This window comes from Arenibacter troitsensis (assembly GCF_900177645.1).
Classification (GTDB): Bacteria; Bacteroidota; Bacteroidia; order Flavobacteriales; family Flavobacteriaceae; genus Arenibacter; species Arenibacter troitsensis.
Genome location: NZ_FXAO01000001.1, coordinates 815,397 through 930,739, shown reverse-complemented (window position 1 = coordinate 930,739; position 115,343 = coordinate 815,397). Strand labels below are relative to the sequence as shown.

Below are 115,343 nucleotides of genomic sequence, written 5' to 3'. Positions count from 1 at the left end.
GTTTATAATTGATAAAGGGGTCCTTTTCCAACCATTCCAGTTTTACGGCAAGCCTGGACATCTTCTTTAAGCGCTCCATGTGTTTCATGGCACCGTTATTGGCACAACCCATTCGTGTGGCCGGTTTATACTTCCGTATATATTGTTCAAAATCTACAATAAAACCATAATTCAGTTTTTTAAGAGGAATATCCTCAACGCCCATTTTCTCTTTTAAAAATTCCTTGATACAACGTTCCGTACTGTAATAGTTCTTCATAGTTCCTTTTCTAAGGACGCTGATCATGGAGGTATTGTGATAGCTTATCAAATCGAGCAGTGTCTTGCCCCTATCGTCCTCTCCTAAATATCGAGCCTTTATTCCGGCCGAAGTAATGTCAACTTCCTCCTGCAAAAGTTGCCGGTGTGCCTCGTGCAATCCCGTAAAAACCTGATCCAAATACTTGTTTAGAGAGATTACATATTTGGAAAACCCCTTACCTCTTTTGCGTTTTTCGTCCCAAAGGGACACTGGCAATTCCCGATTTAAACTGAATTCCGCTCTTTTTCCATCCACGGTGACCCGAGCATAGATCTTAATGTTCCCATTTTCCAAATTCAATTTTCGAGTGACAAATACCACCGATAATCTACTGTTTTCTAACATATTACATAGCTTTAAATTAATAAATAAACGGTAAAAAACACAGGGTCAAATACCCTCTAAAGCTACTTCAATGTACAAAAAATACTGTGGTTTCAAAATCCCTTTATGGACACCAGAGGGGTGTTTTCAGGTAGTTTCAAGTGGTTTCATCTGGACCCCCTAAAAACATAAAACGTTGCAAATCAGGTGATTTGCAACGTCATGCGACTAGATGAAACTAGTCAAGTCGGGATGACAGGATTTGAACCTGCGACCACACGGCCCCCAGCCGTGTACGCTACCGGACTGCGCCACATCCCGATACTACAATTTGCTCAATAATTTCCATTCTTTTTCAGAATCTCCATTTATAAATGAATCCTCTGTGGGGCAGCCTGTCCTGAGCGTAGACGAAGGGCCACATCCCGAAAATGAGATTGCAAAAATAGGAAAGATCAAACAATTAAACCCTAAACTTTGGGCAAAAAAATGATTTTTTTTACTCACCCCTTATATTGTTGCCGATCTAAGGATTATTCCCTAATTATTGATATATTCAATTACATTTCAATGCTAGGCTCCATCATCTGCCGGCCTCCTTTTACATAGTGTTGGTCATTTGAAAAATAAACACTAATTTGAAATTTTTATACAAATACCCATCAATCCAAAATAAACTTAGTAAAATCCAACTATGATGCTTAAACGATTAATCCCTTGCCTATTCTTAACTCTCACCACTTTTGGCTTTAGTCAATCCGCAGATGAAAAATTAATAAGATTACAATACAAGGACACCGCTACTACCAAGGATCTGGCAGTAGGACTTTGGGCCAACCCCTTACCCATGGATTACGATCAGGACGGGGACCTGGATTTGGTTATCTCCTGTACCGATGTTCCTTTTAATGGTACCTTTTTATTCAAAAACAGCTCCAAAGACCAAAAAGGAAGTCCCATATTTGAAGCTCCGATCAAAATTGGTGACGGTATGCGGAATGTTGCCATTTCCTATGTAGATGACGAACCCAGGGTATTAGGCGTAGGTTTGGAATATGACAATTTTAGAAGATATGGTTACACCCGCCCCCTAGGCCTTTATCAGGCATCAGAACTGCTAGATTTATATAAGGAACGTTTTAACGACTGGAAATATGTTGATTATGACAATGACGGGGATATGGATCTCATTGTAGGCATCGATGATTGGAGCGAATATGGATGGGACAATGCCTTTAATGAAAAAGGGGAATGGACCAATGGGAACCTTCGAGGATACCTTTATTTATTGACCAATGATAACGGGAAATACAGAAATGATGGGAAAATTCTAGCTGGTAATAAACCTATCGATGTATATGGCAATACTACGCCCAATATAGCCGATTTTGATGGCGATGGAGATCTGGATATTATATGTGGCGAGTTCGTAGACCGATTTACCTATTTTGAAAATACCGGGAGTCGTGAAAATCCTACCTATGCCAAAGGAAGATTTCTGGAGAATGCATCCGGCATCCTTAAAATGGACTTGGAAATGATGCGGCCCGTGGCCCTCGATTGGAACAATGACGACAAGATTGATCTAGTAGTGGGTGACGAAGACGGTAGGGTGGTATTTATTGAGAATACTGGGGCTGTAAAAGATAATATGCCCATTTTTATATCGCCCGTTTATATTCAGCAAAAAAGTCAATATCTAAAATTTGGTGCTCTGGTCACTCCGTTCAGCGTGGATTGGGACGAAGACGGGGATGAAGATCTAATATGTGGTAATTCGGCAGGTTACATTGGTTTTATAGAGAACTTGGACGGGAGGGCAAATCCAGATTTTAAAGAACCCGTTTATTTGATGGCCGATGGGGAAGTGATTCGAATAATGGCAGGGGAAAGCGGTTCCATCCAAGGTCCGGCCGAACGCAAATGGGGATACACCACCCTTACGGTTGCCGATTGGGACGGTGATGGCCTAAAGGATATTGTATTAAATTCCATTTTTGGCAAGGTAGAGTGGTATAGAAACATAGGCACGAAAGGTGCGCCCAAATTAACAAAAATGGGAGGTGTTAAGGTGGCCTGGGAGAAAAACACAGTTCCCAAACCAAAATGGAACTGGTGGAATCCAGAAAAAGACGAATTGGCCACCCAGTGGAGAACAACACCTTACGCAATAGACTGGAACAAAGACGGACTAATGGACTTGGTAATGTTAGATCACGAAGGCTATTTGGCGTTTTTTGAACGGTTTAAAAAAAGAGGTAAACTCTATCTAAAGCCAGGACAACGTATCTTCAAAAATGCGGATGGCAGCATTGGTAATGATTTGCTGCGTTTAACGGAGCGGGAAGCAGGTGGCAGTGGGCGAAGAAAAATTCAATTCACGGATTGGGACGGGGACGGAGACCTTGACCTTTTGGCCAATAGTGAGAATATTGAATGGTACGAAAACGTAGGAGCATCCAACGGAAGTACCATTTTCAAAAAAAGAGGCAACCTGGTCAATACCAAATTGGCCGGTCATACAACCAGTCCAACCGTAGTGGATTGGGACCAGGACGGTAAACCAAATTTATTGATCGGGGCAGAAGACGGACATTTTTATTACCTTAAAAATTAAAGAACAAGCTAACAAAATGGGGTTTTTCCTTCTGATAACAAAATGTGGAATTAATTTAAATTGAATAGTATAAAGGACCTAGATATACATACATGGGTATGTTTAAATTCTATTTCGAGTATTAATAAAGCTACGCTCCACTTATCTTCAATCGGATGCAGCTAAATACTGTTAATAAAAAAGAACTACATAAGCTCTAGGTGTTAAACCCACTTGCCTCCTTAAATTTTATCAAAAATCATTTTCAGTTTTGTTAAACACCTAAAAGTAAAAGCCCGATACAGTAACTGTATCGGGCTTCTAGGTAACAAAATTAAAACTAACTCAATTCCTTAATTAACATCCCAGAATATTTTGGTGGTCAAATTATCCTCACCACTTACAGTATTATAATTGTCGGTGTTGTAAACACGCTCACTATTTGGATAAATCCAACGGCTAGGTGGCAATGTTTGTTCGTTGGCATTATCTACCTGGAAATCAAATTCAGGTAAATTCAACCTTCTTTGTTCCGCCCAGCTATCTGGCAATTGAAGTACACTAAAGTGTATCCATTTTTGGGTTGCGATTAAGGACAATTTCTCTTCATCCGTAGTGGCATTGTCCCAATTTACATCGGCACTGTCAATATAAGCCTGAATTTCTGTGTCATTGGTAGGTACAAGATCTATTGCAGTACCATCGGCACTCAAATCACGAAGATCATAGTAGAATTCCGTTGATTTTTCAATAGCATCCTCATAACTAGCTTGTGCCATGGCATCATTGCTGGCGTTCAAATAATATTCAGCCTTAAGTAGACTTACTTCGGCAGCTGTAAACAAAAGTCCAGGGAAATACTCGTTTCTACTTAAAGTTGAACGGTTGTATCTAGACAGGGTACCAGTAGCCACCAAAGTAGTTTGGTCATTTTCGTTAAGCAACGGATCCAAACCTAAATAGGCACCACCAGCATTTTCTCCTGGTTCGTACATAGCTCTTATCCTTGGATCGGTATTGTCCAACATATGATCTATCATGGCCTTACCTGCCAAATTACCATCCCAGTCTTCCAATCCAGTCCTAAAACCTTTGGAGTTTATTGGAGTATCCAAGCTAACAACATCGATCTGAATATTTTCGGCATTTACCTCTACTAAAGGATATTGTCCTGGATTGGCCAAGATAGCAGCAATTTCGGATTCCGCTCTAGATTGAAATTCAGAAACACCGGAAACCCTAGTCAACATTCTTAACCTTAATGAATTACAATACTTTTTCCAAGCACTTACATCACCTCCGTTAACAAAATCCTGGGTTTGAAAACCTACCATGATTCCTGGGCTAACATTGATACTGTTTAATTCGTCGGAAAAAGATTTTAAATCGTCCAACATAGTAGTATAGATACTTTCGGCAGTATCATAAGTAGGTAATGACGCTAAGTAATCACCCCCATTTTGGCTTAGGCGACCCGCTTCTGAAAATGGAATATCACCATGTAGGTCAACCACTCTTTGGGTATGATCATAAAGGTAAATTTTGGCCGTAAGCATATAAACCTTCAAATCTGCCTGCTCCTCTGGAGTAAGATTGTTATAAATCTTCTCCAACTCTCTATATTGGGATAAAAAATCATAGTATGTGCCCCAACGCGGACCTATAGCTGCTTCACCAGGCACATATTGGTTAGACGTATTTATCCAACCTACCGCTTGGGTATAACGGGACAATGTAGGTCTAAGCACTACGAAATAGTTCCAATAGGCAGGAAGAACGTAATCCTTATTGGCGACCAACATACCTGCAAATTGCTTCTCCACTGTTGCTGTCGATACCTTTGACGGGTTTGCGTAATTCTCGCTAAAATCTGCCTCGGTACAACCGCTGATGGCCGTGGCCATAACAATACCGAGTATTATCGATAATTTTTTCATGAAATATCTTTTTAAATAATTCTTATTTATATTATTATAGACTAGCTCTTACCATTAGACCGAAAGAACGAGTTGAAGGGTTGGTACCTACATTATTAACATTTTGGAACCATCTGGAACCTGCTGTAGTCTGCTCACCATCCATATCTTTGATTGTTCTATATAGGTAAAACAAGTTTCTACCGAAAACTGAGAATTGCAATTTACTAAGTCCTATCTTATCAATAACCTTTCTTGGCATTTTGTAGCCAATGGACAACTCTCTCATCTTAAAGTAGGTATTCTCTTTAATATATAGTTCATAACGGGTGTTTGGACTATATTGAGGTCCACCCCAGTTGTAAACGGTCCAGTAGTAATCCGCAGCAGAAGCTATTTGGTCGTTAGGCTGACCGTCATTGGTAACCCCATCCAATAATATACCATCATGGTAAACTACTTCTCCCCCAGGACCTGCTGTAGCACCCGGAGTTGTTTGGATTCTAGTTCCAGTGGCATCCTCGTAATAACTAAGTCCACCACGCTCTGTATCCATATAATTTAAACTCTCCTCGGTAAGACCACGGCTGGTCATCCAATTAAGTGCAGTTGGCATTACATGTCCACCAATACGGAAATCCACAAGGGCATCCAAGGTAATGTTCTTGTAGGTAAAGGAGTTCATAACACCACCAGTCCATTTTGGCATAGCGTTACCGAATTTTTCCATTTTATCAGGATCTACCTTGTACATTCCATTGGGATCCACAATTCTCCTTCCTTGTGCATCTGTTGCTACTGGGTGGGCATAAAGATCTCCCATTGGTTGACCTACCAACGACTTCAATTGGGCAGCATTTCCATCATAATCAGCATGCAGCAATTCATCAAGACCAGGCGCCAATTTCTCAACTTTGTTATCGTTCTTAGCAAAGTTTACAATAGCATCCCATCTAAAGGAACCTGTATCAATAGGCGTACCAGTCACCCCAAATTCATAACCTTTGTTCCTAAGCGTACCGATATTGGTCAATACAGAGCCTGCACCAGAACTATTAGGAAGTGTCAATGGCAAGATCTGATCTACAATTTGTGCATTGTAATAAGAGGCATCAAGACCTAACCTACCCTGAAAAAATTTCATTTCCAAACCAAATTCATACTCATGCTTCTCTTCCGGTCTAATTCCGTCATTACCAAAACTGGAAGGAATAGTAGTATAAAGCACTGGGTTGCCACCTTGAGAACCTAAAGTATTCTGGTTGTAGGCAATATTAGCCTGATATGGATCAGGATAATTACCCACAATACCCCATGAACCACGAATTTTTAAATAGTTCATAAAAAGAGGTAGGTCAAATGCCTCGGAAAGAATAAAACTAGAGTTAACCGAAGGGTACACAAAACTATTGTTGTTTGGGTTCATAGTGGAGGTCTTATCCTTACGAATTGTCCCTTCTACATAGAAATACCCCTTGTAATCTAAATTCATGGTTCCCAAAAACGCATCTTTTACGATAGAGTTTCGACTACTACCAGAATTAGGCGTGTTTACCGATGCAGACACATCAAACCAGTTTTCAACACTCAAACCTCCATTGGTTCCTCTGCTTAGAAATGATTCAGATTGCTTGGTAGCATTGTAACCCGCCATCATGGAAAGGGTCAAATCTGATGTAATTGCGGTTTCATAGTTCAATATCAATTCACCATACAAAGAGTTGTAATTGTTATTGCTCATACTAAACCCACCAGAGTTACCAAAAGCCAAAGGTCTTTCGGTAGAACTGCTTGCTTCCGATCTTCTATTGGTAAAATCTGTAGATATTCTACCTCTTAGATTAAGCCCCTTGGCTATGCTCCAAGTGTTAGTGATAGTACCTATAATTCTATTACTTTGCTCTTCCAAGCGATTCTCTTTTACCCTCCAAACGAAGTCTGCAATATCCCCTTTAAATCCAGGATAAATAATATTCTCTTCAGGAGTTAAACTCTGACCGGTTCCGGTAACAAAGCGATACCCTCTACTAGTTTTGTATCTATCCAAATACCAATCGGCACTATCCCAGGGAGACATCATTCCTGTAAAGTTGTTCGTCAATCGATCCACAGAATAAGGTCTGTTGAATACGGACTGATTTACATAGTTTACAATTACATCCGTAGTCATATTATCGGCCCATTTAAAGCTTGCATTTAAATTAAATACATTCTTTTCTTCCTCAGCACCAATACTGATACCTTGGTTATCCTGACGGGTATACGAAAATCTTAAATTGGAGTTATCTGTAACATTGGTAATGGACATGTTAACACTTGTATTGTGTGCAGTGTTGAACAAGCCACCATAGCGGTCATCCTGAGCCTCATAAGGTCTTACGATTCCGTCCCAACCAATAGTTGGCTGACCGTCAAATTTTGGTCCAAAGTTGATACTATACCCCAAAACACCTCTGGTTTCTGCTATACCATCACCATCTGTATCATGATATATAAAACCGTCTGCATCCTGTCCACCGTCAGAAACGTTCAAAGGTGCACCTGGCCCCCTCACTGTTTGATATCTTGGAAGATACGCCACTTTGTCAAAGCTATAGGATGAGCTCATATCCACTGTCATTCCCTTCTTCTTGTTCTTACCACTTTTGGTAGTGATCAAAACCACCCCATTTACCGCTTCAGAACCATAAAGTGCGGCAGCAGATGCTCCTTTAAGAATGGAAATGTTGTCTATATCCTCTGGGTTAATATCCAAAAGACCATTACCTCTAAGACGTTGGTCTCCCCAATAGTTATTGTTGGCAACTTCACCATCCCTAATAGGTACACCATCCATAATAATCAATGGCTGACTCCTTCCTGTAATGGAGGCTACACCCCTAATGGTAATATTGGAGGCACTGGTAGATCCACCAGGAGTAGTATTTATACTAACCCCAGGAGCTTTTCCGTACAATGCAGTTGCAAAGTTCGGTGTTGCCGTTTCGGTCAAAGCTTCAGCAGTAATAGTTGCCGTAGCATAACCAAGGGCCTTCTTTTCCCTTGTAATACCCAAACCTGTTACAACTACCTCTCCTAATTGCTCTGCATCTTCTTCCAGAACAACTTTAATAGTAGTCTGCGCTCCCACAGCAATTTCCTTTTTGGTAAAACCCAAAGAAGAAAAAACCAATGTAGCATTGTTCCCTACATTTAGGGAGAAATTACCATCAAAATCCGTGGAAGTACCATTGGATGTACCTTTCTCCACAACATTGACACCTGGTAGCGGGGTGCCCAGATCATCGGATACTGTTCCGGTAACCGTTTTGTTCTGAGCCATCATTCCTTGTACAACAAGAAATGAGGCCAGTAATAAATAGTAATGAAATTTTTTAATCATACTAATAATTTTTAGTTAGTTAATTAGATGTTAAGGGGGTTACCCTAATGTTAAATAATTACTAAATTTTGATTTTCCCGCTTAGGTAAAGAAATTAATTCGACTAATAACAATTGCTGAAAGCCTAATGACATATTTCCGAAAACGTTTTAGTAGTGAACACGAATAAAAAATGTGATTTTCACTGATAAAAAACACCCTCATAGTTACAGAACTATAAGGGTGTTAGGGTATTTTATGATTAATTTATGATAAAATATGTTAATCACTATAGCAATAGAATGCCTTTCATATTAGGTTTGTCAGCTATTTGGTTTGGCAACTTTAAACGTCCCATGTCACCAATATTTTGTACCAATTAGCTCACTAAATTCGATTTTCGCCAGAGAATTCCTTATTTAATTTTTATAACAAACGCTTCGGTCCCCAGCAATTTACCCCAAAGATCCCTAGGAAGCTGAAGAGCCATACCTTCGTCTTTTTGGATCCATTTTAACTTTTGTTTACCTCCCAAAAGTTGCGCCTTAACACTCCTTTTTGGTTTAAAATCTGGAAATACAATTTCGGTAGGCAGGGATGTTTGCCCTTTTTCTACTAGATAGGTGAGGTAGACTGCGCCATCTGGTTTGGCAGTAACACATACGTTGCCAAACTTAAAAGGGGCCAAAGACCGTGTGCCGTATATGGCCTCCTTGTTTACCGACATCCAATCCCCAATTTCATTCAACAATTGGTACGCCCCTTCATCCCATTCCCCTTCTGGGCTTGGAGCTACGTTCAACAACAAGTTTCCTCCCTTGGCCACTATATCCACCAAGGTATGGATCGCCTCACGTCCGGACATATATTGGGCATTAAAAGAATAGGACCAACCACCGCCGGCTATAATACAAGACTCCCAAGGATAGGGAAGCGGCTTTTCCGGTACCCTATTTTCCGGGGTCAAATAATTTTGATTTTTACCGTGAACGGCACGGTCCACCACAATTAAGCCAGGCTGCTTTTCCCTGGCCTTGACCACTAATTCGTCCATCTTTATGTCCTGGTTAACAATACGGTTCTTTAAATACCCGTTGTCATTGTTAACCAATTGCTGTTCATACCAATTGGTAATTTCGGATTTTGGCGTTTTGGCCACCCAGCCGCCATCCAACCACAAGATATCCACCTTGCCGTAATCTGTTAGTAGTTCCAATATTTGATTGTGGGTAAAATCGATGTATGCCTGCCATTTTTCAGGGTTTGCCTCGGGCTCATAATTAACATTGCGGTCCCTAGGTGGGTAATAGGGATCCCAATAAGTAGGGGTATTCCAATCTGGTTTGGAAAAATAGGCCCCGGCCCATAATCCCTGTTCCCTAAAAGAATTGAAAACTTCCTTGGTGATATTGGCTTTAGGATTGGTCGAGAATGGGGTTTTCGGATCTGTAATTTTGTAATCCGTGTATTTGGAATCGAACATAGAAAAGCCATCATGGTGCTTGGTGGTGAATACCACGTACTTCATTCCGGCATTCTTTGCCGCCTTGGCCCATTTGTCAGGGTCAAATTTCACAGGATTAAAGGTCTTCTGCAAGCCTTCATATTCTTTTTTATACGTATTGTAATCACTGGGATTAGAACCCTTGGTCCGTTCGCACCAACCATATTCTTCGGGGCATAACGACCACGATTCCACAATACCCCACTGACTATATGTCCCCCAATGCATAAGAAGACCAAATTTCAAATCTTGCCATTCTTCCAATTTTTCCAAGACCAAGGGATCGGTCTCGGGAACGTACCTTTCGTCTTCATAGATGGCCTGTGCGGTAATTCCCTGGCAAACAAAGCCCAATATTACGGCCAACCAAAGTGATCTTAATCTGTTTTTAAAAGTGTTCATTTATAAGGGATTTAATTAATTATTATTTCATCGGCAAAAAGCCAAGAAGGCAAGCCTGCTGCATGATGCCAATAAGGTGTATTTGTATTTTTAGCCAGAACCTTAATATATCGTGCATTCCTTTTATCAAAATCCAATTTAAAAAATTGAATATCGTTAACCTTGCTTTCCTTGGTCAATGGAAAGGGATTGTTAATGGTCCCAAAATTTTCAAAATGCCGATTATCCAAGGAACCAGAATAGGTAACTTTCTCAGGAAAAAAAACGATGTGATTGGTAACCTGCAAAAATGCCAGGGAAATGGTGCTTATATTTATTGGTTCACCTAAATCTACGACTACCTCCATATCTTTGCCCTCATACCCCAACCAGTTGGCATAAAAGCCACTTCCTCCCAAGGCTCCATCCGTAAGCGCCATGGGATCCTCCTTAGCGTATTTTTTTGGTTTCGTTATGGTGACCACTTTTTTACCCATGGCAACGTTGGGCATTCTTATTACTTCCAGTGCGGACATGTAATTTGCCAAATACTCCGTTACGGTAAAACCCATTTCATTCATTAAGGTTATATTGTTCTTGGCACTGATTGCCTTAAAATTATCCAGTAATGTGGTTACCAGTGGATTTATTATTTTTTTACCTTCCTCATTGGGAATCAAAAGTCTATATCTGTCGTTAATATTCTTCCTACTGGCCTCCAATTCGGCTAAATCTACCCCCAAGCGCGCCACTTTTACACGTGCCAAGATTTCTGGTTTTTTGGCCACTGCCTTTTCCGCATCATCAAATAATTGGGAATATTTGGAAAGTAAGTCCGGACTTAAATAGGATGAAAATGCCTCTGACGGATCACCGTAGAGGAATAGAAAAAAATCCTTATCCTCCTCTAACTTGGCATGAATTTCATCTATGTACTCTTTTATATAAATGCCTGCCTCTTCATAATAACCACTTGTAAAATCCGTTAACAGGGCATCCAGGTTTTGATCCGGATTCCAAAGCAGTTTTGCAGTAATATAAGACCTAAGCTCAAAAAGTTCACTGGGATTGTTACTGTGCTGTTCAAAAACCCATTTTGCGTTGTTGTCACGAAACAATTGAATATTGGGCTGAAGTGTATGGATATTGGGAAAGGGGGCAAAAAAATTGGTAAACTGGGTTGTATAATCCCAGATCCTAATGTTCTGGGTCAATTTTCCCCACCCCACTAAATCGTTTGCAAAATCCGCACATTTTTCGGCAATAGGTGCACTTCTGTCGCATTCTATAGAAGTAAGTGTAATCAAAACATTTTCCAATGGCTTGGTCTTACAAGGCTTTCTAGTATATTGATAGGCCAAGGTAGAAATCGTTTTATCAGGAAAATCAGCCGCCACTTCATTTACAAATCGTATCATAGAGCCAGACGGACTCCCCTCTTCCCCATCTATTTTACTACAATTGTCGCACTGGCAATGTTGCTGATTATCATCCTGACTTACAGATATAACCTGGGACTCGGGATATTGTTTGAACAAAGAAGCTACCGAATCCTTAACAATGGCCAAAACATCAGGATTGGTTAAACACAATTGGGTAGGCAGCCTTTGGTCTCCCCTTAAGGCATAATATTCCGGATTGGATTTGTAGAATTTTTCTTCGGGCAAAAACTTGTGGAAGGTGTGCACCCTTGCACTGGGCACATAGGTAGGGAAGGATTCATGGGTTACCTTCTGCTGTTCCGCATAGTCTGGGTTATCATAAAACAATCTTGAGTGTACCGTTCTAGTAGTAATATCAGGGGTATGTACATAATCCAATGCCGGAAGATCAATCGTTTTGGAAACGGGTATTTTTTCAACTTCGGGGGCATACCACCTACAATTTAGATAACGTTCCAGAAATTCATATACCGCATATTTGGTAGCCTTATCGGACCCGCCGGATAATAAAAGGTTTTTGTCCAAGGTCCTTATGGATATCCCATCTGCCTCCAAATGCCTTTCATAATCTATACCCAAATAAATTTTTTGCTTTTCAACTGTCTGCGAGGCTTCTTCAACTATTCCCAGTTTGGCCCCACTTATTTCATATAGATAACGTTGCAATATCTCGGCAGATTCATGCTGACTTTCGGTGGCACGACCCATAATTACAATTTCATAATTGGACTGGCCCTCCTGAACAAGTTCAATTCCATCCCTATTACAAGAGGTGAAAATCCATAATATTAATAAGAGACTTAGGGTTTTGATATTTGCCATTATCATTTTCATTCCAGATACAATTTTGACCTATTTGTCCAATTTCAATTCCAAAGTTTTGCCGTTTACCAATTCATCATGACTTAAAAAATATCCCTTGTGCGGTTTCCCCTCAATCTTAATATTGTCAATAAACCGATGCTCCTCCGAAAAGTTTGAAATTATAGTGATTTTTTCCTGTTGGTAATAATCACTATCCAAATGTATGGTTATCTTATTAAACCTAGGTGTTGTTATGGTATAAATTGGATTTGAAGGACTTACGGGATATATCCCCATCATTGAAAAAACGGCCCAGGCAGACATAGTACCCGTATCGTCATTTCCAGGCAGTCCATCTGGAGAATTCTTATAATACGTATCCAGCAATTCTGAAACCATTTGCTGGGTCCGTCTTTCCTCTCCTTTTACATAATTGAATAAATACGGGTAGGCGATATCCGGTTCATTGGCCATATCAAAATGCCCCTTATCAAAGACATCCTGCAATCTATTTACAAAAGGTTTTGACCCGCCCATTAGTTGCATAAGACCTTTGGTGTCATGGGTGACCATAAATGAATACTGCCATGCATTGCCCTCTATAAACCCTAGATTTTTTACGAAGTTGGCCCCGTCTTCCGGGTTATAGGGGGTCAACCATGATCCATCGTCATTTTTAGGTCTTAAAAGATTAAATTCCTTGTCGAAAAGATTCCTATAAGAAATAGACCTCTTGGAGAAGCGCTGATAATCTTTCTTCTTGCCTAAGGCCTTGGCCAGTTGGGCTATGGCATAATCTGAAATATTGTACTCCTGGGTAGTAGAAACCGATCCACTATTGGTAGTTTTGGTGGTCAGATATCCCTTTTCCAAATAATCCTTTAGTCCTGGGCGAAGGGGATTATCCTGAATTTGATCTGCACTTTTTACCATTGCCATATAGGCCTTTTCCACATCAAAATCCTTTACACCCTTCAAATAGGTATCAGCGATAACAATTCCGGCCGGATCCCCAACCATAGTGGTGGTTTCCGTGGCATTCAACTCCCATTTCGGCAACCACCCACTTTCATCATAGATTTGTAGCATACTTTTTACCATATCGGATTGTTGTCTTGGATAAACCAAACTCATAAGCTGATGCAGATTACGATACGTATCCCATAAGGAAAACACGGTATATCTGGTATCCTGGGTCCTTAAAGTTTCCCTGGTTCTCATTTTAGGATAATCCCCATTATAATCATTAAGGGTACTGGGGTGTATTAATGTGTGGTACAGAGCCGTATAAAACTTGATTTTATCCTCTTCAAAACCTCCTTCTACCTCAATTTTGGACAAATATCCGTTCCAATTCTCCTTGGACTCCGCCAAAATTTGGTCAAAACTCCGCGTTGATGTTTCCTTTTCAAGATTTTCACGGGCGTTTTCAATGCTGACATAGGAAATTCCAACTTTCATTTCCACTACCGTAGGCGCTTTGAAATTATAACGCATATAGCTGCCTATACTATCGCCCACCACTTCCATGGCATATCCGGGCATTATTCTGGTCTTTCCATTATAGCCCATCCATTCCGCCTCGGCACCTTTATAGGTGGTCGGCTTTTTCCAAACCCCAAATTCGTCGGCCGGCTTAGAGAATTGTGCTACAAAATATACCGGATAGGCTTCCTCAGGTTTGTAATAGCAAAACGATCCAACAGAACGGACCCCTTCAATTTCCGTAGGTGAAACTACCTTTATAGTGGCACCTTGTTCATTGGTAAGTCCCAAGCCTAGATTTATAAGAATATTGGCATCCCCTGCCGGAAAGAAATACTTACTTACCCCTACCCTAGTGGTTGCCGTGGCCTCTACCTTTATATTATAATCATCCAAGGTATTGGAATAGTATCCTACTTTAGACACCTCATTGGAATAGGAGGTACCGTATTTTAAATAATCAACTTCAAGTTCACCTGTGGTGGGCATGGCCAAGATTACCCCCAGTTCCGGACAGCCTACCCCGCTAAGGTTAAGGTGACTAAATCCAGTTAGAAAAGTATTCTCCTTTACATATGGGGTTGACAACCATCGACTGTCTTTTTCCAAAGGTAAATTTTTAGGACCCGCCACATTAAAGGGGGATACACTCACCATACCCCTAACGGCAATAGGCCCTGGATTGGTGGTCCCGAAATTTGAAGTCCCTATAAAGGGGTTCACATAATCTACCGGTTGCTTTTGACCATAAACGCCAAGGGTGAATGCTATCAGTATCAATCCTATTTTATGTTGTAAACCCATAGTTGTTCTTTGCTATTTATGTTTGCATTGAGGGTACTTCAATCTCAAATTTACACACCCCCAGCCCCTCTCAAGAGGGGATTTTTCTGTGCCCTATTGATAAAGTTTATCCTCTCAACAAAACATATTTATTACCATTATTTTCAAAGAAATATTGAATCCAGAAATAAATCTCCTCTTCCCAAATTCTACTCCCTATGAAATCCTATTTACATTTTAATATCCGTTACCATCCCCCACTCGAAAGGGGTTAGGGGAGTGTTTACAGCGGAAGGCTAAGCGTGTGTTTTCAAAACGCCCAAACTACTCCACAACCACCTCATCTATAAACATCCAAGAGCCACCTCCTGTGGGCGGAGTACCCAAATTTGTTGCCTTTACCTTAATGTATCTAGTGGTTTGTCTCTCTATTTCGATTATAAAATCCTTTAATTCCGAACCATTGTTTGCCGCATAATCCCGTTTCACGATTCCTGCACTTTTGAAGGTTTTGCCATCATCCGAAAGGAAAACTTCCACTTGAATTGGAAAGTAGATCCCAGAACCTTGATTTTCCAAAGCACCAACAGATATTTTTTCCAATTCCGTAGGAGACTCCATATCGATCACCAATTCCATATCATCACCCAACCATCCTTGCCATTGTCCGTCGTGAAAATTTTTGGAACCGCGAACTACATTCACCATCCCCAATTCTTTGGCTCCCTGATAACTGTCGTGATATTTATTGATATAGTTTACGGGTTTCCCAACAGCTTTATGATAGGTGATCGTTTTTTCATATAAGGCACCAACAGGTTGATTTTCTTTAAAAACTTGGGCCTTAATGGTAGTCGTATTTTTGATGTCTATAGGAGTAGTATACTTTTCAGAAGCCGAAGTAATATCACTACCATCTATAGTATAGCGAATCTCTGCATTGGGGAATTCCGACATAAGGGCGATTGAAATAACTGCGTTTTCAGTATTGACCGAAGTCTCCGTAGTTACCTGATAGGCACTTTTGGCATAATTGACCCCCATAGCGCCATATCTCTTAAAAAGACTGCTTACCCTGTTTGAGAAATCGTCCCAATTTCTATTATCCTTGCTACTCCAAACAGCTTCTGCCAAGGCAGCCAAACGCGGATAGGTCATATACTCCGCTTGGTCATTGGTCGGGACGTATTCCGTCCATAAATTAGCCTGACCTCCCAAAACATGCTTGGCCTGCTCCTCACTCATCCCTTCAACCACAGGATCAAATTGATAGACCTTACTTAGCGGTAAATTACCACCCCAAGCCAAGGGCTCTGCATCTTGGTCCCCTTGGTAATAATCAAAATAACAATGTGAATTAGGGGTCATAACTACATCATGGCCGGCTTCGGAGGCCTCCAAGCCACCTTTTACCCCTCGCCAACTCATAACGGTTGCGCCCGGAGCCAAGCCACCTTCCAATATTTCATCCCAACCCAATAAAATTCTTCCCTTGGAACTTAAAAAACGTTCCATGCGCTGAATAAAGTAGCTTTGAAGTTCCTCAACATTGGCCAAGCCCTCTTTTGCCACTCTTTTTTTGCAATCAGGACATATCTTCCAATTGGTCTTGGCAGCCTCATCACCGCCTACATGAATGTATTGTGAGGGAAACAATTCCATCACCTCCAATAAAACATTCTCCAAAAACTCGAAAGTTGAATCTTTCCCAGCACAATATATTTCAGTGATGGGCCATACCCCTCCGGAAGGTACCATGATCGGATTTTGGAAACATGATAATTCAGGATAAGCCGCTATAGCGCTCATGACGTGGGCGGGCATTTCAATTTCGGGAACCACAGTTACGCCCCTGCTCTCGGCATAAGCCACAATTTCTTTAATATCTTCCTGGGTATAAAATCCACCATATGTGGTCTCAGTCCCCAATTCAGGAGTTGGTCTAGCATTCCAAGGCTTATTCTCTTGGTCCACCCTAAAGCCTCCTATTTCTGTTAATTTTGGATATTTTTTTATTTCTATACGCCAGCCTTGGTCATCTACCAAATGAAGATGTAGGGTGTTCATCTTCAGCAATGCCAATTGATCTATAGTGGCCAAAACATAGTTCTTGTCGAAAAAATGCCTAGAAACATCCAACATAAAACCTCGCCATTTAAAACGAGGACTATCCTTTATTTCCACATGGGGAATATCCCAATTAATATTGGCAACCACGCTTTTACTTTCTATGGCAACCGGAAGTAATTGTCTAATCGTTTCCAAACCATACAAGAATCCATTATAACCTTGGGCCTCAATAATCACCTGATCATCCGTTACTTTTAGATTGTAGTCCTCCTCGGCCAAGGACGGATCTATGGATAATAGTACAAAATTCCTACTAGGCACCGTCTCTACCACTTCCAATTTCCATCCGGCTGCCGAAACAAATTTATTTTGCAATGCTTCTAGGACATGGGCTTTATCCTTCTCCACCACCAATTTGGTGTCCTTGGTAAACCTAAATGCCCCTTGGTTAAATTTCATTTCCAAAGGTTTGGGAACAATACTTAGATCATTCTCCGTAAAAATAGTTTTGCTCTCCTCTCCACACCCCATCAGGAGAACTAGCAGAATCACTAAAAAGCTTTGAATTATTGTCTTTTTCATTTTACTCCCTTTATTCATTTCCATTGACCAGCCCTATAGTTTGTATTACGATATCATTTTTTATTTATCCACACTACGAAATTCCCCATCTTCCTTGATAGTCAATATTTTACCGGTAAATGGACTTTTTACCCAAATATTATATCCAAACCGATGCTTGTCCAGGTTTGGCTTAACAGTCTTGTCCAGAATAGTCTTGGGCATTTCCACCAATTTTTCAGCGTCCTTTTTCCCTTGTAAAACTCCCCTGTAAAGCGAATACAAGTGCCATTTTATATAATCGTCCTTAGGAATGTTGAAATTGGCCTTTCCACCGGCCTCTTCGGATGAAAAATATACATAGCCCCAATGCTCCGGTTCATGCATATTAATAACTCCCTGAGGCGACCACACCCAGTTATATTCGGGCATAAACTTGCCGTTATCATCCTTTTTCCTGGAGTACCGTCCATCCGTTAGATCAAATTTCCAATTTACCCTGGAGAAGTTGACCCTCCAAAAATCGTTCTCGGGTACTTTGCCGTTACTGCTGGCTTCCGTGATCACCTTCCATGGAATGGCTATTTCCACCGTCCAGCCCTTGTCCAAATCGGATGAATTATTCAGTGTACCATCAATACTTACCGCCGATTTCACCCCTTGTATATCCCAACTATCCACTACTTTGCCATGGTTCCTATACGGCTTGGTCAAAAACAAATCCCAAAGTGTATTATGGGCATTCATTTCATATTCATAATAATTGTGGGTATCCCCGTCCGGGTCTATAAAAATCTCAAAATCATTATTGTAGAAAATAACGGTGTCCCGTTCTTTTAAGGTAGCCCATACATGAGGCTCCTCCATTTCCGCAAAAACATAAAGGTACTCATTGTCCCATAGCATTTTCATCCTGGTCCTGTAATCAGGTATCAGTTTTCCTTCGATATCGATATAATCCTGTGACCAAGGTGCTTTTTGCCAAGAGGCATCATCCGCCTTCCCATCTATGGCCAGTGCTTCACTTGCCTTAAAAGCAATGTAGTTTCTTGGTACCTGCTCCTGACTACTTAGCGTGGTAAAACCAGTGCATAATAGCAAAAGAGCCAATAACCAGGTTCTGATTTGGATGGAAAAAGTGGTCTTCATATTTTAATTTTTATAATTTTTATTTTTAAAGCACGATCCCTGCGAAAAAACACGGATTACAAACTATTCTCCTTCGTGAATTTCACAATTTCGGATATACGTCCAAAGGCCAAACCGGTAACGGTATCAGCCGCCCCATAATAAATGGCAACCTTGTCCTCTTCGATTGAATGCAGTGCGGCACATGGAAACACTACGTTGGGCACATCGCCCACACATTCATAATTGGTCTGTGGAGATAATAAATAAGGCTTGGTTCTATATAGTACCTGATCTGGACGATCCTTGTCCAAAATAGCCGCTCCCATGGAATACCTAAATCCGTTACAGGTATTTATGACCCCATGGTAAAAGGTCAACCAACCCTCATCGGTCAGTATAGGAATTGGTCCTGCCCCAATTTTGGTGCACTGCCACGCACTATCCACAAAAGGGGTCACCTTCATTACACATCGGTGTTCCCCCCAATATTTCATATCTGGACTATAACTAATGTATATATCTCCAAATGGGGTATGCCCATTATCACTTGGGCGACTCAACATGGCATATTTACCATCTATTTTCTCAGGAAATAATACGCCATTCCTATTAAAGGGCAAAAAGGCGTTTTCACATTGAAAAAACTCCTTAAAATCGAAGGTATACCCTATACCTATGGTTGGACCGTTGTATCCGTTGCACCAGGTTATCCAATACCTATCCTCAATAAATACCACCCTAGGGTCATATTTATAGTCAGATTCGATCATATCGGTATTTCCGGCCTGAAACTCAATGGGCTCATGGTTAATATCCCAATCTATCCCATTCTTACTAAAACCGGCAAAAATATTCATTTGCACCGCTTTGTTATCACAACGGAAGACCCCGGCAAAGCCATCTTGAAATGGTACTACAGCGCTATTAAAAATACTGTTGGAAGAAGGAATTGCGTCTCTCTTAACCACAGGGTTCTCCGTATATCTCCAAACTACATCTGCACTATGGGCAGGCCTTTCTTGCCATGGAATGTTCCTCACTTTATTCTGATTTATAAATTATAATTAAACTTTTTTATCCCTAATTTAAACTATTCAAAAAATTGATCAAGGGCATATCAATTTTATTCTAATTGGGTATTTTCCTAACCCTATCCAACCAAGTGAATTTTAAAATTGTGGAAGTGATGCCGAAAACAACCAATGCAATGATCGCTTTAGGGTAATCCCTGATCATAAAATAAATGGGGAGCACTATCATACTGGACTGCCAAACAATACCAATGGCACAGTTCATCATATCCAACCAAAACTCATTGTTCTTTTCAAAGGTGGGATCTTCTGCTTTCAATTCCTTATATATCGGATTCCACCAACCCCAAGGTTTCACATTTTTGTAAAAGGATTTTAATACTTCCTTGTCTGTTGCAGGGCTAAAATAGGTTCCTAAAAACGAACCCAACATGGAAACCCCAAAAATAATAGGGAACAGGTATATGGCATGTACATGGGAAAGATCGTACAACATACTACCCTCGGTAAAATTGCCCTTGTTGTTATCCAGTACAAATTGCAGGGAAGCAATAACCAAACCGGACAACATTCCCCAAAAATAGCCCCAGCCGTTAAATCGCCACCAGATCCATTTTAAAAAATTGGCCGCAACATAGCCCCCAAAAAGGGCACTTGTTATCCAAAGTGTCAAAGAATTGATGGAATCTGCGAAAAACCCCATAATAACACCTAAAATCACCACCAAAAAAGACGCTATATGACTTACTTTAATATAATGCTTGTGCGATGCTTCCGGCCTAAAGTATTTTTTATAAATATCATTGACCAAATAAGCGGGGCCGGCATTCACAAAGGCAGAGAAAGTTGACATAAAAGCTGCGAGCAAGCCCGCCAACAACAAGCCCTTTATTCCTACAGGCACATGAAAGTTGATTACCTTAGGCAGAAGAACCTCCAATTCTGCGCCCGTAAGTCCAGGGTTAACGATCATCTCCGGGGTTAATACCACCAAGGCAATGACCACGATACCGGTTATTAGCAAATACCTCGGAATAAACAACACCAAATTGGTAAACCCACTCATATATGCCGCATCTTTGACCGTTCTGGTAGACAATATTCTCTGAAGATCATAACTAGGTGTTGGTCCGGCAATACTGGCAAAGAAACCTTTAAATAGGGTCATCCCTATCAAGGCCCCGAACATCTTATAACCTTCGGAATCGATCAAATCATTAAATGCCTGAAATTCCTGGTCCCAATGAGTTCCCAATTCCCAACCGAAAAATACGTTTTTCCATTCGGCGCTTATTACCGAATTGATCTCTACATCTGAAAAAGCAAAAAAAGCATAGCCCGCTACAAGTACACCCGCAATAACCATGATGATATATTGCAGTACTTCTGTAGCTACCACAGAGAACATCCCTCCCTTTACAGTATAGATCGTGGTTAAAAATATGATAATCATGGCATAGGACTGTTCGGAGGTCAACAAAACCATCTCCCCTATATGCAAAGCCATATCCCATGGTAAAATAATAGTCAAAAACTTACCAACACCTTCAAAAAAATAGGCAATAAATCCTACGGCGGCAACTATGGCAAATACGGCCACTATACTGTGGGAGGCCCGTCCAGCCCTATCGTCGCCAAAGCGGGTAAGTATCCATTCCGATCCAGTCATAATATTGGATCGTCTGATCCAAACGGCCAAAAACATCATAACAAAGATTTGGTTCCAAATTGGCCATAACCACATGAACATAAAACTTTTGACCCCGTACAGAAATAAAATCCCTACCATCCAGGCAGTACCGGAAACATCGAACATACCGGAACCATTACTTAGCCCCAAATAATACCATTTTATATTGTTTCCCCCCAAAAAATACGACTTCAACCCTTGGGATGCCTTTTTTGAAACCCAAATACCCACAAAGAGGGTCAGAATTATATAGGCTACAATAATTACTACATCAATTACATCCATTCAAATAAATTTTTAGAGTTGAAGCAAAAAGTTCGTCAACCTGTGTGTTTTTTTTTATTTTTTAAAGTTAAAAAACACCACATCCCTGTGTTTTTTCATTCCATGGGCAACAACTCTTATTTTTTTTTATAAATTCCCCAAATTTTCAAGTCGGCTTGAGGGGTAATTCATAAAATAAACAAAAACCAACCAGTTGATTCCACTTACCTGAATTAAATATTTGATATTTTTTTCAGGAAATGGAATAAATTTAGACCAACAACCAACCCGTAAAGCCAAACGCCTTATTTTAGAAATTAAGACTGTTTTCAATGATAATACCAATCAAAACCCTGAATCATAAATTACTTGGTAGAAATAGTTCCGGTGAATTCAATATAAATTACAGGCACCATATTATTTTTTGGGCCGTATATATCCTCTTTAATATATTCCGTTGGGGAAATCTACACCAGGATTTTGCCTACTCCATAAAAACCAACCTATTGGGTTTCCCAATACATATGGCCTTGGCATACTTCAATATTTATTTTTTGATGCCCAAATTCGTTTACACCAAACGTTATATCACATATACTTTTTTACTCCTGGCCTCTTTGTTCGTAGGTCTATTGGTAAAATTCAACCTCACTTATTATTTGGTAAGCAATAACGTAATGCCAGAAGCGGGGGACGTTGAAAGCCTTACTTTGAATTACGCCATTGTTACCATGTTGGGAGAACTTTATGTAATGTCGTTTGTAACGGCCATTAAAATTACAGTAGACTGGTTAAATGAAAACAGCAAACTTCACGAACTGGAAAAAAGGCAGTTGACCACGGAATTAAAATTTTTAAGGTCGCAGGTTTCACCACATTTCTTCTTTAACACGTTAAACAACATATATTCCCTAACTTTAGAAAAATCGGACAGGGCACCACAGTTGGTCCTAAGGTTATCAGAATTAATGCGTTACTTGCTGTACGCAACGGACAAACCCTATCAGGATCTGTCGAAAGAAATTGAATGCATCCAAAACTATATTGATTTGGAGCGTATCCGATTTGACAATTCCTTACAAATTGACATGAATATTTCTGGCGATATTGAAGGAAAGGGAATTGCTCCCATGCTATTAATGCCCTTTATAGAAAACAGTTTTAAACATGGAGCCAGTAAAAACATTGGCAATATGTACATAAAAATAAATTTGGAAGTTGTGGACAACATCCTGAATTTTGAAATCAGTAATAGTATTCCTCAAAATAAGTCGCGCAGCACAATAAATCCGGAAGTTGGTGGGATTGGACTTTCCAATGTAAAAAAACGTTTGGAATTAGGCTACAAACCCAAAGATTACAATCTGTCTATCTTTGAAAAGGACAAAATGTTTAACGTTATTCTTAAATTAAAGGTGTAATGAGTTTTAAGGTTATAATTATTGACGATGAACCACTGGCAATCAACATATTAAAAAACTATGCGGAACAGATTAAGGAACTGGAGTTGGTTCAAACCTTCACCAACGCAATTGACGCTTCTACTTTTTTACAAAGAAATGAAGTAGACATTGTATTTCTAGATATCAATATGCCTATTATGAACGGCCTTGATCTCCTTGGCAGTGTGAATTCAAAAGCTATGGTCGTAATGACAACGGCCCATGAAGATTATGCCCTCAAAAGTTTTGAATTGGAAGCCATAGACTATTTGGTGAAACCCATACCCTTCCACAGATTTTTAAAGACCGTTAATAGAATAATTAATTTAAAGGAAGGTACTCCCAAAACAGAATTGACTGGCACCAATGACAATCCCAGTATTTTCGTAAAGGTAGATAAGAAGAAGTTGCAAAAAATTTATTTAGATGACATTATTATCATTGAAAGCCTAAAAGATTATATCAGGATAAAGACCAAGGCCAACAAATATATTATTCATAAGACCTTGAGCAGTTTTACCGAAGAACTTCCTGCAGACAAATTTATCAGAATACATAGGTCCTATACCGTGGCCATCAACAAGATAGATGCCATTGAAGGCAACAGCCTGGAAGTACAGGGCATTAGGTACACTATTGGCCGTAGTTACTTGAACGAAGTTAAAAGCAAAATTCTACATGACGATATGGAATAAACCTTCCTAATTACAGTTTATTCTCTTTTTTTGGCTGCATTTAGCTACCATGGATGGTCATTTGTCGAAATTTACCGTTAAACAATTGTAAACTAGTTAATTTAGAATATATAATCCATCTACAACCTTATGTTGGCCAAACCTATAAGTAATTACTTTAACCACTCCTTAAATGGGCTGTATACGCTACTGGTATTCATTCCTGTTTGGATCTCCTTTAGCTGCAACTCTGGAGTGCAGACCTCAGAAACGGCGGCTAACAATGAGATGAACGGGAGGGTTCCGGATAAAATAGACTTTACTTTTCACGTAAAACCAATCCTATCGGATAGATGCTTCAAATGCCACGGTCCCGATAAAAATGCCATAGAGGGCGGACTATCCTTGAACACGGCCGAAGATGCCTATATGGCCTTGGGTAAAAAGAAGGACCACTATGCCATTGTTCCCGGCGATGTTGAAAAAAGTGAATTGGTCAATAGGATATACACCACAGACGAATCCTTAATGATGCCGCCTCCAGAATCCAACCTTACCCTAACCAAGTACGAAAAGGAGATTTTAAAAAAATGGATAGATCAAGGAGCCGAATACAAGGAACATTGGGCATTTATTGCACCAAAAAAGCCAATTGTACCAAAAACCATCAATGCCAACTGGGCCCAAAATGAAATTGACCAGTTTGTTTTGGCTCAACTGGAACAAAACGGTCTGCAACCCAGTGAAAAAGCTACAAAAGAAAAATTGCTAAGAAGAGTATTCTTCGACCTAACCGGGCTTCCACCAAGCGTGGAACAGATAAACAACTTCATCAACAACGACTCCCCCACTGCCTATGAGGAAACTATAGATTCCCTTTTAAATACTATGGACTACGCAGAGCACATGTCCGCTGAATGGATGGATATTGCCCGATATGCGGACACTCATGGATATCAGGACGATTTTGAACGAATCATGTGGCCATGGCGCGATTGGGTAATTCACGCCTTTAAACAGAACATGCCCTATGACCAATTCGTCACCTATCAATTGGCGGGAGACCTCATGCCCAACGCCAATGCCGAACAGATTCTTGCCACAGGCTTTAACAGGAATCATAAGATTACCTTTGAGGGCGGGGTTATTCCTGAGGAATATCGCATTGAATATGTAGAAGACAGGACAGTGACCTTTGGCACCGCTTTCCTGGGCCTAACTTTTGAATGTGCCCGCTGCCATGATCACAAATATGACCCCATAAGTCAAAAAAACCACTTCGAACTGTTCAGTTTCTTCAATAATATTGATGAATTGGGATTAACACCAGGTGGGGCCGGAAAAATTCCAAAGCCATATATGACCATTACAGAAAAAGAAAAGAATGGTGTATTAAGCTTTGTTCAGCTCCAAAAATCCGCCATGAAGGAAGTTCCGGTCATGATCATGAACGAAATGGAGGAAATTAGACCATCCTACATCCTGAACAGAGGCGTTTACGACCAGCCTACTACCCAGGTATACCCCAACACCCCCGAATCCATACTCCCTTTCCCTGAGGAATATCCCAAAAACCGATTGGGGCTGGCAAAATGGCTTTTCCATGAAGACAACCCTTTAACTGCCAGGGTCACCGTGAATAGATTTTGGCAACGCATGTTCGGTACTGGCTTGGTGGCATCTTCCTTCGATTTTGGCAATCAGGGCTCATTGCCAACACATCCCGAATTGCTAGACTTTCTTGCCATTAAATTAAAGGAAGAAGGTTGGGATTCAAGAAAAATATTAAAATATATGGCCCTTTCGGCTACTTATCAACAAAGTACCAAGATATCCAAAGAATTACAGGAATTAGACCCGGAAAACAGGCTTTTGGCACGCGCTCCAAGATTAAGGTTAACAGCCGAATTAATAAGGGACCAAGCCTTGAAGATCAGCGGATTGCTCAACACGGAAGTGGGAGGACCAAGCGTTAAGCCCTATCAACCCGCCGGTATTTGGGAGGCCACTACCGGAGGTGGCGGAGGAAGCACGGCTACCTATATTACCAGCACCGGAAAAGATCTATATAGAAAAAGTTTATATACCTTTTGGAAACGGACTGTTCCCCCACCCAGTATGATGACATTTGATGCGGCATCCAGGGATCTATGTACCGTTAAACGTCAAGAAACAAATACTCCGTTGCAAGCATTGGTATTGTTGAACGACCCCCAAATCATTGAGGCATCAAGGCTCATTGCAAAAAATGCCATTGATCGTAATAAAGAAATTAATGATCAAATAAAGTACATTTTTAAACTGGCTACGTCCAGATCTCCGGATGAAGAAGAATTGTCCATGTTGAACAATTATTACAATAGCATGCTCCAAAAGGTGGATGAAGAAGGTATAGACCCAAAGGACTATCTGTCCATTGGAGATTACGAAATAGATAGTTCCTATTCCAAAAATCAATTGGCCGCATTGGCATTAACGGCACATACTATTTTAAATTTAGACGAAACTATAACCAGGGGTTGATCATGAGCGAAAAAAAAATTATAGAAGAACGATCCTTGATTTTAAACCGAAGGTCCTTTTTAGGCAAAACGGCCTTAGGGGTAGGTGGGGTAGCCTTGGCATCCCTTTTAGGTGCCAACCTCTTTAGAAAGGATGAAAATGGCCTACTTACCAAGGATGATAGCTTGGAAGGGGTTAAAGGAATTTTAAATTCGTTGCATCACCCTGCCAAAGTTAAAAGGGTAATCTATTTGTTTCAAAGTGGGGGACCTTCCCAACTGGAACTTTTTGACTATAAACCACTATTGAACAAAAGGCGGGGGGAAGATCTCCCGGAATCTATCCGAAACGGACAGCGCCTTACGGGGATGACTGCCGGACAGGATAAATTTCCCTTGGTCGGTTCCCTGCACAATTTTAGCCAGCACGGTAAAAACGGCACCTACATAAGTGATATTCTGCCCTATACTGCCAAAATGGTCGATGAGCTATGTATTATAAAATCAATGTATACTGAGGCCATCAACCACGATCCCGCGGTAACGTTCTTCCAGACCGGCTCCCAACAACCGGGAAGGCCCAGTATTGGTTCTTGGCTAAGCTATGGTCTGGGAAGTGAAAATGAAAACCTCCCTGCATTCACAGTCCTATTGTCCAGGGGTACCGGAAGACCCAACGGACAACCACTATATACCAGGTTATGGGGAAATGGTTTTTTACACTCCCTGCACCAAGGTGTTCAATTTAGGGCAGCCAAGGATCCCGTTCTATATCTGAACGATCCCAAGGGCATTACCAAAGAGGTTAAACGCGAAATGTTGGACAATTTGGCGGCATTGAACGACAAGCATTATCAAGATTCCGGTGATCCTGAAATAAAAAGTAGAATTGCCCAATATGAAATGGCATACAGGATGCAAACCTCGGTCCCCAATGTAATGGATACTGCCAATGAACCTGATTATATCTATGAAATGTACGGGCCCGAAGCAAAAATTCCCGGAACCTATGCAGCAAATTGCCTTTTGGCAAGAAGATTGGCGGAGCAAGACGTACGTTTTATCCAATTATACCATATGGGTTGGGACCAGCATGACAATCTTCCAGGGGCCATAGCCAAACAGGCCAAAGATGTGGACCAAGCCTCTGCAGCTCTGGTAGCCGATCTAAAACAGCGTGGATTATTGGAGGATACCCTGGTGATTTGGGGAGGAGAATTTGGAAGGACCAATTATTCTCAAGGTCTTTTAACAGATACCAATTACGGCAGGGACCATCATCCAAGATCCTTCACTATTTGGATGGCCGGAGGAGGTATTAAACCCGGAATCGTCTATGGAGAAACAGATGATTTTGGATACAATATTGTTAAGGATCCGGTGCACGTTCACGATTTTCAAGCAACTATGTTGCATTTATTGGGAATAGACCATGAGAAATTAACTTATAAATACCAGGGAAGAAGGTTTAGATTAACAGACGTGGAAGGCCATATTGTAAAGGATATCCTAACCTAAACTTATAAACCAAAAAATGATACTACAGATTATAAGCCTTGGTCGCCTTCATCCCCTTTTGGTACATTTGCCAATTGGCATTCTTGTATTGGCCTTTCTAATGGAACTATACTTTAGAAAGAAAGATTCCGAAACAGAGAACAATATTATCATTTTCACCCTTGCCATTGCTGCTTTGAGTTCAGTCCTATCAGTAGCCAGTGGTTGGTTATTGGGTGAGAATGGGGGTTATGATGAAACCTTGTTGTTTAGACATCGATGGATGGCCGTTGGATTGGCCATAGGCAGTGTCCTTTTATATTTTATTAAAAAGTACCCCAAGACCTGGTCAAAAAATATGTACCTACCCCTATTTATCTGCGTAATGGCATTATTGGGCCTAACCGGGCATTATGGAGGCAGTATGACCCATGGGGAGGACTATCTGTACAAAAATGAAAAAGCGAAAAAGGTAGTTATAACAGACGTTGACAATGCTTTGGTATTCAATGACATCATAATGCCAATTCTGGATGATAAGTGTGTAAGTTGCCACAACCCCAACAAGGTTAAGGGAGGCTTAATTATGACCTCCAAAGAGCAACTACTTTTAGGGGGAGAATCTGGCAGCTTATTGGTTGCCAAAAAGGGCGAAGATCCCAGATTGATACACCACATTAAATTGCCCATGGAAGACGATGACCATATGCCCCCAAAGGGCAAGGTACAGTTAACCAATCAGGAAATTCAATTGTTGGAATGGTGGATTGGTCATGAAAATTGTTTTGACTGTGTGGCCGGGACTTTGGATAAAACCGAAAAGATCAACACCATTTTAAATTCTTTGGAGGAAGATACCACTACCAGGGCACTAATTGCAAAAAAAGTAGCAATGGTTCCCGAAGACTGGTTGGCTGCCATAAACATCAATGGACCAATGGTCACAAAATTGGCAGAAAATAACCCCCTATTAATTGCCAACTTGTCCGGCAATAAAAGTTTGGAAAAAAAGGATTTAAAAGCATTAAAAGAGTATGCAGAAAACATTGTTGAACTCAATTTGGGCAACTCCAATTTCAATGACACCATTTCTTCATACCTCAATTCCTTCAAAAACCTCACCAAACTACAACTGCAAAATACCAAGATCACGGATAAATCCATGGAAGTTATTGGGGATTTGGAACACCTGGAGTCCCTAAATATTTATGGAACCGATATTACGGATCTGGGTCTAGAAAAGTTGACCGCACTTAAAGGGTTAAAAACTTTATATCCATGGAATTCCATGATCACCAAAGAAGCATTGGATAGCTTTAGCAGCAAACATATCAATGTTAATGTCGTAAGTATCAGCGAGGATCTTTTTACGCCATCCAGCTTGGATGCACCATCCATAATTGCCGATACGGATTTCTTCAAGGATTCAATTGAAGTGACCCTGGATTATTTTTTTAAGGGAGTGGACCTCTACTACACCTTGGATGGTTCAGAACCAGATACCACTTCAACCAGGTATAATGCCCCCATTGTACTTACTGCCTCTACCCTGCTAAAAGCTGTTAGCCATAAACCGGGGTGGGAATTAAGTCCCGTAAAAACCGTCAGTTTTAAAAAATCGAATATTCTGCCCAATTCCATTACCCTAAGCAACAAACCCAACGAAAAATACAAGGGAAATGGCGGAAACACCTTGATAGATCTAAAAAGAGGGAGCAGCAACTTTGTAGACGGCAATTGGATAGGATATGAAGGCAGTAGTTTTGCCGCCACTCTAAAACTGCAAAAAGAGGAATTGATATCTACGGTATCGGTCGGGGCATTTTCCTCTCCCGAGAAGTGGATTTTTTACCCTAAGGGCTTCAAAGTATGGGTATCACAGGATGGACAAAATTTTAAGCTTGTCCACACTGAAAACCTTCCAACGGAAAAACCGAACTCGGATACCAAATTCCAATTTTTCGATCTTAACATACCCCCAACCAAATCTACGTACGTTAAAGTAGAAGTAATAAGTCAACTTAAAAACCCATCCTGGCATCCAAACCCCGGAGGAAAAAGTTGGTTATTTGTAGACGAGATAGTCCTGAATTAAAATAATGGAAATTGAAGCTCCAAAATCCCTTGTGTAACAATTGTTACAAAGAGAATTTTAGATAACTTTATATTTGCGTCTTAATAAATAATATGGACTATATACTTCAACCGTGGCCATGGTATGTGTCTGGGCCTTTGATTGCCCTTGTAATGCTTATTTTGGTGTATTTCGGCAAAACTTTTGGCATGTCCTCCAATTTACAGACACTTTGCAGCATTGGTGGTGCTGGTAAATTTTCGGACTATTTCCGGTTGGATTGGAAGGCCCAGCGCTGGAATCTGACCGTAGTTCTTGGAGCAATCCTAGGTGGATTTATAGCTACCCAATATTTGTCCGATGGTTCCGCCATTGCGTTGAGCGCCGAAACCATTTCGGACCTAAAAGAATTGGGATTCAATAATGCCGGGGAAATGCTTTTACCCCCCGAAATTTATAGTTGGGAAAATGTGTTGAGCTTAAAAGGGATTGCGATATTGGTCATTGCAGGTTTTTTAGTGGGCTTTGGTACCAGATATGCCGGAGGGTGTACTTCAGGTCATGCCATAACCGGTCTAAGCAACCTTCAACTGCCTTCCCTGATAGCTGTAATAGGTTTTTTTGTGGGCGGCCTAATAATGACCTTCTTTATTCTGCCCTTAATTTTTGGATCTTAAAATCGAAAATTAATAAATACAACGTCTTTAGGACAGGATAAATATTCGATTATAAAGTTATAGTAACAACAATTAAAAATAAACTTAAGGTTGGAGAAATTGATCTCGCCAAAAAGTACATAATATAAACAAAATGAAATTCTTAAAATTCTTGTTGGTAGGTATCTTTTTCGGGATAGTACTGGTAAAATCGGAAGCCGTATCCTGGTACCGTATCTATGAAATGTTCAAATTTCAGGCCTTTCATATGTACGGAATAATTGGGTCTGCAGTGTTTTTGGGTGTTCTATTTATTTGGCTCTTTAAAAAATTCAGGATAAAAAGTATTGAAGGCAAAGACATAGATTTGGCTCCAAAAGATAAAGGGCTTGCAAGGTATATCCTTGGTGGTACCATCTTTGGATTTGGTTGGGCATTGGCAGGGGCCTGCCCAGGACCTATGTACATTTTGGTAGGTACTGGTGTTTTTAGTATGTTTATTGTAATTGCAGCTGCCCTATTGGGCACTTTCACCTACGGCCTACTCCAGAAGAAATTGCCACATTAATTCTATAGGTATAGACCAACATTGTGGAGATCTTTTATCTATACCCACAAACCTAATTTATTAAATTATTTATAGGAAAACGGATATACCCAAACTGCTTCTAGCATCAGTACGCCATTGGGCTTATAAAAAAAAGTATTAAACCTCAGGACAAGCCCTGAACCCAATAATAGGAATCGACGAAAAAGGCGGGATTAGTTCAACTTGCAATTTTCAGTGCATCTTACTGACTTCTCAAAATTGAGTTTCACTAATAAAAATGAGGTTCACAGCTTTTAATTTTTAAACAATTTCAGCACTTAGTCCAGCATTCAGAAGCTTACTGCACCTAGGCTTTAAATCGTTGTATTCCCCAGTCTTTACCGTACATTTACCGTTGTAATGTACAATAAGGGAACATTGCTCCGCCTGTTCCGGAGTATGGTCACAGGCCATTATTAAAGTTTCAATAACGTGATCAAAAGTATTAACCTCATCATTGAATAAAACAATCTCATTTTGCTTTACAGTCTCCTCATCCAAAAGTAATTCTTCCGAGACTTTTTCCTTTGTACTCATAGAATTCAATTTTAATACCTTCTAAAATACATATTTTACGGCAACCCAATTATTCTTTTCCAGATTTTTTTCAAATTTTAACCCTACTTTCTTACATCTTTCCGAAATCTGAGGAATATCCTCCTTATAAAAACCACTTACAAATAATATCCCACCTTTTTTTAGACATTTCACATAGGTTGGAATATCTTCCAACAAAATATTTCTATTAATATTGGCTATAATAATGTCGTATTGCTGGTCTATCAACATATCGGCAGTTCCTTCGTAAACATTAATATGGCTGCAATTGTTGCGCTCCACATTTTCTTTGGCATTTAGGTAACACCAGTTATCTATATCTATGGCATCTATGGCAACTGCTCCTTTCATGGCCGCCAAAATAGCCAAAACCCCGGTTCCGCTCCCCATATCCAAAACGGATTTACCTTTAAAGTCATGCTCCAATATATGCTGTAACATCATAAAGGTTGTTTCATGATGACCAGTCCCGAAACTCATTTTCGGTTCAATGACGATATCATATAATACCTCGGGCTTTTCGTGAAAGGGAGCTCTAACCACGCATTGGTCGCCTACTTGAATAGGATTAAAATTACTTTCCCAAGTGGCGTTCCAGTTCTCCTGTTCTATCTCGGAATAATCATAATCAATATTAAACAAGGGATTGGAAAGAATCTGTAGGCCGTCAAGAATATTCGGATACCAATCTTCCTTTTTAATATATGCCTGAACCCCAAATTCAGTTTCTACAAAACTTTCAAATTGCACTTCTCCCAATTCCGCAATAAGAATATCCGAAGCGGGTTGAACTGGGGTTACCTTAAAATTATACTCTAGATATATAGAATTCGACATTTCTTTAAACACCTTAATTAGACACCCTTTTACAGTAAAAGGACCCGTTGAAACTTCAACGGGCCTTTTATATTATTTTGTTGCCTCCAAACCTTGGAAATAGTGAATTGCACTTGGTTTGAATCCAAATATTAATCTTAAAAATCTTAAGCTATTCCTTTAATTATGGCAATAAAATCGTCTGCCACCAATGAAGCTCCCCCTATTAAACCACCATCTACATCTGGTTTGGAAAAAATCTCGACGGCATTATTAGGTTTAACACTACCTCCATATAGTATGGAAACATTGTTTGCTATACCTGCATCGTATGCATTGGTAATAGTCTTACGAATAAATGCGTGCATTTCCTGTGCCTGTTCCGGCGAAGCGGTTTCTCCGGTACCAATGGCCCAAACCGGTTCATAGGCCAGAATTATTTTGCTCCAGGCCGAGGCATCCAATGAAAACAATGCATTCTTCAGTTGGCTTTCAACGATTTTAAAGTGGTTACCAGACTTACGGTCCTCCAACTCTTCCCCAAAGCAAAACATTACCCTCATATTATTTGCCAGGGCAGCTACCACTTTCTTGGCTAAAATCCCATCAGTCTCACCAAAATAAGCCCTCCGCTCGGAATGACCTATAATTACAGTATTTACCCCAATTCCCAATAGCATATTGGCCGATATTTCACCCGTGTAGGCGCCATTTTCCGCATAATGCATGTTCTGTGCAATTACCTCAATAGTGGATGATTTTAATTTTTCCACCGCAGCACTCAAATTCACAAATGTAGGTGCCACCATCACCTCTGCCTTGGTATCTGGAAGTTTAGCGGAAAGTTCTGCCAACAAAACTTCTGTTTCCGCTAAATCCTTGTTCATTTTCCAATTTCCTGCTACTATTTTACTTCTCATTTTAATTCTAATTTATATTGTTCCTTTATACAATTAAGGCTAATTCATGTTTATTTGAAAGGCTCTCCCACAAAATTACTCAAACTTCAATTCCTCCAAGTCATTGTAATGAACTTTCTGGATAATGGTTCCCTTTTCCAAAACCAAAACTCCGGGATTGGAGCGTACTATAGTTTTTAAAGTGGTTTCGTCAGTGAAATAAAAATCAAAACCCAATTGATATTCCTTTTTCATTTTTTGGGTATAATCCTTTCCAGAGGCGGACATCCCTATAACCTTATAACCGTTCTTTATTGCCTTATCCGTCACTTCCTTTATCTCATTGTAAGTACTATAATTGCTTTTAGCAAGATCATAAGCTATTACCATAACCAATTTAGGTTCCTGTAACAACGAGGCTGCCATATCCTCGCCATCCATTTCAATAGTGAAATCATGGATGGGAGGCTCGTATCCTTTCTGGATTTCCTCGGTTTCCACTCCAATAAACTCCCCATCCACAGCAGGATAATCCCCATTGGTAACCACTACCTTTTCCTCTCCACCCACATTAAACTTCCAACTGTAATCAAAAATGGCAACAGGGGCGTCCTCCGGAATGCTCATGCCTTCCTCAATATTTGCCCCAATCTTATATGGCCTAAAATCCAAAGCCGGTAAATGATTAAGCACATAATATGCAAAGATAGCACTAACCAATAAACTAATCCCTACAATAAGTCTTTTGGAACTATCACCAAAAGGCGATCCGATATACTTTGACTTTAAAAAAAGTATAACAATAAGCACTAATAAAACCACGTCCTTGGTAAAGGATTCCCAAGGTGTTAATTTTATGGCATCCCCAAAACAGCCACAATCGGTAACCTTGTTAAAATATGCGGAATAAAAGGTAAGAAAAGTAAAGAAAATGATCATCAAAAGCAGGCTCCAAACGGTAATTCTAGCTCTGAAACCTATCAATAACATTACCCCTAACAATACCTCCAGAATTACCACAAAAATAGAAATTCCCAATGCATAGGGCATCAAAAATCCCAAATCCAATACTCCCGGACTAAAGTATTCCTCCAACTTAAAAGAAAACCCAACGGGGTCGTTCAATTTAATAAATCCGCTGATAATAAATAAAACGCCAACAATTAAACGGCACAAAGTCACTATATACTTCATATTATAATACGATTCCGATTTTTATAAATTACTAGATATTATTAATTGTCGGCCTTTTTAGCCAGGGTCAAATATGGAAATTAAGATGTTGTCTTTTCTCCGAGATGTATCATTGCAAATACGGCATAATTGATCATATCCTGATAGTTGGCACCTATCCCTTCACTGACCAATGTTTTTCCTTTATTGTCCTCTATTTGCTTAACCCGCAACAACTTCTGCAAAATTAAATCTGTAAGTGAACTCACTCTCATCTCCCTCCAGGCTTCCCCATAGTCGTGGTTCTTGTTTTCCATTAAGGTTTTTGTGATGGCAATGTGCTTATCAAATAAGGCAACAGCTTCCCCTGCAGAAAGATCTGGTTGATCAACTACTCCTTTTTCGATTTGAATCAAGGCCATGATGGAATAATTAATAATTCCGATAAACTCGGAAACCTCATCTTCATCCACCTTTCGCACTTCATTCTCCTGTAAACTTCTAATGCGTTGCGCCTTGATATAAATTTGATCTGTAAGTGATGGAAGCCTTAATATTCGCCATGCACTACCGTAATCTTGCATCTTTTTCAGGAAAAGTTCCCTACAAACTTTAATAACGGCATTGTATTGCTCGGAAGTATTATGCATTTAATCTTTCTAATTTGTGTAAATTTCGCTTAAAATTTTAAACTATTCAAAAATCGAGATTTAAACTTAACTACCAAAAGTTTTACTCCCCTTTATCGTATAAAAAACATGACCATCAATTGCAAAGGAAACTTATTGGACTTAAACACCCCCAGAGTAATGGGAATAATCAATATTACTCCCGACTCCTTCTTTGATGGTGGTAAATACAAAGGCAAAACAGAGATTATTGCCCAGGTAGAAACTATGTTGGCCAATGGGGCAAGTTTCATAGATATTGGCGCTTATAGTTCCAGGCCAGGTGCCGATCATGTAGATGAAAGAGAGGAACTGGCTCGAATTACCCCCATTGTTGATCTCTTGATAAAGCAGTTCCCAAACATAATTATTTCCATTGACACCTTTAGAAGTAGGGTTGCCGAAGAATGCCTGGGCCTAGGTGCGGCAATAATCAACGATATTTCTGCCGGCGATTTGGATCCAAAATTATTGGAAATAGTTGGGAAGCACCAAGCTCCCTATATAATGATGCATATGAAAGGTAGTCCCAAAACCATGCAGGGCATGAGCCATTACGAAAACTTATTGGGGGAAATACTCTTTTATTTTTCGGAAAAAGTAGCCCTGGCCAGGGCTTCAGGTATTAACGACATCATTATTGATCCCGGTTTTGGATTCGCAAAAACCTTGGAACAGAACTATGAAATTCTCAAAAATTTTAATCTGCTTCACAACATAGACCTGCCCATTTTGACTGGAATAAGCAGAAAATCCATGATTTACAGACTACTCCAAACCAGTCCGGAACATGCTTTGAACGGCAGTACTGCGCTACATATGTACGCACTTACCCAAGGAACCAAAATTTTAAGGGTACACGATGTTAAGGAAGCAATGGAATGTATCCAATTATTTAATGCCATTAATGGTACCAAAGAACATTAATACCCAATTTTTATGCTCCGCTAGTAAAAAATTGTTCAAAAAAGAGCCAAAACATTTTTTCGAATTTAATTTGAGGTTATAGCTTATTTCCTATTTTTACAAAAACCACAGGATTGGATTTTTTAAACTTCTTAGATTTTAGTGTTACAGATATTATAGACATCTTTTTGGTGGCTATACTAATGTATTATGTCTACCAATTAGTCCGTGGAACCGTAGCCATTAATATATTTATTGGTATCGTTATTGTTTGGGCTTTTTGGAAGTTGACCGAAGTTTTGGATATGAAAATGATAAGCAGCATGGTCGGTGGTTTTATGCAAGTAGGACTTATAGCCCTTATCATTGTTTTCCAGCAGGAAATCAGAAAGTTTCTGTTAATGGTGGGCTCTACCAATTTGGCCTCCAAACGCAACTTTTTAAAACACTTTAAATTCCTAAAGGAAGACGGACTTACCATAGGGACCAACGTGGATGCAATTGTTGCAGCATGCGAAAAAATGGGAAGCACCAAAACTGGTGCCCTGATCATTATTGCCAGAAATAATTCCTTGGACTTTGTTAAGTCTACCGGGGACAAAATGAGTATTGAAATTACCCAGCCCATTCTGGAAAGTATTTTTTACAAGAACAGCCCCTTACATGACGGCGCAGTAGTTATTGAGGATAATTATATAGTGGCTACCCGGGTAATCCTTCCCGTTTCCAATGAACGCTCCATTCCCTTACGGTTTGGCCTAAGACATAGGGCGGCCGTTGGCATAACAGAAAAAACAGATTCCCTGGCCATTATAGTCAGTGAGGAAACGGGCCTTATATCCTATATAAAGAACGGAGAATTTGTACTGTTCAAGGATTTGGAAGAACTTTCCAGTTTAATAAAATCGGACTTACTTTAATTGCACTACCTTAAGTGCAATCCTAGGCTACCTCTTCGGCCAAGAATTGGGCTTCATATAAATTTTGATAATACCCTTTTTGCTTCAATAGTTCTTTATGGGTCCCGGTCTCTACTATTAAGCCGTCCTGCATTACCAATATTTTATCGGCCTTTTTAATGGTCGCCAAACGATGGGCAATAATAATTGAAGTACGCCCTTCAGTAATCTTTTCTGTTGCAAGTTGTATCAACTGCTCGGAATAGGTATCTACCGAGGAAGTAGCCTCATCCAAAACCAAAATACTGGGATTGCTTACATAGGCCCTAAGGAAGGCTATCAATTGTCGTTGGCCACTGGAAAGCATAGTACCCCTTTCCTTAATATTGTAGGTGTACCCCCCTGGTAGGCTAGAAATGAATCCATGCACACCAATCTGCTTGGCAGCCTCTTCCATATCCGCTATGGTGATGTCATCATTCTTTAAGGAAATATTATTGGCAATGGTATCGGCAAATAGAAATACATCCTGCAAAACCACGGCAATTTTAGACCTTAAGGATGTCAACTTATAGTCCTTTATATTGATACCATCGATTAATATAGCTCCGGAATTAATTTCGTAGAAGCGATTGAGTAAGTTTATAATGGTAGATTTTCCGGCTCCTGTGGCCCCTACTATGGCAATGGTCTCTCCCGCTTTTACTTTAAATGAAATTCCGTGCAACACTTCCTCATTTTCCAGATAACCGAAGCGGACATTTTGAAACTCAATATCCCCTTTAACACTTGCTTTTTCTATAGTTCCTGCATCTTGAATATTACTATCGGTATCCAATATTTTAAATACCCTATTTGCCGCAACCATACCCATTTGAAGGGTATTGAACTTATCTGCAATTTGACGCAGTGGACGGAACAACATACTAGACAGTAGTATGAACATAAAAATGGTACCATATTCCTCTTGGCTTATATTGGCAACATTCTGCAATCCCCCGTACCAAACTATCAATCCTACGGTAATAGATGAGACAATTTCTGCGACTGGGAAAAATATAGAGTTGTACCATACCGTTCTTAACCAGGCATTTTGATGTTTTTCATTGATTTCCCTGAATTTTTCCTTTTCTATTTCCTCCCTGGTAAACAACTGTACTATCTTCATTCCTGTAATGCGTTCCTGAACAAAGGAGTTTAGGTTCGAAACTTGGGCCCTAACCTCAATAAAAGCAACCTTCATGGCCTTTTGAAACAGTCGAGTTGCATATAAAATTATAGGCAACACGGCAAATACGATCAACGACAGTTTCCAATTGGCCACGATCATTACAATGGCCACTACCAACATTTTTAGTAGATCGGACACAATCACAAAAAAACCTTCGCTAAAAATCTCGCCTATCCTCTGCATATCCGTCACCGCACGGGTAACCAACAAACCAATGGAGGAATTATCATAATACTTCATCTTAAACCCCATAAGATGATTAAAAAGTTTTATCCGTATATCCTTAATAACGGATTCTCCCAACCAATTGGCGTAATAATTAAAATACAGCTGACTTAAAACTTCCCCTAAAAGTACACCTACCATGGCCAGGGTCAAGGTCAATAATTTTTGACCATCCTTGTTGGTAATGGCATTATCAACTATCTCCCCCACCAAAATGGGCGTTAAAACCGCAAAACCAGAGAGTAGGATTGCTGCTATGGCAACTCCATAAAATGTAATTAAATATGGCCTAACATGCCTAAGCAAGCGCTTAAACAGTCTATAATCAAATGCTTTCCCCGTATCCTTATCCATGGTGATCAATAATATTTTTTGGATATTTTATCGCTGTCAAATATAATCCTTTTGCAGGTACCGAAACCCCGGCCTGTCCCCTATCCTTACTGGCCAATATATGTTCCATGTTCGTCGGGGAAGATTTGCCCAGACCAACATCCAATAGGGTTCCTACGATGGCACGGACCATATTCCTCAAAAATCTATCGGCGGTTATGGTAAAAACCAACTTGTCTCCTTCTTTGGTCCATTGGGCCTTCCTAACATCACAGAGATAAGTTTTTACATCCGTATTGGATTTTGAAAAACATTCAAAATCCTTATGAGCCACTAAAATAGCTGCAGCCTTGTTCATCTGCTCTATATTTAACGGATATTTCACATAATAGGCCCCTTCTACCAAAAAGGGATTCTTATTTTGTACTATCCAATATTCGTATGTACGCTCTGTAGCATCGAAGCGGGCATGTGCCTCCCATGGAACTCCAAAAATGGAAACAATGGCTATGTCTTCCGGAAGATAGGCGTTTAACCTATGAACCAATTCTGAACCTTCACATAAAGCATCAGAATCAAAATGGGCGTACATTTCCCTGGCATGGACCCCAGCATCTGTCCTCCCCGCCCCTGTCAAAGATACCGTTTCCCGTAAAATTAAGGAAAAAGCATTTTCCAAAACCTCTTGTACGCTTATTGCATTGGGCTGTCTTTGCCAACCGTGATACGACCTGCCCTGATAAGAAAATTGGACGAAATATCTCAAACGAATAAATTAGTTTTGTGGTTGGCAAAGATACTTGTTCTAATGGAGAAAAACAGGATGACAAAATGATTTAATACAATATTGATATAAAGTATAGCTATGGGTAATTATCCAGTTCCCTTAAGTTTATAGGCATAAAATTTCAATGATGGCCTCCCGGGCCCACCAAGGTTTCCCAAGCGCCATTTGCTTACTTGGCAACTAAATGAAAATAATTAAACGCATGAAAAAGATACTCCTCCTTTCTGACACCCATGGACATATGGATGATAAAATTCTTAAATACGCCAAGGAGGCTGACGAAATATGGCATGCAGGGGATATTGGCAATTTGGAGGTAATGGACACCTTACAAAAGATAAAGCCCGTAAAAGGTGTCTATGGAAATATAGATGAAAATAAAATTCAGTTGGAATATCCATTGGACAACCGGTTTAACTGCGAGGAGGTAGATGTCTGGATAACCCATATTGGTGGATATCCCAACAAGTACAATGTGCGTATCAGGGAGGAGATCAAAATAAATCCCCCTAAACTATTTATCTCCGGACACTCCCATATTCTAAAAGTAATGTGGGATAAAAAGTTAAACCTGTTACATATGAACCCTGGAGCTTGTGGCATACATGGGTTTCATCAAATACGGACCATGTTGAGATTTGTTATCGACAAGGAAAACATTAAGGATCTGGAAATTATAGAGCTTGAAAAAAGGGGATGATTCTCATGGGCTTAAAAATATAAACCACAAAATTCCGCTAGAAAAGCGGTCTTAGTTCAACTAACAGTTTTAAATTCCTTGCAAGCAACGATTTAAAGTGAGTTTCAATCAAAAAAAACCCGGGCACTACCCCGGGTTCACGCACTAATACTACTAAGATGTTAGGCTTAACGCAATCGATCAACAGATTTTACAAGATCTTCATCCTTTTTTATTGCCCTGTTGGCCAGGACTAAAAAAACGATAGAAAATACAGGAATCAGCATCCCAATACCCTTCTCAGAAACAATAGTCTCTCCGGATAAGTTTAGTGATCGGTAAACGAAAAATCCTAGTAAAAAAAGATTCAATATCATATTCAACCTGTTTACCACAAATTGATTTTGTCTATTCTTAAATAATACAATCCCCGCCAGCCCTAAGACTGCAACGGCATAAAAAGCTATGGAAACAAACACTTCATTTTCGGCAAATATCTCATTTCCCTTGGCATCCGACCATAGATTTACAAAGAACGGCACAACCGCCCCCAATAGTATAACTACGATTAAATAAAGGGTCTGAATTCTTTGAATCATGCTCTACAATACAATTTGGAGGCAAAAATAAGCGTCTTTTTAAAAATTATCACTCTAATTATGAAAATAATTTGTAATATTGCTACGTTATAAGTCAGATCACTTACCAACAGGGGATTTCATTCCCTTTATTATCCAAAAACAAGAACAACATACACTTCATATTTTCGTAATAAGTATAATTTATTCAAAACTTAATGTTTGAGATTTCAGATTTAAAATCAAAAAAGCTTCCTGAGCTTCAGGAAATAGCCCAAGGCCTAAATGTTGCCAAGTTTAAAACTTTAAAAAAGCTCGATTTGGTCTATCAAATTTTGGATGTACAAGCATCAAATCCAAAAATTGTTCAAGAAAGAACGGATGCAATTCAAGAGGAAAGCAGCCCTGCCAAGCCTAAAAGGTCCAGAATAATCAAGTCGAAGCCAAAAGAGGCAGTAACAAATGCCGACACGCCTGGAAAATCGGAAATGAAATCTGTTGCCACAACAGAAAAACCAAGTACCCCCGAAGAAACCACTACCCCGGTCGCAGATAAGAAAGAGGAGACCAAACGTGAAAAAAAGCCGCGCCAACACAATAATCCTGTACAGGCGAAAAAAGAATTTCAAAAAGGTGCATCACAACAAAATGCTTCCCAACAGAATACCCCACAATCCAACAAACAACAGCATAAAAAGAATCCTCACCATCAAAAAGGCAATGTTGACAAAAACAACAGCAATTTTGATAAAGATTTAAAAAATAAATACAAAGAACCGGAATTTGAGTTCGACAGTATTATAGAAAGTGAAGGTGTCCTAGACATTATGCAGGATGGTTATGGATTCTTAAGGTCGTCCGATTACAACTACCTATCTTCTCCCGATGATATTTATGTATCCCAGTCCCAAATAAGATTGTTTGGCTTAAAGACCGGAGATACCGTACTTGGAAATGTACGTCCGCCAAAAGAAGGCGAAAAGTATTTCCCTCTTATTAAAGTGAACAAAATAAACGGAATAGATCCCCAAATAGTTAGGGACAGGGTCTCTTTTGAACACTTGACCCCTTTGTTCCCACAGGAAAAATTCAATCTTGCGGAAAGACAAAGTACTATTTCTACAAGAATAATTGATTTATTCAGTCCTATTGGAAAAGGACAAAGAGGTATGATCGTATCCCAGCCAAAAACAGGTAAGACCATGCTTTTAAAGGATATAGCCAATGGTATTGCTGCCAATCACCCGGAAGTTTATCAAATTATTCTTTTGATCGATGAAAGGCCGGAGGAAGTGACGGACATGCAGCGTAATGTTCGTGGTGAGGTTGTAGCCTCTACTTTTGATAAGGAAGCTACCGAACATGTGCGCGTTGCCAATATTGTTTTGGAGAAGGCAAAACGTTTGGTAGAATGCGGTCATGATGTGGTTATCCTATTGGATTCCATTACCCGCCTTGCCCGTGCATACAACACGGTACAACCTGCTTCAGGAAAGGTATTGAGTGGAGGTGTTGATGCCAATGCATTGCATAAACCAAAACGCTTCTTTGGAGCAGCACGTAATATTGAAGGCGGTGGCTCCCTGACCATCATTGCCACGGCACTTACAGAAACTGGATCCAAAATGGATGAAGTAATCTTTGAGGAATTCAAAGGAACAGGTAACATGGAATTACAATTGGATAGAAAAATATCCAACCGTAGAATATTCCCAGCCATCGATCTTACTTCGTCAAGTACAAGAAGGGACGACCTTCTCTTGGATGAAAATACCATTCAGAGAATGTGGATTATGAGAAAGTATTTGGCCGATATGAATCCGGTAGAAGCCATGGAATTCATTGAACAAAGGTTTAGACAAACCAAGAACAACGAAGAGTTTTTGCTTACCATGAATCAATAAAAGGTATTAAACCTCAGGGCAAGCCCTGCACCCAATAACAGGAATCGACTCAAAGGTCGGGGTATTGAACCTAGATTCCGCCGAAAAAGGCGGGATTAGTTTAACTTGCAATTTTCCTAATAAAAACAAGTAATCATAATCCCTAAAATTTGGGGACAATATTGAAATCCCATTTGGCCCTAGCACCAAATGGGATTTTTTTTGACATCCATTCTAAGAAAAAAACATTAATTTATTGCCTTATTTTTTTAGATGTGCAATAATCAGTAATTTAACATATAATTTAACAAGTGTTTTCCCCCAACGCTTACCACTAATTAATTACTTTATTTTCAACTAATTGTAAAAATTTAAATCATGAAAAACCTAAAAAGAACTTATGTAAAATTATGCGCTGGAGTCCTTGTTGTTTTTGGTTTCACTTCCTGTGAGCAAAAGAAGGAGAAAACACCTGTTACCGAACCTGTAACCACAGAGATTACCGCCCCTAAGCAGATTGTTAGTGTAGCCCAAGCAAAATCCATGTATGACGCCTACGGCGAACGTAGGGTAGGCCTAATTGAAAAATATGAAAATGACCTTGCTCCTGAGAAAAAATTTGATGTAGCCCGTTTTGGTTATTATGACTACAATACCATAAAGGAATACATGAATTATATTGAACAAGAAGCTAAAAAGGCCAATGTTGAAATTGCATCCCTCCGTTTTTATTTTTCCAATTACCCAGATAAGAAGACCTTTGAAGATGGTAGGGAAATAAAACATCCAAAACAAAATTCATTCTTTATCATCCCCGCCACTAAGGATAAAAATGATAAGGAATATGGCTTCTATATTAGAGAAGAAGATGGTAAAAACGTCCCAGTCTTACTTACCGATAATTTGGAACCAAAAAAAGATGGGGAAATGGACAGGATGCAATCCCAGGAGAGCAAATCTGAGGCTTCCTTTATGCCCACAACACCACCAGCTCCCTTTGATGCCAAAAATAAAAGTTTAGTTTTGAACGAGGCCAACATGGTTCCTCCTCCGTACCATTAAGATTTTTATGACCTATTAACCCCAGATCAAAGCAAAATGGAAATATTGGATACTATTTTAGAGAATTCCTATCAACCTCTCTATGCTGTAACCCTATCAATAGCTTTAATTAGATACCCAAAATATTACAATACCCCTTTAAAGTATTTCCCTATACTTTTAATGTATACCTTCTTAAATGAATTATTGGGCTATTTTACAAAGAACTATGAGGTATTCCATATTTCCATTTTTTCCGCTTTTGTTACGCACAATGTTTTTATTTACAATATTTACAACATTGTATTCTTTAGCTATTTCTTTTATGTCTATTGGAAATATATAGAAACGAAAAAATATAGGACTTATATAATATTGGCCACCGCCTTTTATCTGATGGCATCCTTGGCAAATCCATTTTTTCAAAACTTTAAGCTAGAATCCCAGGTATTTAGTTATCTGGCCGGAGCTTTTGCCATTTTAATCTGCATTATTCTTTTTTTTATAGAACACAGGCAAAGCTCTAAAAAATTGGACTTTAGGTTCACAGGCATTAAATGGATTAGTATAGGGCTGTTAATATTTTATCTGGGTTATGCCCCGATCAAAGCTTCCAGATTCTATAATTATACCTATCAATTGAATGAATACGTTCATCTCAGAAGAATTCACCTATCGCTGATCGTATTGATGTATATCAGTTTTATTATCGGATTCTTAAGAATGAAACGCAAATTTTGGATCTGACCTAAACTACAAGGGAAGACAGTGTTTATTTGCCGTATCACTCCCAACCCAAAATTCCCCGATTACCTTATCCAGCACAAGGTTTAATATGGATTTTTTTATAGGAGCGAAATTGAATCCTGCCTGTCCCCCATATTTTAGGACAAACCTCAAAAGTAAATTTGAAAAGAATCAAACATTAATGGTTTTGAGTCAATAAACGATACGGCAAATTATTATTATTGTTATGAAAATTAAGGTCTACACAGTGTAAACTTCCCGGTTGGCATTCCATTGGTAATGCCTCGAACAAACCGATTACAGGCACACATTACCCCACATAAGTGGTAAATACAACCTAGTACTATTAAGAACAAAAAAGTTGTATTTACCGTCGTCGATCAATGTGTTTTTCATTTAGGCAGGACATATCTGTGTTACGAGCCATTAAATACAATTAGAACCAAACACATTAAAAACCCAACCAGGACCTATAGCCCCTGCAAAGGGCGGCATTATATAACCTATACTACTATGGTAGAAACATTTGTTTTGGCAACCAATTTGTTGCAATAAAGAAACCTTTTAATATAACATTCATTAAAAAAAATAAACATGACAGTACCAGAGCAGATACAACTAGAAAATATAGCGGATTCCGATTATGAAATTTTTGCACTATTAAAACAGCGATATAGTCCTCGGATTTTTAAGGACAAAAAAGTCACTGAACAACATTTGCACCAACTTTTCGAAGCCGTGCGTTGGGCTCCCAGTTCCAATAACGAACAGCCTTGGCGCTTCCTATACGCTGAAAAAGGTTCAGAGGCTTACGAAAAAATTATAGCCAACCTAACGGGTAACAATAAGCTATGGGCCAAAAATGCCCCAATATTGATGCTAACGGCCTATAAAAAGGATACGGATAATGGAAATGAAAATTTCCATGCCCTTCACGACTTGGGTATGGGTTTGGGTGCAATGACCGTACAGGCGCAGTACATGGGTATAGCCATGCACCATATGGCTGGTTTAGATCACAAAAATGCCCAGCGCATCTTCAATATCCCAAAGGAGTATCATATTGCAACGGCAGTCGCCATAGGCTATTACGGCGGGGAACTGGAGGAACTGCCAGAAAAACTTCAGAGCAAAGAAATTAGCCAAAGGCAGCGAATGCCCCAAAACCAATTCGCCTTTAAGCATAGTTGGAATACCCAATAAAATAAACTGTGCTGTGGTATTAAAATATCCTACTTCTTTATATAGACCGTCTTTTTGTTCACAAACTCCAACATGCCTTCCATGGAAAGCTCCCGTCCAAATCCCGATGCTTTAGTACCTCCAAAAGGCAATCTTGGATCCGATTTTACCATCTCATTAATAAAAAATGCCCCATCGGGTATATCTCCAATTATTTTCCTTGCGGATTTTATATCCTCGGTGAACAACATGGACCCTAGACCAAATTTGGAATTTGCCGCCATTACCACGGCTTGCTTCCTATCTTTTGCCTTTACCACGGCTGCTACTGGGCCAAAAAGCTCTTCATCAAAGGCTGGCATACCAGGAACTACATCAATAAGGACTGTAGGCTCATAATATGCCCCGTTACGCTTATTTCCAATCTTAACTCTAGCTCCTATTTCCAAGGATCCATTCACTTGTTGTTCCAATGTTGTTGCCAAGTTCTCCCTGGCCATAACCCCTATATCTGTTTGTTTATCCATTGGATCTCCAGATTTAAGGGTTTGGATTCTTTCGGAAAACTTCATAAGAAACTCATCGTATATAGCTTCTACTACTATAAATCTCTTGGCCGCGATGCAACTTTGACCGGTATTCAGCATTCTGGCCATCACCATGATATTCAAATATTTATCCAAATCAGCATCTTCCCATACTATACAGGCATTATTGCCCCCTAGTTCCATAACACATTTTTTTAAATTCTTTCCGGCCAGGGCGGCCACAGCCCTACCTGCCTGTTCGCTTCCTGTAAGGGTCACACCTTGAACAATAGAGTTTTCTATTATTGATTCGAGTTGTTCATGGTTTGCAATAATAGACTGAAAACTGCCTTCGGGATAACCGGCCATTTGAAACAACTCCTGTAGTGCCAAGGCACATCCAGGAACATTACTGGCATGCTTTAATATTATGGTATTTCCAGCCGTGAGCGTAGGCGCTGCAAAGCGTATAACCTGCCAAAACGGAAAATTCCAAGGCATAACAGCCAATACACAGCCAAGAGGGTCATAACTTATAAAACTTTCATCGGCCTCCGTTTCTATGAGATCATCCGAAAGGAACCCAACGGCATTCTTGGCATAAAAATCACAGGCCCAAGCACATTTCTCAACTTCGGCAACACCCTGATTTATAGGTTTCCCCATTTCCTTGGACATTAATTGGGCATAGGATTTTTTGTTTTTCAACAAGGTCTTGGCCAGTTTTTTTAACAGACCTGCCCTATGTTCCACGCTTTCATTTCTCCAACTACCAAAGGCAAGTTCAGCCTTTTCCAACACCCTCTTTATATCACTATCGGAAAACATTCTATACTTTTCCAAAGGCTTTCCATTATATGGGTTTACTGACTCTATATATTCCATAAGACTAAATTTATTCTGTTAAAAAATCAAGAAAAAAGTTTCCGCAATACACTAAACCATTTACAGTATTTCCTTTTGTAACTGTTCTATTCAAACATTGCCAAAACCATTTCACGATCATAATTATTCTCAATATTTGCCTTTACATCCACTTTTAAGGCCTCCAATTCCTTTTTTACATCTTCCTTGTTTTCCTTGGAAACCTTGGCATCACGCATTATAAATTTTAAGGCGTCGAGCAAGGCAATAACAACTGAACTATCCTGTTTCGCATATAATCTGATAGGTTGCATAATAGTCCGCATTAATTCCTTGGCCGTAATGTTATTTCTTACAATAATAATCTTACCATCTTTTATGGAATGTGATGTCTTGGGCGGAAACCTCAAAATTTTCACAAGTAAAGGGGCCAATCTATTGATGGCATCAATGGCCGTCCCGGGATCGTTAATTCCCGGTGACATGGCCTTGACCGTTATTTCCATCAACTTGATAAACCCATCTATTCCCTCCTTCCGATCACTTCTGTTGGTGGAAATATTTATACATAACAACAAGTTCTTCATGTCTTCATTTGAAAACGAATTCTGGGCCATTATCAATGGCATTCCTTCCCACACATGACATCCAACGTAAGGCAATATTTCAAACACATGGCAATTATCAATTAAGGAATCACTTAGCAAAGCATCGTCAAACCCTCTGTAATAGCCCGACTTTTGTGCATAAATGGTTTCAAAATCATCTGTCCTAAATTCCTGTAAGCCAACATTTAATGTTCTGGAATCCTCAAAGTCCACATCCAAATATTTTGAGCTGGAACGAAATATATTATCAATAATGTTTTGAATTTGAATGGATACGGAAATGCTATGGATAAAATACACAAACAATCCTGTACAGAATATTCCTGAAATTGCAGCCAACATGGTTGGAAACCCCACTGAATGGGTTTCAATGTCATTGGCTCCAAGAACAATGAGAATAATAATGCAATACAACAGTGTACCTATATACACTCCTAGAATTAATTGGTGTCTTTTATTGGAGACAAGACTTGGCAACAATCTTGGTGAAAAATTGGAAGAAGCTTGACTGAGTACCACCATAACCATGGTAAAACTAAATACAGTTAAGGAAAGAATGCCTCCAATTAAAGTTGTTAAAATAGCCCTAGCAGTTTCATAATCCTCTATAAATAGGTAAGGAATGTTTTCTTTTAGCTTTTTGGCCAATGCCAAACTTTCCAGTTCCAGAATTACAAAAGCCAATAAACAAAATCCGAATGAAATAAGCACTGGATAAAATGCAATGCTCAAGAGCACTCTACTATATAATACCTTTACTAGTTTTAAGACGGATTTAAACATGCTGGAAGCAATTTAAAGTTGCTTAAAGGTAGTTAATAGCGCTTCTACCCCGCTAACCCGATACCAATAAATTGTATCGCATACCATTAGAATTGAAACTTAGGATGAAACGAATTCCTGCCTTAGGCGCGGTGATTTAGCAAAAGAGTCAATTTTATTGAGATTACAGCACACTTATATTAAATTCATTAAATACATTTGGATTATAAGATTTAATAGAACATTGCATTTTAAGGTTTTGGCAGACAAGCCGGCCCAGAATTTCGGGGGACATTTGGGTTAAATGTATTCTTATTGGAATTTCTAAACACTACAAAAGCAATTCAAATAAGATGATTAGGTTGGTTGTTAATTAATGGTTCCGATATAATTAAATATCGGAACCGTTTTTTTTGTTAAACATCAACAAGGTGTACAAATGTAATAAGTTAGTGTTTTCTTATAAATCTTCTTAACTTCTAGATCAATATTTGAAACTAACATTATGGATTTACATATCGACGAAGCCTGGAAGGAAATGACCAACAGATTGACTTCCTGGATAGACAGTTTAATAGTGAGTTTGCCCAATATCATTTTAGCGCTGCTTGTATTCATCATTGTTATTCTGTTATCCAAGTATTTCACTAAACTAACATGGAAAATACTGAGCAAAAGCAGTTTACAAAAATCCATGAAGAATTTAATTGCCAAGTTGATTTCTGTAATGGTTATTCTAGCAGGATTGTTTTTAGTGCTGGGAATTTTGGACCTAAGTAAAACGCTCAATACAATTTTAGCCGGTGCAGGGGTAGCAGGTCTGGCTGTAGGCCTAGCATTGCAAGGCGCCTTGGCCAACACCTATTCCGGAATTGTGTTGTCCTATATTAAACATATTAAATTTGGGGATTGGATAGAAAGCAATGATTACGAAGGCGAGGTAGTAGACATAGACCTGAGGGCAGTTACGATAAAACAATCGGATAACAATTTAGTTTATATCCCCAATAAATTGGTTTTGGAGAACCCTATCAGGAATTTTTCTACTACAGCCCAATCACGTGTAATACTAAAATGTGGAGTTGCCTATTCGTCCGATTTGGAATTTGTGCGGGATCTTGTTTGCAAGACTATTTCCTCGCATTTTGACAAGGTAGAAAATACCAAGGAAGTAATTTTTCTTTATACCGAATTCGGCGATAGCTCCATAAACTTTGAAATCCGTTTCTGGATCAACTCCACCTCTTCCTTAGAAGTTCTGAAGGCTAAAACTGTTGCCATGATAGCAATAAAGAAAGCATTCGACGATAACAACATTAATATCCCCTTCCCTATTCGCACCTTGGATTTTCCAGAAAACTTCAAATTCAACAAGCCTACAAACAATTGAATTAAAACAAGTTACAACCTAACCATCTGTGTTAACTATTAAAGTGATTACGTTAAACAATGTGATTTAATATCTTGAAATTTGTATCAAAGATTGTTAAGGAACAATTTATAGTATTAACCTAAAAACACACATATCATGCTACGATGGACAGTAACATTTGTAATATTGGCAATAATTGCCGCAATTTTTGGATTTGGTGGAATAGCAGCAGGCGCTGCAAGTATTGCTAAAATCCTTTTCTTTATTTTCTTGATTCTATTTGTAATTTCCTTATTTACAGGAAGAAGTAAGGTCTAAAAATTAAAGCTTTATAAAAATTAACAGAAACCATATTAAGTACGGACGTACATAATCTTAAAACTATAAAAATGAAAAAATCGATAATATACTTCTTATTCGCTCTACTATTTACTGTTTCTCTAGCCACATTGAGCAGTTGTAGAGAGGAAAAAACTGCCGGTGAGAAAATTGAAGATGGAATAGAAGAGGTCGGGGACGGTATTGAGGAAGGTGTGGAAGAAATTGGTGATGAAATTGATGACGCCACGGACGACAATTAAAACATTCTCTTTGGTTGGTTAGATTTTGTTTTGAACGGACATTTTCCATTGAGGATCTTGTCCGTTTTTATTTCCCCAAGAATTCTTGGGCACACCCAGGGTAACAGTCAAAATCGATGACGTTTTGTGGTAGAAAACAAAAGATTGGCTTGCCAAAGATCCTATTAAAAAATATAAACAGTAATTAACTTTAAACAAATTAAAATGACAAATGAATTTGCCAAAAACGAAAAAGAAATAATAGACGAATATCAAAAAAAAGGCTTTAAGGGCAACTACCGGGTAGAAAACATGAAATTGATCGATTCGAAGACAAAAATTGGGTATTCGCCAGAGGATGTCACTATTTTAAAGGAATATCGCTTCGAAGGAATGAGCAATCCGTCCGACATGTCCATTTTATATATTCTGAAAACAAACGATGGCAGTAAAGGAACGGTATTGGCCAATTACAGCCCATCCAGCAATATTGAAACAGCGGAATTTTTTAAGGAAATCCCCGAAGACAACTACATGACGAACTAAAAGCTTACTGCCAGAGCTAGGTAGATAACCATTAAACCATGGTATGGACAGGCCATGAGGACTATGTACTAAAGTACTGGGAAAGTTAAAGATTTAGTTAGGGCAAAAATTACCCTGCATTATCAATTTACAGAACAATTAATAAAAAATTCACCGAGCAGCTAAAATGAAATTAAAAAATCATCATCTTTGTGTATAACGCCAGTTTTGTTTTCCAAAATTTGTAGGAATGGATATGACCGGCCCATATTATATGCAATTAATGAGAATCTATCTGAAATTTGATTTTAACCTTATATGCAAAACTGTTCTGCAGGAACAATTGGACGCCTTGGGAATGAAATATACCATTCACGGTGTTGGGGAAATTGAATTTGATAGAAGGCCCACACTAGAGGAAGAACAGGAAATGGCCGCTCTATTGGGAAAATATGGCATAGAGATTATGGATGATCAACAAATGGCATTGGTGCAACGCATTAAAGATTCAATTACAGAATGGATCAAAGATGATGAGAACCCTAAACTATATAATTTCTCTACCTATCTTGCTGAAAAACTGGATTATTCATATACCTATTTATCCTCAGTATTCTCTGAAGCTACTTATTCTTCCATTGAGAATTTTGTAATACTAAAGAAAATAGATATCGCCAAAAGTTTAATTCTCCAAAACCACCTGACATTAACGGAAATAGCGTATAAACTCAACTATAGTAGTGTTTCACATTTATCGGCCCAATTCAAAAAGACGACCGGACTTACACCCTCCTCTTTTCAGAAAATAATCCTGAAGAGGAAGGAAAGAGCCTTAAACCAAAAATAACCACACCTATATATGCCCCTAAATACGCTGAACATAGCCTTGGCCGATGATGATGAAGATGATAGAACATTGTTCAAGGAAGCTATGAATGAAATTAAAATAAAGACCAAACTATCCCTTTTTAACAATGGAAAGGAATTGATGGATTATTTGACCCTGCCCAATGTAATCTTACCGGAAATAGTCTTTCTGGATTTAAACATGCCCATCAAAAATGGAATGCAGTGTCTCCATGAAATTAGAAACCATCCCAGACTACATGACCTCTTGGTGGCCATATATTCCACATCCTCCTCTGAGGCCGATATTGAAGAAACTTTTGTGAACGGAGCCAACATTTATATCAACAAGCCAAATAGTTTTGGGGATCTAAAACAGGCCATTGAAAAGGTTTTACAGCTCAATTGGCAATATCATACCTCGGCCTTGAACAAGGATAATTTTTTATTAAGGATCTAAAGGTTATTAAGGCATGCCAATAAGAAAATTAACATCCTCTCCAAAGGTACTTGCGGTATCCCTTATTTTGGCCATAGCACTTCTTATGTTCCTTGGAAGCATAAGTTACAAACAGATCGTGCAGTTGGGAGAGTCGGCAGATATGGTTTCCCATACCTTGGAAGTGGATATGGAAATAAATCAGCTTTTTTCCTATTATTCCCAAATGCAATCCACGGAGCTAAAAAATCTTCTATCCCGAGATACATTGGGCATTTCTTCTTTCGAAAATTACAAACCCGAGGTCCAGGAATCCTTCATGAAGCTAAGGGAACTCACCCAAGAAAATCCTGTACAACAGAAAATTTTACTGTCGGTGCAATCTTGGCAGGACAGTCTTTATAATTCTTTAAAAGTAATAGCCAACATTCCATTTCAAAAATCAAATTATTCTTCCGGCGATAGAGAAAAAATAACCAAGGTTTCAAAGGCAATAACGCAGCTCAATTTGCTTAAAAACCAAATGTACAAGGAAAAGCAGATTCAACTGGAGAAGCGAAAGGAGGAATATAGATCACAAATAATGTTTACCCCCTTAATGACTTTGCTCTTGGGAATGTTTGCATTATTTATCTTTATTATTTCATTTCTGCAGATCAATTCACAACGAAAAAAAACGGCCACCGCCGAAAAGTTCCTTCAAAATATTTTAGGCAGTACAGACAATATTATAAGTTATTTTGAGCCAATCTATAGTCCTACCGGACAAGTACAAGACTTTACCATCGTATTTTCCAATGAAAAAATTGAGTCTGTCCTAGGGCAAAAATCCAGCCAAATAGAGCAAAGTAAAATGTCCAAACTAATTCCCATTAACTTTGAGAATGGAATTTTTGATGAATTGGCCAAAGTGATTGATGAGGGCGAGACCCGTAAATTTGAGAAACATTTTAAATTTAATGGTAACCAGTTTTGGTTCAAGACCACTGCTGTAAAATTGGAGAACGGAGTTCTAACGACTTCGGTCGATACCACATCTGAAAGAAAGTTTACCCAAAATTTGAGGGTTTTAAACGAACAGCTGGAAAATCAAAACAGGGATTTGATAGAAACCAAGTCTTTCTTGAACAACATCCTTGAAAGCACTACCAACACGGTTAGCCATCTTATTACCGAGAGGGACTTAAATGGTGAAATTATAGATTTTAAATATGTATTCACCAACGCCGAAAGTGAAAAACTTACCGGAAAACAAGTCGATGAAGTTATTGGTAAATCAATATCCAAAATATATCCTTCCGTACATGATACTGGATTATTCGATTTAATGGTAAAATGTGCCAACACTGGCACCATTGCAACGAATGAAAGCGAATATATTTTAAATGGAAAAAGGGTTTGGGTCCATACTACCATAAATAAATTGGACGATGGCATTACCCTTACTTCATATGACAGCACCCAGATCATTAATGCCAAACAACGCTTGTTGGAGCTTAATGAACAATTGACCGTACAAAATTCCATTTTAAACGATGCTGAGGCTGTTGCAAAAATAGGTAGTTATCGCTGGAATATTGAATCCAAGAGGGCCACCATGTCCGATAATTTTTTCAGGTTATTGGACTGTGAACCTAACGAATTTCTTCCAACACCTGATAATTACAGGCCCTTTATACACCCAAAAGACCTCGAGATATATGACGAAAAATTAAACCTGGCCTTAGAGAAAAAAATAATTAGCAATTTTACCTATCGCGTTATCACCAAAAAGGGGAAGATAAAATACCTTCAGAATACAGGCCATTTTTTAAAAACCGAATTTATAGGGGTAGTAAAGGATATAACCAAGGAACTAAAAAATGAACAAAAACTTAAAGACAAGAATCTTGAACTAAAGCGCGCCAATAGTGAATTGGAATCTTTTAACCGTGTTGCCAGTCATGACCTTCAGGAACCCTTAAGGAAGATTCAAATGTTTATTTCAAGAATAATAGATTCCGATTCCTCAAATTTTACGGAACAGCAAGCACAGTACATAGAAAAGGTAAAATCGTCTGCCAACCGTATGCAGACCCTAATAAAATATCTCTTAGCCTATTCCAGACTCAGCAAGAAGAAAAAGGATTGGGTACCTGTAGACCTAAATCTGGTAATTGAAAAAGTTCAGGAAGATCTGGAAGCTCCCATTAGGGAATCCGGGGTAGAATTTATTCTTGGCGATCTTCCGGAAGTAAGAGGTGTCCCATTTCAGTTGGAACAACTTTTCAACAATCTTATTTCAAATTCCATCAAATACCACAGTATTCTTGAACCTCCAAAAATAGAAATCGCTTGTAAAAAAACGCAGCGTTCCTCAATTCCTGCTGATTTTAATAAAAAAGCCAAGGAATATTTCTGCATTACTGTAAAGGACAACGGTATTGGTTTTGAACAGGCCAATGCCAATAAAATATTTGAACTTTTCCAACGACTTCATCAAAAAAATGAATATTCGGGTACAGGAATAGGATTGGCTATATGCAAGAAGATAGTGGAAAAACACAAAGGACATATTGTGGCCCAGGGCCAAATAAACAAAGGAGCTACCTTTTACATCTATTTGCCTGTTTAAACAAAACATATATTCAAAACGGTTTCAATTCTCCAGGACAATTGCCCTTCCAGTTAACATCCGTGATAAAACCAATAGCATTGAGAAGGCTCTTGGGTAGTTGATGTAAATCTTTAAAAACTTTCAGCTAAAGTCTAGTCACAAGCTTGGCCCAAGCTTATTCCTCCATATCTATGTACGAAATGTCATGGCCTTGGCCCTCTAATAGTGCAGGAAAATATACTACAAAACCAATAATAATTCTTCTTATATATTGATCCAACCCAATAAATTCTTGCGTTTTTTAATGAAATAAGCTCCTTTTCATGTAATTATATAACGGAATATAAAAATTGTATAACAAAAAAGGCTCCCTCTGTAACGAACTTTGTTGGACACAATAAGAAACTTAAAAACAACATTCATGAAAAAGACAACTGAACCTTATCTACTGAATTCTAAAATTGGTAAAAGTTGGACCTTGGATTCCGAGGATAACAAAAACTACGATCTCCCCGATAATTTTATTATGGGCATGACCAATAGCCATCCAGAATGCAAATAAGTCTAAAACTTATTAATAGTGAAGACAAAGAAGCCTTTTAATTATGATCAAAAAGAAATTGCCAAAAATGTTGATTATCGCAGCAATATTAATGCTCTTTCTTTGGGCTATTGGCTTTTTTTTATTCAACGTTGGCATAATAATTCACCTACTCCTATTAATTGCCGTGGTCCTTTTTATTACCAGGGTAATTCGGGAAAAATGAAGTAATAAATCTAAAATACTGAGACATGAAAATTGTATATCTTAAAACGAACAACATAGCAAATATATTTAATCAGTTACAGCAAGACTTGGGAGGAAAATTAAAAATTCGCCCACAGGAGTACTGTCTAGAGTTGAACAATAATTTGGTAAGTGGGGTTATTAGTGGGGTTTCTTTTAAGAATAATATCTCCTTTATGGAATACGATATTGTCTTTAAGGAAGATATGCTACTCATTAACAACATGCCCATTACCAATCCTATCCACTTTATGTATTGTGCCAAGGGAAGAATAAGTCACAGTTTTGGAATTAAAGGTGAAAAAAGACTGCTCAACCAATTCCAAACAGGAATATTTTCCTGTGACCCCAGTCAGGATACCACCTTGTTCTTTAGGAAAAATGAAGTTGTAAAACTATCCAATATAATGGTAGATACCCATGAACTTGATCAAGATGATGAAAATACCGACCTTCTAAGAAATCAGTTACTAAAGACATTTTTGCCAAAACCAGGACAGAACATTTTTGCCTATATCGGTTCCTACAATCTAAAGATTGCCGAAAAAATACAACAGTTGGGTGCTATTACCCAAAAGGGATTGGTTAGAAATCTTTTGATAAAAGGTATAGTACATGTTATTTTGGCCATGGAAATCCAACAACACAAGGAAGATAGAAAAAATGCAAAAAACAATTTCGGATCCTTGACAAAAGATGAAATGGATGATATAAAAGAGTTATCCAACTTCATCAAAAATTATCCGGAAATTCAATATAGCCTAAAATACCTAAGCAAGAAATCGGGTCTTTCACCGGCGAAATTACAGGAAGGTTTTAAACTGTTGTTCGATAGAACGGTTACGGATTACATCAGGAACGTAAGGGTAGAGACCGCAGAACACCTTATTAAGACTACAGACCTCAACATTTCGGAAATAGTGTATAGTGTAGGCCTAACTAGCAGAAGCTATTTTTCCAAAATATTCAAGGAAAAATACAACTGTAGTCCTAAACATTATCAGGACCATCAAAATTCGGTAGCTGTTACAGCCTAATATATCGCTAAGTTTATCTACACAACCAGTCTTTAGACTGGTTTTTTTTTTTGCAATATAAACAGCTCATAATACCTTCATTCCTATTGGCGCACAGAAATGCCTTATCCCCTAACCACTACCTTAATCGGAATATTCATTTACAATATTGGGAAAACCAACCATATATCCAATGCAACAAAAAACGGCAGGAGATAATTCCCCTGCCGTTGTCAAATGCGTTTAAAGACCTTAGAACTTATTAAAAGGTTTTCAAGGAAGCCCTCAGCATCCATGACATCTGCTCATGTAATTGCATTATTCCCGTTATGAAATCGGCAGTACCCTCATCATTATGCTCCTCTGCATTTTCACTAATACTTTTTCTAATGAATTTGATAATGGTATTGTGGTCCTCCAATAAAGCTTCCATAAAACTGGAGCTGTCGTTCTTTTTTGGACTTTCATCCTTCAGATGTGAAAGCTCCAAAAACTCGTTCAAAGTCCCCGGAGAATAAAAACCTAGCATACGTATTCTCTCGGCCACCTCATCTACAATATTCTCTATCTTATTGTATTCTTCCTCAAAAAAAACGTGTTTGGTATGGAAATCGATTCCCTCTACATTCCAATGCGCATTTCTCAATTTGGTATACAGCAAATACTCGTCCGCCAAAAGTTTGCCAAGCATGGCCACTACGGCTTTTCTATTGTCTTTTTTGATTCCGATAGTTGCTTGTGTTGTTTCCATAATATATTAATGATTTTATTTTTTGTTAATAACAACAAGTTAAGGCCGTTTCTCCGGAAACATTGATCCAAACGATTTTTTGCTTTGCTCTATTTGAGCAATGTTTGTAGAAATCCAAATTCCACCCGTTTACAAACGGAAATGAGCTGCCAAAAGGCTTAACCGCTTCCCTCCTATCCTTTCATAGACATAGCTAAATGGGTGAATATTTGTTTTGGGAAAGGCTACCTCGGCACAAGATTTCCATCCGGTAAGGTTATAGAATACAATGTTTGATCTGCTCTTTAAAAGGATATCCTTATTCTATACATCATCAAAAAAGTAACTCCCTAAATCTGGATATTCAATCCTATTTTTACATTAATCCTATCCTAGCAAAAATTATTCTTTTTTACCGTCGCCGGTAAGGGTATTCACAATCCCGTCCATTATATTGAGCCATAAATAATTAAAGAATGATTTGGTATTATCCCGTTCTGCATATATTTCCCCATATCTATAACCCGATTCGTCCGTTCTGGAGCCGTCATTGGTAAAAATATTGCCAACAAAGGTCAATAGTTTATTTACACCCATCCTATCCTTTTTTAGAACTGTAAAACGAAAATCCTCATAGTTCATTTTCATATCCCCAGTGGAACTAACTGCATCACCACTAACGGTAAAATAGAGTTCTTGTACATCACCTTCTGCCTCTGTGCGCAGATTGGATCTCAGAAATTGATTAATGCTCTCGGACTTAAAATTCTTGACAACACCAGAAGCGAAAAATGCATCGTTCTCTTTGTGGACATCAAAATTCCATGTAAGCTCAATTGGGGCTTCTCCCATGAGTTGGGCCACGGCCTCAATCTCCGTCATTTCTCTATTTTCCTGAGTATTGGAAACATTGATTATCGTAGCTTCAAGATTTGCAAACACAATCTCACCCGGAACTGTTCCCATTTTCACCAATTCCGAATACACAATATATCCGTCGTTGACCACAACCTCTGAAACATTTAGATCTATGGGCAGTTCACGTAACATACGACTGTATAATTTTTTTTGTTCATAGTCATCCTGAACAAGCTTATCTCTAAATATTTTAATATTTGGTTTTTGAAGATTAAACGATGTAGCATTCAGAAAAAATCGGCCCGCATTAAATCCAAAATCCATACCAGACAAATTAAGTTCAGGAATTTCCAAGTCTATATAATCATGTTCCTTGTCTAATTTTTTGGATAGGGTTGTCTTGTCATATTTGGATTTCAAAGATAAATTGCTTAGATGTAATTCATTATCCTTAATCGTTGTTCCGCTTAGGGTTAGAGCTTCGTATGGACCAAGATCCGCGTACACCGTTCCGGTATTCAAATCGTAATCTCCATAGGAAAATGGTATTTCACCTTCTATAGTTTCCCTATTCAATTTTAGGTTTTCAAGGGAAAAATTCAAGTTTTCCATAGAAAAAACTACGGTATCCCTACTCTTTCCTAAAATCGTAAATTTGCCATCCACAATGGACAATTGTGCAACAGACAAAATTTTTTCTGTGGTACTATCATTTTCCGTTACCTCACCATTATCAACTCCATGACCTCCTTGATAATATTCTGTGTTAGGCCTTAACAATCGGATTTCACGAAAATCTATGGTGTTGCCAAATAAGGCCTGATAATAACCCAACCCATTTAAATCAATAGCTTCCAATCTCATCCCCATTTTTGATATTCTAGCCTCCTTGTCCAGAACTTCCAACACAACATCAGTTAGTCCTACCGAGCCTTTTATAAGGTTCACTTCCAATTGGCCGTAGGTCAAATGCATATGGTCAGGTATTTTTTGGTTCAACAAATTTTCAATATAACCCTTGGCCCTAAATTGAAGGATAACAAACAAAAGCAATATTAGGAATATTGGAATAGTGATGATCCAAACTATTCTTTTTTTCAGTTTGCGGTCGGCCATAATCAGTTCAAAAATTAATACTATTCATCGCAAAGTACGAGCATACTTCCTTAATTAATACCTCAGCCCAATTAAATATTGACTTTTTCCAAAGAGCACCCCTTTAATCCCAATGGAGTTACTACTTTTTTTGATGGGGACATTGGAGGAGCCCAACAATAACTAATATTGTAAAAATTAAAAACAATCATAATCATGAAGAAGATACTAAGTGTTTTAATAGTTATAACAATGACAATTGTAGTGGCCAATGCCCAATCCGTGTCCAAAAACGCCCTTGGTTTAAGGCTTGGGGACAATGATGGATTTGGTGGCGAGGTTTCTTATCAAAGAGCGATTTCGGACAACAACAGACTTGAATTTGACCTTGGTTGGCGCGATTCCAAAAATGTAGATGCCTTTAAGTTGGTGGGGCTCTATCAATGGGTAATGCCAATAGAAGGGCTATTCAATTGGTATGTAGGTGCAGGTGCGGGAATTGGTTCCTTCGATTCCCCGGGTGGAGACGGTACCTTTGCATTGGTTGCCGGCGACATAGGAATAGAATGCAATTTTGATTTTCCACTGCTGCTATCCTTGGACATTCGTCCGGAACTTGGGTTCAATGACAATTACTCCGATGACTTGGATTTGGATATTGCTTTAGGAATCAGATATCAGTTCTAAAACTAATTAAAATTGAAAATAACATTTACCCTAGGATCAATTTAATTGATTTCTAGGGTATTTTCATTTATAACAAGCCTATGGCCAAGGCGTAAATAATTCCAAACTTTTATTCATCCAGATTGCCAAAAGGGGTAACCTCAGTTGTCTCTTGCCAATAATACTTGTTCCTTCTTTAGAGTTTGTCTCCAAAGTTTTTTAAATTACTGTACTGAAATCAGTTAAATAATTAACAAAAATGAAAAAACTAGAGGGCCAGGTAGTAATCGTTACCGGCGGAGCCAGGGGTATAGGTGAAGGAATCTGTAAAGTCTTCTGCAATGAAGGCGCCACTGTTGCACTGTGGGATGTGTTGGATGAAGGCCAGAAAACTGCAGACAAGATTGCCAAGAAGGGCGGTAAGATATTCTACCAAAATGTGGATGTTTCCAGCCAAGAATCTGTTGACAAGGCGGTAGCAAAGGTCATCTCTGAATATGGAAAAATAGATGTACTTATCAACAACGCTGGAATAATTCGGGACCGATCTATCCTAAAAATGAGTCGAGAGGAATGGGATCAAGTTATGCACGTAAATGTGGATTCCCTGTATATCACCGTCAAAGCAATAGTACCCCATATGAAGACGGCCAACTATGGGCGGATAATTTCAGCATCGTCCATCAATGCTTTTCAAGGAGCTTTTGGCCAAACCAACTACAGCGCCAGTAAGGCCGCCATAGTAGGATTTACCCATTCACTATGTAGGGAAGTTGGCAAATACAATATTACTGTAAATGCTGTTGCTCCAGGATTTATTAAAACCGAAATGACGGATTCCATGCCGCAAGATGTAATACAGGCCGGGATTTCAATGATTCCTGTTGGCCGAATTGGCACTCCGGAAGATATGGGGCATGCCTACCTTTTCCTGGCATCCAAGGAAGCAGGTTTTATCAGTGGGCATACCTTGCACGCGAACGGTGGTGCCATGCCCATGTAATACAGCCCTTTTGGTCCATCATTAAAATACTCAAAAATGGTACTCTAATTATACAAGTGGAATGCAAACAAGAATAAAACAAAAATTCGATTTAAAAAACAAAGTGGCCATTGTAACAGGTGCCAGCAAGGGAATTGGCGAATCCATTGCATGGAGTTTAGCAGAATATGGCGCCAAAGTGGTCATTAGTTCCCGTAGCCAGGAGGCCGTTGACAAGGTGGCAAACAATATAAGAGAGGAAGGATATGATGCCTTGGGGATTGCCTGCCACGTTGGAGATGAAGCCCAATTAAAAAAATTGGTCATTGAAACTGTAAATGCCTATGGCGGGGTGGACATTCTAGTGAACAATGCCGCTACCAATCCGTTTTATGGTCCCTTGCACACTATGGAGAATGCCCTATTTGACAAAATAATGAACATAAATGCCAAGGCCCCTTTCTTGTTGGCCAACCTATGTTACCCCATTATGAAAAAAAAGGGAGGTGGAAGCATTATCAATATTGCCTCTGTAGAGGGCATGAAACCAAGTGTTGGATTAGGATTGTACAGTGTTAGTAAGTCGGCCTTAATAATGTTGACCAAATCACAGGCTGTGGAATGGGGCAAGTTTGGAATCCGCTCCAACGCCATATGCCCTGGACTCATCAAGACCAAATTTAGTTCGGCCTTATGGCAGAACGAAAAAATACTCGATCAAGTAACACAACATTTACCGTCAGGAAGAATGGCCGCAGCGGATGAAATGGCCGGCCTGGCCTGTTTTTTGGCTTCCAACGCATCCAGCTATTGTACCGGATCGGTTTTTACTGCCGATGGAGGGCACATGATAGCCGGCGGCTTCAACTAGTGATTGAACGATATTAAAACGTACCTATTTATTTAAAAGGAATTAATTAAAATACATATGGCAGAAGAAGAAACTATCAACAAGGCATATGCTACAGAAGTGCCACAATTATCGGATCTGACCCATTACCTAGGCAAGGAAGTGGGCATATCCAATTGGATGACCATAACCCAGGATATGATCGACTCCTTTGCCAAAACCACGGAAGACACCCAATGGATCCATGTGGATCCTGAAAAATCCGCCAAATATTCACCCTATAAAAAAACAGTAGCCCATGGATTTTTGGTCCTTTCCCTTGTCTCAAAATTCTGCTTTGAAACCCTTAAGATCAAGGATATAGCAATGGGGGTAAATTATGGATTGGACAAGGTAAGGTTCATGAATGCCACCCCGGTAGGTGCCTCGTTAAGGGCTCGAGTATCCTTAATGGAATTCAGCCCGTTCGAAGGCGGGGCCAAATACAAATTAAAACTTGTATTTGAGCTAAAAGGGGAAGAAAAACCGGCATGTGTTGCCGAATTTATAGCCCAAGTCTATTCAAATCCCAATAGTAAGAAAGCAATTTCCGAACCTAAAATGGACATCCCCAAAAAAAATGAAAACACAAATGACCAGAGCGTTCTATTTGAAAAGGATGGCGATATTGGAATTATTACCCTTAACAGGCCCACAAGGTACAATGCGGTTACTGACGATGTTGTGAACGGAATTACCAACGCCATCAATAAAATCCGGAAGGACGATGACATTCGCGCAGTGGTTATTACAGGAGCCGGAAAAGGATTTTGCGCCGGTGCGGATATGGCCGTCTTTGGCCAGGTTACACCCGAAGAAGGCCGGGCATATATTACCAGCACCTACCAACCTTTGATGCGCAATCTTTTTACACTTCGCAAGCCGATTATAGGGGCAATTAACGGAACTGCGGCCGGAGTAGGAGCTTCCCTTGCCCTTGCCTGCGATTTTAGGGTAATGTCCCAAAACAGTGCTTTGTTGTACGCCTTTATCAATATAGGCTTAGGTCCTGACGGTGGTGGTAGTTGGCTTTTGGCAAGACAAATAGGTTATAGTAAAGCATTACAAATAGCCGTGGAGGGCAAAAAAATAATGGCTAAAGAATGTTTGGATCTTGGACTCACCAATAAATTGGTAAGTGAGGACTCCGAATTGCTTAAGACGGCCAAAAATTGGGCCCATGAATTGGCCAAACTTCCTACCTTGGCTGTAGGTGTTACCAAAGAAGACATGTTCTATGCCATGGGCCATGATCTATATGATACCATTGCTTATGAAGCAGAAAAGCAAGTTGCCACGTTTGGCAGTCGCGATTTTTCAGAAGGCGTCAATGCCTTTTTAGAAAAGCGCCCCGCTAAGTTTATAGGCAAATAATACTTTGTTAATGGTACTGCTACCTAAATTAAAACATTTCCCCAGCCGGTAATATATGAAGACTAAACCTTCCAAAAAGCAAATCAAATGAATTTCGACGATATAAAAAAAAGGATAAAGGCCTTTGTTAAGGAGGAACTTTTTCCTTTGGAACCCTGGATTTTAAATTGTAGCTGGGATGAAAAACTTCCAAAACTCAATGAACTCCGCCAAAAAGTAAAGGATATTGGACTTTGGCTACCTCAGATTCCAAAGGAATACGGGGGTTTAGGACTATCCAATACCCAGCATGGGGAAATAAGCGAAATTTTGGGTGCCAGTCCCTACGGACATTACTGTTTTAATTGTCAGGCCCCTGACGCCGGCAACATGGAAATATTGATCGAATTCGGAACCAAAGAACAAAAAGAGGCATATCTCTACCCTCTTCTAGCGGGCGATATTAGAAGTTGTTTCGCCATGACCGAACCGGATTTTGCTGGCTCCAATCCCGTAAATATGGGCACAATGGCCTTTAAAAAAGATGACAACTATATAATAAACGGCCATAAATGGTTTACGACAGGTTTTGATGGGGCCACCTTTGCCATTGTAATGTTGATAACCAATCCAGAGGCAACAGAAGCGCATAAAAAGGCTAGTCAGGTTATTATCCCCACCAATACCACTGGTATTGAATTCATTAGAAACATTCCCGTTATGGGTCATACCGGTAATGGCTGGGAGAGTCATTCCGAAATTAAATTCCATAATGTAAAAGTCTCATTGACCAATGTCCTTGGAGGAGATGGAGAAGGATTTACCATTGCCCAAAAAAGGTTGGGCCCGGGACGTATTCACCATTGCATGCGATGGATGGGTATTTGCGAACGATCTTTTGATCTCATGTGTCAGCGGGCCATATCCCGGGAATTGGCACATAGTAAGACATTGGCCGATAAACAGACCGTTCAAAACTGGATAGCCGAATCCAGGGCCGAAATTAATGCTGCAAGATTATTAATCCAGGATGCCGCAAAAAAAATTGATTCTCAGGGTGCCTATAAGACCCGAAAGGAAATTTCCATCATTAAATTTTACTGTGCCAACGTCCTACAAAAGGTGGTAGACAGGGCAATTCAGGTCCATGGTGCCTTGGGCCTAACAGACGACACCATCCTGGCCTTCTACTATAGACAGGAGCGGGCTGCCCGAATTTATGATGGGGCGGACGAGGTGCATATGAGCAGCTTGGCCAGACAAATTTTAAAAGAATACAGAATTTAAGCGCTATGTTGAACATATGGAACGATAAATCAACCAAGGTTCGCAAAGGCGAGGAATTGGGAGTGGGTAATTTGAAATCCTATTTGAACCATTTCTTTGAAATTGATGGGGATATAAATATAGCCCAATTCCCAAGTGGTTATTCCAACCTAACATATCTGCTGCAAATTGGGAAAAGTGAATATGTATTGCGAAGGCCGCCCATAGGGGCCAATATAAAATCCGGACACGACATGAAGCGTGAATTCGATATATTATCGGCCTTAAAACCTTCCTATACCAAAGTGCCTAAGCCAATACTTTATTGTGAGGACAATACTGTTTTAGGTTGCCCCTTCTACCTTATGGAACGGGTGGAAGGAGTAATTCTAAGGGCAAAAATGCCTGAAGGGATGATTCCGTCCACGGCAGAGATGCAAGGCATATCCAACAGTTTTGTAGATACGTTTGTTGATCTTCATCAGCTCAATGTTAAGGATATTGGCCTAGATAATTTTGGTAAACCTGAAGGATATATGCAACGACAAATTGAAGGCTGGACCAAACGATATTACAAATCCAAAACCGATGAAATACCCAAAATTGAAGCTGCGGCCAAATGGTTGGGCCAAAATACGCCCAAAGAACCCAAAAACTATTCCCTGATCCATAACGATTTTAAATACGACAATTTGATACTGGACCCCCAGGATTGGACCAAAGTAAATGCGGTTCTGGATTGGGAAATGGCCACGATAGGAAATCCGTTGATGGATCTGGGAACCACTCTGGGATATTGGGTAAATCCTAATGACCCCGACTTTATGAAGGCATTGAACCTTACCCCTACAAATCTGCGAGGGAACCTATCTCGGGAAGAAGTGGTGCATCAATATTCCCTTAAAAGTGGACAGGAAGTAACTAATATTATCTTTTACTACGTTTATGGATTATTCAAAATAGCGGTGATCATACAACAAATATTCTACCGCTACAAAAAGGGATTTACACAAGATCCACGTTTTGCAAAACTAATTGACGGCGTAACCCTTCTCGGAGAAATTTCACAGATGGCCATAGCCAAAAAAAGATTGGACGGTTTGTTTTGAAAATTAAATGGTCTATCATCAAAATACAAATGGCGTACCATAAGGACCACTGGTCTACACAAAATGTCCATTCACCTAAAGTAGGGAATTATTACAATCTATTATTCGGTTATTTGTAATTAACGGTAATACGACTTAAAATGAATATTCTATTTATTGAAGATGATGCTATAGAAACCATGAAACTTCAAAGAACTACGGTTAAGCTTGGTTTAAAACATAATATTATAGAAGCCAAAAATGGTGAGGAAGCCCTCACCGTTTTAAATTCCAATTCCCCATTGCCAGATCTTATTTTATTGGATCTCAATATGCCTAGAATGAACGGGATCGAATTCTTAAAAATACTTAAGGCGGACGTAAACTTTAGATACCTCCCAACTATTGTTTTAACAACATCGCAAAATAGGGCCGATTTATTGGAATGCTATAGAATTGGAATAGCCGGATACATTCTAAAACCCTTAAAATATGAGGATTACGAGGATAAATTAAAAAAAGTATTGGAATATTGGGATATTAATGAACTTGTTAAGGCATAACAGATTTCACGGGATTCACAACAATTTATTTTCCATAAGTAATCGTTTTCCTACATTTGATCAAAACCTAAAAAATGAAAGGAATTGTATTTACAGAATTTTTGGAAATGGTGGAATCCGAATTCGGTTTAGCAGTGGTAGACGCCATCATAGACGAATGCGATTTACCCTCCGAAGGCATCTATACTTCGGTTGGCACCTATGATTTTAATGAAATGGTTGCTTTAATTAAAAGTTTGAGCAATAATGTAGGCGTAGATTCCAATACTTTGATCTTTTCTTTTGGTCGTTATTTATTTACCAGTCTGGGCAAGGCACATCCTGAAGTAATTCAAAGCTATAACAATCCATTAGGGCTTCTTTATTCGATTGAAGACCATATACATGTCCATGTTCAAAAATTGTATCCAGAAGCTGAGTTACCCACATTTAAAATATTGGAAAAAACAGACACCTCCATTTCTATGATATATTCCTCCTCCAGGGGTTTATATCGTTTGGCCCATGGTCTTATAGAAAAATGTTTTGAACACTATAATGGATCTGCCCAAGTTTCCTATGAACTATTAAAGGCAGACGGTACCGAAGTGAAATTTGATATTATTCAAAATGGATAGTAAACAAGAAATAATCCTTCTCAAAAAGGCTTTGGAGCGACAGAAAAAAGCACGCATACAGGCCGAAAAAATCTTGGAAATCAAATCCAAGGAACTCTACGATACCTCCTTCCATTTAAAACAGGCAAATCATAAACTAGAAAGTTTATTAAATAAAAAAACTGCGGCCCTAAATGGCTCCTTTCTGGACATAATTGATCCCTATGTAATCATGGACCTTAAGGCCAATGTCATAAATATGAACCTTTCTGCCAAAGAGTTTCTGGGTTATGACCATACAGTAGAACCTGTTAACTTAACACAACTGGTACATAAAGATTACTTGGACTATACCAAGGAATCTTTCCAGATATTGATAAAAGCAGGGACAATCAAAAATTATAGGGCAAAAATCATACTTAAAAATAAGGAGGAAAGATATGTTCAGATAAACAGTAGCCTTATTTACGACCAGGACAGAAAACCCATTGCGGCCCAGGGAATTATAAGAGATATTAGCCAAGAAACAGAAATAAAACATTTGTTGGCAGAGCAAAAAAAACAACTTAATATCATAGTTGAAAATTCACCTCTTGGCATTGCATTAACCGTTAAAGGAAAAATCATAAAGGCAAACCCTAGTTTTTGCAACCTCCTTGGGTACTCGACCAATGAGCTCAAAAATCAAACCATTAAGGATATTTCCGAACCTGTTGATTCCTTGGATTCGACGGACAAACTGGTTAAAATGAATGATGGAGAAATTGATAATTTTTCATGTATTAGAAAATACTTACGAAAAGATGGTAGCCATTTGTATGCCAAAACCCATATAAGCGCCGTAAGAAATAACCAAAATGAAGTAGAATTTCAAGTAACTACCATAGAAGACATTACCAAGGAAATGAAAGCGGAGGAAAAGTTAAAGGCCTCCGAAAACCGACTTTCTACACTTATACTAAACCTACAGACCGGGGTGCTCCTGGAAAATGAAGATCGAAAAATCTCACTTACCAATCAACTTTTTTGTGACCTTTTTCAAATACCCGCCTCACCAGAGCAGCTGATAGGGGCCGATTGTGTTGATGCGGCCGAGCAAAATAAGTCACTTTTTAAAAACCCAGACTCCTTCGTGGCAAGAATTGAAAAAATTCTTAGCGATCAAGTTATGGTGGTCTCAGACGAACTGGAAATGGTAGATGGCAGAATCCTGGAGCGCGATTATATCCCTATCTTTAATAATGGGGAATACAAAGGACACCTTTGGACATACCAAGACGTGACACTTAGTAGAAATTACAATAGAACTTTGGAAGCACAAAGGGAGAAATACAGTAGTATTATTGCTAACATGAATCTAGGACTTATTGAAGTAGACAATGACGATATTATTCAAATGGTAAACCAAAGTTTCTGCCAAATGAGCGCCTACTCCGAACAGGAACTATTAGGAAAAAAAGCAAAAGAGGTCATCAATATTACGGACAACACTATAATAAACGAAAAAAACCAAAAAAGGCTAGAAGGAAAGTCAGATTCCTATGAAATAGAGGTAAGGGATAAAAATGGGTCGTTAAAGCATTGGATGATCAGTGGGGCTCCAAGATATAATGAGTCTGGTGCCATTATAGGGTCTATCGGCATACACTTGGATATTACAGAACAAAAACTGTTGCAATTGGAAAAATTAGAATTGGTCAAGGAATTGGAAAACAGTAATAAAGGATTACAAGAGTACGCCCATATAGTCTCACATGATTTAAAATCACCATTGCGAAGTATCATGGCCTTGTCTACATGGATGCTAGAAGACTACAGGGAGGTCTTGGATGAAGCAGGACAAAAAAATCTGCAATTGATGCAGGACAAAATAGAATTGATGGACAATTTGATCAGCGGCATTTTGGAATATTCAACTGCCAATAGTTCCAATTTGGTCAATAGCGATATTGACCTAAACTGCGTGGTGTCAGATATAATCGATAGTATTTACATTCCAGAGCATGTCACCGTTGCTGTACCTGTAAAATTACCAACCGTCTTGGCAGACAAAACAAAGATTCACCAATTGTTCCAGAATATTATTGGCAATGCCGTAGTACATATAGAAAAAGAAAAGGGACTGGTGGAAGTTTTATGTTCGGAAACTGAAAACTACTGGCAGTTTACAATAAAGGATAATGGAGTAGGTATTCCCGAAAAATATCACACAAAAATATTTGAGATTTTCCAATCTGTCGGTACCAATGAAAGATCTTCCGGAATCGGATTGTCTATCGTAAAGAAAATTGTAGATCGCTATAATGGACGTGTTTGGATAGATAGCCAAGTAGGGATTGGCACTAATTTTCATTTTACCCTTCAAAAAATTAAAAACAAACAACCCGTAACATGAAAATATTACAGGCCATTAAAATGAAAGGTTCAACCTTCAATTTTATCCAAGACCTACAAGTTCTAAAAAATCCACTTGTACTTGTTTTTGGAAATAGGTACATGTTACAGGATAAGGATCTATATAGGGAAGTAAGAACTCTTTTCCCAAACGGACATATTGTTTTTGGCACTACTTCTGGTGAAATTATGGATGCCAATGTCTATGATGGCACTGTGGTTCTGACAGCCATAGAATTTGAAAAAAGCACTTTTCTTGTTAAGGCCAAAAATGTGGTTGATTTTGGCAACGATGACAAAAGCTTGGGACAACAACTTATGTCCGAGTTTTCACAAGAGGGTTTACAGCATTTATTTATTGTTTCAGAAGGCAGTTCCGTAAATGGTAGCGCGCTGATTCATGGTGTGGAAATAAACAAGTTATGTAAGGTGGGCCTGTCAGGAGGATTATGTGGTGATGATGACCGATTTGAACTTACCTTATCATCATATAACGAACCCCCTAAAGAGGGTCAGGTGGTCGCAATCGGTTTCTATGGGGACACCTTGGAAATCACTAGTGCCAACTTTGGAGGTTGGACTGCATTTGGACCAGAGCGAATTATAACAAAGTCCAAGGACAACATCCTGTATGAATTAGATGGTAAGCCCGCATTGGACCTATATAAAAAATACTTGGGCAATAAAGCATCCGAACTTCCTAAATCGGCCTTGCTCTATCCGTTAAGTGTTAGAACACAAGGAGATTCCGAACCCATTGTTAGGACCATACTCAATATTGATGAATTGGAAAATGCCATGATTCTGGCCGGGGACGTACCTGAGAGATCTAAAGTTCAATTAATGATGTCTACTGTAGATGATATTGCCAACGGCGCTAATTTGGCAGCTAAAATAGCCATGCGAAATAGAAAAAATAAACCCGAATTGGCATTGCTCGTTAGCTGTATTGGAAGAAAATTAGTGATGGATCAGCGAACCGAAGAGGAGGTTGAAGAGGTTATTTCCGTAATAGGCCCAAGCGCCAAAATTACAGGATTCTACTCCTATGGTGAAATGGCTCCCTTTGAAGGTCAAGAAACCTGTAAATTACACAATCAGACCATGACATTAACCTTATTCAGCGAATAATGCATAACCTGCTCAAAAGACAACTCAAAAAGTATCTATCGGAAAACCTCAGTGAGGATGATGCCCTAAACCCTTTCTTAACAGCTGTTGAGAGGTCCTACGAAAATTATGACGATAAACTGAGCATGTTGCAAAGAGCAACTACCATTAGTTCTGAAGAACTGTATGCAGCCAATCGCGAGCTGGAAAATGAAGCCCAACGACAAAATCACATCCTTAATTCTTTAGAAAAAGCAATAACTAGTCTGGAAGCCAATCTAGAACATAAAAACCAATTGGATTATAACTCTGAAAACGAGTTTGATGCCGAAAAACTTGCAAAACATATAAGTGACCTGGCCAGAAAGGTGGCAAATATGGCTATGGAAAAAGATAATTTATTAAAAGATTTAAAAACCCAAAATGAATCACTGAACAATTATGCACATATAGTGTCTCACGATTTAAAATCACCGATTAGAAATATCAGTACATTGATGAATTGGATTTTGGAAGATGAAAAAGGGAAATTCTCACCGGAGAGTAGTATCAACTGTTCACTGATTACACAAAACCTTGAAAAAATGGACAAGCTTATAGATGGTATTTTAGAGCATGCCACTATGGGTACCACAAATGAAAATTACGTCTCTTTCAGCTTAAAATCGGTACTGGACAATTTGAAACAAACGCTGTATATCCCTAAAAATATAAATATTATATACGCTGACACACTGCCCATATTATTCTGTGAAATAAAACGTATTGAGCAGTTATTTATGAATTTAATTATCAACGCAGTAACAGCTACCGAGGAGATTGAACAAGGGATTATTGAAATTAAGGCCAAAGATCAAGGCGACTACTGGAAATTTAGTATTACCGACAATGGTAAGGGAATTCCGGAAAATCATCAATCCAGTATTTTTGAAATGTTCAAAAAATTGGATACGGATAGTAAATCTACTGGTATTGGTCTTGCTTTAGTAAAAAAAATAGTAGATTTATACGAGGGTGAAATTTCGTTGAAATCGGAGGAAAACAAAGGAACAACCTTTTTTTTCACATTAAAAAAACCATATGACCGAAGTACCTAATCTTAATTACATAAAGGAGCTGGCCGGTGATGATATTGAGTTTGAGAAAAAATTCATCAGTATCATAAAAAAGGAGTTCCCGGAAGAGGTAGATACATACCTGGGACAGATCCGAACAAATGAGCTATTAATGGCCGCTGAAACTGTACATAAATTAAAGCACAAATTTAACATCCTGGGACTAGAACAGGCCTACGGATATGCAGTAACCTATGAGGAAGACCTTAGGGATGGCAATAATAAGATGGACATGGATTTTAGAGCAATACTTCAAAAAATAACAAAATACCTTACAACTATATAATATGAATTGTATTATCATAGACGACGAGGCCGCGGCAAGGGCAATTGTAGCCCAATTATGCTCCAAAATATCGGAATTGGATGTTATTGCCGAATTTGATAATGCTATTGACGCATTAAAATTTCTAAATCAAGAATCCATAGATATTGTTTTCCTGGATATCCACATGCCTGGATTTTCTGGTGTCGATTTTGTACAGACCCTAAAAAATCCTCCTAAAGTTGTATTGACTACCTCTGACACCAATTTTGCCATAGCAGCCTATGAATACGAGTGCATTGTGGACTACCTAGTAAAGCCCATTACTTTGGAGCGCTTTCAAAAATCCTTTCAAAAATTAAAGAACATTACACAACTACCTCCTGTTGGTCCATCAAAGGAAATAGGAGAGTCAGCCTCAGGGGAAGATCTTTATATCAATATAGATAGACGCCTAATTAAATTGAAGCTGAATGAGCTTACGGTCATAGAAGCCAAAGGGGATTATATTGATATCAAGACCGAAAAAGAGGTGTATCACGTACATACTACCTTAAAGAAAATTAAGGAGAAACTGCCGGAAAAGGTTTTTATGCAAATACATAGGTCTTTTATAATTAACTTCAGCAAAATTATAGATATTGAGGACAATAGCGTCTTAATAGGTAAGAACGTTATTCCGATCAGTCGCTCCAATAGACCTGAACTGATGCGAAGGCTAAACCTTCTGTAAAAACAGCACAAATATATTGGACTTAACCTTCACACTGGAAGATTTTTAATTCGATTTGCTTTCCGCCTCCAAATTGGCAAAGAACAATGGTTGTTTGGTCAAGGACCATTTTAGTTTAAATCCAATTTCCGTAAATTCAAAACCAGCGGCCGTGGCCGATGCTATATTGCTATATTTGCCGTAAATACTTCCACTGAGACGTTTGCCAAATTGGTGCTGCATGGAAGCCTCTGACCTGAAAATTGCAGTTTGAGGGTCGTTTTCCACCTTTTGAATTCCTGTAGCCACACTGGCCATATAGTTGGTATGAGTGGATATTTTTCCCCTGATATCCCCAAAAACTTCCCCAGCCTGATATTTTTCTGGGCTAAAATATATGGTAGGCACTTGCTCTCCGAAGGTGATATACTGATAATTAAGACCGAACTTTAATGCCGGTTTCTGTAATACCGTATAATACAAAGAGGTAAATAAGAGGTTACGACTGTTGTTGTCGGTCTGCTGGGTGTACATCAATTGCGTATACCAACCCAAATTTACATTGGTGCCCAGATTGTAATTAAGTCCATAATGATTCATCACAATTTCGCGCTCTATCAAATCCGCATTAAAATTCTGCACTTCCCTTTGGTAGCCAAGTTCTAGATTCTGCAACTTAAAAGGCTTTATTTTTAATTTGGCATCCAAAACCGGTTGTGTGTAAGCTGTTTCCATAAACCTACTGTTATTGAATCCCAATACAGTGGCCATATCTACATTAGGGGCCAATTTGTATCCAAAACCAACCAACACAACATGGGATTCCGCCTTATTCTGGGTAACCGTATTCTCTGTAGTTCGGTACTGGTAGTTTAGTGTGGTTTTAAATTTGGTGGAAAAAGGTACAAAGGCATTTACGGAATTGGAAAAAGCCACGTTATTTCCATTGTCAAAGGTATAGGCAGCATGTTCTTCAATACTTGGGGTATGCAAACCATTGAGTTTTTCAATAAAACCTTGTGCATCCTTTTGATTCTTAAAAATTTTCAAAGTCTGAAATGCCGCCTTATAAGCAGGTACGATTCTATCTGAAGCAAAAAGTGCATTTGCCTTGCCTAGGTTTCCGTCAAAAGAAACACTGTCCTTAGAGAGTATGGCATCATAGCTTGATAAACTTGCCTTAAAATCACCGGTATACATTCCTAGTGTAGCATTTAATGCCTGAACCCAATTGCCATTCGGATATACCAGGGCTAGACGGTCTATTTCCTTTCTGGCTTCGGCAAACTTCCTATTCCATATCAGGGCCTGCACATAGCGGTCGAAGGTGTGCTGATTAAGCACCGGATCGCCAAATGACTCCACTTTTTCTTTAGCTTCCAAGGCCATTTTCAGAGCCATTTTTTCATTTCCGGCTATGTGTTCTGCAAGTGCAATTCCATTTATAGCGGTGATGGAATCTTTAGCGGATGTGGCATATCTTCGGTAGGTATTTTTGGCACTATCCGTCTCTTTGGTTATCAATTGTAGGTTGGCCAAATTCAACAATGCCTCCTTATCTTCTGGAAAATCTCCAAAAATTTCCAGTAGCAATTGTTGTCCCATCCCATAATTTTGTGCATTTACAAACTCATTGGCGTATCCCAATTTTATATACTTCCTTGAAATCTTGGCACCTTCATTATCCGGTTGCAGTGCTATGGCCTTATTTACCCAATTCAGTGCAGTTTCATATTCCCTTAGATTGCTCAAGGTATTGGCATACCCCAACAAAGCCCCAAACTTATCTGGATTTTTGGCCACCATATCCTTATATAGGGGTTTGGCCTCCTTAAATTTTCCTGCCCATAAAAGGGATTCTATATAATTTATGGCCACCTCGTAATCATTGGGGTACTTTTGTTGTAAATCTCCAAATAAAGCATTGGCCGTTTTAGGCGCTCCATTTAGTCCTACTGCCCTTCCGTAACAAATCTGCGCGGTCTTGTTTTCGGAATCCGATTCCAAAAAGGCTTCAAAAAAAATCTCGGCATCTGCAAAATTACCATTTTCCAAAAGTTCAAATCCCTTTTGCATAGATTGCTGGGCCTGTATGGAAAATGACAATAATAAGAATGTAGTAATTAATTTATAAATATTCATAGGTTAAGTTTTCTGGATTTTATAGGCTATTTGGTTCGCCTAAGAATCCTATTTATTAAGCTTATGTAAAGTTACCGCATACCCTTCTTTACCGGAAGTGCAATACCCGCCATTCGTCTACAGCAATTGACGATCCGTCTACATCGGCCTTTTCAAAAGGCCTATCATTTAGATATTTGCTTAATAATTGCATAATTATTGACCCTAAATACCATTTGCCAACAGATCAATATAGAAAACCTTTAAAAAAAATAAGATGACCATATCCAATATAGTAATCAAAAAAATTTCCCCCGCACAGTTGTTTATGGGTAGTGCGCTCCTAGTAAATGGGGGCAACTACCTGTACAACTTAGCTTTGGGAAGAATACTGGGACCTGAGGCCTTTGCTGAAGCGGCACTGTTGATCACCCTTTTATTGGTATTATCCTTTATAGGAATGACGTTTCAATTGGTAACCGCCAAGTTTGCCGTTTTGCTTTCAGAAGAGGATTACTCCCATTTTCAAAACACTATCTATACCTATTCGCTTGCTTTTGGTATGGCCATTGGAATAATGGTAATTTATTTTGCCCCAGAGCTCCAAATTTTGTTCCAAACCCAAAATGCCTGGATGTTTACCATATTTGGTGTTGGTATCCCCATTTATTTTTTAATGAGCGTCAATCGCGGTAAATACCAAGGTTTCCAAAACTTTGGAAAACTATCTTTTACCTACCAGACGGAAATGTGGAGCAGATTGATCATCACCGTGCTCTTGTTAATTTTACTCCCATTTGAGCCTGCCATCCTGGTGGCGCTTGGAATAGGACTTTCTTTTCTTTTTGGATTGATTCCGATGGATTTTAAAGAGGTGACAATTTTTACAAAAAATAGACTTTCCAAAGCCAACACAAAAAAAGTGCTTCAATTCATAGGACTCACCGCTGGATATGAACTAACACAGATTATTATTAATAATAGTGATATTCTTTTGGTTAAGCATTATTTTGATGCTTTGGAAGCAGGTTTATATGCCTCTTTAGCTTTGATTGGTCGCGTTGTCTATTTTGTTGCATGGATGTTCGTAATGTTATTGTTGCCAAAAGTGGTCCAAAAACACAAGGACGGAGAGCCCACAGTTCCGGTACTTTCAAAATACATAGGATTTATTGGCGTGTTATCCCTGGGCATTGTTATGGCTTGCTATCTGTTTCCAGGAACAATAATTAATTTATTGTTCGGAGAGGCCTACCTATCCATGGCCCCTTTACTATGGCAATATGCCCTAGCTACATCGCTTTTCGCCATCTCCAATATTTTTGCCTACTATTTTCTGTCATTGGACCATTACATACCGGTAATTCTATCTGGTATTCTAGGGGTTTCCCAGGTGTTGTTGATTGTTCTGTTTCACAGTAGCCTTACTATGATAGTCCAAATTCAGATTATAGTAATGGTCGCGTTACTGGTGGCTCAGGCACTCTACTTTTTTAGCAAATCCATAAAGTAATACTTTGCAATTAAAAATATAATTCTATGGCACCTCTGCCCCCAGAGCGGTTATTTTTGAGGATAAAGTCTAGGCAATGGACCAAAACTAAAAACAATTAATGGGCAATTTCCTTAAAACAATTTAACCGAACACCTTTACCATTGGTCTATATAAAAGAGCCAACCACCTCTAATCATCCATATTTATAATACTTATGGGTGATATTTGTCCCAGAAATTAATTCTAAATCTTAACACAAAACTTGACCTATGAAATTAGCCATTGTAACTGCCTACCCTCCCAGTAAAGTAACCCTAACGGAATACGGATATCACCTAGTGAAGCACTTTAGGTTACAAAATGAGGTAAGCGAAATAGTTTTGATTTGCGACAGGACCTCTGAGGAAAAAGACCTGAACTTTGATGGGGAAGGTTGTAAAATAAGCGTTAAGGAATGCTGGAATTTTAATAGCTATACCAACCTTTTAAGCATTAGCAAAACCATTACGGAGACTAAGCCGGATGCCGTATTGTTCAATCTACAGTTCTTAAAATTCGGCGATAAAAAAATCCCGGCAGCCCTGGGTCTACTTCTTCCTTTGATATGTAAACTAAAAGGTATCCCCACCATTTCCTTACTGCATAACATTATGGAACAGGTGGACTTAAAAAATGCAGGTATCACCAAAAATATCATTTTGCAAAAGGCCTATGGCCTCATAGGAACTACCTTGACCAAATTTGTTTTAGCGTCGGATGTACTTGCGGTTACTATAAGCAAGTATGTAGATATCTTAGAAAAAAAATACAAGGCAAGAAATGTGGCATTAGTACCCCATGGAGCCTTTGAAACCCCTCCGGAACCTGATTATTGTCTACCCGAAGGTCCAAAGCAGATCATGGCCTTCGGTAAATTTGGTACCTATAAAAAAGTCGAAATTCTAATAGAGTCCGTAGAAATTATCAGAAACCGCACCAATTTGGATTTGGAAATCGTAATAGCCGGAACGGACAGTCCCAATACTCCTGGCTATTTGGAAGATATTAAAAAACAATATGCCCATGTACCCCAAATACGTTTTACAGGCTATGTAGCCGAGGAAGATGTCCCTGTGATTTTCGCTGAGAGCGCCGTTACCGTATTTCCTTATACTTCCACCACAGGTAGTTCAGGAGTATTGCATCAGGCCGGTAGTTATGGCAAGGCCGTTGCCCTACCCGACTTGGGAGATCTTAGTATTTTAGTTAAAGAAGAAGGCTATAAAGGAGAATTTTTCAATCCCGAAAGTGCGGCATCCCTAGCCGATGCCATTGAAAAAATTTTAAAGGATGATTTCTATAGGGTCCAATTGGGAAGGAACAACTTTAAAGCAGCCTCTTCCCTGCCTATGTCCGAAATCACCAATATGTATGTTAATTACTTCAAGGCCATTCAATTGGCAAAATCCAAAGGTTTTTCATTAACACTGCCCAAAAGAGTGGCCGAACTGGAAAAATAGTTTTTAAGTTTTAGGTTAAGTGATGAAAAGGGAACGATTTGGCTAATCGTTTCCTTTTCTATTTTTGGATTATACCTTTAAGGTAATAGTAGGTTTTTTTGGGTTTACCTTCCATATCAAGACAACCGAAATACTTTTGGGGTTCCCTTCTCCAAGGCCTGTTGCCAACCACAGCGGATGGAACCTTTTCAAAATCGTATAAGGTCCAGAAAAGAAATGGTATTTGGGCTTCTTTTAGAAGGGGCTGAATTTCCTCATAATAGGCCGCCTGTTTCCCCTCCGAGTTTAGAAAAGCATTCCACACCCCGCTATAGGAAGAGCTGCCGTATTCCTGAAGGACGGTAATTTTACCACTTGGAATGGCGTTTTTCATTTTGTCATATGCGGATAAAAAATCTTTGGTATCCCTATAATAGTGAAAGGAAACAAAATCGAGTTCATCGGCAATATTAATGGCAGCTTCCGGACTGGACCATCCTACTGTTATTGGATGCAGGTTATCCCACTTTTTTACCCTTATGTTAAGCTCCTTTAGCCAAGCCAGCACATTATCCCTTCCTCTTGATTCAAAATCCAGATCGGGTTCGTTCTTTAAATCCCATGCCAGCAAGCTAGGATGGTCCATATATTCTTTTACCACCTTTTCGGCATGTCTGAAGGTCAATGTCCAGTTGGGCAGACTATAGTCCCCATAGAAATCAAAAAGAGTGATAATGACCATCAAATGTTCATTTTCCGCAGCATCCAGAAGTGTCCTCACTTTACTAAGTCGAATCGCATCCAAGTGGGCCTCCCCAAAATCTGAATAAGGAATAAACACACGAACGGTATTGAGTCCCATTTCCCTTATCTTCCTAAAATCTGATGCAATAATACCATCGTTAAACTTATTTCCGAAGGTATCCCATGGACTGTCTTTAGGATAATAGTTGAGTCCTTTGATATTTTTTAAAATTTCTAGATTACCAGCACCAATTATTGGCTCTTTCTTCACCTGAAGAGGTTCTGATGCCACCCTCACAAAATGACGCACCCTCCAAAAACCATCCTCTAAAAGCATTACTACTTGGAATGTTGCCGTTTCATGAAATTCCAAAACTGGAATTCCGTTTAAAAAGCCCTTCTTGTAAAGCAATACATTCTTATCCAGAAAAGAAATTTGGGTACCATCAGCGCTATAAAAATTTAATTCGGGCCAATGTTCCAAAGTGGTCTGAACAAAGGTAGCGCCCTTTTGCTTGTTTGTATCCAATATTTTATACAGTTTGGTCCTAGCACTTTCGGTAAAGTAGTCGGCAATGCCGTATTGATTGTTGGTAGCTAGGGAGGCATTTTTCACGTACCAACCATTAAGGTAATCCCGTTCAATTTTCGCCAAAGTTTGTTTCTCTATGGGGCGGCCTTCCACTGAAGTTGTGTCCCACACCACCTCGGGCAAATAAATGGGCGATTTTTCCCCACCTATATGCAGAAGGGTGGAGCGGTCCGCACCAGTATTCAAATAAGACCAAACCGAACTTATCCCGAAAAGCACCAATGCATTAATGGCCAGGAATGTACCAATCAAAAGGACCCTTAAGATGTTTTTATTCCATTTCATTTTGGGCCAATTTTATACGCATTTCTTTTTTAATACCAGCACATTCCACGGTAATGTGATAATCCCCTTCAAGATATAATCCTTTGTCCAGCTCAAATGACCCCATCCCAGATCTGGCATGTGCTTGCTTGTCCTCAATAAATTTACCGTTACTGTCGTAAATTTTTAATTCGATAACCAATCCTTCCGGTACCAACTGCCCCATAAATCCAAGAATTGGGCCCACTATGATCTTTCGATTATTTTTGGACCATTTAACTTCAAAATCTTTTATGGCACTTTTAAAATTCAGCTGCAGCTCATTGCTCTTTGCCTCACCCGTAATATACGCAGTAACCCCCCATTCTTCCTCCTCATTAGGGTGCAACATATTGGAGCTTGCAATTCCGGCCAAGGTAGTCCCCATAGATTTGAGCAATTCACCACGCTTATTTTTAACTATGAAATTAACCAAGGTTCCATCGTTAACCGTATTCCCAAACCTATCCGTTATTGGTGAGGTCATAAATCTCACGACTTGATTACCATCCGCAAAATCATGTACACGTTCAAATCCAATTTTGAAATCAGTACTATTGGAGGGGGATACAATGCTTGTAAGCTCTTTGGAAGGCACCCCGTTTACCGCCGCAGTAACCAACATACGTCCCGCTTTTTCTTCCCCATAAAGTAGGCTATAGGCAAGACCATCTTTAAGGCGAACTTCAAATACATTGGTTTTGAAATCTACTAGTTGGCTAATAGACACTACAGTACTATCTGGAAGAGGATTGTCATAATCGTCGGTTGGTATAATGGTAAGCATGGAATAATCCTGCCCCCCAGCCCTAATACTTCTTGGCCCAAAATAGGTTTCTATTTTGGAGAGATTCCCAATCCGCGGACCAAGATAAAATTTGTCCGATAACAGTACCTTGGAATTGGATACGAGCTTCCAGTGGTATTCCCCTGCCTCTTCCGTGAATTTTGGGGGGATATTGAAAACGGCATTATCATTAATTATTTTAGGTTGAAACAACAGGGGGCCAAAACTATTTTCCAACAATAGCAAAGCGTTTCCGTTTCCTTGAAGGTGGAATTGAAATTCCAACCCGTCACCAACAGATGACGGATGTGAAACAGCTACTACTTCCACCTTCAGGTTAGTATTTGGCACCTCCTCCCCCTCCCTACAACCGAGGCTTGCCAACATTACCAATATGTAGAACTTCCACCTCATATTACCTTGGATTTCCTATATAACTGTTCATTTCCAATTTTATAAAATCATAATCAGATCCCTTAAAAGGTTGCATTTGTTCATACGAATGACTCCGATTCCGCACCCCGATTACTTTTCCGGCAATTTCCGCGTTGGGCAGTCCATTTACATAACAGTTTTCCAAACTACTGTTGACAATCTTCAACCCATCCAATTCCTTGATATCATACTGAAATGATTGTTTGCGCTGCACCCGGACCCCGTCCCGAACAAATTTATGGTCAACCCAAAGGAGATTTTTGTCGGCATCGTAATAGGAAATCAACAGTAAGGGAATCGTTACTTCCTGAATCCCTGAATTGTACAGTTGCCCCTTGATCCTGTCTGGCAACAATTGTATTTCCTGAAGCACCAATCCCTTATAAAGATCAGTATTGGCTACATTGCCGGCACACTGTAGATTGAATTTGGTAGGTTGCTCCGAAAATGTCACAGGTGTAAATTCATCGGGGTTAAAAGTAGGGGGAATGGTATCTTTGGTCTGTGACCATGCAATACCTTCAAAATTGATTTTGAAGGTGGTGGTTTCCATGGGCATTAACTTATGCTTCATATGAAACTTGGCGTTATAACTGGCCAACTCCTTATCCTCGTCATTGTACAATGTAGCCTTTAGAACCACATCGGCAGGAACATTGTCAACATTCTGCAATTCCCCGATAACCGAGTAACTGCCATCCATTTTTACCAATTTGGCACTAAGCACCTCCAAAACTGGTTGTTTCAGTACATCCTCATGATGGGTCTGTTCTGTGGTTATTTTTCGTCGACCATGGTTATAAAAAGTAGTATTGTTGGAAGTAAACAATTGATCAGGGGGAATGTCGCTATCTAAATAGGACGGTTCTATGTACCATTTCCCTTGACGTTTTACCAAATTATGATTGTATGTCTTTTGTATTCGTTCCAAAGGGGTTACCCAAAATGTTTCTACTTCCGCCCTAGCATTTTGGTCAGTCTCATTGGATATCTTTATTTGGATTGCGTCCAATTTAGCATACGAGCTTAAGATGCCATCGGTTACAGATACTTCCTGCATATATTGGGCAATGGAAATTTCCTTTTCTATATCCAAAAATGAGTGTGCTGTCTCAAATTCCTTAAAATCCAAGGCATTATAATAGGCCTTAACCACATTTTGTGGAGACCTTTGGGCTATGTTGTGGATATAAAATTGGTAGATTCCAAATCCGAACAACGATATGACCAAGAATGCCCAGAGATGATTTACACTGATAAGGAATGATGGAAATTTCCTATATTCAATAGCATACTTCATATAGTCCGGCTGTTGGATCATTCTTGAATTAAGTATTCGAATCCAGAGCAGTTGAATATTGATAACAAAGGCTATCAATACTGTTAGAATAGGTACAATGCCCCACATTAGCTTCAGCCATTGGGCTACATCCTCTTTGGGAAGAATGGAGGGCACCGGGGGTACGTTTAATTTTTCCCAAACCATAATACCATTTTCCAACTGTTGTAGACGTTGCCATCCACAGAAATAAAGGATGGGGTCATAGAATTTATCATTACTAAAGATGTACTTTAGGTTATACTTTTCCGGAACGGTCAAAAACTGCTGAAGGGAACCAATACCCTCTACCCCCCTAAATTTCGAATTCTCCAAACGCTCAATGGCCCTGGTCGTCAATTCCGGTAATCGTCTTGCAGAATGATAATTACCATCAACAGTCATGGCATTTGTTTGCGCCGAGAGCCATGCCATTTGATCCCCGAAACCCAAGGGCAAATAACGCCATTGGTCATGTTGGTCCTGATTTAAAAAATTAACGATGGGAAGCATTTTTATTTTTTGGGGCTGTGAGGGTCTAAAATATCCTAAACTCATTGTAAAAATGACCATTAAAAGAATACTGCCTCCAATAAAAATACTTAGCACCCTATGGTATATTGCCCCAAAACGCCGTTGCAGTTGTTGTTTTAGATCACCTTCTGCCAATCTATAGATAAACTCCCCAAATATTGGTAACGCCATTATAGTTGCCCAAAGGGTAAAACGGTCCAAGGTCAGGATATTAAATGCAGTTTCGCCCAATACTTTCAACGGTATAGGGGTTGTTCCCCCGGTGCCCAAAATAGTAAGTGCGGATATGGACAAACCAAAAAACAAAAATCGTTTACTATAAAGTCGATAAAAAATATAGGGCAGAAAGAACAGCAGTATTCCCCAAGGCACAATAAAGAATACCAGACCTGATGAGGTCACTTCCAAAAAATTATCCCTGGAACCATGTGGAATGGGGATTTGGGTAATAGGGTTCTTTTTGGAATTGACCCAATAGGGCAAAATACAGACCACTATTAATACCAAAGAGGAAAAACCAAATCCAACTATACGCCAAAAGAGCTGTTTAAAAGATTTGAAGAACACCTTAAAAGTTAATTCCCTATTGGTAGATACCTTATCACGGGATACATCCATAACGACCATTCCAATTAATGGAAAGACAAAAAATACCATTCCAAAAATAGGTGTAACATGATGAGAGGTAACCGTTACGGCAATCAGTGATAAGGAAGTGAGTAAATAATGCGACCTCCCCGTTTTGATCCATAAATATATTTCAGTAAGGGAATGCAAAAGAACTGAAAGTCCAATAATACTGGGTAACTGCCCAAATATATGCAAGGTTTCTATAAAGGTTGTGGAAAATACCGCCATCAAGGAAGTATAGCCTGCTACTTTTTGATTCCCCGTCATTAAAAGCCCAAAACGGTAAGTACCTGTAATAAAAAGAACAATTCCCAACAGAGCTACCGTGAACAATCCAAATTTTAGGCCACCAACATAGGATAAAAGGGCAATGGATTGATGAACCAAAGGTGGATAACCCTGAACTGTAAACCCCGTATACCATCTATAATCCCATGGTTCGAACCAACTATTGGCATAATGATCCGCAAAAAAAAGATGGATCAAAGCATCATAGGTAGATTCCAATGTAAAAAAAATACTGGCACCGTGAAATGTAAGTCCAAAAAACAGGGCCAGGACCAGTAAACTATTGGTGTTTTTCATTAATGGATTATAACAAAATTATAACAATCTAAAGATAGCATTATTGTATAAGAGACAATAAATCAGCCATCGCAGCAAAAAATCCATTCATCTATAGAAAACTGCCACTGAACTTTTGACCACCTTTTAAACGGATAGGTTGTTACTACATTTGCTTCAGAAATTGCATTAAAGCCAGCAATTTTAAAATAAACTTAAAACTTAACCTATGAAAATTTTAGCCATTGACGATCAACAACTAATTCTCCTATCAGTAGAAAAAAGACTTTCAGAACTCGGATATGAAGTAAAAACTGCAGATAATGGAGCTAACGGAATTAAACTCTACGATAACTACAAGCCCGACCTTGTTCTAGTGGATATGAACATGCCGGACATGTCCGGCATGGAAGTGGTTAAACATATTAGGTTTTTCAAAGAATCCAAAACACCTATCCTAGTCATGTCCGGAAATACCGATGAATCCATTATCCTTGACAGTTTTACATTGGGTATAGACGATTACATGAAGAAACCTGTGAGCTTGGATGAAATGACCGCTAGGATCAAAAGAATAATTGGAAGCCCTAAACTCTCTGTGGATACATTGCCAATAGCCAATACCAGAATGCTGCAAAAAAATTGCGTTGGCGTAGTAATCCCATGTTATAATGAAGAAGACAGACTATCCAGTGACCAATTCAGGAATTTTGCCTACGAAAACCTCGGCTACCATCTTTGCTTTGTAAACGATGGGAGTACAGACAATACTATGAAAGTGCTGGAGGAACTTAGAAAAGGAAACGAGTCCAACATCAGCATATATAACTGTGAACAAAATGGTGGGAAGGCAGAAGCGGTCCGGCAAGGAATCCAATATTTGATGCAGGATAAACAATTGGATTATATTGGGTATCTGGACGCTGATCTCTCCACAGATTTCAGGGATTTTGACGACTTGGTAAAAACCATAGAAAATTCACAATTCAAAATAGTCAGTGGCTCACGTATCAGCAGAATGGGTGCTGACATTACCAAGGAATCTGCCCGTAAAATAATTAGTAAAACCATAAATATTATTATTCAAAAGATTCTTGGCATGCCCTTTAAGGATACCCAATGCGGTGCCAAGGTAATGAACAGGGAAATTGCAGCAACTATGTTTGAAAAGAAATTCATAACCAAATGGTTATTCGATGTTGAAATATTTATGCGCATGCGTAAGCATTACGGTAAAAAGGAGGCGACGAATATGATCTGCGAGCAACCCCTTAAACGCTGGATACATGCAGATGGGTCCAAATTATCCATGAAAGATTCCATTAAAATTGTTGGCCAATTGGCCAAGATTGCAGTGGTATACAATTGAGTTATTGGGAGGGATCGTAAACCTAATCCTATATCGAAAAACCTATTTTGGCTTTTGGGATTTAAGAATGATTATTTTTTGTTATCTTCAAATCCGAACAATAACAACAAATAGTAATGATCTTACATTGGCTTAATCCAGGCTTAAATATTAAAAAATTATTAATCTTAGTTCTATTAACTTCTTATTTCAGCATTGGCTATAGTCAGGAAAACCTAGGCAAAACCCCTAATTTCATCATCATTTTTGCAGACGATCTAGGTTATGGCGACCTAAGTATTTATGGTCATCCCACCATTAAAACACCGCAATTGGATAAAATGGCGACCGAAGGGCAAAAATGGACCAATTTCTACGTAGGAGCCAGTGTCTGTACCCCTAGCAGGGCTGCCTTATTAACAGGTAGATTACCCGTAAGAAGCGGTATGGCGAGTGATAAAAAAAGGGTATTGTTCCCAAATTCCAAATATGGTTTACCAAGCTCGGAAATAACCTTGGCAGAACAATTAAAAACAGTAGGCTATAGTACAGCATGTGTTGGCAAATGGCACTTAGGCCACAAGGATGAATACCTACCAACCAATAATGGTTTTGATTACTATTTTGGTATCCCCTACTCCAATGACATGGATTTTGTGGGCGATTATAAGGCTTTTAAGGAAACAAAAGGAAGTTTACCCACAGAAAATTTCAATGTCCCTTTAATGAGGAATACGGAAATAATAGAACGACCTGCCAATCAAAATACCATTACCAAAAGATATACGGAAGAAACCATTTCTTTTATCAAAAAAAATAAGGACAATCCTTTCTTTATATACTTGGCCCACAATCTACCGCATATTCCCCTATTTGCCTCTAAAGACTTTTTAGGCAAAAGTAAAAGAGGGATTTATGGTGATGTATTTGAAGAAATTGATCATGGCATAGGTCAAATTATCGCCACCCTCAAGGAAGAAGGATTGGACAAGCATACCATTGTGGTATTCACCTCGGATAACGGCCCATGGCTTTCTTATGGGGTTAATGGAGGGAGTGCAGGCCTATTAAAGGCCGGAAAAGGAATGACTTGGGAAGGTGGTATGCGGGAACCTTGCATTTTTTGGTCGCCAACCAACATTAAGCCAGCAGTGATATCCGATTTGGGCACTACCATGGACCTTTTCCCTACGTTTAGCGCCTTGGCCGGTGTACCAATGCCTAAAGACAGGATTATGGATGGGTTTGACCTAAGTGCCACATTATTGAAAGGCCATCCAACTCCAAGAAAGGGGGTTTTCTATTATAGGGGAACACAATTATATGCGGCACGACTTGGAGATTACAAGGCGCATTATATTACCGAAGGTTCCTATGGGCAATTTGGTGAAAAGGAAATACATAATCCACCAATCCTGTTCAATTTAAGTGTGGACCCATCCGAAAAATTTGATTTAAGGGCAAGTCACCCAGAAATTCTTGCAGAAATTGATCTTATGGTCAAGGAGCACCAGTCCAATTTAGTTAAAGGAAAAGACCAACTGGCAGATATTGAATAAAAATTACTAGGAAACAGCCCTAAAGTTCCATAGAAACTAGGTCTACGTAATTTTAAGCTAAGCCTCTACGATGGATTCCCCTTCATCTGGTCTAGTTGCCCGTATTCCGGCAATTATGCTCAAAATTAAGATTTGGGTGGCATGGAATATCATAAGGGGCAATAAAATTATGCCTATTGAAGCCATGTTGCCGAATAGAATTTTGGAAAAAACGGTTCCGTGAACCAAGGATTTTTTGGTGCCACAAAATTGGGCCGTAATTTGGTCTTCCGTATTAAATCTTAATTTTTTGGCTACAAATCCTGTTAAAAAAAATGCCACGTAAAATAATCCCAATACAGCTACAAAAAGTATCCCCAAATCTAAAAAGGATACCACACCAAAAATGTTTTCTTCAAACGATTCCGCAAAACTTTTATAGATGATAAGTAGAATAATGGACTTATCGAAAAGGCTTAAGTAGCTATTATATTTTTGTGCCAGTATCCCAAGAAATCGCTGTAAAAACAATCCCAAAATTACCGGAAGAATAATTTGCAGGATGAGTTTTGAATAGATGACTGTAAAATCAAAATCTGTTCCTGTCTCCTGCACAAAAGGCCCCATCCAAAGTGGGGTTATCAAAATGCCAATAATCCCAGATATACTGGCATTAAAAATTGCAGCGGGGATATTACCCTTGGCCATGGAAACCATTACCACCGAGGAAGATACCGTGGAGGGCAGTGCCGCCAAAAAAAAGAAGGCCAACCATAGGGTCTGCTGCTCTGAATTTTGCACTAGCGGATAAAATGCCAAAACAATTAGGGGAAAAATTAAAAAAGTGGAGGCCTGCACCAACAGGTGCAACTTCCAGTTCTTGAGTCCGGCTTTTAATTTGGATGGACTTAATTTTAAGCCATAAAAAAAGAAGATTAAAGAAATTCCTATTGCACTAATGGTATCGATAGGAACGCGACTGTCTGCCGTACCCCATTGTGGAAATATATAAGCTATTCCAATGACAGCTATTATGGACAGAACAAACCCATCTATCTTAAAATTCATATTTCGTCCCTGTTTTACAGTATGCCCATTACACCAACCTTGATAGTTCCAAAACGATTAGATTCCTATTATAACCACATACGGAACAATGAAGAATACGACCAATCCGACCTCCTACCGAGCATAAATTAAAGTGTCAAAATTAGAATATAATTTCATAGGGCAGTTACCGAAACTCCTAAACCTTTTATATTTCTATTAAAAACTACCTATTGAAATCGGTAACATTGTAGCTTATATCAACAACCTCAAATTTTCCATAGACAAAATCCATATCTGGGTAATGCCAAATAGCTTCGCCATAAGAAGGCAATTGGTAGCCATTTATGTTCTTATAATTGCTTGCCGGAGTTGAAAAAGGAAATGCTTTCATTTCCGAAACGGAATAGCGATCCTTGGAAACAAAATTTATTAGTTGTCCCTTTTCATTAAAATATAAAATGGCAGATATAGTGGTTCCCTTATTGTTAAAGGTGGCTTTTGCGCTTAAGCTATCCAAGGTTTCCCAACTAATTCTATCATCAATAAGGGCTGCTGGGGCAAATAAACAAAGATCGTTAAAAAAGGTGACCGTTTCCGTGGGATACAATTCCGGTTCTGACAAGTCCACCACCGAAAAAAGAGATAGGAGTTTTATCCGCATGTTGGCCACTTCGTTGGTATACTTATGATAGCCATAAGTGGGTAGGCCCATTACCTGGGCCTTCATAAAAAACAATCGGGTGGGCGAACCGAAAAAATTATATTGTTCCGAAGTAAATTTGAACCAATCCTTGCCCTTGTCGCGCATTTCTCCGGTGAACACAATTTTCATATTATAAACCTTAGGTTTTCCCAACGCCCCCACATAACGCAGATAGTTCTGAACGCATTCTGGCAAAGATTCCAGATCTTTATCTTTTAGAATATCAGGGGATGGGGCCACTACGCTCATGGCAGCAGCAACATCCTCCTTAAAACTATTTTCAAATGTTAAATTGGATTGGCCAATTATAGCTACGACCAAAATAATTGCATTCGCAATGGTCCCATATTTGGCATCTGCCCAAGTGGTGAAAATTAAACCCTGTGAAAGAATCACCATAATAATCCCCAGTATTGGCCACCAGTCCTTTCTTAAGAAAAATCCGATTGCTGTCACTATGAAAAGTAGGGCCGCCAAAAGCCAAAGTATTCCCATTGGCCTGGAAATTTCTTTGGTGAATTGTGCCATCTCCCCAAATTGGAAGGCTTTTGCAAAACCCATCAAATGGATAAGGCCGTGCAGGATTATCAATAACACCAAAACAATGCGCATATGCTACCTCTTTAAAATCATCAATAATTTAATCCGCTTATAATTCATTGATATTAGTTCAATTGTCCATCAAATTTGCAAGGGACTCACTATCAATAATAAATTCCGTTATGGCAAAGACCTCTTTCCTATTGCTACGGAACGTTGTTACGAAATTTGCCACCTCCTCCTCAAGATGTTCATGCTCGGTCCTAATTATACCGGCGTCCGCCTTATTAAAATCCTCCACCATTTGACCCAATTGTGTTCTATGTCTTTGAACTTTATCCAATAAATCCCGGCATTTATTCTTTAGGTCGAACAATCCAACTTTTAACTCTTTTACCATATCCAAATTTTCCGGCTTGGTAATCCACATAAAGTATTTCTCTATTAAATGATGTAAAAAGCGCAGGTCGTCCTTATAAAACTCCAAATCGGATTTCCAATGCTCCGTTAAAGCGTACAACTCGGACCAGGGTCCGTCCTTAACAAATTGTAATTCCTTATTGTTTTCGATATGTTCCATGATGTTAAATTTTAACGATTATGACAATAAATTTAGTTTAGTCATGGGTCTTTGAATATGACATATATCAGGTGACCTATGCCCAATGCATGACAACGGTCATTTTGAATATAGAATTTATACAGTAGCTTAGGAAAAGAAATCCTAATCGGCAAAAGATGAAAACCATTCTCTACGCAACGGACTATTCCGAAAATTCGGTCGCGGCATTACGATTGGCACACCTAATGACGAAAAAATTTGATGCAAAATTGTTTGTATTGCATGTTTTTGATATTCCATTAACACTAAGCTCAGTTTCCATAAGCCACATTAAAAAGGAAAAAAGACTATTGATCGAAAACCACAATAGATTGAAAGAATTTTGTACTGAACATCTGGGAGATACTTGGGAAGGCTGTAGTATTGATTTTATAGTTGAAGAAAACACATCTGTGGCACAAGGCATCTTGGAAAACGCTACGAAACTTGAAGTTGATCTCATTGTTGTTGGTACCAAGGGCACAAGTGCTATCAAGGATTTTCTTTTTGGCAGTGCAACCACAGCTATGATCAAAAAGGCGCCATGTGCACTATTGGCAGTTCCTGCCATGTCCCCATTGGAGGATTTTAAAACCATGGTTTATGCCACCGATTTTGAACAGGCCGATATTTTTGCCATCAATAAGCTTGTAAGGATTGCCAAGAAATTCAATGCACTTGTTCGGATCGTTCATATTTCTACCCCTGGAGAATATGCCGGAGATCAGCAAATGGAATGGTTTAAAGAAATGCTAAGACAAAAAGTGACCCGTACCAAAATGGAATTCGATCTAATCCTGGAGGAAGACGTTTTTGTAGGTCTAAATAGGTATTTGGAAAAGTATCATGCAAGATTGTTCGCGATGCTAGAGCGAAAGGATAGCTCCTTTTACCAAAAATTCCTTAAAACCGATAAGGTAAAGAAAATGATATCGGATACTTCCATACCCCTCATTAGTTTCAACCTTGGGGCATTATAAACTCAATTTCAGCCCGGTATATACCTCATATCCCCTTGGTAGCATCAAGTAAAAAATAGTATTGTAGACCATGACCTTACTGCTTCCCTTTTCCTTTTGATTCAATTGGATTTCCCCGTACTTTTCTTGAAGGATACTAATGGAAATCCCGTTAACATTGGTTCAAAAATTGGCTTTAAGTGGCTGGTTTTGGGTATTAACTTACACCACCTAACGGTTGCCCAACCCCTAAAATGGAGGCCAAACAATCTATTGTGCATTCTTATTTAAAATTATTCTAAATAGTTTTGCACAATATAAATTTCCATTCTATTTTAGCGCCTTATTTATAACAAGTCTAATTTAAAATAAAATGAAGGTTTTTTTTCTATTTATCAATTTGTTGATAACCACCACTATTTTTGCTCAAAATTTTGGGACAATTAGTGGCACTATAATGGACGATGAGAACAATCCTGTCCCATTCGCCAATATCTTTATAGAGGAACTTAAAAAAGGCGGGCTGGCCGATGAATTTGGCAAATATATCCTATCCGAAGTACCCTATGGGGACTGGCAAATTAAGGTTAGTTCTGTAGGATTTGGGACTAAAAAAATTCCAGTGACCGTAACTTCGGCCTACATAGACAATCAGATCATAAGACTTAGCTTGGACAACCCATTGAGTGAGGTAGAAGTATTTGGTAGAAGATTATCACATCCCGATAAAATTGAAGCACTTACGCGCCTACCCTTGGAGCCTTACGAGCAGATTCAGAGTATATCGGTCATTTCGGAAAAATTAATCGCAAATCAAGGTGCCCTTAGCATTTCCGAAGCTACTAAAAACGTTCCAGGCGTATACACTTTTGCTACCTATGGCAACAAAAGGGAGAGTATGTCCTCCCGTGGTTTTAGAGGTATTCCCATACTAAAAAATGGAGTTAGGGTTCATTCAGATTTTAGGGGTGTAGGTATTTTAACAGATATGCAAGGAGTGGACAATATACAAGTACTAAAAGGTGCAGCTTCAATTACACAAGGGGTTGCTACCGATTTAGGAAGTCCGGGAGGGGTTATCAATATTGTAACCAAAACCCCGATCTATCAATTTGGAGGTGCGGTTACCCAACGTTTTGGTAGTTTTGGGCAGGTAAGACCTACTTTCGATATTTATGGCCCAATAGACGACAACCAAACTGTAGCCTTCCGTATCAATGGTGCTTTGGAACGGGCAGACAGTTTTAGAACAGGTGTTAGTTCCGAGCGTATCTATATTAATCCTTCATTTCAATGGAAAATAGACGACAGGACAAAGGTAACCTTGGAGTTTGATCATTTTGACGATAGCAGAACTCCAGATCTCGGTACCGTAAATCTGGCCTCCAACGATGTAAGTGCCATATACGATCTTCCTGCCGATCAATTTCTAGGATTTGAAAACGACCGTTCGCTCACTAAAAACACAACCTATTCACTGAGGTTCGACAGACAATTGAACGATAAACTCACATTAAAGACCGCATTTTATAAATCCCATTTAAAATTGGACGACAAAGGAGCCAGTTTAGGCAGTGTAATTTCTGTAGATGATGTGGAACAATTCAATCTACGTACCAGGGGCTATTCCACTTCTACCCGAAACGATGATAACGGTGTACTACAGATTGATCTCATTGGTGATGATTTTAAAACTGGGAGTATAACACATACCTTTCAGGTGGGTTTCGATTATAGAACTTCAAAATACAGTACCACCAATCAATCGCTTAGCGCTTTGGACACCATCAATGTTTATGAGGACAATAGCAATACTTTGCCCAATGTAACACTTAACCCAGGGAATCCTGGAGCTGCCGAAAGTAAATCCTTGGGCCTTGTGGCGCAGGACGTTGTTTCCTGGACGGAATGGTTCAAAACATTTATGGGAGTTAGATACAGTACCACTGAAACTATTACCGATGTGGAAAATGATAAAAGTGATGCTTTTAGTCCATTGGGTGGAATAATAGTTAGTCCCTTCAAAAATATCAACATTTTTACATCCTACACCAACAGTGCCTATCCCAGAACGGCTGCACGCCTTGGTGTAAATGGTGAAGCACTGGGGAATGAAAGATATGACCAACTGGAAGCTGGTGTAAAGACTAGTTGGCTTGCAGACCGTTTACGATTTAACCTGACCCTTTTTAAAATCAACAATAGGAACATTAACCTACCTGTATACGATGAAAACTGGGTAGCTACGGGCTATTACCAAAAAGGCGGTAACGATCAAAGACAGGGAGTTGAAATTGAACTTACAGGAAGAATTCTGGAAAACCTGACCGCGGTTGCCGGATACTCCTACATTGATGCACAGTATAAGGAACATACGGCATACGTTTATGGTTCGGCCCCACTTAACACCCCTAAACATACTGCCAACGTATATCTCGATTATACATTTCAAGGTTTATTACAAGGTCTATCTCTGGGAGGTGGCGTCTACTACACGGGAGAAAGACCCATCAATGATTGGTCGTCCGGGGCGGTTACCCATGAAGGTATAGTTCCCAATGAAAAACCTTTCAATGTAGCAGCTTATACCTTAACCAATCTTCAAGCCGGATATAAGTTTAACCATCATTGGGATGTTAGGCTAATGGTGAACAATGTATTTGATCAAATTGGTTATAACGCCTATCGTACAAGCTATATTAACCAGACAGATCCCAGATCTTTTGCCGGGATATTACGATATACACTTTAACCGTAAATAAATAGACCAAAATGTCCAAAAAAGTTATAAAATATACCTTCAGAAAATTTATTAACGATGCCCATCTTTGGTTGGGGATAGGCAGTGGAATTATTCTATTTCTCGTCTGTTTTAGCGGCACAATATTAACCTTCGAAGAAGAAATAAAAGATCTTTTCGCCAAGGAGTTTGTGGTCGATGATGCTTCTGGAAGCCCTCTTTCAATGGTAGAACTAAAGGAAACCTTGTCCAAGGAAGGGATTGTAACCAATGTCACCATCCCAGCATCACGGGACGAAGCCCTAAAATTCAGTGTAAAATCTTCTCCAAAAGAGAGAAGAGGTACCACCTATTTAGTTGACCCCTATACAGGGGAATACCACAAAGTTCAAAAATCACACTTGGATGGATTCTTTTTAACCATGTTTAAGATGCACAGATGGCTCTTGCTGGAAACCGAACTTGGAAGGCCCATTGTTGGTGTGTCCACACTTATCTTCCTGTTCTTGGCCATTAGTGGTATTATATTGTGGTTTCCCCAAAAAATGAAATGGAAAAATTTTAAACCTGGCTTCAAAATCAAATTCAACGCAAACTGGAAGCGGATCAACCATGACCTACACAATACACTTGGATTTTATGCCTGCATCTTTTTGGTCATTATGTCATTGACTGGATTATTTTGGTCCTTTGAATGGTATCGTGATGCTGGCAGCAAGGTATTGGGTACCAAGGTTTTCGGAAATCGCGGTGGTGGGCCACAGTTTGAATCGGCATTAAAGCCCGGTACCGAGGAAAAAACCTTTGAGGAAATATTGCAGCTATCGTCAGTGGAATTGGCCTTTGAAGGCGAAACCACCATTAACATACCGGCAACAGACAAAGAAGTCTATATCATAACCAAAAATGACCATTCCAGATTTTCACCCGTAATCACGGATAAGCTTGTGTTGGACAGGGATGGTTCCCTTCTCCACAAGGAACTTTTTGCAGATAAGCCCTTGAACGTCCAAATAGCCGCTTTGATAAAACCTATACACATAGGTACCATTTACGGCAGCTTTTCAAAAATTATCTACTTCATTGCCTGCCTTATCGCAACTAGCTTACCTATTACCGGAACCCTTATTTGGATCAACAAACTGAAAAAAAAGAAGTCGAAAAAGAAACAACCTGTAATTACAACTATCTAATTCCCTGTGGTTTATCAAATTTATATTACAAAAGGGCCTTTATTGGCCCTTTTCTTTTCCGCCACTTAAACGCAATACCAGATATCCTACCAAACCTGAAACAACAGAGCCTATTAAAATACCGACTTTGGCGGAATCAATAAAAATTAAATTATTTGCAAATGCCAGGTTGGCTATAAAAATGGACATGGTAAAACCAACTCCTGCCAATATAGCTATTCCTGAAATCTGGAGAAAATTAATGTCCTCCGGCAATACAGCAATCTTTAATTTAACCCCTATCCATGATAATAATGTAACCCCCACCAATTTCCCAAAAAATAAAGCGATGGCTATATTCAGCATCAATGAGGTATTCAATTCCATACTAGCACCAAAGACGACACCTGCATTGGCCAAGGCAAAAATGGGCATTATAAAATAAGCCACCCACCCGTGAAGTCGATGCTCCAATTTTTGTAATGGCGATGTAAATTTATCGGTCAAATCTTCCAGATCGTCCATATAACCTATTTGTTCATTGGACAGCACCGGGACATTTTCGTTATTGGATTGGGCAATACCTGACATAATTTTTGACAGGTTCTCCTTAAAATAATGCATATCGATTTTTTGCCGAATAGGCACGGTAAAGGCCACTAGTACTCCGGCTATGGTTGGATGTATACCCGACTTTAAAAAAAGTACCCATATTATGACTCCAAGAATTATTGTCCAGTATTTGGAATAAATACCCTTGTACCCAAGAAATGAGAGTATCAATAAAGGAATCAATGAATACAAAATTAATAGCCAATCTACCCCGCCGCTGTAGAAAATAGCTATCACTATTACAGCTCCCAAATCGTCCACTATGGCAAATGCTGTAAGGAATATTTTAAGGCTCAGGGGAACCCTATCCCCTAATAGTTTCAAGATTGCCAATGAAAAGGCAATGTCGGTTGCCATGGGTATCCCCCAACCCTGAGCAGTTTGGGGCGAATCATTTAAGAAAAGAAACAAGAACAAAGGAACTATCATTCCCCCAATGGCTGCAAATAATGGAAACATGGCTTTTCTAAATCCGTTAAGCTCCCCAATCAGAAGTTCCCTTTTTATTTCCAATCCGATCAAAAAGAAAAATAAGGCCATAAGTCCGTCATTAATCCAAAGGATAAGTGGCTTTGTAAGCTGGAAAGTTTCGGATCCGATACCTATTTTATATTGCCATAAGGAATTGTAGGATTCACTAAATCCGGAATTAGCCCATATCATGGCAATAAGTGTAGCACTAAATAGGAGAATACCACTTAGACTCTCAATTTTTACAAATTTTTGAAAGGGGGTAAGAATAATTCTTTTGATCATAAAATATAAATGTAAGTGAACAAAAATGACAGGAATGTAAAAATACGGAAATGCATCGAATTGAGCAGGGCAAGGAATTGTTCTTGGCCCCTGTCTAATTATGAAATTAAGAACTACACATGAATAACTCAATTTCGCAATTCCCCTGGCAGCATAAAGTAAGTAACCATTTATGCTACCCGATTAACAAACGGCTATAAAAGACTAGCTTCCATTCTTCTATTCGAACTCAATTTTTGAGACCAGTTTTAACATTTTCCCACTTAAGGAAAATAGCCAGTGTAATTGTTCGGTCACCAAATGGGCCTCCTGAAGTTGGCGCTCCAATTTTACGTCTACCTTAGACGTGAGTTCCATATGCTTGGGTACAAAGCTGGGGAGCTGTTCCATGGAGAATTGATCACTTTGCCTTATGCCCGGTACCTGATCGGAATATGATCCCTTAAGCGCAAGAAGTACATCCTCTAGGTTTTTATCAATTTGAGCAATAAAATTTTTAAATTTTAACGAAGCCTCTGTGGTAGGGTTATTCTGTATATACGTACTAAATGATGCCAAGGACGAAAGAAAGGTATGGTTCAGCACTACCAGTTCATATATTTTATCAAGATTTTTTTGTTTGGATACGGGTTCTTGAGCCATTCTTTGAAAGGCCGAACTAAGGTTGGAAGTTTCCACGAAGGCCTCTTTACGCGATACCTTATAGGTCGTTGTAACCTTGCCCTTTTGTTCGTAATACAGGGCAATTTGGGCAAGAAAGCCTTTATTGGCCTTGACGCTATTTTCTATTTGCACCCTGATCTCCATAAACCCCCAAGCCGGTAAAATCCATAACATGGCCACAAAAGACAGACCGGCTCCAATAAGCGTATCCAATACCCTGTACTGTATAACGGTTATGATATCTGGACGGATAATAGCATAAACAAATACCACGGTAAGGGTTATGAATGTTGCCCCTGCCCTGTAATTTTTCTGGACCATTGAAAATGCAATAACCATAGAAACTACTCCCAAGGCCCCAAATACATAGGGATTCTGTATTAAAAAAACAAAACCGGTTGCAATGGCACCCCCCAAAAGCGTTCCTACAATTCTATCTTTCGTTCGGGATTTAGTAAGACCATAACTGGGCCTCATTATTACGATAATAGTCAAGAGTATCCAATATGGATTTTGAAAATCGAAGAAATTACCTAGAGCGTACCCTATCATTACGGCTACAGACAACCTTAACGAATGTCTAAAAATGGTAGACCTAAAACTAAAGTTGCTCAGCAATAATTTAGGATCATAATCCTGGGCAACTATAAATCGTTTGGCCGAAGTCTGATCTACCAAATCCACCTTACCCATATCCGGATTCCCCAAAAGCCATTTTATTTTTTTGAGTTTTTCAAATTGCTTTTGCAAATATTGCAACAGATTTTGAAGCATTAGGAACCTTTCATAATCTTCAGCAGCCCTCTCCTCCCTAAAGCTGGCTATTTCGCCTTCAACCTTTTCAAAACATTGGCCTAATTTGGAATTTTTGGGAAATTTATTTTGGTCCGTTCCCGCTTCGGCAATTGTCCTTAATTGGCTGGCCATTTCGAATATTAAACTCTGAAAGCTCTCAATAAACTCAGGATGATCCCCAAAAAGGTCATCCATTTTATCGTAATTGACCGGATTGGCAATTGCGGTTTCAAGCATATCTATCAATTCCACAAAGATCAACAGTCTCTTGGCCTGATAACTAGATCTTCCCGAGCTCTTCCTGGAAAGAAGCAAAATTTCCCTTAAGGTTTCATGATGCTCAATTAACTTACTTTGTATTTCATACAAATGGGTTTGCAGTTCCAATCGATCTTTCTTGGGGCCCACCAGCATACCCCTAGTTTCCAAAAATTCGGCTGTGAGCCTATACGTCTCCCAAAGTAGTTCCTCGGTTTGCGCTTTGGGGTTGATGCGATACCACAGCACTGCCAAGAGCAAATACCAGAGTCCACCAGCACCTATTAAAAGTGCATATTCATAAATTTCCAATTCCTTTGATTCATGGGCGAAACGCAATACTAGGGCCAACAAACCGGAAAAACTAATTAGTGAAGCTCTAAACCCATAGACCGAAATAAAGGCAATAGCAAAAGTTAGAAGACCCAAAACAGGGATCAGAAGCCAAGTTTCGAACTTCAAATACCCTCCAATAAAACTTACCAACATTACCAAGACCGCAGAAAACAAGATTCCAAACTTTTTGTGGCGGAAATTACCGCTCACATCACTGGGAGAACTCCAAAAGGCCCCAAAGCAAAGAGCAAGACCTATTTCTATATGTCCCCATACAATGGAAAGTAGAATTGGTACCGTAACTGCTATGGCAATCACAATGGACTTAGAGAAATTGGTACTTTTCAAGAAGTGAAGCAGTTCCCTGAAATTACTGAAAATGATCTGGCTGTACGATTTCAATTCATAATTGTTCAGCCATAAAGATACGATTTGCCATGGCTATGGCAAATATTGGAATAGCCTGTTACCGCGGAATGTTCCCGAGGAAAAAACCGGCTCCAAAAGCAATCACATAGAAATACCCAATTACATTAAAGATTTGAAGAAACTTTGAAATAAACTATATAAAGAATATTTTTGTTTAATCTTTTTTATAATTTAATGAACAACGTTAAGAGTAACTTTAGCATCAAAGATCTGGAAAATCTATCTGGCATTAAGGCCCATACCATTAGAATATGGGAAAAGCGCTACAATCTTTTTCAACCCAATAGAACAGATACCAACATTAGATGCTATGATATAGAGAACCTACAGAAACTTCTCAATGTTACCTTTCTTTATAACAACGGTTATAAGATTTCAAAGATCTCGCAGCTAGGGGAGGATAAAATTCCCGGCGTGGTACGAAATTTGATTTCTGGGCAAAGCAATAACGGACATGTTTTAAATTCCTTTAAAATGTCCATGATGAATTTTGACCAGGCATTATTCTTTAAAACATACAATGCCCTATTAAAAGAAAAATCGTTTAGGGACATTTTTTATGAGGATTTTATTCCTTTTCTAAACGAAGTGGGACTGCTTTGGCAAACGGATACCATAACACCGTCCCATGAACATTTTATCTGCGCCCTGATCAAACAAAAGATTTTGGTAAATACCGAAAAGCTGCAGTTCAATATACCTACCAACACTTCCAAAACTTTTGTACTCTATCTTCCAGACAACGAGATACATGAATTAGGGTTAATGTTCCTGAATTATGAAATCTTATCAAAAGGCTATCAAGCCATTTTTCTCGGACAAAGCATCCCGATATTCAGTTTAAAGGATTTATTGCCATTATATGATAATATTGTATTCGTTTCCTATTTCACAGTAAGGCCGGAAAAAGAGAATATTATGACGTATCTACATGATTTTCATGAAATGCTTTTAAAAAACTCTGCCTCCAAACTTTGGATTACAGGAAAAATGATCCAAGAAATAAATAAAAGAGATCTTCCAAAAACTATTGTTCCCTTCGCCCATATAGATGAAATGGTTCAAGAACTTTGACGAACCTAGGTTAAATAAGAGGTTTTAAACCTCATTGCAAGCCCTGAACCCAATAATAGAAATCGACCCAAGGGGAAAGGTATTGAACCTAGATCCCTCCGAAAAAGGCGGGATTAGTTCAACTTGCAATTTTTAGTGCGTCTTACTGACTTCTCAAAATTGAGTTTCACAAATAAATTTCAAATCTTACATCAAAGCGTTCCACCACCAGTATTCTAAAAACCAGTTAGGTAATTATTTTCCATCACTATTTATAAGCAAACCTGATAATCTACCTTTTCAAGATCATAGGCGTTTAAATTAATTATAAAACTATATGCAAAGCCTTTAAATGGTTTGGAAGGCTCCAATCCCATTTAACTAGTTAAATTTTGTTTAATATTTAAACCAAAACATTAAACATTTTGTACCTTGCATCAAACAACTACAAGTCATGGCAAAAAAGAAAACAATCACAGAGAGCGATATTATCTCCTCCTATATGGATTATATCCTTGAACATAATGCAAGTCCTAAATCGGTGTACGCCTTTGCAAAGGCCAACCACTTTGAAGAGTCCAAATTCTATGAATTTTTTGGCTCGTTCGAAGCCATTGAAAAGCACATTTTCCAAGCTTTTTTCAATAACACCATTTCTGTTTTGGACAAAAGTGAGGATTACAATTCCTTCGATGCCCGTAATAAATTGTTAAGTTTTTACTTCACCTTTTTTGAAAACTTGACGGCCAATAGAAGTTATGTACTACACTCCCTTCATCATCATAAAAACGGACTCAAGGGATCAATACTTTTATCTGGGCTAAAAAAGAATTTTACCTCCTACATAGCCGGATTAAGCATTGAAACTTTGGACATTAAACAAGAACAAATAGATAAAATACAGCGGCGTGCACTGGAAGAATCGGCTTGGTTACAATTGTTGTTGACGATGAAATTCTGGATGGAAGACACCTCGGCAGCCTTTGAAAAGACCGATATTTTTATAGAAAAATCGGTCAATACCAGTTTTGATGTCTTAAACATTACGCCACTTAAAAGTGTGCTCGACTTTGGGAAATTCCTTTTCAAGGAAAAAATGCATACGAGTTAAAAACATTCCATGAAAACAATAGACAATATACCTGTTTCCAAAATACATCGTGCCTCCAAATTAGTTTCTACGGGTGCCAGAGTTGGGGTCAACTATCTCAAGTACTATGGTGATAAACTTACAAAAACTGAGGTCGAGGCCAGATCACGGCTCAACGAGAACAATGCGGAGGATATATATGACAGCCTAAAACAACTTAAAGGAAGTGCTCTTAAAGTAGCTCAAATGTTGAGCATGGAAAAAAGCATAATGCCCCAAGCGTACGTGGAAAAATTTTCTTTGGCCCAATTTTCCGTTCCCCCATTATCGCCTCCACTTGTAATCAAAACCTTTAAAAATTATTTTGGCAAACTGCCCAATGAATTATTTGATTCCTTCAACACTACTTCAGTCAACGCTGCCAGTATCGGACAAGTCCATGAGGCGGCAAAATATGGGAAAAAACTTGCTGTGAAAATCCAATATCCTGGAGTTGCCGAGAGTATAGCCTCCGACCTTGCACTTGTTAAGCCTATTGCCATCAAAATGTTTAACATTAAAGGCAAAGATTCGGACAAGTACTTCAAGGAAGTTGAAGGAAAGTTAATAGAGGAAACAAATTATGTGTTGGAAATGGAACAGAGCAAGGAGATTGCCAAAGCCTGCTCATGCATTCCCAACCTTTTGTTTCCTCAATATTACGAAGAATTATCCTCGGATAGAATCATTACCATGGACTATATGCAAGGTGAACACCTTTCAGAATTTACTGCCCATAACACAGATAAAGAAAAATCCAATACGTTAGGGCAAGCACTGTGGGATTTTTATATGTTTCAAATACACAAGTTGAGAAAAGTACATGCAGACCCACATCCCGGAAATTTCCTGGTATCCAAGGAAGGTAAACTGGTGGCATTGGATTTTGGCTGCATGAAAATTATACCCAATGAATTCTATGTTCCCTATTTTGAATTGGCCAAACCGGAGAATATTAAAGATCAGAAATTCTTCGTTACCAAATTATACGAACTGGAAATTTTACGTGAAGACGATTCCGTTGAGGAAACCCAATTCTTCACCGAGATGTTCCATGAATTGTTGACCCTTTTCACCCAACCCTTTCAGGTGGAAACCTTCAACTTTGCAGATGATGATTTCTTTGGAAAAATCACAGAATTGGGGCAGCGCTATTCCAAAAGTACAGAACTGCGAAAAATGAACGGTAATAGAGGTTCCAAACATTTTATTTATATTAATAGAACCTTTTTTGGACTCTATAATCTGATGTTCGATTTAAAAGCCGACAACATTAAGATCAACAACTTCAATGGATTTTAAGTTCTTATTGAGGTTTTATAATTTATCCCAAACAATATAACAAATGAAAATTCTCGTAACAGGTGCCACAGGATATATCGGCAAACGATTGATTCCTATTTTGACCAATGAAGGGCATCAAGTGGTCTGCGCTGTACGGGATACATTAAGAGCCGATAAAACCTATCTTGACGATGAAAACATCAGTATTGTAGAGTCTGATTTCCTAAAACCGGAAACCCTAAAATGCATTCCTAAAGACATAGATGTGGCATATTATTTAATACACTCCATGTCTAACTCTTCCAACAATTTTGAGCACTTGGAAGCAGCCTGTGCTGCCAATTTTAAAGCTTATTTTTCCACAACCAGCCTAAAGCAGGTTATCTATTCAAGTGGCATAACCAATGAAGAACAACTTTCCAAACATTTGCAGTCCAGAAAAAATGTGGAAGAAATTTTGGCCTCGGATTCCTACGGACTTACCGTTTTTAAGGCGGGTATCATAGTGGGATCAGGGAGTTCCTCCTTTGAAATTATCAGGGACCTGGTTGAAAAACTTCCTATAATGGTAGCACCAAAATGGCTCAATACCAAAACACAACCTCTTGCGGTAAGGGATGTGTTGACTTTTTTATCAAGAGCAAAAGGAAGGAAAGACCTTTACAATACCTCATTTGATATTTTTGGTCCCGAAATTTTGACCTATAAGCAAATGCTCTTGGAGTTTGCAGAGACCAGGGAGCTTAAGCGCTATATTTTAACCGTCCCGGTCATGACTCCTAAACTTTCTTCCTATTGGCTATATTTTGTAACCTCTACCTCCTACAAATTGGCGACAACTTTAGTAGATAGCATGGGCGTCCAAATTGTTGGTAAACCCAGCAATATTAATCAACTTTTGGACGTACACCCTATAACCTATAAAGAGGCCGTGCAATTGGCTTTCGAAAAGATTGAACAGAACAGTATTGTATCCAGTTGGAAAGATTCCATGGTAAGCAGTGGCCGATTAAAAAACAACCTTCACAAATATATCAATGTTCCTAAATACGGATGCTTTAAGGATTATAAGGAACGTAAAGTCCAAAATGAGCAAGCTACCATTAACAAAATTTGGTCTATTGGAGGTACAACAGGCTGGTATTACGGCAATTTTCTCTGGAAAATAAGGGGATATCTGGACAAATTGGTTGGCGGTATTGGTCTACGCAGGGGAAGAACCCACGTTTCCGAATTGGACGCAGGGGACGCTTTAGATTTTTGGAGGGTTATTTTCAGCGATAAAAAAGAAAAAAAACTATTGCTATACGCAGAAATGAAGTTACCCGGTGAGGCTTGGCTAGAATTTAAAATTGACAATGGACTTCTAAAGCAAACCGCCACCTTCAGGCCCCGTGGACTTGCAGGCCGTTTGTATTGGTATAGTGTGTATCCCTTTCATGGATTAATCTTCAATGGGCTAATCAACAAATTAGTGGCCAATTAGAAATCCTTTAAATAGTAATAGCCTATACAACCATAAGAAAATAGAATCCAATTCTGTTTAGCTTTTTTTAAAAATCATTAAACATTACGTAACTTTGAAAAGAGTGCAAAATAAAGATGATTTTAGATACCACACATAGAGATAAAGATACTTCCTTACTCATAAATGATCTAGTAGGGAAACCTTTCAGCTTTTTAAAGACCATTAAAATGAAAGGAACAGTTTCTAAAAAAATGGTTATAGAGGAATCTAGCGACAATATGAAAGATTATCTCAACAGTATTTTTGATGCTACATATGCCAATATAGAATTACGTCCTTTGGGAATACTAGTGAGAATATTTAAAGGTCTTACCAATTTCACTTGGCTAATTCCGTATTATCAATTGGTGATATATAAAGGTGACTACAGCAGTCTATATGCACAAGGACGATTTATTAGGTTTAGAAAAGATGAAAGCTTTGAAACCAGTAAACCTTTTCTACTTAAGCTGATAAAACTAAAAGCGAGTTATGAATCTAAATATGATTTTTTGAATTTTAAATGAATAAAACGGAAAGGGATATTGACCGTATTATTGAAATGGCATGGGAGGATAGAACCCCATTTGAAGCCATAACCTATCAGTTCTCTATGCCAGAACAAGAGGTCATTAAACTCATGCGGCGGGAAATGAAACCAAGTAGTTTTAAAATGTGGCGCCAACGTGTTCAAGGTCGTACCACCAAGCACCAAAAATTAAGAACGTTTGCACAAGGGCGCTTTAAATGTTCTAGACAAAAACAGATTACAAATAACTCAATTTCAAAACGCTAACAGTGCTTTGACTTATGGGAGGAGTACATAAGTACAGCACAATAAAAAGAAAATATGAATACAGAAACCTTAACCCTGAACAAAATAAATGGCCAAAATTTAAATGGCTTCACCCATGAGGATATTGGTGACGATCACCTATATACGGGATTTGAAACGCCATTAAAAGCGGACGCATTCGAACTTTCGGATACGGAGAAAAAACAACGTATTGCCTTATTGTTTCAGGAAATTATGGAGGTAATGGGCTTGGACCTAAGGGACGATTCCTTGAAGGGGACTCCAGAGCGTGTTGCCAAGATGTATATTGATGAAATTTTCTCCGGATTAAATCCGGCAAACAAGCCAAAGATTGCTTTGTTCGACAATAAATACCAATACAATCAAATGTTGGTGGAAAAGAATATTACCTTTTATTCCAACTGCGAACACCATTTTGTACCGATCATAGGTAAAGCCCATGTGGCCTATATCTCTTCCGGTAAAGTAATTGGCTTGTCCAAGCTGAACAGAATTGTACAATATTACGCAAAGCGCCCTCAGGTACAAGAACGCCTTACCAACCAAATAGCGGAAGATCTTAAAAGAATTTTGGGTACGGAAAACGTAGCGGTCATTATTGATGCCAAGCATTTATGTGTTTCTTCCAGAGGGATCAAGGATGAATCCTCTACAACCGTAACCGCCTTTTATGGGGGAAAATTCAATTCATCATCTAAAATAACAGAATTACAAAACTATATTAAAACTTAATATTATGGATCTCATTAACGAAGCATTGGAATTTGAACAAAGAAAACTAAAATCGCTTTCCACTAGTGATAGAATTGAAATTTCGAGGAAGGCAAAAGAACTGATTTTGGGCTTAAATGAAATTTATAAAAGTAAGAAGGATGAAAAGATAATGGATATCATGAAACGTCTTACCGCCATAAAAAGAAAAGTAGAAAAAAGATTAAAGGGCAAGCATTTGGTTACCGGTATATAAATCCATAAAAATGAAAACAATCGTTGTTATTGGAGGTAGTAAGGGTATAGGCAAGGCTATTGTAAAAACTTTTCTGGATACCCACAAGGTAATCAATATAAGTAGGTCTTCCCCGGATGAAACCCATTCCAATTTAACGCACTTGGGTTGCGACATTTTAAAAGATGAATTACCCGATGTGACCATTGTGGATGCACTGGTCTATTGTCCCGGAAGTATCAATTTAAAACCTTTTGCGCGTTTAAGTTTGGAGGACTTTAGGGAAGATTTTGAAATTAACCTTATTGGTGCCGTTAAGGCCGTCCAAAAGTATTTGGATCCGCTTAAAATGGGCGACAGCCCCTCTATTTTACTTTTTAGCACAGTGGCCTCAAAATTGGGAATGCCATACCATGCCAGTATTGCCACGGCAAAATCCGGTGTAGAGGGTTTGGTCAAATCCCTTGGCGCCGAACTGTCGCCCACCATTCGTATTAATGCCATTGCGCCTACGGTGACAGATACCCAATTGGCTTCAAAACTTCTGCGAAACGAAAAAATGATCGAGAATATTAAAGAGCGGCATCCTTTAAAAAAATTCCTTAACCCCAAGGAGGTGGCGGAAATGGCCCAATTTCTATTGTCCGAAAAAGCAGCCTCCATCTCGGGCCAAATATTTGAAATGGACTTTGGAATTGTAACTTTTAAAATTTAATATATGAATCCCTTCAAAACGTTTGCCGCAACCATATTTACAAGTTCGGCCCCCAAGGAAAAGATGGAATTACAATCCTTATATGAAATTAAAATAAATAGCCTAAAAGGTACTCCCATTAATCTGAAAGACTTTGAGGGCAAGCATATCCTATTTGTAAACGTAGCCTCTAAGTGCGGTTTTACCTCCCAATACAGTCAATTGCAAGAACTTCAAGATTCCTTTAAAAACAAGGTAGTGGTCATAGGATTGCCCTGTAATCAATTTGGAGGTCAAGAACCTGGTAGCGCCGCGGAAATTGAAACATTTTGTGAAGTTAATTATGGGGTAAAATTTCTATTAACCGAAAAGATCAATGTAAAAGGGAAAGAACAACATCCTTTATATAGATGGCTCACAAAAAAAGCTGTAAATGGACTTAAAAATTCAACTGTAAAATGGAATTTTCAAAAATATTTGGTGGACGCAAAGGGCAATTTGATTGATTATTACTTTTCAAATACCAGTCCCATTGGTTCTAAAATAACCCAACACTTAAAAAATTAGTCATGTTCGGAATTTTCAAAAACAAATCCAAGGAAGAAAAGCTCCAAGAAAAATACAACGGACTGATGAAGGAGTGGCATACACTCTCCAGCATCAACCGATCTAAGAGCGACGAAAAATATGCCGAGGCACAGAAAGTCTTGGAGGAACTCATAGCCATGCAAAAGAATTAAAGAAAGCAACATTAATTACCTCGCAAAAAAAAATCCCAATCAATCAAAAAGCTCAAATTAACAATCAAGGTAATTTGTGCAATTCATTTTCTCGAAAAAATATGATGTTGGGTAGCCGTAAAATAATCACAGAAAATTTGGTTTAACCTATGGCCTCTGGTACTCGCTTTAACTCCCAAACTCGGATAAATTTCTATAATGTTCCTAGAAATATCCTTTACGGATTGCACGGCCCCATGATGAATTTTCTTTATATATTCTGCATCCAAAGCTTTGTTTTCCAAGATCCTATTCTCAATCTCATTCGCGTATAGGAATATCTTACCGCCAGACTCTAGAATTATATTTTCCAAAGCGCCCAACCTTTCTTTCCCTAAAACTACCCCGGCCTCTTCCAATAAATGTTCGGCTATACCTATATAATTTATCCAAAGTGTTAAATCGGCAAAAAGAGAAAAGGGAATTTTAAAAATAGGTTGAGGCAGATGGCAATCATTATAACTAAAACTACAGCTCTCATGGGCCATATAGCCCATAACAGTAAAAGAATGTGTGGCAGTAGCTATAAGGCCCATAGTATTCCAGTCTTCAATTACTTGTACTGCCTCTTTTGGAATTACAAAAGACTGCACCCTTGGCGACCCATCGTCATTCAGCAAATGGACCCCATTCTCCACAATTTCCGCATTTAAAGTAAAATGTGTGAGGTAGGGAGCACCAGTGGCATAACGCCATTTTCCAGAAATACTATAATGTTCATTAACAATTTCAGCAGTACCAAAAACCCCACCACTTCCGCCCAAACAAGGGGTGGATCCGGCCTTTATAAAAATCTCCCGGGCCTTACTAGGTTGTAAATTGCCAATAAAATAATTGGCTCCACTGCACAGGGTTATGGTCCATCCAAGGCTGGCATCAATTTTGGCCAACTCCCTAAGCTTGGACAAACCCTCGGTTAGGGATAATTCCAATCCTCCATAAGTTTTAGGGACCCAGATATTCCAGAGGTTTTCATTGTTTATCCAATCCAAAACATCTTGTGGAAATACCTCGGCTCCCAATAATAGTTTTCTAAGCTTGTGCAGGTTGTCTACCAATGTCATCCAAAATTAATTTTTTCCATTTAAAATATCCAGAGGTCCCCACTATAAACAAGAAAATGGTAAGTCCGGCATATATGTATAGTTCTTTGTAAAAGAGTAAGGGAATGGAAATAACATTACTAATATTAAGGTAGATCCAATTCTCCATTTTTCTTTTGGCCATGAGCCACATTCCGGCCCAAGCAAAGGCACTAACCGTCGCATCCCAGAGTGGGACATCGGAATTTGTGTAAAACCTTAGCCAGTAGACCATAAGGGCAAAACAGGCTATCACAATTCCTATGGCTTTCATATGCTCCGATTTATCCGAATAGGAAATAGGGGTTTCTTGTTTATGTTTACCATACTTCCAAAAAGTCCAGCCGTAGATACTCATAAACAAGTAGTATAGATGGAGTACAATATCCGCATACAGTTTTGTCTGGTATAGTACCCATATGCCAATAAGAATGGAAACTATTCCAAATAAATAGTTGTGGATATTATTGTTCCTTGCCAAAAGTACTTGTGCTACCCCAAGGACTGTTCCCAATGCCTGCAGCCATGTAAGGTGTGTAAAAAAATTCTCCATCTATTCCCTAATTATATTTACGAAATGGGAAGATGAAGTATGTATCGACTTGCTATGGTGCAACATCGAACCAAAATACCTACGCCGGCATTATCCGGATCAGGTTCGGAGCCAAAACTCCTGGGTATCATCTCAGCCTGCCTTGAATGGCAAGCACCCCATTTGATAACAAAGCTAAAACTATTTTTATGATTTGAAGTTGAATTTGATACAATTTTAAAAAATTAAAACCCAACATGGAAATAAGAATTTCATTAATGGTTTTGGATATCCATATCTCAAGTTCGTTTGGTAGCGAAGCTTGCAAGGTTTCAATCCTTCTTTACCAACGTATTTAATACCAAGGCAGAAATAATCATAAGCAGTCCAATGAAACTATAGATAGTATAGGCTTCTTGGAACCATATTACACCGATGCAAATGGTAAAAATAACTTCAATGTATTTTAACGGGGCCACAAGGTTTGTCCTTGCAATTTGAAAAGCCTTGGTCATATACAATTGGCCCATAAAACCAAAAATACCTAAAAGAAACAAAAAAGCCCATTCCAAACCATTGGGTTGCACCCATACACTAATTGCCAAAAGTCCTCCGACAACGGTACCCACGAACATAAAATAATTGACTACAACTGCAGGATGATCTGAAACCCCAATTTTTCTAATTACAACATAGACCATACCACTAAAAACTGAGGCCGTTAAAATGAGAGACAGGCCAATGGTATTAATATTACCATCAAATCCCTTTAAAACCAGCACCCCTGCAAATGCTGTTAGAAAAAAAAGCCATTGAATTTTTTTTAATTTCTCCCTTAAAAAGAAAACGGCAAAAATCGCTGCAAAAATAGGAGCAATATATCTTAATGAAACTGCCGTACCAACGTTCAGGTATTTCAAGGAGAAAAAGAACAAACACATGGCCGTTAAACCCAATACAGCCCTCAAAAACATAAGTCTTCTCTTAACGCCAAATAATGGGATCCCCTTGACCAAAATATATGTTGTGGCAAGGACCAAAGAACCAAGACATCTAAAAAATACAATTTGAAAAGTTGGGATTCTATATAGATATTTTACGGAAACATTCATCAACGCAAATGAAAAGGTGCTGATAATCATAAAAAGCACCGCTTTTTTAAAATCCAATCCGGAAGATTTACTCCATTTAATATCTACCAAAATAGTGTTATTGTTTCCCCAAAGGCAATATACCTTGGCCTATAGCTGCTAAGGTATGAAAACCCTGCACATTCTTACATCAAGAATAGTATGAATTGAATTTATTTACTGAATTTCAAGTTTTTAAGATAAAGTAAACATGGGGTTGGTAAAATTAATCACAACCAGACTATCAATTGGATTGAAATAAAAATAGTTTCCGGCCCTACAACCATTTTTAATCTATTTCCTTATTACAATAAGTAGCTTTAACAAAATCCTTAATATTTACAGAAATAATAGGAACTTCCGTAAGCATTGCTTTTAGCTCTGTTATAATTGTCTGGACAAATTAGCCTTTTGTACCTTGTTTCTTCCTTCATTTATATTGGCAAAAGCCTGGATGAGGTTGCCACTTGTATTTCCGGTATTGTAATATTGAAAAGGATTAATACGTACTTTTATTTCTTTAATATTTCTTTAAGTAGAAATAATTTGGTGGAATATACAGCATCATACACGCTTTGAATGATATCTGCTGGTGACTTCTGTTCTGCAATTTGTTCTGAACAGTCCATTATAAAATGTGGCATAATTGTTTTATAAAATTTTTGTTTGAAATTTATTAACCTTCAAATGAATGTCCTTCTTCAAACGTTCATCATTGATTTCCTTGTTATTGAAATTATCATAGAAAGAAGGCAATGAAAACGTATCTGTGATATTAGCTCCCATAAACGGAAAGTAGGCACTTGCTAATTGTAATACAGTTGCTCCGCCTCTATTCCCTGGCGAGGTTGCCATTAACAGCATTGGCTTGTCTCTCCATATTTTAGTGTTTACACGGGATAACCAGTCTATTGTATTTTTGAATACAGCTGCATAAGACCCGTTATGTTCGGCAAGAGATACTATAAATCCATCCGCAGTATTGAATAATTCGTCTAGTCTTCTAACTGCAGTGGGAATACCATTTTCAGCTTCAAAATCAGCACCATAAATTGGCAAAACATAATCGTTTAAGTCAATGGAAATAATATCCACATTTTCCAGTAAACTGTTGGTATAGGTTATTAAACTTGTATTGATAGATTTTTGACTATTGCTCCCTGCTATTGTGATTATTTTTTTCATGATTATTGTTTTTTAGTGATTAGTTGATCTATTGTCCATTTTCCACTACCATTAACTAATATTGTTAATGCTAGGCCGATAACAAGAAGTGAATATTCGTAACCTTCACCCGTTTGATTACCAAACCAATTCATAAAAAAGCCATGTTCTAACTGGGTAGTAAAAATGATACCCATAAACACTCCTATAAGTGATAGTGCCCAAAACCTACTGAAGAGTCCTAGAATTAGGCATATAGAGCCAAAAAACTCAATCATTATTACTAAAAAGGGCACAATACTTGGCAAGCCCATATTACTTGTAAATGATTCCATAGTTGCTGCATAACCATACCCGCCAAAGAGTCCTAATAATTTTTGTGCGCCATGCGGAAATATTACCAAACCAAGGGTTAATCGTGCAATGCTAAATCCAATATTTGGATACGTTCTTAAAAGTTTTTGTACTAAATGTTTCATAATGTTTAAGATTTAAAATTGTCTATAAAGTTTTTCGGAAATACAAACCGAAAGATGATTTTTCTATAGGTTTCTGCCCATACTGGTCAAAGTCTACACCAATGCCAAACTGATGTCCGTTGTATGACACACCTGCACGCAGTTGCTGAAAACTTCTTGAATGCTTCTCAAATGCATCCCATACAGTTAAGAACTGTCCGTTTAACCAAAGAGAAACTTTTTTATTTATTGCTGTGTTAAACTGAAACTGAGCAAAGGCTTCGGCATAGCTAGCGCCTGTTTGCTCAGAATGGGTAACTGTAGGAATAATTACAAATAATACCCATGATTTTTTTAGTGTGAACTTTGCCGACAAGCGTTCTGAATACCCCGCAACACTGTTGTAATAGAAAGAAGGGCCTATGGCAATATTCTTATTAATATTCCAGAATAGTGTTGGTTGCACTCCTATCTCATTAAAGCCTTGAGCCATTTCATCCTTAAATTTCTGAAAGAAAGCCAGAGTATTAATACTAAGCGCCCCACTCGCAATAATAGAATAACTGGAGTATAAGGTAAAATCTGTTTTATCAAAACCAGAAAACAGTTCTACTTGGGTAAATTGTGCTTGCAAGTAGTTTGCAAATCCAATTGCTAAAATAGATGTAATGATCATTACTTTTTTCATGCTTCAAAATTCCGACAGGAACACATGAAAAAAAATGAACTAGTTTAAGACTTTTACATTCTGTTGACCTTCGAAATAATTTTGCTCATAAATTCTGGCGTAATGCCAATATAACCTGCTAAGTCTTTTTGGGTAATTCTATTCACAATTTTTGGATATTTCTTTTTGAAGGCAATATATCTTTCCACGGCGTCCAAGGATATGCCATGATTGGAACGCCTTATGTAACTTATGAGCGACCTTTGATACAATATGCGATAAAACCTTTCGAATTTTGGTATTTCCTGAAAAAGCAAATCATAATTGGCCCTAGAGACACCTAATAATTCTGAATTTTCAGTAGCCTTAATAAAATAACGGGTTGGTTCCTTGGTCATAAAACTTGCCATATCACCAGTCCAATAATCCTCTATTGCAAACATGGATATGTGAGTTGCACCATCTTTATCCAAAGTATATACTTTTAAGCAGCCTTTAGCTATAAAATATTCATATTGAGCAATTTCCCCTGCTTGCATTAAATATGCTTTCTTTTTCACTTTTATTTCTGCAAGCAAAGAAATAAACTTCCGTTTTTCAAGCTCGGTTAAATCAATAAACCTTGCTACATTATTAAGTATTAGCGTATGTGATTCTTTAAAGTTCAATTCGCGCTTAGTTTAAATGTATTTAATTTAAAGAATTAATATTAAACAGCAAAGTGAGCTATTTATCAATTGAAATTAGCCAACTACTTTCTAACTTGGCAAGGGAAATTGCCTCTTATCGTTTATTGTACTCGATCCAGTTTAAGCACCCTTGGCACTATACCGTTAAAAACAAAAAATCCGATCATTTACATGATCGGATTTTCTTGGTCGGGGTGGCAGGATTCGAACCTGCGACCTCCGCGTCCCAAACGCGGCGCGATAACCGGGCTACGCTACACCCCGAATTTTAATAGAACTGAATATTTTACTTGGGAATTCAATCCTATTTTTATTGATAACTGTTTGAGCGTAGTATATGCCTTGCATGACACGGTACTACACCCCGAGAATGGTTAAAACCTCCTCAACAATACCACTCTAAAAAAAAGCGGAGAGACAGGGACTCGAACCCTGGCGACAGTTACCCGTCGACAGATTAGCAATCTGCTCCGTTACCACTCCGGCACCTCTCCAATAATTTTAAAGCTCACGCATCAAAAATGCGGTTGCAAATGTACTTTTTCATTCACAAGAACGCAACAATTTTTCTATTTTTTTTTTACACGTTCTTCCGAATTGGCCATTTATTCCACTTATCTTATTAAGCTTCAAACAATTCCAAAAAACTACCTACTCCGGATACTCTACCCTTAAATGATAAATATTCACCAATTTCTGTTTCAAAATCTTCTTAACAGCTTCTATCTCCTTGAAGGTAATATTGGCATTTAAAAACTGGCCACCCTTTATTTGGCCTTCAATGATCCTTTCCACGAATTCATCGATTATCAAAAAAGTAGGGTTCTTTAGACTTTTAGAGGCTGCCTCCACAGAATCTGCCATCATTAAAATAGCGGTTTCCTTCGAAAAAGGAATCGGGCCGGGATATCTAAAATCCTCCTCATTTACCTCCCCTTCCAAGGCCTCCTGCTTTTTGTAAAAATAAAAGACCAATGAAGTTCCGTGATGGGTACGTATAAAATCTATTACACGATCCGGTACCTTATTCTTCCTTGCAATTTCTATACCCTCAATGACATGGTTAATAATTATGGCTGCGGCATCAATAGGCTCAAGGTCATCGTGAGGGTTTACATTGGTTACCTGATTTTCCGTGAAATAGGTTGGGTTGTTCATTTTCCCAATGTCATGGTATAATGCCCCTACCCTTACCAACATGGCATTGGCCCCTATCTCGTTGGCCGCAGCTTCCGCCAGATTGGCTACCTGAAGGGAATGATGAAAGGTTCCCGGAGCCTTATTGGACAACTCCTTTAATAATCTGGAATTGGTATCGGACAATTCCAACAAGGAAACATCGGATACCAACCCAAATATTTTTTCATGAATATAAATTAATGGCTGAACAAACAGCGTAATCATACCATTTAAGAAAAAATAGCCAAATGCCATCCAGCGAATATCTTCCAGATTACCTTCATGAATCATATGAAAAGCAAAATAACCAATTATATAGATCAGGGTTATTTGACCCACTGAAATAAACAAATTAGCTCTTTTATAAAGTTCGGATACGGACAAGATGGTAACAATTCCTGCCAAAGTCTGAAGAAAGATGTACTCAAAACTATTGGGTACCACAAATCCTAATATTAAGACGGTAAGAACATGTACAAAGAGCCCCATTCTTGCATCAAAAAATGTCTTGAGCACCAAGGGTAAAATACATAATGGCACTACAAAAACATACTCCACATCATATTTCACTACCATGGTGGTCAAAAATACCATGATGAGAATATTGACTATAATGAAGGTTACCTTTGTATTGTCCCTAAAGATTTCCAGTCGATATTTTTTCAGAAACAGAAAAAACATCATCAACACCATGGCAACCAACACGGTATAGCCGAACAGAATTAAATATTGATTATTTTCTTCCCATAATTCCGACTCAAACTCACTTTTTAGCGAATCCAATACCATAACATCGTCCTGTTCAACCACCTCCCCTTTGGCAATGATAAGCTTGCCCTCGTCTACATTTCCCAAAGTATAGGAAATCTTTGCATATTCGGACTCCAGCTCCTTATTGGACAAATCGGCATCAAAACTAACATTGGGCCTTATAAAATTGAAGAACACTTCCTGAAAGGAAGGCTCATAAACCGACAAGTTGTTTTGGGCCAGTTTTTTGCTAATAACACCCTCTACCTCGGATAAACTATAGACATCATCAAATTTTAATTTTGTGGCTTCATTATCCTTAACCACGTAAAGACTATTTTTAGTGCTCCTCCTCTCAATTTTAGATAGAATACCATTGGCATATAAATCCGCCAAAACGTCGTTGGCAACCCTTTGAATTCTTTCAAGTTCATTTTTATCTACACTTGAAGAATCAAAAACATTACCCAATTCCTTTCCTATGGTGCTATCCACTTCGGCCACAATACCGGTGTCATAATAATAGTAGTCTATATGATTGCTTTCTATTTTCGCCTTTTCCTTGGATATTTCCTCCACACTCTTATTTATGGAAAAATCAAAAGGAGCATAAAAATTATTGTATTGCCAAGGCTTGCCTTTTTGGTACTCGTACTTAAACTTTCCGCCACGTGGAAAAAAGAATACAATAAAGAAAACAGCAGAGAAATATAAGAGATACTTATAAACCAGGGAATGGTTTTTATAAAGGCTGTCCAAAAAAGTGCGCATACGGAAAGTTCTATAGTCAAAAATAGAAAAATATAAACTTAAAATGATACTTTGTCCAAATAACAACATATTTGAAACCCACTTATCAAATTTCACTTATAAGCCTAGGCCATATATCTCCTTCCAACTATACCTAATACGGAGTTCTAAATTCATAAATAACATGGAATATTCTACCGTTGCACATCTCATTGCACATTAATTTATTAAATTCGCAGATAATAAAAATGAACTTGATGAAAGATGTTGTGATCGTTTCCGCAGTTAGAACGCCCATAGGAAGTTTTATGGGAGCATTGTCCACCATTCCGGCACCTGAACTTGGCGCTATTGCCATTAAGGGTGCATTGAGTAAAATTAAATTGGACCCTTCCAAAGTGGAGGAGGTACTTATGGGCAATGTTGTTCAGGCAGGAACCGGTCAGGCACCAGCAAGACAAGCAGCCATTTATGCCGGCATACCCAATACGGTCCCCTGCACCACAATCAACAAGGTCTGTGCCTCGGGAATGAAATCGGTAATGATGGCAGCCCAGTCCATAGCCCTGGGAGACAACCATATCGTTGTTGCCGGAGGTATGGAAAATATGAGCCTAATACCCCATTATCTTCATTTAAGGAGTGGCCAAAAATTTGGTCCTGCCACATTGATCGATGGCATGCAAAAAGATGGGCTTGTGGACGCTTATGACCAACAGGCTATGGGCACATGTGCGGACGCCTGCGCCATTGAATACGAATTTAGCAGGGAAGACCAAGATAGATTTGCTATTCAATCCTACAAGAGATCTGCAGATGCGTGGGCAAGTGGAAAATTTGCCAATGAAGTAATACCCGTGGAAGTCCCACAAAGAAAAGGAGAACCCATACTGGTAACCGAAGATGAAGAATTCAAAAATGTTAAACTGGACAAGATCCCCGGTCTACGTCCCGCATTTTCCAAGG

Annotated in this window: 96 protein-coding genes and 3 tRNA genes (2 of these 99 cut by a window edge); 57 read left to right on the top strand and 42 right to left on the bottom strand. The window is 38.8% G+C overall.

Annotated features, from left to right (window positions below):
• Together B9Y87_RS03735 and B9Y87_RS03730 are read right to left on the bottom strand one after the other, a co-directional pair.
• Positions 1-646 carry the 5' portion of a site-specific integrase gene (locus B9Y87_RS03735; protein WP_085496253.1) on the bottom strand. It extends 602 nt beyond the left edge of the window, so only the first 646 of its 1,248 coding nucleotides appear in the window; the start codon lies at positions 644-646; the stop codon falls past the left edge of the window.
• Between the two features lie 226 nt (positions 647-872).
• Positions 873-946, bottom strand: a tRNA-Pro gene (locus tag B9Y87_RS03730).
• Between the two features lie 373 nt (positions 947-1,319).
• On the opposite strand from B9Y87_RS03730, the gene B9Y87_RS03725 reads away from it, so the two are divergent.
• Positions 1,320-3,242: an FG-GAP repeat domain-containing protein gene (locus B9Y87_RS03725; protein WP_217807478.1), complete on the top strand. Its 1,923-nt coding sequence runs from the start codon at positions 1,320-1,322 to the stop codon at positions 3,240-3,242.
• A gap of 332 nt (positions 3,243-3,574) precedes the next feature.
• Here the strand turns inward: B9Y87_RS03725 and B9Y87_RS03720 are convergent, their stop codons facing one another.
• From B9Y87_RS03720 to B9Y87_RS03680, 9 genes are all read right to left on the bottom strand, one after another.
• On the bottom strand, positions 3,575-5,158 hold the full coding sequence (locus B9Y87_RS03720) for a SusD/RagB family nutrient-binding outer membrane lipoprotein (protein WP_085496248.1): 1,584 nt from the start codon (positions 5,156-5,158) through the stop codon (positions 3,575-3,577).
• A gap of 34 nt (positions 5,159-5,192) precedes the next feature.
• Complete coding sequence (locus B9Y87_RS03715) at positions 5,193-8,519, bottom strand: SusC/RagA family TonB-linked outer membrane protein (RefSeq protein ID WP_085496246.1); 3,327 nt, start codon at positions 8,517-8,519, stop codon at positions 5,193-5,195.
• A gap of 394 nt (positions 8,520-8,913) precedes the next feature.
• A complete protein-coding gene (locus B9Y87_RS03710; RefSeq protein ID WP_085496244.1) occupies positions 8,914-10,404 on the bottom strand; it encodes an alpha-L-fucosidase in 1,491 nt (496 codons plus the stop codon).
• Positions 10,405-10,415: 11 nt separating this feature from the next.
• Positions 10,416-12,659, bottom strand: a complete 2,244-nt coding sequence (locus B9Y87_RS03705; RefSeq protein WP_085496242.1) for a DUF4838 domain-containing protein — start codon at positions 12,657-12,659, stop codon at positions 10,416-10,418.
• Between the two features lie 18 nt (positions 12,660-12,677).
• The gene (locus B9Y87_RS03700) at positions 12,678-14,918 is read right to left on the bottom strand and encodes a GH92 family glycosyl hydrolase (protein ID WP_085496240.1); all 2,241 of its coding nucleotides are present in this window, start codon (positions 14,916-14,918) and stop codon (positions 12,678-12,680) included.
• Positions 14,919-15,221: 303 nt separating this feature from the next.
• Entirely contained in the window at positions 15,222-17,549 is a 2,328-nt protein-coding gene (locus B9Y87_RS03695) for a glycoside hydrolase family 20 protein (RefSeq protein WP_085496654.1), read from the bottom strand.
• Between the two features lie 60 nt (positions 17,550-17,609).
• Positions 17,610-18,677 (bottom strand): carbohydrate-binding family 9-like protein, encoded by a 1,068-nt coding sequence (locus tag B9Y87_RS03690; RefSeq protein ID WP_085496238.1) that lies wholly within the window; start codon positions 18,675-18,677, stop codon positions 17,610-17,612.
• A 56-nt stretch (positions 18,678-18,733) separates the two neighbouring features.
• Positions 18,734-19,699, bottom strand: coding sequence for a glycoside hydrolase family 130 protein (locus B9Y87_RS03685; RefSeq protein ID WP_085496236.1), 966 nt, complete (start codon positions 19,697-19,699; stop codon positions 18,734-18,736).
• Between the two features lie 88 nt (positions 19,700-19,787).
• Positions 19,788-21,665 carry a sodium:solute symporter family protein gene (locus B9Y87_RS03680; RefSeq protein ID WP_085496235.1) on the bottom strand — a complete coding sequence of 626 codons (1,878 nt, stop codon included), beginning with the start codon at positions 21,663-21,665 and terminating at the stop codon, positions 19,788-19,790.
• Between the two features lie 311 nt (positions 21,666-21,976).
• On the opposite strand from B9Y87_RS03680, the gene B9Y87_RS03670 reads away from it, so the two are divergent.
• The 7 genes from B9Y87_RS03670 (at position 21,977) to B9Y87_RS03640 (ending at position 31,056) form a co-directional block, all read left to right on the top strand.
• Positions 21,977-23,065: a sensor histidine kinase gene (locus tag B9Y87_RS03670; protein ID WP_085496231.1), complete on the top strand. Its 1,089-nt coding sequence runs from the start codon at positions 21,977-21,979 to the stop codon at positions 23,063-23,065.
• Positions 23,065-23,781, top strand: coding sequence for a LytR/AlgR family response regulator transcription factor (locus B9Y87_RS03665; protein WP_085496229.1), 717 nt, complete (start codon positions 23,065-23,067; stop codon positions 23,779-23,781). Before B9Y87_RS03670 ends, B9Y87_RS03665 begins: the two co-directional genes overlap by 1 nt.
• 129 nt (positions 23,782-23,910) lie before the next feature.
• On the top strand, positions 23,911-26,283 hold the full coding sequence (locus B9Y87_RS03660; protein WP_085496228.1) for a PSD1 and planctomycete cytochrome C domain-containing protein: 2,373 nt from the start codon (positions 23,911-23,913) through the stop codon (positions 26,281-26,283).
• A 2-nt stretch (positions 26,284-26,285) separates the two neighbouring features.
• Complete coding sequence (locus B9Y87_RS03655) at positions 26,286-27,779, top strand: DUF1501 domain-containing protein (protein WP_072862643.1); 1,494 nt, start codon at positions 26,286-26,288, stop codon at positions 27,777-27,779.
• 16 nt (positions 27,780-27,795) lie between these two features.
• Positions 27,796-29,853, top strand: coding sequence for an FN3 associated domain-containing protein (locus B9Y87_RS03650; RefSeq protein ID WP_085496226.1), 2,058 nt, complete (start codon positions 27,796-27,798; stop codon positions 29,851-29,853).
• Between the two features lie 92 nt (positions 29,854-29,945).
• The gene (locus B9Y87_RS03645; RefSeq protein ID WP_085496224.1) at positions 29,946-30,509 is read left to right on the top strand and encodes a YeeE/YedE family protein; all 564 of its coding nucleotides are present in this window, start codon (positions 29,946-29,948) and stop codon (positions 30,507-30,509) included.
• Between the two features lie 133 nt (positions 30,510-30,642).
• Complete coding sequence (locus B9Y87_RS03640; RefSeq protein ID WP_085496222.1) at positions 30,643-31,056, top strand: DUF6691 family protein; 414 nt, start codon at positions 30,643-30,645, stop codon at positions 31,054-31,056.
• 282 nt (positions 31,057-31,338) lie between these two features.
• Here B9Y87_RS03640 and B9Y87_RS03635 read toward each other — a convergent pair whose 3' ends face one another.
• From B9Y87_RS03635 to B9Y87_RS03615, 5 genes are all read right to left on the bottom strand, one after another.
• A complete protein-coding gene (locus tag B9Y87_RS03635; protein WP_072862636.1) occupies positions 31,339-31,614 on the bottom strand; it encodes an ATP-dependent Clp protease adaptor ClpS in 276 nt (91 codons plus the stop codon).
• Between the two features lie 21 nt (positions 31,615-31,635).
• The gene (gene prmA / locus B9Y87_RS03630) at positions 31,636-32,472 is read right to left on the bottom strand and encodes a 50S ribosomal protein L11 methyltransferase (protein WP_085496220.1); all 837 of its coding nucleotides are present in this window, start codon (positions 32,470-32,472) and stop codon (positions 31,636-31,638) included.
• 146 nt (positions 32,473-32,618) lie between these two features.
• Entirely contained in the window at positions 32,619-33,371 is a 753-nt protein-coding gene (tpiA, locus tag B9Y87_RS03625; RefSeq protein WP_085496218.1) for a triose-phosphate isomerase, read from the bottom strand.
• Between the two features lie 75 nt (positions 33,372-33,446).
• A complete protein-coding gene (locus B9Y87_RS03620) occupies positions 33,447-34,544 on the bottom strand; it encodes a BT_3928 family protein (protein WP_085496217.1) in 1,098 nt (365 codons plus the stop codon).
• Between the two features lie 80 nt (positions 34,545-34,624).
• Positions 34,625-35,173: a DUF1599 domain-containing protein gene (locus tag B9Y87_RS03615; protein ID WP_085496216.1), complete on the bottom strand. Its 549-nt coding sequence runs from the start codon at positions 35,171-35,173 to the stop codon at positions 34,625-34,627.
• Between the two features lie 108 nt (positions 35,174-35,281).
• On the opposite strand from B9Y87_RS03615, the gene folP reads away from it, so the two are divergent.
• Both folP and B9Y87_RS03605 read left to right on the top strand, forming a co-directional pair.
• Positions 35,282-36,118, top strand: a complete 837-nt coding sequence (gene folP, locus B9Y87_RS03610; RefSeq protein WP_085496215.1) for a dihydropteroate synthase — start codon at positions 35,282-35,284, stop codon at positions 36,116-36,118.
• 113 nt (positions 36,119-36,231) lie between these two features.
• Positions 36,232-37,017, top strand: coding sequence for a diadenylate cyclase (locus tag B9Y87_RS03605; protein WP_085496214.1), 786 nt, complete (start codon positions 36,232-36,234; stop codon positions 37,015-37,017).
• A 22-nt stretch (positions 37,018-37,039) separates the two neighbouring features.
• On the opposite strand, the gene B9Y87_RS03600 is transcribed toward B9Y87_RS03605, so the two are convergent.
• Together B9Y87_RS03600 and truA are read right to left on the bottom strand one after the other, a co-directional pair.
• Positions 37,040-38,806 (bottom strand): ABC transporter ATP-binding protein, encoded by a 1,767-nt coding sequence (locus B9Y87_RS03600; protein WP_085496213.1) that lies wholly within the window; start codon positions 38,804-38,806, stop codon positions 37,040-37,042.
• Complete coding sequence (gene truA, locus B9Y87_RS03595) at positions 38,799-39,551, bottom strand: tRNA pseudouridine(38-40) synthase TruA (protein WP_085496211.1); 753 nt, start codon at positions 39,549-39,551, stop codon at positions 38,799-38,801. Before truA ends, B9Y87_RS03600 begins: the two co-directional genes overlap by 8 nt.
• Positions 39,552-39,774: 223 nt before the next feature.
• Here truA and B9Y87_RS03590 point away from each other — a divergent pair, with 223 nt between their 5' ends.
• Positions 39,775-40,272 (top strand): metallophosphoesterase family protein, encoded by a 498-nt coding sequence (locus B9Y87_RS03590; protein ID WP_085496652.1) that lies wholly within the window; start codon positions 39,775-39,777, stop codon positions 40,270-40,272.
• A 167-nt stretch (positions 40,273-40,439) separates the two neighbouring features.
• On the opposite strand, the gene B9Y87_RS03585 is transcribed toward B9Y87_RS03590, so the two are convergent.
• Entirely contained in the window at positions 40,440-40,850 is a 411-nt protein-coding gene (locus B9Y87_RS03585; protein WP_085496208.1) for a DUF4293 domain-containing protein, read from the bottom strand.
• A gap of 197 nt (positions 40,851-41,047) precedes the next feature.
• On the opposite strand from B9Y87_RS03585, the gene rho reads away from it, so the two are divergent.
• The 4 genes from rho (at position 41,048) to B9Y87_RS03565 (ending at position 45,703) form a co-directional block, all read left to right on the top strand.
• On the top strand, positions 41,048-42,733 hold the full coding sequence (rho, locus tag B9Y87_RS03580; protein ID WP_085496206.1) for a transcription termination factor Rho: 1,686 nt from the start codon (positions 41,048-41,050) through the stop codon (positions 42,731-42,733).
• 357 nt (positions 42,734-43,090) lie between these two features.
• Positions 43,091-43,774: a hypothetical protein gene (locus B9Y87_RS03575; RefSeq protein ID WP_085496204.1), complete on the top strand. Its 684-nt coding sequence runs from the start codon at positions 43,091-43,093 to the stop codon at positions 43,772-43,774.
• A gap of 36 nt (positions 43,775-43,810) precedes the next feature.
• Positions 43,811-44,500: a hypothetical protein gene (locus B9Y87_RS03570; RefSeq protein ID WP_085496202.1), complete on the top strand. Its 690-nt coding sequence runs from the start codon at positions 43,811-43,813 to the stop codon at positions 44,498-44,500.
• Between the two features lie 594 nt (positions 44,501-45,094).
• Positions 45,095-45,703: a nitroreductase family protein gene (locus tag B9Y87_RS03565; RefSeq protein WP_085496200.1), complete on the top strand. Its 609-nt coding sequence runs from the start codon at positions 45,095-45,097 to the stop codon at positions 45,701-45,703.
• Between the two features lie 29 nt (positions 45,704-45,732).
• On the opposite strand, the gene B9Y87_RS03560 is transcribed toward B9Y87_RS03565, so the two are convergent.
• Both B9Y87_RS03560 and B9Y87_RS03555 read right to left on the bottom strand, forming a co-directional pair.
• Complete coding sequence (locus B9Y87_RS03560; RefSeq protein WP_085496197.1) at positions 45,733-47,094, bottom strand: NAD-dependent succinate-semialdehyde dehydrogenase; 1,362 nt, start codon at positions 47,092-47,094, stop codon at positions 45,733-45,735.
• 86 nt (positions 47,095-47,180) lie between these two features.
• On the bottom strand, positions 47,181-48,464 hold the full coding sequence (locus B9Y87_RS03555) for a DUF2254 domain-containing protein (protein ID WP_085496195.1): 1,284 nt from the start codon (positions 48,462-48,464) through the stop codon (positions 47,181-47,183).
• A 484-nt stretch (positions 48,465-48,948) separates the two neighbouring features.
• On the opposite strand from B9Y87_RS03555, the gene B9Y87_RS03550 reads away from it, so the two are divergent.
• The 10 genes from B9Y87_RS03550 (at position 48,949) to B9Y87_RS03515 (ending at position 56,605) form a co-directional block, all read left to right on the top strand.
• A complete protein-coding gene (locus B9Y87_RS03550) occupies positions 48,949-49,833 on the top strand; it encodes a mechanosensitive ion channel family protein (protein WP_085496193.1) in 885 nt (294 codons plus the stop codon).
• Positions 49,834-49,971: 138 nt separating this feature from the next.
• Positions 49,972-50,133, top strand: a complete 162-nt coding sequence (locus tag B9Y87_RS03545; protein ID WP_072862602.1) for a DUF1328 family protein — start codon at positions 49,972-49,974, stop codon at positions 50,131-50,133.
• Positions 50,134-50,264: 131 nt separating this feature from the next.
• Positions 50,265-50,396, top strand: coding sequence for a hypothetical protein (locus B9Y87_RS22280; protein WP_262483169.1), 132 nt, complete (start codon positions 50,265-50,267; stop codon positions 50,394-50,396).
• A gap of 204 nt (positions 50,397-50,600) precedes the next feature.
• Positions 50,601-50,921, top strand: coding sequence for a hypothetical protein (locus B9Y87_RS03535; RefSeq protein ID WP_085496189.1), 321 nt, complete (start codon positions 50,601-50,603; stop codon positions 50,919-50,921).
• A gap of 229 nt (positions 50,922-51,150) precedes the next feature.
• The gene (locus tag B9Y87_RS03530; RefSeq protein WP_317045107.1) at positions 51,151-51,747 is read left to right on the top strand and encodes a helix-turn-helix domain-containing protein; all 597 of its coding nucleotides are present in this window, start codon (positions 51,151-51,153) and stop codon (positions 51,745-51,747) included.
• Between the two features lie 12 nt (positions 51,748-51,759).
• Positions 51,760-52,206, top strand: coding sequence for a response regulator (locus tag B9Y87_RS03525; protein WP_085496187.1), 447 nt, complete (start codon positions 51,760-51,762; stop codon positions 52,204-52,206).
• Between the two features lie 13 nt (positions 52,207-52,219).
• Positions 52,220-54,799, top strand: coding sequence for an ATP-binding protein (locus tag B9Y87_RS03520; protein ID WP_085496185.1), 2,580 nt, complete (start codon positions 52,220-52,222; stop codon positions 54,797-54,799).
• Between the two features lie 403 nt (positions 54,800-55,202).
• Positions 55,203-55,343, top strand: a complete 141-nt coding sequence (locus tag B9Y87_RS21890; protein WP_176225579.1) for a hypothetical protein — start codon at positions 55,203-55,205, stop codon at positions 55,341-55,343.
• 18 nt (positions 55,344-55,361) lie between these two features.
• Positions 55,362-55,553 carry a hypothetical protein gene (locus B9Y87_RS21770; RefSeq protein ID WP_449371714.1) on the top strand — a complete coding sequence of 64 codons (192 nt, stop codon included), beginning with the start codon at positions 55,362-55,364 and terminating at the stop codon, positions 55,551-55,553.
• 20 nt (positions 55,554-55,573) lie between these two features.
• The gene (locus tag B9Y87_RS03515; protein WP_085496183.1) at positions 55,574-56,605 is read left to right on the top strand and encodes a helix-turn-helix domain-containing protein; all 1,032 of its coding nucleotides are present in this window, start codon (positions 55,574-55,576) and stop codon (positions 56,603-56,605) included.
• 241 nt (positions 56,606-56,846) lie between these two features.
• Here B9Y87_RS03515 and B9Y87_RS03510 read toward each other — a convergent pair whose 3' ends face one another.
• Both B9Y87_RS03510 and B9Y87_RS03505 read right to left on the bottom strand, forming a co-directional pair.
• A complete protein-coding gene (locus tag B9Y87_RS03510; RefSeq protein WP_085496181.1) occupies positions 56,847-57,335 on the bottom strand; it encodes a Dps family protein in 489 nt (162 codons plus the stop codon).
• A gap of 381 nt (positions 57,336-57,716) precedes the next feature.
• Entirely contained in the window at positions 57,717-59,288 is a 1,572-nt protein-coding gene (locus B9Y87_RS03505) for a hypothetical protein (protein ID WP_085496179.1), read from the bottom strand.
• A 195-nt stretch (positions 59,289-59,483) separates the two neighbouring features.
• Here B9Y87_RS03505 and B9Y87_RS03500 point away from each other — a divergent pair, with 195 nt between their 5' ends.
• From B9Y87_RS03500 to B9Y87_RS03440, 13 genes are all read left to right on the top strand, one after another.
• The gene (locus B9Y87_RS03500; protein ID WP_085496177.1) at positions 59,484-59,954 is read left to right on the top strand and encodes a hypothetical protein; all 471 of its coding nucleotides are present in this window, start codon (positions 59,484-59,486) and stop codon (positions 59,952-59,954) included.
• A 238-nt stretch (positions 59,955-60,192) separates the two neighbouring features.
• The gene (locus B9Y87_RS03495; RefSeq protein ID WP_085496175.1) at positions 60,193-60,936 is read left to right on the top strand and encodes an SDR family NAD(P)-dependent oxidoreductase; all 744 of its coding nucleotides are present in this window, start codon (positions 60,193-60,195) and stop codon (positions 60,934-60,936) included.
• 61 nt (positions 60,937-60,997) lie between these two features.
• The gene (locus tag B9Y87_RS03490) at positions 60,998-61,786 is read left to right on the top strand and encodes a glucose 1-dehydrogenase (RefSeq protein ID WP_085496173.1); all 789 of its coding nucleotides are present in this window, start codon (positions 60,998-61,000) and stop codon (positions 61,784-61,786) included.
• A 57-nt stretch (positions 61,787-61,843) separates the two neighbouring features.
• Positions 61,844-63,178 carry an enoyl-CoA hydratase-related protein gene (locus B9Y87_RS03485; RefSeq protein ID WP_085496171.1) on the top strand — a complete coding sequence of 445 codons (1,335 nt, stop codon included), beginning with the start codon at positions 61,844-61,846 and terminating at the stop codon, positions 63,176-63,178.
• A gap of 87 nt (positions 63,179-63,265) precedes the next feature.
• Positions 63,266-64,444: an acyl-CoA dehydrogenase family protein gene (locus B9Y87_RS03480; RefSeq protein WP_085496169.1), complete on the top strand. Its 1,179-nt coding sequence runs from the start codon at positions 63,266-63,268 to the stop codon at positions 64,442-64,444.
• Between the two features lie 5 nt (positions 64,445-64,449).
• Positions 64,450-65,532, top strand: a complete 1,083-nt coding sequence (locus B9Y87_RS03475; RefSeq protein WP_085496167.1) for a phosphotransferase family protein — start codon at positions 64,450-64,452, stop codon at positions 65,530-65,532.
• 140 nt (positions 65,533-65,672) lie between these two features.
• Positions 65,673-66,074 carry a response regulator gene (locus B9Y87_RS03470; protein ID WP_085496165.1) on the top strand — a complete coding sequence of 134 codons (402 nt, stop codon included), beginning with the start codon at positions 65,673-65,675 and terminating at the stop codon, positions 66,072-66,074.
• 74 nt (positions 66,075-66,148) lie between these two features.
• Positions 66,149-66,691, top strand: coding sequence for a heme NO-binding domain-containing protein (locus B9Y87_RS03465; protein WP_085496163.1), 543 nt, complete (start codon positions 66,149-66,151; stop codon positions 66,689-66,691).
• Positions 66,684-69,065, top strand: coding sequence for a PAS domain S-box protein (locus B9Y87_RS03460; protein WP_085496162.1), 2,382 nt, complete (start codon positions 66,684-66,686; stop codon positions 69,063-69,065). The genes B9Y87_RS03465 and B9Y87_RS03460 overlap by 8 nt, the downstream gene beginning before the upstream one ends.
• Positions 69,062-70,195, top strand: coding sequence for an FIST signal transduction protein (locus B9Y87_RS03455; RefSeq protein ID WP_085496160.1), 1,134 nt, complete (start codon positions 69,062-69,064; stop codon positions 70,193-70,195). The genes B9Y87_RS03460 and B9Y87_RS03455 overlap by 4 nt, the downstream gene beginning before the upstream one ends.
• The gene (locus tag B9Y87_RS03450; protein WP_085496157.1) at positions 70,195-71,271 is read left to right on the top strand and encodes a sensor histidine kinase; all 1,077 of its coding nucleotides are present in this window, start codon (positions 70,195-70,197) and stop codon (positions 71,269-71,271) included. The genes B9Y87_RS03455 and B9Y87_RS03450 overlap by 1 nt, the downstream gene beginning before the upstream one ends.
• Positions 71,255-71,575 (top strand): histidine kinase, encoded by a 321-nt coding sequence (locus B9Y87_RS03445; protein ID WP_085496155.1) that lies wholly within the window; start codon positions 71,255-71,257, stop codon positions 71,573-71,575. Before B9Y87_RS03450 ends, B9Y87_RS03445 begins: the two co-directional genes overlap by 17 nt.
• Before the next feature lies 1 nt (position 71,576).
• Positions 71,577-72,287 carry a LytR/AlgR family response regulator transcription factor gene (locus B9Y87_RS03440; protein WP_085496153.1) on the top strand — a complete coding sequence of 237 codons (711 nt, stop codon included), beginning with the start codon at positions 71,577-71,579 and terminating at the stop codon, positions 72,285-72,287.
• Positions 72,288-72,332: 45 nt separating this feature from the next.
• On the opposite strand, the gene B9Y87_RS03435 is transcribed toward B9Y87_RS03440, so the two are convergent.
• Positions 72,333-74,408: a tetratricopeptide repeat protein gene (locus tag B9Y87_RS03435; protein WP_085496151.1), complete on the bottom strand. Its 2,076-nt coding sequence runs from the start codon at positions 74,406-74,408 to the stop codon at positions 72,333-72,335.
• Between the two features lie 256 nt (positions 74,409-74,664).
• Here B9Y87_RS03435 and B9Y87_RS03430 point away from each other — a divergent pair, with 256 nt between their 5' ends.
• Both B9Y87_RS03430 and B9Y87_RS03425 read left to right on the top strand, forming a co-directional pair.
• Positions 74,665-75,900, top strand: coding sequence for an oligosaccharide flippase family protein (locus B9Y87_RS03430; protein WP_085496149.1), 1,236 nt, complete (start codon positions 74,665-74,667; stop codon positions 75,898-75,900).
• A 251-nt stretch (positions 75,901-76,151) separates the two neighbouring features.
• Positions 76,152-77,381 (top strand): glycosyltransferase, encoded by a 1,230-nt coding sequence (locus B9Y87_RS03425; protein ID WP_085496147.1) that lies wholly within the window; start codon positions 76,152-76,154, stop codon positions 77,379-77,381.
• A gap of 58 nt (positions 77,382-77,439) precedes the next feature.
• Here the strand turns inward: B9Y87_RS03425 and B9Y87_RS03420 are convergent, their stop codons facing one another.
• Genes B9Y87_RS03420 through B9Y87_RS03410 form a run of 3 tightly spaced genes read right to left on the bottom strand, consistent with a single transcriptional unit; the run spans position 77,440 to position 83,288 of the window.
• Entirely contained in the window at positions 77,440-78,981 is a 1,542-nt protein-coding gene (locus tag B9Y87_RS03420) for a cellulase family glycosylhydrolase (protein ID WP_085496145.1), read from the bottom strand.
• Positions 78,968-80,200: an Ig-like domain-containing protein gene (locus B9Y87_RS03415; protein WP_085496144.1), complete on the bottom strand. Its 1,233-nt coding sequence runs from the start codon at positions 80,198-80,200 to the stop codon at positions 78,968-78,970. The genes B9Y87_RS03420 and B9Y87_RS03415 overlap by 14 nt, the downstream gene beginning before the upstream one ends.
• Position 80,201: 1 nt before the next feature.
• Positions 80,202-83,288, bottom strand: a complete 3,087-nt coding sequence (locus B9Y87_RS03410; RefSeq protein WP_085496143.1) for a hypothetical protein — start codon at positions 83,286-83,288, stop codon at positions 80,202-80,204.
• A gap of 208 nt (positions 83,289-83,496) precedes the next feature.
• Between B9Y87_RS03410 and B9Y87_RS03405 the strand changes: the two genes are divergently transcribed.
• Together B9Y87_RS03405 and B9Y87_RS03400 are read left to right on the top strand one after the other, a co-directional pair.
• Positions 83,497-84,636, top strand: coding sequence for a response regulator (locus tag B9Y87_RS03405; RefSeq protein ID WP_085496142.1), 1,140 nt, complete (start codon positions 83,497-83,499; stop codon positions 84,634-84,636).
• A 116-nt stretch (positions 84,637-84,752) separates the two neighbouring features.
• Positions 84,753-86,174: a sulfatase family protein gene (locus B9Y87_RS03400; RefSeq protein WP_085496141.1), complete on the top strand. Its 1,422-nt coding sequence runs from the start codon at positions 84,753-84,755 to the stop codon at positions 86,172-86,174.
• A gap of 57 nt (positions 86,175-86,231) precedes the next feature.
• Here the strand turns inward: B9Y87_RS03400 and B9Y87_RS03395 are convergent, their stop codons facing one another.
• The 3 genes from B9Y87_RS03395 to B9Y87_RS03385 all read right to left on the bottom strand — a co-directional run bounded on the left by B9Y87_RS03395 (position 86,232) and on the right by B9Y87_RS03385 (position 89,026).
• Positions 86,232-87,221, bottom strand: coding sequence for a bile acid:sodium symporter family protein (locus tag B9Y87_RS03395; protein WP_085496139.1), 990 nt, complete (start codon positions 87,219-87,221; stop codon positions 86,232-86,234).
• A gap of 205 nt (positions 87,222-87,426) precedes the next feature.
• A complete protein-coding gene (locus B9Y87_RS03390; protein WP_085496138.1) occupies positions 87,427-88,518 on the bottom strand; it encodes a DUF6544 family protein in 1,092 nt (363 codons plus the stop codon).
• A gap of 58 nt (positions 88,519-88,576) precedes the next feature.
• Positions 88,577-89,026: a hypothetical protein gene (locus B9Y87_RS03385; protein WP_085496136.1), complete on the bottom strand. Its 450-nt coding sequence runs from the start codon at positions 89,024-89,026 to the stop codon at positions 88,577-88,579.
• 158 nt (positions 89,027-89,184) lie between these two features.
• Between B9Y87_RS03385 and B9Y87_RS03380 the strand changes: the two genes are divergently transcribed.
• From B9Y87_RS03380 to B9Y87_RS03370, 3 genes are all read left to right on the top strand, one after another.
• On the top strand, positions 89,185-90,027 hold the full coding sequence (locus B9Y87_RS03380) for a universal stress protein (RefSeq protein WP_085496133.1): 843 nt from the start codon (positions 89,185-89,187) through the stop codon (positions 90,025-90,027).
• A gap of 352 nt (positions 90,028-90,379) precedes the next feature.
• The gene (locus B9Y87_RS03375; RefSeq protein WP_085496131.1) at positions 90,380-92,758 is read left to right on the top strand and encodes a TonB-dependent receptor; all 2,379 of its coding nucleotides are present in this window, start codon (positions 90,380-90,382) and stop codon (positions 92,756-92,758) included.
• A gap of 20 nt (positions 92,759-92,778) precedes the next feature.
• Positions 92,779-93,939 carry a PepSY-associated TM helix domain-containing protein gene (locus tag B9Y87_RS03370; RefSeq protein WP_085496129.1) on the top strand — a complete coding sequence of 387 codons (1,161 nt, stop codon included), beginning with the start codon at positions 92,779-92,781 and terminating at the stop codon, positions 93,937-93,939.
• Positions 93,940-93,978: 39 nt separating this feature from the next.
• Here B9Y87_RS03370 and nhaA read toward each other — a convergent pair whose 3' ends face one another.
• Together nhaA and B9Y87_RS03360 are read right to left on the bottom strand one after the other, a co-directional pair.
• The gene (gene nhaA, locus B9Y87_RS03365; RefSeq protein WP_085496127.1) at positions 93,979-95,286 is read right to left on the bottom strand and encodes a Na+/H+ antiporter NhaA; all 1,308 of its coding nucleotides are present in this window, start codon (positions 95,284-95,286) and stop codon (positions 93,979-93,981) included.
• Positions 95,287-95,505: 219 nt separating this feature from the next.
• Positions 95,506-97,740, bottom strand: a complete 2,235-nt coding sequence (locus B9Y87_RS03360) for an FUSC family protein (RefSeq protein ID WP_085496125.1) — start codon at positions 97,738-97,740, stop codon at positions 95,506-95,508.
• Between the two features lie 201 nt (positions 97,741-97,941).
• Between B9Y87_RS03360 and B9Y87_RS03355 the strand changes: the two genes are divergently transcribed.
• The 11 genes from B9Y87_RS03355 (at position 97,942) to B9Y87_RS21765 (ending at position 105,937) form a co-directional block, all read left to right on the top strand.
• Positions 97,942-98,841 carry a MerR family transcriptional regulator gene (locus B9Y87_RS03355; protein WP_085496123.1) on the top strand — a complete coding sequence of 300 codons (900 nt, stop codon included), beginning with the start codon at positions 97,942-97,944 and terminating at the stop codon, positions 98,839-98,841.
• 433 nt (positions 98,842-99,274) lie between these two features.
• Positions 99,275-99,931, top strand: a complete 657-nt coding sequence (locus tag B9Y87_RS03350; RefSeq protein ID WP_085496121.1) for a TetR family transcriptional regulator C-terminal domain-containing protein — start codon at positions 99,275-99,277, stop codon at positions 99,929-99,931.
• Positions 99,932-99,940: 9 nt separating this feature from the next.
• Complete coding sequence (locus B9Y87_RS03345; protein WP_085496118.1) at positions 99,941-101,251, top strand: ABC1 kinase family protein; 1,311 nt, start codon at positions 99,941-99,943, stop codon at positions 101,249-101,251.
• Between the two features lie 43 nt (positions 101,252-101,294).
• The gene (locus tag B9Y87_RS03340) at positions 101,295-102,719 is read left to right on the top strand and encodes an SDR family oxidoreductase (RefSeq protein ID WP_085496116.1); all 1,425 of its coding nucleotides are present in this window, start codon (positions 101,295-101,297) and stop codon (positions 102,717-102,719) included.
• Between the two features lie 209 nt (positions 102,720-102,928).
• A complete protein-coding gene (locus B9Y87_RS03335) occupies positions 102,929-103,267 on the top strand; it encodes a hypothetical protein (protein WP_245808631.1) in 339 nt (112 codons plus the stop codon).
• On the top strand, positions 103,264-103,536 hold the full coding sequence (locus tag B9Y87_RS03330) for a TIGR03643 family protein (protein ID WP_085496111.1): 273 nt from the start codon (positions 103,264-103,266) through the stop codon (positions 103,534-103,536). Before B9Y87_RS03335 ends, B9Y87_RS03330 begins: the two co-directional genes overlap by 4 nt.
• 54 nt (positions 103,537-103,590) lie before the next feature.
• Positions 103,591-104,289 (top strand): GTP cyclohydrolase I FolE, encoded by a 699-nt coding sequence (folE, locus tag B9Y87_RS03325; protein ID WP_085496109.1) that lies wholly within the window; start codon positions 103,591-103,593, stop codon positions 104,287-104,289.
• 4 nt (positions 104,290-104,293) lie between these two features.
• Positions 104,294-104,524 carry a hypothetical protein gene (locus B9Y87_RS03320; RefSeq protein ID WP_085496106.1) on the top strand — a complete coding sequence of 77 codons (231 nt, stop codon included), beginning with the start codon at positions 104,294-104,296 and terminating at the stop codon, positions 104,522-104,524.
• A 10-nt stretch (positions 104,525-104,534) separates the two neighbouring features.
• Positions 104,535-105,218 (top strand): SDR family NAD(P)-dependent oxidoreductase, encoded by a 684-nt coding sequence (locus B9Y87_RS03315; protein WP_085496104.1) that lies wholly within the window; start codon positions 104,535-104,537, stop codon positions 105,216-105,218.
• Between the two features lie 3 nt (positions 105,219-105,221).
• Positions 105,222-105,764 (top strand): glutathione peroxidase, encoded by a 543-nt coding sequence (locus B9Y87_RS03310; RefSeq protein ID WP_085496102.1) that lies wholly within the window; start codon positions 105,222-105,224, stop codon positions 105,762-105,764.
• A gap of 2 nt (positions 105,765-105,766) precedes the next feature.
• The gene (locus B9Y87_RS21765) at positions 105,767-105,937 is read left to right on the top strand and encodes a Lacal_2735 family protein (protein ID WP_139827127.1); all 171 of its coding nucleotides are present in this window, start codon (positions 105,767-105,769) and stop codon (positions 105,935-105,937) included.
• An 83-nt stretch (positions 105,938-106,020) separates the two neighbouring features.
• Here B9Y87_RS21765 and B9Y87_RS03305 read toward each other — a convergent pair whose 3' ends face one another.
• The 10 genes from B9Y87_RS03305 to B9Y87_RS03255 all read right to left on the bottom strand — a co-directional run bounded on the left by B9Y87_RS03305 (position 106,021) and on the right by B9Y87_RS03255 (position 114,398).
• Positions 106,021-107,040 carry an acyl-CoA dehydrogenase family protein gene (locus tag B9Y87_RS03305; RefSeq protein WP_085496100.1) on the bottom strand — a complete coding sequence of 340 codons (1,020 nt, stop codon included), beginning with the start codon at positions 107,038-107,040 and terminating at the stop codon, positions 106,021-106,023.
• Positions 107,009-107,611, bottom strand: coding sequence for a nicotinamide riboside transporter PnuC (gene pnuC / locus B9Y87_RS03300; protein WP_085496098.1), 603 nt, complete (start codon positions 107,609-107,611; stop codon positions 107,009-107,011). Before pnuC ends, B9Y87_RS03305 begins: the two co-directional genes overlap by 32 nt.
• A 311-nt stretch (positions 107,612-107,922) precedes the next feature.
• Positions 107,923-108,792: a DMT family transporter gene (locus tag B9Y87_RS03295; RefSeq protein WP_262483168.1), complete on the bottom strand. Its 870-nt coding sequence runs from the start codon at positions 108,790-108,792 to the stop codon at positions 107,923-107,925.
• A gap of 579 nt (positions 108,793-109,371) precedes the next feature.
• Positions 109,372-109,905 carry an NADPH-dependent FMN reductase gene (locus B9Y87_RS03285; protein ID WP_085496096.1) on the bottom strand — a complete coding sequence of 178 codons (534 nt, stop codon included), beginning with the start codon at positions 109,903-109,905 and terminating at the stop codon, positions 109,372-109,374.
• Between the two features lie 2 nt (positions 109,906-109,907).
• Positions 109,908-110,363 carry a DoxX family protein gene (locus B9Y87_RS03280; RefSeq protein ID WP_085496095.1) on the bottom strand — a complete coding sequence of 152 codons (456 nt, stop codon included), beginning with the start codon at positions 110,361-110,363 and terminating at the stop codon, positions 109,908-109,910.
• Between the two features lie 22 nt (positions 110,364-110,385).
• On the bottom strand, positions 110,386-111,030 hold the full coding sequence (locus B9Y87_RS03275) for a hypothetical protein (RefSeq protein ID WP_085496093.1): 645 nt from the start codon (positions 111,028-111,030) through the stop codon (positions 110,386-110,388).
• 53 nt (positions 111,031-111,083) lie between these two features.
• Positions 111,084-111,677 (bottom strand): Crp/Fnr family transcriptional regulator, encoded by a 594-nt coding sequence (locus B9Y87_RS03270; protein ID WP_085496091.1) that lies wholly within the window; start codon positions 111,675-111,677, stop codon positions 111,084-111,086.
• A 207-nt stretch (positions 111,678-111,884) separates the two neighbouring features.
• Positions 111,885-111,962: transfer RNA gene (locus tag B9Y87_RS03265), tRNA-Pro, on the bottom strand.
• 146 nt (positions 111,963-112,108) lie between these two features.
• Positions 112,109-112,192, bottom strand: a tRNA-Ser gene (locus B9Y87_RS03260).
• Between the two features lie 157 nt (positions 112,193-112,349).
• Positions 112,350-114,398 (bottom strand): HD family phosphohydrolase, encoded by a 2,049-nt coding sequence (locus tag B9Y87_RS03255; protein ID WP_085496646.1) that lies wholly within the window; start codon positions 114,396-114,398, stop codon positions 112,350-112,352.
• Between the two features lie 236 nt (positions 114,399-114,634).
• Here B9Y87_RS03255 and B9Y87_RS03250 point away from each other — a divergent pair, with 236 nt between their 5' ends.
• On the top strand, positions 114,635-115,343 hold the 5' portion of the coding sequence (locus B9Y87_RS03250; RefSeq protein WP_085496090.1) for an acetyl-CoA C-acyltransferase. Its footprint extends 467 nt past the window's final position; the window shows 709 of its 1,176 coding nt (coding positions 1-709); the start codon lies at positions 114,635-114,637; its stop codon lies beyond the right edge, outside the window.

Bases quoted from the DNA above. Each gene is read 5' to 3' on its own strand.
- B9Y87_RS03725 (WP_217807478.1), top strand. From the start codon at position 1,320: ATGATGCTTAAACGATTAATCCCTTGCCTATTCTTAACTCTCACCACT.
- B9Y87_RS03720 (WP_085496248.1), bottom strand. From the start codon at position 5,158: ATGAAAAAATTATCGATAATACTCGGTATTGTTATGGCCACGGCCATC.
- B9Y87_RS03715 (WP_085496246.1), bottom strand. From the start codon at position 8,519: ATGATTAAAAAATTTCATTACTATTTATTACTGGCCTCATTTCTTGTT.
- B9Y87_RS03710 (WP_085496244.1), bottom strand. From the start codon at position 10,404: ATGAACACTTTTAAAAACAGATTAAGATCACTTTGGTTGGCCGTAATA.
- B9Y87_RS03705 (WP_085496242.1), bottom strand. From the start codon at position 12,659: ATGAAAATGATAATGGCAAATATCAAAACCCTAAGTCTCTTATTAATA.
- B9Y87_RS03700 (WP_085496240.1), bottom strand. From the start codon at position 14,918: ATGGGTTTACAACATAAAATAGGATTGATACTGATAGCATTCACCCTT.
- B9Y87_RS03695 (WP_085496654.1), bottom strand. From the start codon at position 17,549: ATGAAAAAGACAATAATTCAAAGCTTTTTAGTGATTCTGCTAGTTCTC.
- B9Y87_RS03690 (WP_085496238.1), bottom strand. From the start codon at position 18,677: ATGAAGACCACTTTTTCCATCCAAATCAGAACCTGGTTATTGGCTCTT.
- B9Y87_RS03680 (WP_085496235.1), bottom strand. From the start codon at position 21,665: ATGGATGTAATTGATGTAGTAATTATTGTAGCCTATATAATTCTGACC.
- B9Y87_RS03670 (WP_085496231.1), top strand. From the start codon at position 21,977: ATGATAATACCAATCAAAACCCTGAATCATAAATTACTTGGTAGAAAT.
- B9Y87_RS03665 (WP_085496229.1), top strand. From the start codon at position 23,065: ATGAGTTTTAAGGTTATAATTATTGACGATGAACCACTGGCAATCAAC.
- B9Y87_RS03660 (WP_085496228.1), top strand. From the start codon at position 23,911: ATGTTGGCCAAACCTATAAGTAATTACTTTAACCACTCCTTAAATGGG.
- B9Y87_RS03655 (WP_072862643.1), top strand. From the start codon at position 26,286: ATGAGCGAAAAAAAAATTATAGAAGAACGATCCTTGATTTTAAACCGA.
- B9Y87_RS03650 (WP_085496226.1), top strand. From the start codon at position 27,796: ATGATACTACAGATTATAAGCCTTGGTCGCCTTCATCCCCTTTTGGTA.
- B9Y87_RS03645 (WP_085496224.1), top strand. From the start codon at position 29,946: ATGGACTATATACTTCAACCGTGGCCATGGTATGTGTCTGGGCCTTTG.
- B9Y87_RS03640 (WP_085496222.1), top strand. From the start codon at position 30,643: ATGAAATTCTTAAAATTCTTGTTGGTAGGTATCTTTTTCGGGATAGTA.
- B9Y87_RS03635 (WP_072862636.1), bottom strand. From the start codon at position 31,614: ATGAGTACAAAGGAAAAAGTCTCGGAAGAATTACTTTTGGATGAGGAG.
- prmA (WP_085496220.1), bottom strand. From the start codon at position 32,472: ATGTCGAATTCTATATATCTAGAGTATAATTTTAAGGTAACCCCAGTT.
- tpiA (WP_085496218.1), bottom strand. From the start codon at position 33,371: ATGAGAAGTAAAATAGTAGCAGGAAATTGGAAAATGAACAAGGATTTA.
- B9Y87_RS03620 (WP_085496217.1), bottom strand. From the start codon at position 34,544: ATGAAGTATATAGTGACTTTGTGCCGTTTAATTGTTGGCGTTTTATTT.
- B9Y87_RS03615 (WP_085496216.1), bottom strand. From the start codon at position 35,173: ATGCATAATACTTCCGAGCAATACAATGCCGTTATTAAAGTTTGTAGG.
- folP (WP_085496215.1), top strand. From the start codon at position 35,282: ATGACCATCAATTGCAAAGGAAACTTATTGGACTTAAACACCCCCAGA.
- B9Y87_RS03600 (WP_085496213.1), bottom strand. From the start codon at position 38,806: ATGGATAAGGATACGGGGAAAGCATTTGATTATAGACTGTTTAAGCGC.
- B9Y87_RS03590 (WP_085496652.1), top strand. From the start codon at position 39,775: ATGAAAAAGATACTCCTCCTTTCTGACACCCATGGACATATGGATGAT.
- B9Y87_RS03585 (WP_085496208.1), bottom strand. From the start codon at position 40,850: ATGATTCAAAGAATTCAGACCCTTTATTTAATCGTAGTTATACTATTG.
- rho (WP_085496206.1), top strand. From the start codon at position 41,048: ATGTTTGAGATTTCAGATTTAAAATCAAAAAAGCTTCCTGAGCTTCAG.
- B9Y87_RS03575 (WP_085496204.1), top strand. From the start codon at position 43,091: ATGAAAAACCTAAAAAGAACTTATGTAAAATTATGCGCTGGAGTCCTT.
- B9Y87_RS03570 (WP_085496202.1), top strand. From the start codon at position 43,811: ATGGAAATATTGGATACTATTTTAGAGAATTCCTATCAACCTCTCTAT.
- B9Y87_RS03565 (WP_085496200.1), top strand. From the start codon at position 45,095: ATGACAGTACCAGAGCAGATACAACTAGAAAATATAGCGGATTCCGAT.
- B9Y87_RS03560 (WP_085496197.1), bottom strand. From the start codon at position 47,094: ATGGAATATATAGAGTCAGTAAACCCATATAATGGAAAGCCTTTGGAA.
- B9Y87_RS03555 (WP_085496195.1), bottom strand. From the start codon at position 48,464: ATGTTTAAATCCGTCTTAAAACTAGTAAAGGTATTATATAGTAGAGTG.
- B9Y87_RS03550 (WP_085496193.1), top strand. From the start codon at position 48,949: ATGGATTTACATATCGACGAAGCCTGGAAGGAAATGACCAACAGATTG.
- B9Y87_RS03545 (WP_072862602.1), top strand. From the start codon at position 49,972: ATGCTACGATGGACAGTAACATTTGTAATATTGGCAATAATTGCCGCA.
- B9Y87_RS03535 (WP_085496189.1), top strand. From the start codon at position 50,601: ATGACAAATGAATTTGCCAAAAACGAAAAAGAAATAATAGACGAATAT.
- B9Y87_RS03530 (WP_317045107.1), top strand. From the start codon at position 51,151: ATGGATATGACCGGCCCATATTATATGCAATTAATGAGAATCTATCTG.
- B9Y87_RS03525 (WP_085496187.1), top strand. From the start codon at position 51,760: ATGCCCCTAAATACGCTGAACATAGCCTTGGCCGATGATGATGAAGAT.
- B9Y87_RS03520 (WP_085496185.1), top strand. From the start codon at position 52,220: ATGCCAATAAGAAAATTAACATCCTCTCCAAAGGTACTTGCGGTATCC.
- B9Y87_RS21890 (WP_176225579.1), top strand. From the start codon at position 55,203: ATGAAAAAGACAACTGAACCTTATCTACTGAATTCTAAAATTGGTAAA.
- B9Y87_RS03515 (WP_085496183.1), top strand. From the start codon at position 55,574: ATGAAAATTGTATATCTTAAAACGAACAACATAGCAAATATATTTAAT.
- B9Y87_RS03510 (WP_085496181.1), bottom strand. From the start codon at position 57,335: ATGGAAACAACACAAGCAACTATCGGAATCAAAAAAGACAATAGAAAA.
- B9Y87_RS03505 (WP_085496179.1), bottom strand. From the start codon at position 59,288: ATGGCCGACCGCAAACTGAAAAAAAGAATAGTTTGGATCATCACTATT.
- B9Y87_RS03500 (WP_085496177.1), top strand. From the start codon at position 59,484: ATGAAGAAGATACTAAGTGTTTTAATAGTTATAACAATGACAATTGTA.
- B9Y87_RS03495 (WP_085496175.1), top strand. From the start codon at position 60,193: ATGAAAAAACTAGAGGGCCAGGTAGTAATCGTTACCGGCGGAGCCAGG.
- B9Y87_RS03490 (WP_085496173.1), top strand. From the start codon at position 60,998: ATGCAAACAAGAATAAAACAAAAATTCGATTTAAAAAACAAAGTGGCC.
- B9Y87_RS03485 (WP_085496171.1), top strand. From the start codon at position 61,844: ATGGCAGAAGAAGAAACTATCAACAAGGCATATGCTACAGAAGTGCCA.
- B9Y87_RS03480 (WP_085496169.1), top strand. From the start codon at position 63,266: ATGAATTTCGACGATATAAAAAAAAGGATAAAGGCCTTTGTTAAGGAG.
- B9Y87_RS03475 (WP_085496167.1), top strand. From the start codon at position 64,450: ATGTTGAACATATGGAACGATAAATCAACCAAGGTTCGCAAAGGCGAG.
- B9Y87_RS03470 (WP_085496165.1), top strand. From the start codon at position 65,673: ATGAATATTCTATTTATTGAAGATGATGCTATAGAAACCATGAAACTT.
- B9Y87_RS03465 (WP_085496163.1), top strand. From the start codon at position 66,149: ATGAAAGGAATTGTATTTACAGAATTTTTGGAAATGGTGGAATCCGAA.
- B9Y87_RS03460 (WP_085496162.1), top strand. From the start codon at position 66,684: ATGGATAGTAAACAAGAAATAATCCTTCTCAAAAAGGCTTTGGAGCGA.
- B9Y87_RS03455 (WP_085496160.1), top strand. From the start codon at position 69,062: ATGAAAATATTACAGGCCATTAAAATGAAAGGTTCAACCTTCAATTTT.
- B9Y87_RS03450 (WP_085496157.1), top strand. From the start codon at position 70,195: ATGCATAACCTGCTCAAAAGACAACTCAAAAAGTATCTATCGGAAAAC.
- B9Y87_RS03445 (WP_085496155.1), top strand. From the start codon at position 71,255: ATGACCGAAGTACCTAATCTTAATTACATAAAGGAGCTGGCCGGTGAT.
- B9Y87_RS03440 (WP_085496153.1), top strand. From the start codon at position 71,577: ATGAATTGTATTATCATAGACGACGAGGCCGCGGCAAGGGCAATTGTA.
- B9Y87_RS03435 (WP_085496151.1), bottom strand. From the start codon at position 74,408: ATGAATATTTATAAATTAATTACTACATTCTTATTATTGTCATTTTCC.
- B9Y87_RS03430 (WP_085496149.1), top strand. From the start codon at position 74,665: ATGACCATATCCAATATAGTAATCAAAAAAATTTCCCCCGCACAGTTG.
- B9Y87_RS03425 (WP_085496147.1), top strand. From the start codon at position 76,152: ATGAAATTAGCCATTGTAACTGCCTACCCTCCCAGTAAAGTAACCCTA.
- B9Y87_RS03420 (WP_085496145.1), bottom strand. From the start codon at position 78,981: ATGAAATGGAATAAAAACATCTTAAGGGTCCTTTTGATTGGTACATTC.
- B9Y87_RS03415 (WP_085496144.1), bottom strand. From the start codon at position 80,200: ATGAGGTGGAAGTTCTACATATTGGTAATGTTGGCAAGCCTCGGTTGT.
- B9Y87_RS03410 (WP_085496143.1), bottom strand. From the start codon at position 83,288: ATGAAAAACACCAATAGTTTACTGGTCCTGGCCCTGTTTTTTGGACTT.
- B9Y87_RS03405 (WP_085496142.1), top strand. From the start codon at position 83,497: ATGAAAATTTTAGCCATTGACGATCAACAACTAATTCTCCTATCAGTA.
- B9Y87_RS03400 (WP_085496141.1), top strand. From the start codon at position 84,753: ATGATCTTACATTGGCTTAATCCAGGCTTAAATATTAAAAAATTATTA.
- B9Y87_RS03395 (WP_085496139.1), bottom strand. From the start codon at position 87,221: ATGAATTTTAAGATAGATGGGTTTGTTCTGTCCATAATAGCTGTCATT.
- B9Y87_RS03390 (WP_085496138.1), bottom strand. From the start codon at position 88,518: ATGCGCATTGTTTTGGTGTTATTGATAATCCTGCACGGCCTTATCCAT.
- B9Y87_RS03385 (WP_085496136.1), bottom strand. From the start codon at position 89,026: ATGGAACATATCGAAAACAATAAGGAATTACAATTTGTTAAGGACGGA.
- B9Y87_RS03380 (WP_085496133.1), top strand. From the start codon at position 89,185: ATGAAAACCATTCTCTACGCAACGGACTATTCCGAAAATTCGGTCGCG.
- B9Y87_RS03375 (WP_085496131.1), top strand. From the start codon at position 90,380: ATGAAGGTTTTTTTTCTATTTATCAATTTGTTGATAACCACCACTATT.
- B9Y87_RS03370 (WP_085496129.1), top strand. From the start codon at position 92,779: ATGTCCAAAAAAGTTATAAAATATACCTTCAGAAAATTTATTAACGAT.
- nhaA (WP_085496127.1), bottom strand. From the start codon at position 95,286: ATGATCAAAAGAATTATTCTTACCCCCTTTCAAAAATTTGTAAAAATT.
- B9Y87_RS03355 (WP_085496123.1), top strand. From the start codon at position 97,942: ATGAACAACGTTAAGAGTAACTTTAGCATCAAAGATCTGGAAAATCTA.
- B9Y87_RS03350 (WP_085496121.1), top strand. From the start codon at position 99,275: ATGGCAAAAAAGAAAACAATCACAGAGAGCGATATTATCTCCTCCTAT.
- B9Y87_RS03345 (WP_085496118.1), top strand. From the start codon at position 99,941: ATGAAAACAATAGACAATATACCTGTTTCCAAAATACATCGTGCCTCC.
- B9Y87_RS03340 (WP_085496116.1), top strand. From the start codon at position 101,295: ATGAAAATTCTCGTAACAGGTGCCACAGGATATATCGGCAAACGATTG.
- B9Y87_RS03335 (WP_245808631.1), top strand. From the start codon at position 102,929: ATGAAAGGAACAGTTTCTAAAAAAATGGTTATAGAGGAATCTAGCGAC.
- B9Y87_RS03330 (WP_085496111.1), top strand. From the start codon at position 103,264: ATGAATAAAACGGAAAGGGATATTGACCGTATTATTGAAATGGCATGG.
- folE (WP_085496109.1), top strand. From the start codon at position 103,591: ATGAATACAGAAACCTTAACCCTGAACAAAATAAATGGCCAAAATTTA.
- B9Y87_RS03320 (WP_085496106.1), top strand. From the start codon at position 104,294: ATGGATCTCATTAACGAAGCATTGGAATTTGAACAAAGAAAACTAAAA.
- B9Y87_RS03315 (WP_085496104.1), top strand. From the start codon at position 104,535: ATGAAAACAATCGTTGTTATTGGAGGTAGTAAGGGTATAGGCAAGGCT.
- B9Y87_RS03310 (WP_085496102.1), top strand. From the start codon at position 105,222: ATGAATCCCTTCAAAACGTTTGCCGCAACCATATTTACAAGTTCGGCC.
- B9Y87_RS21765 (WP_139827127.1), top strand. From the start codon at position 105,767: ATGTTCGGAATTTTCAAAAACAAATCCAAGGAAGAAAAGCTCCAAGAA.
- B9Y87_RS03305 (WP_085496100.1), bottom strand. From the start codon at position 107,040: ATGACATTGGTAGACAACCTGCACAAGCTTAGAAAACTATTATTGGGA.
- pnuC (WP_085496098.1), bottom strand. From the start codon at position 107,611: ATGGAGAATTTTTTTACACACCTTACATGGCTGCAGGCATTGGGAACA.
- B9Y87_RS03285 (WP_085496096.1), bottom strand. From the start codon at position 109,905: ATGAAAAAAATAATCACAATAGCAGGGAGCAATAGTCAAAAATCTATC.
- B9Y87_RS03280 (WP_085496095.1), bottom strand. From the start codon at position 110,363: ATGAAACATTTAGTACAAAAACTTTTAAGAACGTATCCAAATATTGGA.
- B9Y87_RS03275 (WP_085496093.1), bottom strand. From the start codon at position 111,030: ATGAAAAAAGTAATGATCATTACATCTATTTTAGCAATTGGATTTGCA.
- B9Y87_RS03255 (WP_085496646.1), bottom strand. From the start codon at position 114,398: ATGCGCACTTTTTTGGACAGCCTTTATAAAAACCATTCCCTGGTTTAT.